The sequence below is a fragment of the Geodermatophilus sp. SYSU D01119 genome (assembly GCF_054049975.1).
In genome coordinates this window covers 1-90,762 of sequence record NZ_JBJGYL010000021.1, presented here as the reverse complement: position 1 = coordinate 90,762, position 90,762 = coordinate 1, and the positions used below count along the sequence as shown (strand labels likewise).

At 76.2% G+C, this 90,762-nt stretch carries 89 protein-coding genes and 2 riboswitches; of the genes, 47 read left to right on the top strand and 42 right to left on the bottom strand.

Annotated features, from left to right (window positions below; translation table 11 throughout):
* Nucleotides 1-32: 32 nt before the first annotated feature.
* Together ACI79X_RS16415 and ACI79X_RS16410 are read left to right on the top strand one after the other, a co-directional pair.
* The gene (locus ACI79X_RS16415) at nt 33-1,388 is read left to right on the top strand and encodes a cupin domain-containing protein (protein ID WP_457026484.1); all 1,356 of its coding nucleotides are present in this window, start codon (nt 33-35) and stop codon (nt 1,386-1,388) included.
* Nucleotides 1,389-1,407: 19 nt separating this feature from the next.
* Nucleotides 1,408-2,322: a sucrase ferredoxin gene (locus ACI79X_RS16410; protein ID WP_457026483.1), complete on the top strand. Its 915-nt coding sequence runs from the start codon at nt 1,408-1,410 to the stop codon at nt 2,320-2,322.
* Here ACI79X_RS16410 and ACI79X_RS16405 read toward each other — a convergent pair.
* The 6 genes from ACI79X_RS16405 to ACI79X_RS16380 all read right to left on the bottom strand — a co-directional run bounded on the left by ACI79X_RS16405 (nt 2,319) and on the right by ACI79X_RS16380 (nt 9,598).
* Entirely contained in the window at nt 2,319-3,488 is a 1,170-nt protein-coding gene (locus ACI79X_RS16405; protein WP_457026482.1) for an alkaline phosphatase family protein, read from the bottom strand. The two genes, ACI79X_RS16410 and ACI79X_RS16405, sit on opposite strands and share 4 nt — an antisense overlap.
* Nucleotides 3,485-4,252 (bottom strand): class I SAM-dependent methyltransferase, encoded by a 768-nt coding sequence (locus ACI79X_RS16400; protein WP_457026481.1) that lies wholly within the window; start codon nt 4,250-4,252, stop codon nt 3,485-3,487. The genes ACI79X_RS16405 and ACI79X_RS16400 overlap by 4 nt, the downstream gene beginning before the upstream one ends.
* A gap of 42 nt (nt 4,253-4,294) precedes the next feature.
* Nucleotides 4,295-4,756 (bottom strand): VOC family protein, encoded by a 462-nt coding sequence (locus ACI79X_RS16395; protein WP_457026480.1) that lies wholly within the window; start codon nt 4,754-4,756, stop codon nt 4,295-4,297.
* A 230-nt stretch (nt 4,757-4,986) separates the two neighbouring features.
* Nucleotides 4,987-8,790 (bottom strand): DNA polymerase III subunit alpha, encoded by a 3,804-nt coding sequence (locus ACI79X_RS16390; protein ID WP_457026479.1) that lies wholly within the window; start codon nt 8,788-8,790, stop codon nt 4,987-4,989.
* Nucleotides 8,787-9,278, bottom strand: coding sequence for an SAV_6107 family HEPN domain-containing protein (locus ACI79X_RS16385; RefSeq protein ID WP_457026478.1), 492 nt, complete (start codon nt 9,276-9,278; stop codon nt 8,787-8,789). The genes ACI79X_RS16390 and ACI79X_RS16385 overlap by 4 nt, the downstream gene beginning before the upstream one ends.
* On the bottom strand, nt 9,278-9,598 hold the full coding sequence (locus ACI79X_RS16380) for a DUF6504 family protein (protein WP_073422403.1): 321 nt from the start codon (nt 9,596-9,598) through the stop codon (nt 9,278-9,280). Before ACI79X_RS16380 ends, ACI79X_RS16385 begins: the two co-directional genes overlap by 1 nt.
* Before the next feature lie 213 nt (nt 9,599-9,811).
* Between ACI79X_RS16380 and ACI79X_RS16375 the strand changes: the two genes are divergently transcribed.
* Genes ACI79X_RS16375 through ACI79X_RS16350 form a run of 6 tightly spaced genes read left to right on the top strand, consistent with a single transcriptional unit; the run spans nt 9,812 to nt 15,163 of the window.
* Complete coding sequence (locus ACI79X_RS16375; protein WP_457026477.1) at nt 9,812-10,366, top strand: YbaK/EbsC family protein; 555 nt, start codon at nt 9,812-9,814, stop codon at nt 10,364-10,366.
* Nucleotides 10,363-10,935, top strand: coding sequence for a GNAT family N-acetyltransferase (locus ACI79X_RS16370; protein WP_457026476.1), 573 nt, complete (start codon nt 10,363-10,365; stop codon nt 10,933-10,935). Before ACI79X_RS16375 ends, ACI79X_RS16370 begins: the two co-directional genes overlap by 4 nt.
* Before the next feature lie 2 nt (nt 10,936-10,937).
* Entirely contained in the window at nt 10,938-12,572 is a 1,635-nt protein-coding gene (locus ACI79X_RS16365; RefSeq protein WP_457026475.1) for a phytoene desaturase family protein, read from the top strand.
* Nucleotides 12,569-13,375 (top strand): carotenoid biosynthesis protein, encoded by an 807-nt coding sequence (locus ACI79X_RS16360; RefSeq protein WP_457026474.1) that lies wholly within the window; start codon nt 12,569-12,571, stop codon nt 13,373-13,375. The genes ACI79X_RS16365 and ACI79X_RS16360 overlap by 4 nt, the downstream gene beginning before the upstream one ends.
* On the top strand, nt 13,372-14,472 hold the full coding sequence (locus ACI79X_RS16355; RefSeq protein WP_457026473.1) for a glycosyltransferase: 1,101 nt from the start codon (nt 13,372-13,374) through the stop codon (nt 14,470-14,472). The genes ACI79X_RS16360 and ACI79X_RS16355 overlap by 4 nt, the downstream gene beginning before the upstream one ends.
* Before the next feature lie 19 nt (nt 14,473-14,491).
* Nucleotides 14,492-15,163, top strand: coding sequence for a flavin reductase family protein (locus tag ACI79X_RS16350; RefSeq protein WP_457026472.1), 672 nt, complete (start codon nt 14,492-14,494; stop codon nt 15,161-15,163).
* A 220-nt stretch (nt 15,164-15,383) separates the two neighbouring features.
* Here ACI79X_RS16350 and ACI79X_RS16345 read toward each other — a convergent pair whose 3' ends face one another.
* Entirely contained in the window at nt 15,384-16,361 is a 978-nt protein-coding gene (locus ACI79X_RS16345; protein ID WP_457026471.1) for a carbohydrate kinase family protein, read from the bottom strand.
* 103 nt (nt 16,362-16,464) lie between these two features.
* Here ACI79X_RS16345 and ACI79X_RS16340 point away from each other — a divergent pair, with 103 nt between their 5' ends.
* Complete coding sequence (locus ACI79X_RS16340) at nt 16,465-16,632, top strand: hypothetical protein (RefSeq protein WP_457026470.1); 168 nt, start codon at nt 16,465-16,467, stop codon at nt 16,630-16,632.
* On the opposite strand, the gene ACI79X_RS16335 is transcribed toward ACI79X_RS16340, so the two are convergent.
* On the bottom strand, nt 16,629-17,312 hold the full coding sequence (locus ACI79X_RS16335) for a CDP-alcohol phosphatidyltransferase family protein (protein ID WP_457026469.1): 684 nt from the start codon (nt 17,310-17,312) through the stop codon (nt 16,629-16,631). The genes ACI79X_RS16340 and ACI79X_RS16335 overlap by 4 nt on opposite strands.
* Before the next feature lie 56 nt (nt 17,313-17,368).
* Between ACI79X_RS16335 and ACI79X_RS16330 the strand changes: the two genes are divergently transcribed.
* Complete coding sequence (locus ACI79X_RS16330) at nt 17,369-18,178, top strand: lipase family alpha/beta hydrolase (protein WP_457026468.1); 810 nt, start codon at nt 17,369-17,371, stop codon at nt 18,176-18,178.
* A gap of 16 nt (nt 18,179-18,194) precedes the next feature.
* Here the strand turns inward: ACI79X_RS16330 and ACI79X_RS16325 are convergent, their stop codons facing one another.
* Genes ACI79X_RS16325 through ACI79X_RS16305 form a run of 5 tightly spaced genes read right to left on the bottom strand, consistent with a single transcriptional unit; the run spans nt 18,195 to nt 21,931 of the window.
* Nucleotides 18,195-18,827, bottom strand: coding sequence for a hypothetical protein (locus ACI79X_RS16325; protein WP_457026467.1), 633 nt, complete (start codon nt 18,825-18,827; stop codon nt 18,195-18,197).
* A complete protein-coding gene (locus ACI79X_RS16320; RefSeq protein ID WP_457026466.1) occupies nt 18,824-19,678 on the bottom strand; it encodes a hypothetical protein in 855 nt (284 codons plus the stop codon). Before ACI79X_RS16320 ends, ACI79X_RS16325 begins: the two co-directional genes overlap by 4 nt.
* Nucleotides 19,675-20,550, bottom strand: coding sequence for an ATP-binding cassette domain-containing protein (locus ACI79X_RS16315; protein WP_457026465.1), 876 nt, complete (start codon nt 20,548-20,550; stop codon nt 19,675-19,677). The genes ACI79X_RS16320 and ACI79X_RS16315 overlap by 4 nt, the downstream gene beginning before the upstream one ends.
* Complete coding sequence (locus tag ACI79X_RS16310) at nt 20,547-21,380, bottom strand: zf-HC2 domain-containing protein (RefSeq protein ID WP_457026464.1); 834 nt, start codon at nt 21,378-21,380, stop codon at nt 20,547-20,549. The genes ACI79X_RS16315 and ACI79X_RS16310 overlap by 4 nt, the downstream gene beginning before the upstream one ends.
* Nucleotides 21,377-21,931, bottom strand: a complete 555-nt coding sequence (locus tag ACI79X_RS16305) for an RNA polymerase sigma factor (RefSeq protein ID WP_457026463.1) — start codon at nt 21,929-21,931, stop codon at nt 21,377-21,379. The genes ACI79X_RS16310 and ACI79X_RS16305 overlap by 4 nt, the downstream gene beginning before the upstream one ends.
* A gap of 191 nt (nt 21,932-22,122) precedes the next feature.
* Here ACI79X_RS16305 and ACI79X_RS16300 point away from each other — a divergent pair, with 191 nt between their 5' ends.
* A complete protein-coding gene (locus tag ACI79X_RS16300; RefSeq protein WP_457026462.1) occupies nt 22,123-22,917 on the top strand; it encodes an ArsR/SmtB family transcription factor in 795 nt (264 codons plus the stop codon).
* A 25-nt stretch (nt 22,918-22,942) separates the two neighbouring features.
* Here the strand turns inward: ACI79X_RS16300 and ACI79X_RS16295 are convergent, their stop codons facing one another.
* Nucleotides 22,943-23,692 (bottom strand): SDR family oxidoreductase, encoded by a 750-nt coding sequence (locus ACI79X_RS16295; RefSeq protein ID WP_457026461.1) that lies wholly within the window; start codon nt 23,690-23,692, stop codon nt 22,943-22,945.
* A 123-nt stretch (nt 23,693-23,815) separates the two neighbouring features.
* Here ACI79X_RS16295 and ACI79X_RS16290 point away from each other — a divergent pair, with 123 nt between their 5' ends.
* On the top strand, nt 23,816-24,655 hold the full coding sequence (locus tag ACI79X_RS16290; protein WP_457026460.1) for a helix-turn-helix transcriptional regulator: 840 nt from the start codon (nt 23,816-23,818) through the stop codon (nt 24,653-24,655).
* On the opposite strand, the gene ACI79X_RS16285 is transcribed toward ACI79X_RS16290, so the two are convergent.
* From ACI79X_RS16285 to ACI79X_RS16275, 3 genes are read right to left on the bottom strand one after another with little or no spacing between them, the layout of a single operon-like run.
* Nucleotides 24,645-25,457, bottom strand: a complete 813-nt coding sequence (locus ACI79X_RS16285; protein WP_457026459.1) for an ABC transporter permease subunit — start codon at nt 25,455-25,457, stop codon at nt 24,645-24,647. The genes ACI79X_RS16290 and ACI79X_RS16285 overlap by 11 nt on opposite strands.
* Nucleotides 25,454-26,362, bottom strand: a complete 909-nt coding sequence (locus ACI79X_RS16280) for an ABC transporter ATP-binding protein (RefSeq protein ID WP_457026458.1) — start codon at nt 26,360-26,362, stop codon at nt 25,454-25,456. Before ACI79X_RS16280 ends, ACI79X_RS16285 begins: the two co-directional genes overlap by 4 nt.
* A gap of 5 nt (nt 26,363-26,367) precedes the next feature.
* Nucleotides 26,368-27,471 (bottom strand): transcriptional regulator, encoded by a 1,104-nt coding sequence (locus ACI79X_RS16275; RefSeq protein ID WP_457026457.1) that lies wholly within the window; start codon nt 27,469-27,471, stop codon nt 26,368-26,370.
* Between the two features lie 170 nt (nt 27,472-27,641).
* Here ACI79X_RS16275 and ACI79X_RS16270 point away from each other — a divergent pair, with 170 nt between their 5' ends.
* Nucleotides 27,642-28,283: a hypothetical protein gene (locus ACI79X_RS16270; protein ID WP_457026456.1), complete on the top strand. Its 642-nt coding sequence runs from the start codon at nt 27,642-27,644 to the stop codon at nt 28,281-28,283.
* A 21-nt stretch (nt 28,284-28,304) separates the two neighbouring features.
* On the opposite strand, the gene metF is transcribed toward ACI79X_RS16270, so the two are convergent.
* Nucleotides 28,305-29,237 (bottom strand): methylenetetrahydrofolate reductase [NAD(P)H], encoded by a 933-nt coding sequence (gene metF, locus ACI79X_RS16265; RefSeq protein ID WP_457026455.1) that lies wholly within the window; start codon nt 29,235-29,237, stop codon nt 28,305-28,307.
* Nucleotides 29,238-29,405: 168 nt separating this feature from the next.
* Here metF and ACI79X_RS16260 point away from each other — a divergent pair, with 168 nt between their 5' ends.
* The 3 genes from ACI79X_RS16260 to ACI79X_RS16250 are packed head-to-tail and all read left to right on the top strand — an operon-like array spanning nt 29,406 to nt 32,961.
* Nucleotides 29,406-30,542, top strand: coding sequence for a polyprenyl synthetase family protein (locus tag ACI79X_RS16260; RefSeq protein ID WP_457026454.1), 1,137 nt, complete (start codon nt 29,406-29,408; stop codon nt 30,540-30,542).
* Between the two features lie 2 nt (nt 30,543-30,544).
* Nucleotides 30,545-32,035 (top strand): phytoene desaturase family protein, encoded by a 1,491-nt coding sequence (gene crtI / locus ACI79X_RS16255; RefSeq protein WP_457026453.1) that lies wholly within the window; start codon nt 30,545-30,547, stop codon nt 32,033-32,035.
* Nucleotides 32,032-32,961 carry a phytoene/squalene synthase family protein gene (locus ACI79X_RS16250; protein ID WP_457026452.1) on the top strand — a complete coding sequence of 310 codons (930 nt, stop codon included), beginning with the start codon at nt 32,032-32,034 and terminating at the stop codon, nt 32,959-32,961. The genes crtI and ACI79X_RS16250 overlap by 4 nt, the downstream gene beginning before the upstream one ends.
* A gap of 59 nt (nt 32,962-33,020) precedes the next feature.
* On the opposite strand, the gene ACI79X_RS16245 is transcribed toward ACI79X_RS16250, so the two are convergent.
* Nucleotides 33,021-33,359, bottom strand: coding sequence for an Rv2175c family DNA-binding protein (locus ACI79X_RS16245; RefSeq protein ID WP_457026451.1), 339 nt, complete (start codon nt 33,357-33,359; stop codon nt 33,021-33,023).
* Between the two features lie 84 nt (nt 33,360-33,443).
* On the opposite strand from ACI79X_RS16245, the gene ACI79X_RS16240 reads away from it, so the two are divergent.
* The 6 genes from ACI79X_RS16240 to ACI79X_RS16215 all read left to right on the top strand — a co-directional run bounded on the left by ACI79X_RS16240 (nt 33,444) and on the right by ACI79X_RS16215 (nt 40,868).
* Nucleotides 33,444-34,253: a TIGR02587 family membrane protein gene (locus ACI79X_RS16240; RefSeq protein WP_457026450.1), complete on the top strand. Its 810-nt coding sequence runs from the start codon at nt 33,444-33,446 to the stop codon at nt 34,251-34,253.
* Between the two features lie 11 nt (nt 34,254-34,264).
* Entirely contained in the window at nt 34,265-34,681 is a 417-nt protein-coding gene (locus ACI79X_RS16235; protein WP_457026449.1) for a hypothetical protein, read from the top strand.
* A gap of 39 nt (nt 34,682-34,720) precedes the next feature.
* A riboswitch (ZMP/ZTP riboswitch) is annotated at nt 34,721-34,804 on the top strand.
* Between the two features lie 25 nt (nt 34,805-34,829).
* Entirely contained in the window at nt 34,830-36,287 is a 1,458-nt protein-coding gene (locus ACI79X_RS16230) for a glycine hydroxymethyltransferase (protein WP_457026448.1), read from the top strand.
* Between the two features lie 134 nt (nt 36,288-36,421).
* Nucleotides 36,422-38,434 (top strand): Stk1 family PASTA domain-containing Ser/Thr kinase, encoded by a 2,013-nt coding sequence (pknB, locus tag ACI79X_RS16225; protein ID WP_457026447.1) that lies wholly within the window; start codon nt 36,422-36,424, stop codon nt 38,432-38,434.
* Nucleotides 38,431-39,309: a deoxyribonuclease IV gene (locus tag ACI79X_RS16220; RefSeq protein ID WP_457026446.1), complete on the top strand. Its 879-nt coding sequence runs from the start codon at nt 38,431-38,433 to the stop codon at nt 39,307-39,309. Before pknB ends, ACI79X_RS16220 begins: the two co-directional genes overlap by 4 nt.
* Before the next feature lie 377 nt (nt 39,310-39,686).
* The gene (locus ACI79X_RS16215; protein ID WP_457026445.1) at nt 39,687-40,868 is read left to right on the top strand and encodes a S8 family peptidase; all 1,182 of its coding nucleotides are present in this window, start codon (nt 39,687-39,689) and stop codon (nt 40,866-40,868) included.
* A gap of 44 nt (nt 40,869-40,912) precedes the next feature.
* Here the strand turns inward: ACI79X_RS16215 and ACI79X_RS16210 are convergent, their stop codons facing one another.
* From ACI79X_RS16210 to ACI79X_RS16200, 3 genes are read right to left on the bottom strand one after another with little or no spacing between them, the layout of a single operon-like run.
* Nucleotides 40,913-41,923 carry a threonine aldolase family protein gene (locus tag ACI79X_RS16210; protein WP_457026444.1) on the bottom strand — a complete coding sequence of 337 codons (1,011 nt, stop codon included), beginning with the start codon at nt 41,921-41,923 and terminating at the stop codon, nt 40,913-40,915.
* Complete coding sequence (locus ACI79X_RS16205; RefSeq protein ID WP_457026443.1) at nt 41,916-43,244, bottom strand: class II 3-deoxy-7-phosphoheptulonate synthase; 1,329 nt, start codon at nt 43,242-43,244, stop codon at nt 41,916-41,918. The genes ACI79X_RS16210 and ACI79X_RS16205 overlap by 8 nt, the downstream gene beginning before the upstream one ends.
* 28 nt (nt 43,245-43,272) lie before the next feature.
* Nucleotides 43,273-44,295 carry a 6-phosphofructokinase gene (locus tag ACI79X_RS16200; protein ID WP_457026442.1) on the bottom strand — a complete coding sequence of 341 codons (1,023 nt, stop codon included), beginning with the start codon at nt 44,293-44,295 and terminating at the stop codon, nt 43,273-43,275.
* Between the two features lie 91 nt (nt 44,296-44,386).
* Between ACI79X_RS16200 and ACI79X_RS16195 the strand changes: the two genes are divergently transcribed.
* A complete protein-coding gene (locus tag ACI79X_RS16195) occupies nt 44,387-44,794 on the top strand; it encodes a PaaI family thioesterase (RefSeq protein WP_457026441.1) in 408 nt (135 codons plus the stop codon).
* 173 nt (nt 44,795-44,967) lie between these two features.
* Nucleotides 44,968-47,097 (top strand): Cache 3/Cache 2 fusion domain-containing protein, encoded by a 2,130-nt coding sequence (locus tag ACI79X_RS16190; RefSeq protein WP_457026440.1) that lies wholly within the window; start codon nt 44,968-44,970, stop codon nt 47,095-47,097.
* Between the two features lie 49 nt (nt 47,098-47,146).
* Here the strand turns inward: ACI79X_RS16190 and ACI79X_RS16185 are convergent, their stop codons facing one another.
* The 3 genes from ACI79X_RS16185 to ACI79X_RS16175 all read right to left on the bottom strand — a co-directional run bounded on the left by ACI79X_RS16185 (nt 47,147) and on the right by ACI79X_RS16175 (nt 49,987).
* Nucleotides 47,147-47,635, bottom strand: a complete 489-nt coding sequence (locus ACI79X_RS16185; protein WP_073422376.1) for a polyadenylate-specific 3'-exoribonuclease AS — start codon at nt 47,633-47,635, stop codon at nt 47,147-47,149.
* 25 nt (nt 47,636-47,660) lie between these two features.
* Nucleotides 47,661-48,956, bottom strand: a complete 1,296-nt coding sequence (locus tag ACI79X_RS16180; RefSeq protein ID WP_457026439.1) for a cation:proton antiporter domain-containing protein — start codon at nt 48,954-48,956, stop codon at nt 47,661-47,663.
* 128 nt (nt 48,957-49,084) lie between these two features.
* Entirely contained in the window at nt 49,085-49,987 is a 903-nt protein-coding gene (locus ACI79X_RS16175; protein WP_457026438.1) for a short-chain dehydrogenase/reductase, read from the bottom strand.
* 103 nt (nt 49,988-50,090) lie between these two features.
* On the opposite strand from ACI79X_RS16175, the gene ACI79X_RS16170 reads away from it, so the two are divergent.
* The 3 genes from ACI79X_RS16170 to ACI79X_RS16160 are packed head-to-tail and all read left to right on the top strand — an operon-like array spanning nt 50,091 to nt 53,136.
* Nucleotides 50,091-51,599, top strand: coding sequence for a flavin-containing monooxygenase (locus ACI79X_RS16170; protein ID WP_457026437.1), 1,509 nt, complete (start codon nt 50,091-50,093; stop codon nt 51,597-51,599).
* Nucleotides 51,596-52,537 (top strand): alpha/beta fold hydrolase, encoded by a 942-nt coding sequence (locus tag ACI79X_RS16165; RefSeq protein WP_457026436.1) that lies wholly within the window; start codon nt 51,596-51,598, stop codon nt 52,535-52,537. Before ACI79X_RS16170 ends, ACI79X_RS16165 begins: the two co-directional genes overlap by 4 nt.
* Before the next feature lie 11 nt (nt 52,538-52,548).
* A complete protein-coding gene (locus tag ACI79X_RS16160) occupies nt 52,549-53,136 on the top strand; it encodes a TetR/AcrR family transcriptional regulator (RefSeq protein ID WP_457026435.1) in 588 nt (195 codons plus the stop codon).
* On the opposite strand, the gene ACI79X_RS16155 is transcribed toward ACI79X_RS16160, so the two are convergent.
* Nucleotides 53,133-53,879, bottom strand: a complete 747-nt coding sequence (locus tag ACI79X_RS16155) for a lysophospholipid acyltransferase family protein (protein ID WP_457026434.1) — start codon at nt 53,877-53,879, stop codon at nt 53,133-53,135. The two genes, ACI79X_RS16160 and ACI79X_RS16155, sit on opposite strands and share 4 nt — an antisense overlap.
* 160 nt (nt 53,880-54,039) lie before the next feature.
* Between ACI79X_RS16155 and ACI79X_RS16150 the strand changes: the two genes are divergently transcribed.
* Nucleotides 54,040-54,750 carry a hypothetical protein gene (locus ACI79X_RS16150; protein WP_457026433.1) on the top strand — a complete coding sequence of 237 codons (711 nt, stop codon included), beginning with the start codon at nt 54,040-54,042 and terminating at the stop codon, nt 54,748-54,750.
* A gap of 5 nt (nt 54,751-54,755) precedes the next feature.
* On the opposite strand, the gene ACI79X_RS16145 is transcribed toward ACI79X_RS16150, so the two are convergent.
* From ACI79X_RS16145 to ACI79X_RS16130, 4 genes are read right to left on the bottom strand one after another with little or no spacing between them, the layout of a single operon-like run.
* Nucleotides 54,756-55,742, bottom strand: coding sequence for an ROK family glucokinase (locus tag ACI79X_RS16145; RefSeq protein WP_457026432.1), 987 nt, complete (start codon nt 55,740-55,742; stop codon nt 54,756-54,758).
* Complete coding sequence (locus ACI79X_RS16140) at nt 55,742-56,092, bottom strand: hypothetical protein (RefSeq protein WP_457026431.1); 351 nt, start codon at nt 56,090-56,092, stop codon at nt 55,742-55,744. The genes ACI79X_RS16145 and ACI79X_RS16140 overlap by 1 nt, the downstream gene beginning before the upstream one ends.
* Nucleotides 56,089-57,258 (bottom strand): ArsA-related P-loop ATPase, encoded by a 1,170-nt coding sequence (locus ACI79X_RS16135; protein ID WP_457026430.1) that lies wholly within the window; start codon nt 57,256-57,258, stop codon nt 56,089-56,091. The genes ACI79X_RS16140 and ACI79X_RS16135 overlap by 4 nt, the downstream gene beginning before the upstream one ends.
* Before the next feature lie 7 nt (nt 57,259-57,265).
* Nucleotides 57,266-57,697: an SRPBCC family protein gene (locus ACI79X_RS16130; protein WP_457026429.1), complete on the bottom strand. Its 432-nt coding sequence runs from the start codon at nt 57,695-57,697 to the stop codon at nt 57,266-57,268.
* 154 nt (nt 57,698-57,851) lie between these two features.
* Between ACI79X_RS16130 and ACI79X_RS16125 the strand changes: the two genes are divergently transcribed.
* On the top strand, nt 57,852-59,645 hold the full coding sequence (locus ACI79X_RS16125; protein WP_457026428.1) for an AMP-dependent synthetase/ligase: 1,794 nt from the start codon (nt 57,852-57,854) through the stop codon (nt 59,643-59,645).
* 89 nt (nt 59,646-59,734) lie between these two features.
* On the opposite strand, the gene ACI79X_RS16120 is transcribed toward ACI79X_RS16125, so the two are convergent.
* The 5 genes from ACI79X_RS16120 to ACI79X_RS16100 all read right to left on the bottom strand — a co-directional run bounded on the left by ACI79X_RS16120 (nt 59,735) and on the right by ACI79X_RS16100 (nt 66,030).
* Nucleotides 59,735-60,853 (bottom strand): glycosyltransferase family 4 protein, encoded by a 1,119-nt coding sequence (locus ACI79X_RS16120; RefSeq protein ID WP_457026427.1) that lies wholly within the window; start codon nt 60,851-60,853, stop codon nt 59,735-59,737.
* On the bottom strand, nt 60,850-62,166 hold the full coding sequence (locus ACI79X_RS16115) for a M48 family metalloprotease (RefSeq protein ID WP_457026426.1): 1,317 nt from the start codon (nt 62,164-62,166) through the stop codon (nt 60,850-60,852). The genes ACI79X_RS16120 and ACI79X_RS16115 overlap by 4 nt, the downstream gene beginning before the upstream one ends.
* A gap of 139 nt (nt 62,167-62,305) precedes the next feature.
* On the bottom strand, nt 62,306-63,343 hold the full coding sequence (locus ACI79X_RS16110) for a C40 family peptidase (protein ID WP_457026425.1): 1,038 nt from the start codon (nt 63,341-63,343) through the stop codon (nt 62,306-62,308).
* 160 nt (nt 63,344-63,503) lie between these two features.
* Nucleotides 63,504-63,682: riboswitch (cyclic di-AMP (ydaO/yuaA leader) on the bottom strand.
* A 159-nt stretch (nt 63,683-63,841) separates the two neighbouring features.
* Nucleotides 63,842-64,150 (bottom strand): hypothetical protein, encoded by a 309-nt coding sequence (locus ACI79X_RS16105; protein WP_457026424.1) that lies wholly within the window; start codon nt 64,148-64,150, stop codon nt 63,842-63,844.
* Nucleotides 64,151-64,263: 113 nt separating this feature from the next.
* Nucleotides 64,264-66,030, bottom strand: a complete 1,767-nt coding sequence (locus tag ACI79X_RS16100) for an NlpC/P60 family protein (RefSeq protein WP_457026423.1) — start codon at nt 66,028-66,030, stop codon at nt 64,264-64,266.
* Between the two features lie 222 nt (nt 66,031-66,252).
* Here ACI79X_RS16100 and ACI79X_RS16095 point away from each other — a divergent pair, with 222 nt between their 5' ends.
* Entirely contained in the window at nt 66,253-68,118 is a 1,866-nt protein-coding gene (locus ACI79X_RS16095; RefSeq protein WP_457026422.1) for a DEDD exonuclease domain-containing protein, read from the top strand.
* Between the two features lie 41 nt (nt 68,119-68,159).
* Complete coding sequence (locus ACI79X_RS16090) at nt 68,160-68,447, top strand: Lrp/AsnC family transcriptional regulator (protein WP_073422361.1); 288 nt, start codon at nt 68,160-68,162, stop codon at nt 68,445-68,447.
* A gap of 7 nt (nt 68,448-68,454) precedes the next feature.
* Here ACI79X_RS16090 and trpD read toward each other — a convergent pair whose 3' ends face one another.
* Together trpD and ACI79X_RS16080 are read right to left on the bottom strand one after the other, a co-directional pair.
* Nucleotides 68,455-69,513 carry an anthranilate phosphoribosyltransferase gene (gene trpD, locus ACI79X_RS16085; protein ID WP_457026421.1) on the bottom strand — a complete coding sequence of 353 codons (1,059 nt, stop codon included), beginning with the start codon at nt 69,511-69,513 and terminating at the stop codon, nt 68,455-68,457.
* Nucleotides 69,510-69,947 (bottom strand): hypothetical protein, encoded by a 438-nt coding sequence (locus ACI79X_RS16080; protein WP_457026420.1) that lies wholly within the window; start codon nt 69,945-69,947, stop codon nt 69,510-69,512. The genes trpD and ACI79X_RS16080 overlap by 4 nt, the downstream gene beginning before the upstream one ends.
* 143 nt (nt 69,948-70,090) lie before the next feature.
* Between ACI79X_RS16080 and ctaE the strand changes: the two genes are divergently transcribed.
* The 4 genes from ctaE to qcrB are packed head-to-tail and all read left to right on the top strand — an operon-like array spanning nt 70,091 to nt 74,421.
* On the top strand, nt 70,091-70,705 hold the full coding sequence (ctaE, locus tag ACI79X_RS16075) for an aa3-type cytochrome oxidase subunit III (protein ID WP_457026419.1): 615 nt from the start codon (nt 70,091-70,093) through the stop codon (nt 70,703-70,705).
* A 7-nt stretch (nt 70,706-70,712) separates the two neighbouring features.
* Complete coding sequence (gene qcrC / locus ACI79X_RS16070; protein WP_457026418.1) at nt 70,713-71,594, top strand: cytochrome bc1 complex diheme cytochrome c subunit; 882 nt, start codon at nt 70,713-70,715, stop codon at nt 71,592-71,594.
* Entirely contained in the window at nt 71,591-72,703 is a 1,113-nt protein-coding gene (qcrA, locus tag ACI79X_RS16065; protein ID WP_457026417.1) for a cytochrome bc1 complex Rieske iron-sulfur subunit, read from the top strand. Before qcrC ends, qcrA begins: the two co-directional genes overlap by 4 nt.
* Nucleotides 72,703-74,421 (top strand): cytochrome bc1 complex cytochrome b subunit, encoded by a 1,719-nt coding sequence (qcrB, locus tag ACI79X_RS16060; protein ID WP_457026416.1) that lies wholly within the window; start codon nt 72,703-72,705, stop codon nt 74,419-74,421. Before qcrA ends, qcrB begins: the two co-directional genes overlap by 1 nt.
* 797 nt (nt 74,422-75,218) lie before the next feature.
* Here the strand turns inward: qcrB and ACI79X_RS16055 are convergent.
* The gene (locus ACI79X_RS16055; protein ID WP_457026415.1) at nt 75,219-75,623 is read right to left on the bottom strand and encodes a cytochrome c oxidase subunit 4; all 405 of its coding nucleotides are present in this window, start codon (nt 75,621-75,623) and stop codon (nt 75,219-75,221) included.
* A 42-nt stretch (nt 75,624-75,665) separates the two neighbouring features.
* Nucleotides 75,666-76,538 carry an aa3-type cytochrome oxidase subunit II gene (gene ctaC, locus ACI79X_RS16050; protein WP_457026414.1) on the bottom strand — a complete coding sequence of 291 codons (873 nt, stop codon included), beginning with the start codon at nt 76,536-76,538 and terminating at the stop codon, nt 75,666-75,668.
* Nucleotides 76,539-76,791: 253 nt separating this feature from the next.
* Between ctaC and ACI79X_RS16045 the strand changes: the two genes are divergently transcribed.
* Genes ACI79X_RS16045 through asnB form a run of 3 tightly spaced genes read left to right on the top strand, consistent with a single transcriptional unit; the run spans nt 76,792 to nt 79,508 of the window.
* Complete coding sequence (locus ACI79X_RS16045; RefSeq protein ID WP_457026413.1) at nt 76,792-77,157, top strand: metalloprotease; 366 nt, start codon at nt 76,792-76,794, stop codon at nt 77,155-77,157.
* The gene (locus ACI79X_RS16040) at nt 77,147-77,518 is read left to right on the top strand and encodes a DUF3817 domain-containing protein (RefSeq protein ID WP_457026412.1); all 372 of its coding nucleotides are present in this window, start codon (nt 77,147-77,149) and stop codon (nt 77,516-77,518) included. The genes ACI79X_RS16045 and ACI79X_RS16040 overlap by 11 nt, the downstream gene beginning before the upstream one ends.
* Before the next feature lie 55 nt (nt 77,519-77,573).
* Nucleotides 77,574-79,508 (top strand): asparagine synthase (glutamine-hydrolyzing), encoded by a 1,935-nt coding sequence (asnB, locus tag ACI79X_RS16035; protein WP_457026411.1) that lies wholly within the window; start codon nt 77,574-77,576, stop codon nt 79,506-79,508.
* 137 nt (nt 79,509-79,645) lie between these two features.
* Here the strand turns inward: asnB and ACI79X_RS16030 are convergent, their stop codons facing one another.
* A complete protein-coding gene (locus tag ACI79X_RS16030; protein ID WP_089402984.1) occupies nt 79,646-80,002 on the bottom strand; it encodes a HesB/IscA family protein in 357 nt (118 codons plus the stop codon).
* Between the two features lie 143 nt (nt 80,003-80,145).
* Between ACI79X_RS16030 and ACI79X_RS16025 the strand changes: the two genes are divergently transcribed.
* Both ACI79X_RS16025 and ACI79X_RS16020 read left to right on the top strand, forming a co-directional pair.
* On the top strand, nt 80,146-80,757 hold the full coding sequence (locus ACI79X_RS16025; protein ID WP_457026410.1) for a DUF3043 domain-containing protein: 612 nt from the start codon (nt 80,146-80,148) through the stop codon (nt 80,755-80,757).
* Between the two features lie 31 nt (nt 80,758-80,788).
* Complete coding sequence (locus ACI79X_RS16020) at nt 80,789-81,772, top strand: aldo/keto reductase family protein (protein WP_457026409.1); 984 nt, start codon at nt 80,789-80,791, stop codon at nt 81,770-81,772.
* Between the two features lie 66 nt (nt 81,773-81,838).
* On the opposite strand, the gene ACI79X_RS16015 is transcribed toward ACI79X_RS16020, so the two are convergent.
* Complete coding sequence (locus ACI79X_RS16015) at nt 81,839-82,051, bottom strand: hypothetical protein (protein ID WP_457026408.1); 213 nt, start codon at nt 82,049-82,051, stop codon at nt 81,839-81,841.
* Between the two features lie 114 nt (nt 82,052-82,165).
* On the opposite strand from ACI79X_RS16015, the gene ACI79X_RS16010 reads away from it, so the two are divergent.
* From ACI79X_RS16010 to ACI79X_RS15995, 4 genes are read left to right on the top strand one after another with little or no spacing between them, the layout of a single operon-like run.
* On the top strand, nt 82,166-82,606 hold the full coding sequence (locus ACI79X_RS16010; RefSeq protein WP_457026407.1) for a phage holin family protein: 441 nt from the start codon (nt 82,166-82,168) through the stop codon (nt 82,604-82,606).
* Nucleotides 82,603-83,061: a DUF3618 domain-containing protein gene (locus tag ACI79X_RS16005; RefSeq protein ID WP_457026406.1), complete on the top strand. Its 459-nt coding sequence runs from the start codon at nt 82,603-82,605 to the stop codon at nt 83,059-83,061. The genes ACI79X_RS16010 and ACI79X_RS16005 overlap by 4 nt, the downstream gene beginning before the upstream one ends.
* A complete protein-coding gene (locus ACI79X_RS16000; RefSeq protein ID WP_457026405.1) occupies nt 83,058-83,333 on the top strand; it encodes a DUF4235 domain-containing protein in 276 nt (91 codons plus the stop codon). The genes ACI79X_RS16005 and ACI79X_RS16000 overlap by 4 nt, the downstream gene beginning before the upstream one ends.
* A gap of 32 nt (nt 83,334-83,365) precedes the next feature.
* Nucleotides 83,366-84,502 (top strand): YihY/virulence factor BrkB family protein, encoded by a 1,137-nt coding sequence (locus ACI79X_RS15995; protein ID WP_457026404.1) that lies wholly within the window; start codon nt 83,366-83,368, stop codon nt 84,500-84,502.
* 12 nt (nt 84,503-84,514) lie between these two features.
* On the opposite strand, the gene gcvT is transcribed toward ACI79X_RS15995, so the two are convergent.
* Nucleotides 84,515-85,624 (bottom strand): glycine cleavage system aminomethyltransferase GcvT, encoded by a 1,110-nt coding sequence (gene gcvT / locus ACI79X_RS15990; protein WP_457026403.1) that lies wholly within the window; start codon nt 85,622-85,624, stop codon nt 84,515-84,517.
* A gap of 81 nt (nt 85,625-85,705) precedes the next feature.
* Here gcvT and ACI79X_RS15985 point away from each other — a divergent pair, with 81 nt between their 5' ends.
* The 3 genes from ACI79X_RS15985 to sucB all read left to right on the top strand — a co-directional run bounded on the left by ACI79X_RS15985 (nt 85,706) and on the right by sucB (nt 90,724).
* Complete coding sequence (locus ACI79X_RS15985) at nt 85,706-87,217, top strand: leucyl aminopeptidase (protein WP_457026402.1); 1,512 nt, start codon at nt 85,706-85,708, stop codon at nt 87,215-87,217.
* Between the two features lie 153 nt (nt 87,218-87,370).
* A complete protein-coding gene (lpdA, locus tag ACI79X_RS15980; RefSeq protein WP_457026401.1) occupies nt 87,371-88,750 on the top strand; it encodes a dihydrolipoyl dehydrogenase in 1,380 nt (459 codons plus the stop codon).
* A 66-nt stretch (nt 88,751-88,816) separates the two neighbouring features.
* A complete protein-coding gene (sucB, locus tag ACI79X_RS15975) occupies nt 88,817-90,724 on the top strand; it encodes a 2-oxoglutarate dehydrogenase, E2 component, dihydrolipoamide succinyltransferase (protein ID WP_457026400.1) in 1,908 nt (635 codons plus the stop codon).
* Nucleotides 90,725-90,762: the final 38 nt, after the last annotated feature.

Below are 90,762 nucleotides of genomic sequence, written 5' to 3'. Positions count from 1 at the left end.
CGGGGCCGGGCGGAGCTGACCTCCGCCCGGCCCTGCGCCGGTGCACCCACCTCGACCCCGCCGTCTTCGCCGAGCAGCACTGGTCCCGCCGCCCGCTGCTGACCCGCGCCGAGGACACCGGGGAGTCCTTCGCCGACCTGCTCACGCTGGCCGACGTCGACGAGCTGCTCTCCCGCCGGGGGCTGCGCACGCCCTTCATCCGCATCGCCAAGGACGGCGCGGTCGTCGACGCGAAGCGCTTCACCACGTCCGGCGGCGCCGGCGCCGAGGTGGCCGACCAGGTCTCCTCCGACGCCGTGCTGCGCCTGTTCGCCGACGGCAGCACCGTGGTCCTGCAGGGCCTGCACCGGCTCTGGCCGCCGCTGATCGAGTTCGCCGACCAGCTGGCCGCCGACCTGGGGCACCCCACGCAGGTCAACGCCTACATCACCCCGCCGTCCTCGCGCGGGTTCAGCCCGCACTACGACGTCCACGACGTCTTCGTGCTGCAGGTCGCCGGCGAGAAGCACTGGACGATCCACGAGCCGGTGCTCGAGGAGCCGCTGCGCACCCAGCCGTGGAACGACCGGGCCGCCGAGGTGGCCGCCGCCGCGCAGCGCGAGCCGGTGATCGACGCCGTGCTGCGGCCCGGCGACGCGCTCTACCTGCCGCGCGGCTACCTGCACTCGGCCGTCGCGCTGGGGCGGACCAGCGCGCACCTGACCATCGGCGTGCACTCGGTCACCCGCTGGTCGGCGGTGGAGTCGGTGCTCGACCTGGTGCGCACGCTGGCCGCCGACGACCGCGAGCTGCGCCGGACGCTGCCGCTGGGCGTCGACCTCGCCGACCCCGATGCGCTGCGCGACGACGTCGCCACCGTGGTGGGCGCGCTGCAGGAGTGGCTGGGCCGGGTCGACGCCGGCCAGGTGGCCGACCGGGTGCGCGGGCGTGCCTGGGCGCAGGTCCGGCCCGAGCCGGTCGCGCCGCTGGCGCAGGCCACCGCGGCCGCGGCGCTGTCGCCCGACAGCGTGCTGCGGCTGCGGCCCCGGCTGCGCACCGCCCTGCGCCCCTCCTCCGCCGCCCCGGCCGCCGGCGACCGGGTCACCCTGCTCGGCGGCCGCCGGTCGCACGAGTTCCCCGCCGCCACCCGCCCGGCGCTGGAGGCCCTGCTGGCCAGCGGCGAGCTCAAGGTCGCCGACCTGGCCGGCCTGGAGCCGGCCGACCAGCTCACGCTGGCCCGCCGGCTGGTGACCGAGTCGGTCGCGGTCGTCGCCGACGCGCACCTCGGTCCCGTCGACGGCGTGCCCGCCACCGCCCCCGAGCCGGGACCGGCCGGACCGGGTGCGCCCGCACCCGACGCCGGCGGGGACGATGGGGAGCGTGCCGACGCCCTCGGGACCGGGTCGTGAGCCCGCTGCCCTGCCGAGGGTGAGCGCCGCGGTCCGGACCGGACGACTGGACCCGACCCGCTGCTCGGTGACCGCCCTGGCCCGTGGCGACTCCCCCGTCGCCACGGCCGGGCCGGCGCAGCGCTGGCTGCTGGTGGAGCAGCCGGGCCCGTGGGGCCGCGACGCGCTCCCCGGGTCCCGGTTCGACGCCGCCGTCGCCCCGCTGCTGGCCCGCCGCGCCCGCGCCGAGGGCGTGCGGGTGTTGCTGGTCCGCCGGCCGGGCGAGCGGGCGGCGGGGCCGGGGCGGCGGTGGGCCTACGCCGACGGCCGGCCCGGCCACGAGGGGCTGTGGTGGTCCGAGCGCCAGGCCGACGCCGACCTGCTCGAGGCGCCGTGGGACGGCTCGGCCGGTGAGCGCGCCGACCGGCCGCTGTACCTCGTGTGCACGCACGGCCAGCACGACGCCTGCTGCGCCCTGCGCGGCCGGCCGCTGGCCCGGTCGATGCCGGCGCCCGACGCCCTCGACGTCTGGGAGTGCAGCCACCTCGGCGGCTGCCGGTTCGCCACCAACGTGCTGGTGCTGCCGCACGGGTTCGCCTACGCCCAGGTGCCCGGCGACGGCGCGGACCTCGTGACCGCGCACGCCCGCGGCGAGGTGGCACTGCCGTTCCTGCGCGGGCGGGCGGGCCTGCCGCTGCCGGTGCAGGCCGCGCAGCACTTCGCCCGCGAGCGGCTCGGCCTGCTCGGCGTCGACGACCTGCCGCCGCGCAGCACCCGCCGGCTGCCCGACCCGGGCGGCGACGGGGTCGAGCTGTTCGACGTCGTCCTCGGCGGGCCCGACGGCGAGGTCGCCGTGCGGGTGGAGAGCCGGCCGGCCGCGCAGGCCGCGCAGCTCACCTGCAAGGCGCTGCACGCCGCCCACCCGCGGGAGTGGACGGCGCTGGCGTTCTCCTAGAGCGCGCGCCCGCGGGCCAGCAGCAGCGGGATCGCCACCTCCGCCGCGGTGAGCGACCCGTGGTAGGCCGCCAGCCGGCTCGGGCCGGGCTCGGTGGCCGACGCGGTGATCGCCCAGGGCCCGCGGGCCAGCGCGACGACGTCGCCGATCCGGCCGGCGAGGGAGGCGTCGACGTCGCCGAAGACGCCGCTGGCCACGGCCTCGTCGCGGCCGGCGACCCAGGCCCGGTCACCGAGGACGCCGCGCCAGGCGTCGAGGACGTCGGCCGCCGCGCCGGGCACCGCGTGCGCGTAGCGGGCCCGCGGCTCGCCGGCGAGCAGGGCGACGCCGTCGAGCATCGCGGGTTCGTCGTCGACGTCGACGCGGGTGTGCGCCGGGACGTCGAGCATGCCGTGGTCGGCGGTGACCAGCAGGGCGGCGTCAGCGGGCAGGCCGTCGACGACCTGCTCGACCACCCGGTCGACGAGGGCGAGCTGCAGCCGCCAGCTGTCGGAGTCGACGCCGCGGACGTGGCCGGTGAGGTCGAGCTCGGGCGTGTAGCCGTAGACCAGGCCGGTGGGCGCGAGCGCGAGGGACTGCAGCAGCACGGCGGCGAGGTCGCCGGCGCTGACGGTGCCCGAGTAGGTGGCGCCGCGGTAGGCGGCGGTGGACAGGCCCGACCCGTTGTAGGCGTAGGGCGCGACCGCGGTGACCGGCAGCCCGGCCGCGGCGGCCTGCTCGAAGACGGTGGGGCGGGGCTGCCAGTCGCGCGGGTCGGGGTCGTCGGACCAGGCGACGTGGTTGAGCAGCCGGTCCTCGCCGGGCACGGCGGTGACGAAGCCGAGGACGCCGTGCCCGCCCGGGGGGACGCCGGTGCCGAGGGTGGTGAGGCTGACCGGCGTGGTGCTCGGGCAGGGCGCGTCGAGGTCGCCGGCCGGGGTGGCGAGCGCGGCGAGGGTGGGCGCGAGGTGCGCGTGGTCGCGCAGCAGCTGAGCGCCGAGTCCGTCGACGAGCAGGACGGCGACCCGGCGGGCCCCGCCGAGCGCGGCGGTGAGGCCGAGCGGGTCCGTCGGCAGGCCGGCGCGGTCGACGGCGACCCCGAGGGCGGTGGCGACGCCGGGCAGCACGTCGGCGAGGGTGCGGTCGCCGTAGGCGGGGCGGACCAGCCCGTCGGGGAGCACGGTCACGGGCGGGTGGCCAGCACGTGCAGGCCGGTGGCGACGTCGCGGTAGGGCGAGGCGGCGGCCAGGGCCAGCTCGAGCCGGCGGACGGCGGCCGGGTCGGCGCCGGAGTTGGCGTCGAGCAGGTCGGCGACGACGGCGACGCCGCGCCACTCCCCCGGCGCCAGCCCGGCGCCCTCGACCAGCGCGAGCAGGTCGGCGGGGCCGAAGCGACGGCGGGCGGGGCGGGTGCGGCCGGGCGCGGGGTCGCGGTCCTCGAGCAGCGCGAGCGCCTCCTTGGGGTGGCCGGACAGCGCGCGGGCGAGGACGGCGCCGGCGCGGTTCGCCGTCGCCACGCTGACCTGCCCGCCCGGCCGCAGGGTGCGGGTGATCTCGCCGAGCGTGGTGGCCGGGTCGTCGACCACCTCGAGGACGGCGTGGCAGAGCGCGAGGTCGTAACCGCCGCCGTCACTGCCGCCGCCGTCGCTGCCCCCGAGCGGCAGCTCGTGCAGCAGGTCGCCGTCGCCCTGCAGGCCGCGGACGCGGTCCCCGACGCCGGCGTTCTGGGCGCGGCGCTCGAGGGTGGCGAGGGCGTCGGCACTGGGGTCGACGACGGTGACCTCGTGGCCGAGTCGAGCGAGCGGGACGGCGAAGCCGCCGCTGCCGCCGCCGACGTCGAGCACCCGCAGCGGGGTGCCGGCGCCGACCAGGGGGTCGAGCGCGGCCCACACCGCGGCGGTCCGGACGGGCAGCTGCTCGCCGGAGGACGGGTCGGGGGCAGTCGGCGGCACCCGACCGACCCTAGTGCCGCCGCTGCCCCGCCACCGGGCGGTTCAGGCGGGGACGCCGTCGGCGGCCTCGCGGAGGTCGGCGACGACGATCCTCCGCATCCGCAGCATCGCCTGGGTCGCGCGCTGGGCCCGGCCCGGGTCGGGGTCGGACAGCAGCGCGAACAGCTCGACGGGGACGACCTGCCAGGAGACGCCGAAGCGGTCCTTCAGCCAGCCGCACTGGCTCTCCTCCCCGCCGTCGGTCAGCCGGGACCAGTAGTGGTCGACCTCGTCCTGGTCGGCGCAGTGGATCTGGAAGCTGACCGCCTCGGTGAAGGTGAACTCGGGGCCGCCGTTGAGCGCGACGTAGGGGCAGCCGTCGAGGGTGAAGCTGACCGTCATGGCCTGGTCTCCGGGGCCGCGGGAGACCTGGGTGATCTCCGAGCGCGGGAAGACCGACGTGTAGTACTCGGCGGCCTCCTCGGCTCGGCCGTCGAACCACAGGCAGGGGATCTGCTCCGGCATGGCTGTCCTCCTCCGCGGGCCGGTCGGGGGCGCCGGCGCTCGGGGTGCAGACGGCCCGGCGCCCGCGAACTCATCGGTACGCCGGCGATCACGGCGGCACGGTGGCGACACCCCGGGCGACGCCGGGGTGTCGCCACGGCAGCTCCGTGATCGCAGCAGGCAGCCGGCCGGAGGGCGGCCGGCGCCTGTCACGCGGAGCCGCCGGCGCGGCGCGGAGCCGGCGGGGCGGCTCAGTGGCCGGAGCTGCCGGGGCTGGAGTGCCACAGCTTCCGCGGGGCGGCCCCCCGCGACGACGCCGCGGCCCGGCGGGCGGCGGTGGCGGCGTCGTCGCCGGCGGGCTTGATGTCGGCGTAGGGCGACATCCGGAAGCCCGTCGGGTGCACGAGCACCGGCTTGACCACCACCGGCCGCGACCCGTGCGAGGCCGCCGCCCCGGCGATGGCCTGGTCGGTGTACTCCCCCGGCGCGGCCATCAGCTCGGCCACCCCGGCCAGGCCGCCGGTCTCCCACGCCTCGTGCAGCGCCGGCAGCTCCCACGCCCCGGTGGCCCGGATCGACACCCCGCGCGGGCCGGTGCGGCGCAGCACCCCGCGGATGACCAGGAGCCAGGAGTGGAACACCGTGGCGGCGTACGGCCCCTGCACGTCCTCGAAGAAGGTGGAGTCGGTGCAGCCGGTGCCGTCGTCGAGGGTCACGAACACCACCCGCCGGCCCGACCGGATCGGCGGCGTCTGGGTGGCCACCTTGACCCCGGCCACCAGCACCTCCGCGCCGCTGCGGCAGCCGAGCAGGTCACCGGCCGGCACCGCGCCCACCGCCGACAGGAACGGCCGGTAGAAGTCGACGACGTGCCGGCTGGCGTCCAGGCCGAGCACCTCGAGCTCGGCGCGCACCAGCTCGGCGTCGGTGAACTCGGGCAGCCCGGACCCCTCCGGCTCCGCCCCGGCCCACCCGGCGCCGCCCTCCTCCGCGTCGTCCTCGGCGTCCTCCCCGAGGTCGAGGCCGAGCAGGTCGAGGCTGAGCTGCCCCACCGCGCCGGCCCGTCTCCCGCTGCGGCTCCAGCGGTCGAGCTCGCTGATCTGCAGCAGCAGGTCGCGGCGGGTCACCGACTGCCGGGAGCGGGTGGGCCGGCCGGCCTCGCGGTCGCGCACGCCGAACCCGTAGAGCGAGTCGAACCCGCCGGCGAGCACGAGCCGTTCCACCACCGGCCGCGACACCGACGCCCGGTTCCAGAGGTCGGGCAGCGAGCGGTAGGGCTGCCCGGCGACTATCCGGGCCACCTCGTCGTCGGCGATGCCCTTGACGTCGGCGAGGGACAGCCGGATGCCGTAGGCCGACGGGTCGGCCATCGCCGCGGGCATCCACTCCGGCCGGCGCGGCGGCTCCTCCGGGCGGTCGTCCTCGCCCAGCCGCTCCACCCGGTAGGTGGCGTCCGAGGCGTTGACGTCGAGGCCGAGCACCCGGATGCCGAAGTTGCGGGCGTCGTCGAGGATCAGCCGCTTCGGGTACATGCCCGGGTCGTGGGTGAGCACCCCGGCGAGGAAGGCCGCCGGGTGGTGGGTCTTGAGCCACGCCGACTGGTAGGTGGGCAGCGCGAACGCCGCCGCGTGCGCCTTGCAGAACCCGAACGAGCCGAAGGCGACCAGTACCTCCCACACCTTCTCGACGACCTCGACGGGGTAGCGCTGCAGCGCCTCCGGCACGAACCAGGCCCGCACCTCCGGGTGCAGCTCCCTGTCCCCCAGCGCGCGGCGGGCCTCGTCGGCCTGGGCGAGGTCGCAGCCGGTCATCTGCGCCACGATCTGCAGCACCTGCTCGTGGAAGACGACGACGCCGGCGGTCTCCCGCAGGTACGGCGCGAGGTCGGGGTGCGGGTAGACCGGGTCGCGCCAGCCGTTCCGGGCCAGCAGGAACGGCGTCACCATGTCGCTCTTCACCGGCCCGGGCCGGAACAGCGAGATGTCGATGACGATGTCCTCGAACGTCTCCGGCCCGAACTTGCCGACCAGCTCCCGCTGCCCCGGCGACTCGATCTGGAACATGCCGAGGGTCCGGGTGCTGCGGATCAGCTCGAAGGTGGTCGGGTCGTCGCGCGGGACGGCGTCGATGTCGAGGGTCTCGCCGTCGACCCGGGCCACCTCGCCGATCGCGTGGGCGATCGCCGACTGCATCCGGATGCCCAGCAGGTCGAGCTTGAGCAGCCCGAGCTCCTCGACGTCGTCCTTGTCGAACTGGCTCATCGGGTAGCCCAGGTAGCTGCTCTCCACCGGCGTGCGGTCGAGCAGCGTGGCGTCGGACAGCAGCACCCCGCACGGGTGCAGCGCGATGTGCCGGGGCAGGCCGTCGAGCCGGGCGACGAGGTCGAACAGCAGGTCGAGGTCGCCGGTGCCGCCGCCGCGCTGGGAGCCCAGCCGGCTGGCCCGCAGCTCCGGCAGGTCGCGCAGCGCCGCGTGCACCTGGTTGGCCCGGATGTGCGGGAAGGCCTTGGCGACGGCGTCGACCTCGCCCGGCGGCAGGCCGAGCGCGGCGCCGACGTCGCGGATGGCGTGCCGCACCCGGTAGGTGTCCATCATCGAGATGCAGCTGACCCGGTGGGCGCCGAAGCGGTCGATGACCGCGTCGTAGACCTCCATCCGCCGGGCGGACTCCACGTCGATGTCGATGTCGGGCAGCTGGTGGCGCAGCGGGGAGAGGAACCGCTCCATGAGCAGGCCGTAGCGGATCGGGTCGACGTCGGAGATGCCGAGCAGGTAGGTGACCAGGCTGCCCGCGCCCGACCCGCGCGCCGCCGCCCGGACCCTCAGGCTCTTGATGAGGTCGACCACGTCGGCGACGGTGAGGAAGTAGGAGGGGTAGCCGAGGGAGTCGATGACGGCGAGCTCCTCCTCCAGCCGCACCAGCACCTCCTCGCTGCGCGCCATCCCGCGCCGGCCCAGCCCCGCCTCGCAGCGGGCCCGCAGCACCTGCGAGGGGCCCATCCCCCGCTCCGCGGGGGAGGTGACGACGTCGAGCTCGGGGTAGCGCACGGTGCCGATGCCGAGGTCCTCGCGGACGTCGACGGCGCACTGCTCGGCCAGCCGGGCGGTGCGCTCGAGCAGCCGCAGCGCCGCGTCGCGGTCGGGGCCGGCGATCTCCTCGGCGACCTCGGCCATCTCCTTGCCCGACTTGAGGTACCCCTCGGCGGTGCGCCGGTCGACGTGCCGGGTGTCGAGGGCGACCAGCCGCCGGGAGGCGTCGAGGACGTCGGCGGTGGGCGCGTCGATGGCGTCGACGTAGCGGACGGCGTTGCTCAGCACCACCGGCACGCCCTCCTCGGCGGCGAAGCGCACCAGCCGCTGGGCGCGCAGCCGGTCGCCGCGGCCGCGGTGGTGCACCAGCTCGACCACCAGCGACCCGGGGCCGAACACCGACCGCCAGGCGTCCAGCCGCGCGGAGGCGACGTCGGCCCGGCCGGCGGCCAGCGCGCGGCCCACCGGCGAGTCGGGGCCGAGCACCGCGACCAGGCCGGGCGCGTGCTCGGCGGCCAGCGCCAGCGAGGCGACCGGCTCGCCGCGGGTGCCGCGCAGGTGCGTGGCGCTGGTCAGCCGGCACAGCGACCGCCAGCCCGCGCCGTCGCGGGCGAGGAAGGTGACCCGCGGCAGCCGCGGGTCGACGCTCGCCCCGCCGCGCACCGGGCTGCGCCGCGCCGGCGCTCCCCGGCCGGTACCGGGACCGTGCCCACCCGCACCGCGCCCACCCGCGCGCCGGGCCGCCAGCTCGTCGTCCTCCCCCAGCACGCGCGCCAGCGCCGGCGGCACGGTGGTGTCCACCGCCGGGGCGACCGCGAGGTCGACCCCGAACAGCGGGCGCACCCCCGCCGAGCGGCAGGCCTGCGCGAACTTGACCGCGCCGTAGAGGCCGTCGCGGTCGGTCAGGGCCAGCGCACCCATGCCGTGCTCGGCGGCGCGGGCCACGAGGTCGGCGGGGTGGTTGGCCCCGTAGCGCAGGGAGTACCCGGAGGCGACGTGCAGGTGGACGAAGGGGTCGCCGCTCACCGCCCGCGCGCGGGACGGTGGGCGGTGCCGCCGACGACGCGCGGCCGGGGCGCGGGCTCCGGCGTGCGGGCCAGCACCTCCTCGACCACGGCGAGGAAGGCGCCGGAGTCGCGGACCAGGTCGTCGGCCTCGCGCTCGGTGACCGCGCGGGACAGCCCGGCCTCCGCCGCGGCCCGCTTGGCCGCGCCGGCGGCGAAGAAGGAGGCCCACTCCCCCAGCTCGGGGGCGACCTGCTCGAGCAGCACCCAGGCGCTGCGCGGCCGGCGACGGCCGCTCTCGGGCCGGGTGCGGGCGGACAGCACCGCGGCGGCGGCGCGCAGCGCGGCCAGGTGGGCGGTGGCGTAGCGGTCCCGCGCGTCGGCGGCGCGCGAGGCCTCGGCCAGGGCCCGGGTGGCCTGGTCGAGCAGCTGGGCCGTGGCCGCGGGCAGCGGCGGCGGGAGGGGCAGCTGGTCGGCCCTGTCGTGGGTCATGGCGTGCGCGGCGCCCATCAGTCGTGCACCCGCACGAGCGACCAGCGGTTGTCCGCCGCGTCCCAGCACAGGTCGTAGACGCCGGCGAAGCTCATCCGCGAGCGCCCGGCCCGCACCGCCTCGACCCGGTACACCTCGCGCGGGGCGACGAGGTCGGCCGAGGCGCCACCGGCGGCGGTCCGCTGCCACCAGGGCGCGGTCTCCACCCACGAGTCGAGCAGCTCGCCGACGACGTAGCGACCCTGCCCGCGCCAGAACTGCGCCGGCCCGAGCGGACCCCGCTCGACCCGCACCTCCTCGCCGACCCGCTCGCCGACGTCACCCAGCACCCGGCTCATGACGACTCCCCACCCCGCGCCGCTGACGGCCTGCCTCCCGCCCGGGCGGGGAAGTCCCAGGGCGGTGCTCGACCCGTTCGAACGTCTGTTCGAACAGTTCGAGTAGACCCGACCCCGCCGGTCGCGTCAAGCCGGACGCGCCCGCCGGGGGACTCCCCGTCCGCGCGCCGGACGGTACGGCGGGGGTGTGACAGCGGTGGCAGGATCGCCGCCATGACCCGACCCGCCGCCCACCCCCGGGTGGCCGCGATCGCCGGGCTGCTCGCCGCGGCCGGCGTCGCCGGGGAGGTGCGCGAGGTCCCCGCCGGGGCCCGCACCGCGGCCGACGCCGCCGCCGGGCTCGGCGTGCCGGTCGGGGCGATCGCCAGCAGCCTGGTGTTCGACGTCGGCGGCCTGCCGCTGCTCGTGGTCACCAGCGGCGCCCACCGGGTCGACACCGCCAAGGTGGCCACCCTGCTCGGCGTGCCGCGCGTCGAGCGCGCGTCGGCCGACTTCGTCCGGGAGCACACCGGCCAGCCCATCGGCGGGGTCGCCCCCGTCGGGCACCCCGAGCCGATCGGCACGCTGGTCGACGTCGAACTGGCCCGCCACGAGCGCGTCTGGGCCGCCGCGGGACACCCGTCGGCGGTCTTCCCCACCACCTACGACCAGCTGCTGCGGCTGACGGGCGGCACCCCCGCCGAGGTCGGCGACGGCCCGCACGAGACCCTGCAGGCCCCCGCCGGCGCGGCAGGCCGGTCAGGGCCAGTGAACGAGGAGAGACCGTGACCGGCACGACGCCCGCCGCCCGGGTGACCGAGCTGCCCGCCGGCTGGCTGCGCGACCACATGCACGAGGCGCTGGCCATCTACGGCGCGGCCATGGGCTACGACGCCTCGGTGGTGGCCGGCCGCTACGGGTACGCCGTCCAGCACACCGAGCGCCCGGGCTTCCGCGCCGTCGGCGCGTTCGCCCCCACGCCCGACGGCGAGCAGCTCGTCGGCTTCGGCTACGGCTACCTCGTCGCCCCGGGGCAGTGGTGGCACGACCAGGTGCGCGCGGCGCTCGACCGGCGCACCGCCAAGCGCTGGCTGCCCGGCGCCTTCGAGGTCTGCGAGCTGCACGTGCACCCCGACACCCAGAGCCGGGGTCTCGGCCGGCAGCTGCTGCACGCCCTCGTCGAGGGCGTCGACGCGCCGGCCGCGCTGCTGTCCACGCCCGACGCCGACACCAAGGCCTTCCGGCTCTACCACGCCGACGGCTTCGTCGACCTCGCCCGCGGGCACCACTTCCCCGGCGACGCGCGGCCCTTCGCCATCCTCGGCGCCCGGCTGCCGCTGCAGCCGGTGCGCCGCTGAGCGTGCCGGGACCCGACCGGGCCGTCGACGCCGTCGTCGTCGGCGCGGGCCACAACGGGCTGGTCGCCGCCTGCTACCTGGCCCGCGAGGGGCTGACCGTCGAGGTGGTCGAGCGCGACGAGGTCCTCGGCGGCGCGGTGTCCACCGTCGAGCGCTGGCCGGGTGTGCGGGTCGACCGCGGCTCCAGCGCGCACGTGATCGTCCGGCACAGCGGGGTGGTCGAGGAGCTCGACCTCGCCGCCCACGGGCTGACCTACGTCGACTGCGACCCGTGGGGCTTCGCGCCCGCGCCCTCCCCCGGCGACCCCGGCCCCGGCGGGCGGCCGCTGGTCTTCTCCGTCGACCTCGACGCCACCTGCGCCTCGATCGCCGCCGCCTGCGGGCAGGCCGACGCCGACGCCTACCGCCGCTTCGTCGGGGTGTGGGGGCCGCGCAGCCGCGCCGTCGTCGACTCCTTCGGCCGCCGCCCGACCCCGCTGGGCCTGGTCCGCGCGTTCTGGCCGCTCGGCACGCCCACCGGCGGCAACCCGCGCACCCCCGGCGGCGACCTCGCCGTCGACTTCCTGGGCTCCGGCGACGCGCTGCTCGACCGCTGGTTCACCAGCGAGCGGCTCAAGGCGGCGCTGGCCTGGTTCGGCGCGCAGTCCGGGCCGCCGATGTCCGAGCCCGGCACCGCGGCGATGGTCGCGTGGGTGGCGCTGCTGCACGACACCCCGCCGGGCCACCCGGTGGGCGGCTCCGGGGGGCTGACGGCGGCACTGCGGCGCCGGCTGGAGTCCGACGGCGGGCGGGTCACGCTCGGCGACGGCGCCGCGCGGCTGCTCGTCGACGGCGACCGGGTGACCGGCGTCGAGACGGTGTCGGGGCGCCGGCTCACCGCGCCGGTCGTCGTCGCCGCCTGCCACGTGCTCGCCACCCGCGACCTCGCCGGCGAGTCCGCCCCGCCCGCGCTGGCCGACGCCGCCCCACCGGTGGGCAACGGCTTCGGGCTGGTGCTGCGCTGCCTCACCGACGCCGTCCCGCACTACCCGGGCGTCGACCCCGCGGTGTCCGCGCAGGGCCTGCAGCTGCTGTGCACCGACCGCGCCCAGCTCGCCGCCGCCCACGGCGACTGGCTGGCCGGCCGGCTGCCGCGCGAGCCCGTGCCGCTGGCGATGTCGTTCTCCGCGAGCGACGACACCCTCACCCCGCCCGGGCGGCACGTCGTCACGATCTGGGGGCAGTGGTACCCCTACGACCTCGCCGACGGCGGCGACTGGGACGCCCTCGCCGCGGGCGAGGCGGAGCGGCTGGTGGCCGCCGTCGACCGGTTCGCCCCCGGCTTCGCCGCCTCCGTGCAGGACGTGTACGTCCAGACGCCGCTGCTGCTGGAGCGCGAGCTGTCCCTGCTGCGCGGCAACGTGATGCACGTGGAGATGGGCCTGGCCAGCATGTTCGCCTTCCGGCCGACGCCGGCGCTGGCGGGCTACCGCGTCCCCGGCCTGGCCGGCCTCTACCTGGCCGGCGCGTCCACCCACCCCGGCGGCGGGGTGTCGGGCAACTCCGGCCGGACGGCGGCGCGCACGGTGCTCGCCGACCGCGGCCGGGTGGCGCGCGCCCGCGCCGCCGCGGGCCGGCTGCTGCGGGCGGTGCGGTGAGCGCCGCGACGGCGGCCGTCCGGCGGGCCGGGGCCCCCGCGCGGGTGCCGCTGGTCCTCGCCGTCCTGCTCGTGCTGGCCGCGATCGCCTACCCGCTCGTCGAGGGCACCGCCCGCGACGCGGTGTCCTGGACGATCGTGCTGCTCGGCTCGGCGGTGTCGGTGACCGCGGCGGCGGCCCGGCACGGCGGGCGCACCGGCGCGGCCGTGCTCGCCGTCGTGGTGGTCACCGCGATCGCCTTCGAGGCGGTGGGGACGGCGACCGGCTTCCCCTACGGGCCCTACACCTACACCGACTCGCTGGGCCCGCAGGTCCTCGACGTCCCGTACCTGGTGCCGCTGGCCTGGCTGATGATGGCCTGGCCGAGCCGGGTGCTCGCCGAGCTGCTCACCCGCCGGGTGCGCCCGGGCCGGCGGCGGGCCGCGCGGGCCGTCGTCGCCGCGCTGGTGTTCGCCGGGTGGGACGTGGTGCTCGACCCCCAGCTGGTGCAGGCCGGCTACTGGACCTGGGCGGAGCCCACGCCCGGGCTGCCCGGCATCGACACGGTGCCGCTGACCAACCTCGGCGGCTGGCTGCTCGCCGGGCTGGTGCTCATGGCCGTGCTGGAGCTCGTCGTCGAGCGCACCGCGGTCCCCGGCGGCCGGCGCGCGGACGGCGCCCCGCTGCTGGTGATCGGCTGGATGGTCGCCGGCGGCGCGCTCGCCCACGCGCTGTGGCTGGACCTGCCCGGCTCGGCGGCGTGGGGCGCGGGGCTGACGGCGGTCGTCGTCGCGGTCCTCGCCGTGCAGGCCCGCCGGCGGTGAGCGGCGCGGCCGTCCGGGTGCTGTCCGGCCTGGCCGTCGCCGGCGCCGCGCACGCCGCGGTCAACGCCACCCTGCTGCGGCGGGCGCCCGCCCGCCCGCCGGAGGTGACCCGCCCGGTCACCGTCGTCGTGCCGGTGCGCGACGAGGAGGTCCAGGTCGGCGGGTGCCTGGCCGCGGTGCTCGCCTCGGCCGGCGTCCCGGACCTGCGGGTGGTCGTCGTCGACGACGGCTCCACCGACGGCACGGCCGCCCGCGTGCGCGCCGTCGCCGACCCGCGGGTGCGGCTGGTGCCGGCGGGCGACCTCCCGGCCGGGTGGCTCGGCAAGCCGCACGCCTGCTGGGTGGGCGCGCGGACGATGCGCGAGGACGGCTACCTGGTCTTCGTCGACGCCGACGTGCGCCTCGCCCCCGACGCCGTCGCCGCCGCCGTGGCGCTGCTCGACGCGCACGGCCTGGACCTGGTCTCGCCGTGGCCGCGGCCGGTGGCCGGCACGCTCGCCGAGCGGCTGGTGCAGCCGCTGTCGCCGTGGCTGTGGATGACGACGTTGCCGCTGCGGGCCGCCGAGCGCTCGGCGCGGCCGTCGCTGACCGCCGCCAACGGCCAGTTCCTGGCGCTCACCCGGCGCGGGTACCTGCGTGCCCGCGGGCACGCGGCGGTGCGCGACGAGGTGGTGGAGGACGTCGCGCTGGCCCGGGCGGTCAAGCGCTCGGGCGGGCGGGCGGTCCCCGCGAGCGGCGCGGCGCTGGCCGAGTGCCGGATGTACGACGGCTGGGCGGCGATGCGCGAGGGCTACGGCAAGTCGCTGTGGGCGTCGGTCGGCGGCTCGCCGGCGGCCTCCGTGGCGGCGGCCGCGGTGCTCACCGCCGTCGGCGTCGTCCCCCCGCTGGCGGCCCTGCGCGGGTCGCGCGCCGGGCTGCTCGGCTGGGCGGCCGGGGTGGCCGGCCGCGCGGTGTCCGCCGCGGTCACCGGCGGGCGGGTGTGGCCCGACGCGCTGGCCCACCCGGTCTCGCTGCTGGCCCTCGACGTGCTGCTGGCCGGGTCGCTGACGGGGCGGCGCCGGGGCACGCTCACCTGGCGCGGGCGCGCGCTGCGCTGACGCGGGGTGAGGATGGGGCGTGACCTCGCCCGTGGACCCGCCCGCGACCAGCCGCCCCCGCACGCCCTTCGACCCCGGGCAGATGCGCCCGTCGGACTTCTACCGGGTGATGAACTCGATCGTCGTGCCGCGGCCGATCGCGTGGGTGCTGTCCCGCTCGGCCGAGGGCGTGCACAACCTGGCGCCGCACTCCTTCTACACGGTGGCGTGCGTGCGACCGCCGGTCGTGCAGTTCACCTCGGTGGGTCGCAAGGACTCGCTGACCAACATCGAGGCGACCGGTGAGTTCACCGTGAACCTGGTGCCCGAGGAGCTCTTCGAGCAGGCGAACGCCACGGGGACCGACTTCCCGCCCGACCAGAGCGAGGCCGAGGCCGCCGGCATCCGGCTCGAGCCGAGCGAGAAGGTGGGCGCGCTGTGGGTGGCGCAGTCGCCGGTGAGCATCGAGTGCACGCTGCACTCCACGCTGCGGCTGGGCGACAGCACCGTCGTCTTCGGCCGGGTGGAGTGGGTGAGCGTGGTGAGCGACGCCGTGCGCGACGGCCGACCGCGGATCGAGGAGCTGCGGCCGCTGGCCCGCCTCGGCGGCAACGAGTGGTGCACCGTCGGCGACATCCGCACGATCCCGCGGATCCCCTACGCGACGTGGGCCGAGGACCCCTCGATCGGCGAGCAGGTCCGCGGCGGCTGAGCGGACCGGTCCCGCGAGGCCCCTGCGCGGGCCGCTGGCGATCACGGAGGACCGGTGGCGGCACGCCGTCGGCGAGCGGCGTGTCGCCACGCGAGCCCCATGATCGCGGTGGGGCCGGCTGCAACGAGGGTCCGACGGCGGCCGGGACGTCGTGGCGGGGCTCGGCGAGGGCCGGGGACGGCACCTGGCCGCGGTGCCGTCCGGGAGGACGACGAGGTGCTCAGCCCGGCAGGTGCGCGGCCACCTCGGCGGCGGCGTCGGCGCCGAACGCGTCGGCGAAGCGCTCGAGGAAGGGCTCGCGGCGCAGCTCGTACTCCTGGGTGCCGACCACCTCGACGGCCTCGGTGGCCACCGCCGAGCCGAGCTGGGTGGCCCGCTCCAGCGACAGCCCCCAGGTGCGGCCGGCGATGAACCCGGCGCGCAGCGCGTCGCCGCCGCCGGTGGGCTCGACCGGCTTGGTCTCGGGGACGGCGATGACCTCGATCGGATCGGCGTCGCGCTGCCGCACGAGCACGCCCTGGGCGGCGCGGGTGGTGACCCAGGTGCCCACCCGGCCGAGGACCTCCGCGGCGTCCCACCCGGTCTTCTGCATGAGCAGCGCCGACTCGTACTCGTTGGTGAACAGCAGGTCCGCGCCGTCGACGAGGTCGCGGATCAGGTCGCCGTCGGCCCAGGCGAGCTGCTGGCTGGGGTCGGCGGCGAAGGGGTAGCCGCGGTCGCGGCACTCCTGGGTGTGGCGGGCCATCGCCGTCGGGTCGTTGGGGCCGATGACGACGAGGTCAGGGGCGCCGACGCGCGCGCACACGGGGCCCAGCTCGATCTCGCCGGCCTCGCTCATCGCGCCCGAGTAGAAGGAGGCGATCTGGTTGTTGACCGCGTCGGTGGTGCACACGAAGCGTGCCGTGTGCTTCAGCTCCGACCAGCGGACGTCGCCGGTGTCGACGCCGTGGCGGGTGAGCCAGGCGTCGTAGTCGGCGAAGTCGTTGCCCACCGAGCCGACCAGCACGGGCGCGAGGCCGAGCAGCGCCATCCCGTAGGCCATGTTGGCGCCGGCGCCGCCGCGGTGCTGGATGAGGTCGTCGACCAGGAACGACAGGGAGACGTTCTCCATCTGCCCCTCCACGAACTGCTCGGTGAAGCGGCCGGGGAAGGTCATCAGGTGGTCGGTGGCGATGGAGCCGGTGACGACGACGGGCACGGGGGCTCCTCGGGACGGGGCGGCGGAACCCGCCCACCCTAAGAGGCGCCGCGGGGAGCCCGCCGTCCGGCGTGCAGCGCGGCGGAGCGGGTAGGTCCGTCCCATGACCGACCACACGCTCGCCACGATGGAGAAGCTGGAGCCCGGCCACGGCCAGGGCGGCATCGGTGACCACGTCGCGGTCTGCGCCTGCGGCTGGCGCACCGACGCCGAACCCGACCACCAGTCGGCGCTCGACCGGCTGACCGAGCACGCGGAGGAGCACGACTAGTCACCCAGCGCCCGGCGCAGCGAGACGCCGAGCTGGGCGGTGCCGACCAGGCCGAGCAGGGCGCCGACGGCGGCCCCGGCGGTGACCACGATCGCCGGGCCGCCGTCGACCCCGGCGGCCGCGTCCAGCCCGGTCGCGGCCACGATTCCCGCGCCGCCCACGGTGAAGCCGGTCATCGCCACCCGCGTGGGCCGCTCCCACACCGAGATCGACCCGGTCTCGGCCACCCCCGCCTGCCCCGCGCGGGCGCGCAGGTAGTCCGGCAGCCAGCACAGCGCCCCGAAGACGGCGGCCAGCCAGCCCGGCGCCCCGGCCGCCCACAGGGCCAGCGCGTAGGCGGCCTCGGTGAGCCGGTCGACGGCGGAGTCGAGGACGTAGCCGCGGCGCGAGGCCCGCCCGCCGGCGAGCGCCAGCGCCCCGTCGAGGGAGTCGAGCAGGCCCGAGAGCCCGATCAGCAGCCCGCCGGCGACCAGCCAGGCACCGCCGGCCACGGCCGGCCCGACCGCGGCCACCGCCACCAGCAGGCCGAGCGCCGTCGCGGCGAGCGGCGGGAGCCAGGACAGCGCCCGTGCCAGCGCGTAGGCCAGCGACAGCCAGCCGTGCACGAGGCGGCTCGCCGCCGGGTCGGTGCCGCCGTGCCACCGCGACCACTCGGCGAGGTACTCGTCGCGGCTCAGCACGGGCGCAGTCTGCCGGGTCCGCACCGCCCTCCGGTGGGACCGGGGACAGTGGAGCGGTGCTCGCCGGCCTCGCCCCCGCCCGCCGCCGCCTGTTGCTGACCCTCCTCGCGCTGGTCCTCGTCGCGGCGGTCGCCGTCGCCGCGCTCCTGCTCACCGGCCGGGGCGGGGACGCCGCGCCACCCGCCCCGGTGTCCCAGGACGAGCCCGGCCCCGTGCTGCTGGTCCCCGGCTACGGCGGGTCCACCGGATCGCTAGCGTCGCTGGCCGACCGGCTGACCGCCGAGGGCCGCGACGCCACCGTCGTCGCGCTGCCGGGCGAGGGCACCGGCGACCTGGCCGCCGCGGCCGAGGCGCTCGACGACGCCGCCGAGGCCGCCCTGGGTCGCACCGGCGCCGGGAGCGTCGACGTCGTCGGCTACTCCGCCGGCGGGGTGGTCGCCCGGCTGTGGGCGGCCGACGGCGGGGCGGAGCGGGCGCGCCGGATCGTGACGCTCGGGTCGCCGCACCACGGCACGCGGCTGGCCGACCTGGCCCTCTCCGTCGCCCCGGAGCAGTGCCCGGTGGCGTGCCGGCAGCTGGCCACCGACAGCGAGTTGCTGGCCGACCTGAACGAGGGCGACGAGACGCCGGAGGGCCCCACCTGGGTATCGATCTGGACGGCGCAGGACCAGACGGTGACGCCGCCGGAGTCCGCCCGCCTCGAGGGTGCCCTGGAGCTCGAGGTCCAGTCGGTGTGCGCGCAGGCGCAGGTCGGCCACGGGCAACTGCCCCGCGACCCGCTGGTGCAGGCGATGGTGCTGGCCGAACTCGCGGCCGGCGACCCGGTGCCCCTGGGCCCCGGCGACTGCGCTCGTCTGGGCGGCTGAGGACCGCCCGCCACGATCAGGCGACCTGGTCCCGGGGCGTCCTGGCCCACCGCCGACGCCGGGCCAGGACGCGCGGGGGTGAGCCAGGACGCCGCGGCCAGGCGCCCCCGCCCGTCGCGAGGGCCACGACCAGCGCGCCGGCGAGCGCGGCGACCGCCCACGCGACCGCACCCCCCGGCGGCATCGGCACCGCCGCCGGGTCGAACACCAGCAGGGCGAGCAGCAGGCCGCCGGCTCCCGCCGCGACCGCCTCCCCCGGCTCGGCGACGCCGGCGCGGCGCAGCACCGCCGCGGCCGCGAGCGTCAGCGCCAGCACGCCCGCCCCGTTGACCAGCAGGGCGCCGACCGCGGTGCCGGGCGCCCGCGCGGACACCGCCGCCACCCCCGCCGCCCAGACGCCGCCGGGCGCGGCGAGCGCGGCCAGGCGCCCGGCGGTGCGCCGGCGGAGGGAGGACGGCGCGGCGTCGGCCGCTGCCGCCGCCGGCTCGTCGAGCACGAACGCCGCCGCGACGGCCGGCGGCACCAGGGCCAGGTGCAGCCAGGCGTAGGGCGGGCCGTCCGTCGCGGCGAGCACGCAGCCGGCCAGCAGCACTGCGCCCACGGCGGAGGCACCGCCCACCGCGACCGGGTCGACGCCCCGCAGGCTCACAGGAACACCCGCGTGGGGTCCGCCGCGGAGGCCAGACCGAGGCAGCCCACCGCGACGACGGCCAGGACGGCGAGCACCCGCCACAGCCGCGTCCGCCGGGCGCCGGTCGCCTCGTGCGCCATGGCCGCGGTCGCCGCCAGCCCGCACAACGCCACCTGGTAGGCGACGTACCACCAGGGCGACCCGCCGGCCAGCCACGCGGGCGCGTCCGGGCCGTCCGCCGAGGTCCACGTGGTGAACGGCGCGTTGAGGTGGACGAGCGTGCCCCACCGGGTGGCCCCCATCATGAGGCCGGCCGTGCAGGCGAGCGCCCAGCCGGTCAGCACGACAGCGGCGACGAGCCCGGCGCCGGGGAAGCGCGTCCAGCGGCCGACGAGGACGCCGACCAGCGGGCCGCCCACCGTCGCGACCACCCCGGTCGCGAGCATCCCGGCCTGCCGGGCCCAGCCGATCGCGGCCGGCAGGTCGGCCGCCGCCAGCGCGAGCGCCACCCAGACCGCCCACGCCAGGGCCACCGCACCCGGGACCAGGCAGGCGAGGGCGAGCGCCGCCGTGCGCAGGACGCCGTCGGCCGGCGCCGCCCGGACCGCGTCCCCCGGGCGTGACGTCGACCGGGTCAGCGAGTGGCCGACGAGGACGCCGGCGAGGCCGAGGCAGGCGGCGGGGACGACGGCCAGATCACCGCCGGCGTCGTCGAGGTCGCCGAGGGAGGTCACGGTGGCCCAGACCAGCAGGGCCACGCCGACGAGGAACACCGGGGCGCGGGCGTAGCGGCGCGCCTCGGCGAGGGCCAGGCTCCGCAGGGTCGCGCCCCGGGTCGACGGCGCGGGCCGGGCCAGCACGGCGCTCACGCCGCCACCCCCGTCGTCCGCGCGCGCTCGCCCAGCAGCAGCAGGTAGGCGTCCTCGAGCGTCGGCTCGGCCGGTTCGGCGCCGGGCGGGGCGGCCTCCCCGACGACACGGTGGCGGCCGGTGCCGGTCCGCCAGGAGGCGCGGGCGGCGGGATCCGGTGCGTCCGCCAGCCAGACCCGGCCCGCGGCCGTGGCCACCAGGTCGGCGACCGCGCCGTCGAAACGCACCCGGCCGCCGTCGAGCACGACGACGCGGTCGCAGAGCGCGGCGACGTCCTCGGTCTGGTGGGTCGACAGCAGGACGGTGGAGCGCTCCCCCGCGCGGGACAGCACCTGACGCAGGGTCACGCGCTGCCCGGGGTCCACGCCGGTGGTCGGCTCGTCCAGGAGCAGCAGGTCGGGATCGCCGAGCAGGGCCTGCGCCAGGCCCAGCCGGCGCCGCTGGCCGCCGGAGAGCACGGAGACCCGCCGGGCCGCCACGCCGTCGAGGTCGACCAGCTCCAGCACGCGACGGACCTCGGCGTGCCGGGCGGCCCGGTCAGTCCACTCCTTGAGGACGGCCATGTAGTCGACGAAGCCGAACCCGGTGAAACCGCGCGGGTGGCCCATCTCCTGCGGCAGGTAGCCCAGCCGGCGGCGGACCGCGGCCAGCTGCTCGGGCCCGGCCGGCCGGGCGCCGAGCAGCACGACGTCGCCGGCGTCGGGGGCCAGCACGGTGGCCGTGATCCGCAGCAGCGTCGTCTTGCCCGCCCCGTTGGGCCCGAGCAGGCCAGTGATGCCGGGCCCGAGCGTCAGGTGGACGTCGTCGAGGGCGGCGGTGCCCCGGAAGCGCTTGGTGACGCCGGTCAGCGCGACGGTCGGCACGACGGTCATGACGGACTCCCCGGGGTGGTGAGGGAACGGGACCGGAGGACGAGCACGAGCAGCGCCAAGCAGCCGAGGACGGCGTAGGCGACGAGGAGGGCCGGCGCGAGGACGGCGGTGGGGTCGGCGGCCCGGGACGCCGAGGTCACCGCGGCGGTCCAGCCGGCACCGAGGGCGGCGGCGGTGACGGTCGGCCGCACCCAGGTCGAGGCGGCCAGCAGCGCCGCAGTGAGGGACAGGGCCGGCAGCAGCCACGCGACCGCCGTCCAGGACAGGGCCGGGACGAGCAGGGCTGCGACCAGCACCGGCGGCAGGGAGGCGGCCAGGACAGCGGCTGTGCGGAGGAGCAGCAGGCGGGTGGCGGGGTACGGCGTCGCCAGCGCCGCCTCGTGGGAGGGGTCGGCGTCGGGGCCGTAGGCGAACGCGACGCCCGCGACCGGGACGAGCGGCGCCACGAGGAGGAAGAAGGTGAGCCCGCGGTCGCCGCCGTAGGCGGCCCCGAGGCCGACGAAGACCAGCGTCACGACCAGGCCCACCAGCCAGGAGGTGCGCAGCGACGGCGCGGTGGCGACGAGGAGGGCGTCGGAGGCGGGGACGCCGAGGCGGACCAGCAGCCGCTCCAGCCGGCGCGGGCGCCCGGCGACCGCCTCGTCTCGCACCCGCTCCCAGGCCGCGTCCAGCAGCGGCACCGGCACGTGCGCGGCGATGCGGTCCCGGCAGGACGCACAGCGCAGCAGGTGCTGCTCCAGCGAGGCCGCTGCCACCGGGCCGGCGTCCCCTCGCACGTAGCGGGACAGCAGGTCCTCGTCGGCGTGCCACCCGCCGGTCGATGTGCTCATGCCAGGCCTCCGGCCAGTTCTCGACGCAGGTGTGCCTTCGCGCGGTGCAGACGCGTCTTGACGGTGGCGGCGGGGATGCCGAGCAGCCGGGCGGCCTGCCGGGTGGACAGCCCGTCGAGCACGGTCGCCTGCACAACGGCACGCATCTCCGGTGAGAGCCGCAGCAGGGCCGAGCCCAGGTCGCCGTACTCCACGCCGAGCAACGCGACCTCCTCGGCGCTCGGTGCGGTCCCCGGGTCGGCCTCCTCCTCCAGCGGCAGGACCACCGCGGTCCGCCGCCCGCGCAGCCGCGACACCAGCCGGCGGACGGCGATGCCCCAGAGCCAGGCCGCGACCTCGCCGTCGCCGCGCCAGCGCTCGGCGCCCCGCCACAGCGCGAGGAAGCTGTCCTGGAGCACGTCGGCGACGACGTCCGGGTCGTTGCACCGGCGCAGGAGGCGTGCCGACAGCCACGGCGCGTGCCGCTCGTACAGCCGGCGCATGGCCGCGAGGTCGCCGTCCGCCAGAGCGGCCAGCAGGGCGGCGTCCTCGTCCGCCGGTCCGGCTCGCATGCCAGGACTGTCGCAGTGCGACACCCGGATGGTTCCCGTCCCGGACGTGGGATCCCGGGTGGGTCGCCCGCACCGGTCGCGGTGACCGGACCGTCGGGCGTCCCGCCACGGGAGAGGGGTCCCAGGAGAGGGGGCGGGAGAACGCGACGCACCCTCCGGCCCACCGTTGACTCATGCAGGTGGATGCCTGCATGATGCTGCTCGTGGACGCACCCGACGTCGACGCGGTCTTCCGGGCGCTGGCCGACCGCACCAGGCGGGTGCTCCTCGACCGGCTGCGCGAGCAGGACGGGCAGACCCTCGGCGAGCTGTGCGCGCGGCTCGGCATGGCCCGGCAGTCGGCCACCCAGCACCTCGACGTGCTCGTCCGCGCGGGCCTGGTCACCGTCGTCCGCCGCGGCCGTGAGCGCCTGCACTTCCTCAACCCCGCGGCGATCTCCGAGATCGGGGAGCGCTGGATCGCCTCGTTCGACCGGCCGCGCCTGCAGGCGCTGGCCGCCATCCGCGACGCTGCAGAGGAGTTCGCCGTGCCCGAGGGCATCCCCACCTACGTCTACGTCACCTACGTCCGCGCCACCGCCGAGCAGGTGTGGCAGGCGCTCACCGACGCCGACCTCACCGCCCGCTACTGGGGCCACGCCAACGTCTCCGACTGGGCGCCGGGAAGCCGGTGGGAGCACCGGCGCACCGACGGCTCCGGGGTCGCCGACGCCGGCGGCCGGGTGCTGGAGGCCGATCCCCCGCGCCGGCTGGTGATGACCTTCGGCGGGCCCGAGGAGGCGCCCGGCGACTCGCGCGTCACCTTCCTCGTCGAGCAGGGCGAGGGCATCGTCCGGCTCACCGTCACCCACGAGGACCTGCCCGACGAGCAGGGGCTGCGCGACGTCTCGCAGGGCTGGCCCGCGGTGCTCGCCAACCTCAAGTCGCTGCTGGAGACCGGCGAGGTGCTGCCCGCGGCGCCGTGGGAGATGCCGGCGCGGACCTGACCACGGCCCGCCCGGGCGGGCGCCGTCAGTGCGTCCGCGAGCTGAGCTGCTCCAGCACCTCGCCATGGGTGCCCCGGACCTCGGCCCAGCGGAGGAACTCGACCTCCGGGACGCGGACCTCCGTGGCGTCGGGCTCCTCGCGCAGCACCCGCATCACGCCGTCGAGGTAGTCCTCGAGCGGCATCCCGGCGCCGGCGGCGTCCTGGCCCATCAGCGACGTCCGCACCGCGGGCGGGACGAGCTCGAGGACCTGTACGGGGCTGCCGGCCAGCTGCACCCGCAGGCTCTGGGTCCAGGAGTGGACCGCCGCCTTCGTCGCGCTGTAGGTCGGCGTGGCCGGCAGCGGCACGAAGGCCAGCCCGGAGGACACCGTGACGACGGCGGCCGACGGGCGCCCCAGCAGGTGCGGCAGGAACGCCGACACCAGCCGCACGGGGCCGAGCAGGTTGGTGGTGACCGTCGCCTCGGCGACGGCGAGGTGCGCGGGGTCGCGCAGGTCCTCGGGCTGCATGATCCCGGCCATCGTGACCAGGACGTCGAGGTCCGGGTACGCCGCTGTCACCTCGGCGGCGCACGCGGCGATCGACCCGGGGTCGGTGACGTCGAGCACCGCCGTCCCGGTGCCGGGGTGCTCCCGGGCGATGCGGTCGAGCTCCTCGCGGCGCCGGCCGGCGACGACGACGGTGCTGCCGGCCGCCTGCAGCCGCAGCGCCAGCCCCAGGCCGATGCCCGACGTGCCTCCGGCGACGAGCACGGTCTTCCCGCTGGTGTCCATGGGTCCTCCTCGTTCGGTGTGGTCCCCCCACGCTGCGGCAGCCCGGCGCGGCGCGGCAGAGAGCGCCTGTCGGGGGACCGGCGGTCCCTGGATGAGGGCGCTGGCGGCGATGAGGATGGCCGCGTGGACCGTGCCCTGCTCGCCGACTTCCTCCGCCGCCGACGGGAGGCACTGCGCCCGGCCGACGTCGGCCTGCTCGCCGGTCCGCGCCGGCGGACGAACGGCCTGCGCCGCGAGGAGGTCGCCGCGCTCGTGGGGATGTCGGCGGACTACTGGACCCGGCTGGAGCAGCAGCGCGGCCCGCAGCCCTCGGAGCAGATGCTGACCGCCATCGCCCGCGCGCTGCGGCTGACCCTCGACGAACGCGATCACCTGTTCCGCCTCGCCGGTCACTCCGCGCCGCTGCGGGTCCGCCGCTCCGAGCACGTGGCACCGGCGCTGCAGCGCGTCTTCGACCGGCTGGCCGACACCCCGGCGCTCGTGCTGTCCGACCTCGGCGACACCCTCCTGCAGAACCGCGTCGCGACCGCCCTGCTCGGCGACGAGACCCGGTTCACCGGCCTGGCCCGCAGCGCGTTCTACCGCTGGTTCACCGACCCGGCGGCGCGCAGCCGCTACCCCGAGCGCGACCACGCCCACCAGAGCCGGCTGCAGGCGGCGGGCCTGCGGGCGGCGCTCAGCGCGGGTGGCACCGACCCGCGCGCGGCCGAGATCGTGCGCCGCCTGCTGGCCGCCAGCCCCGAGTTCGCCGTCGTCTGGGAGCAGCACGAGGTCGCCCGCCGCTTCGACGACTCCAAGACGCTGGTGCACCCCGAGCTCGGTGAGATCGACGTCGACTGCCAGGCGCTGTTCACCGAGAACCAGGCGCAGGTCCTGCTGGTGCTCACCGCGCCGCCGGGCAGCGGGAGCGCCGAGAAGCTCGCCCTCCTGTCGGTGATCGGCGAGCAGACGTTCAGCTCGTGACGTCCTTGGTCGTGAAGTTCGCCCACGCCGCGGTGAGCAGCACGCCGACGTAGACGCCCTGCAGCGCCAGCCCCCGGACGACGTCGCGCCACAGCACCGGGTCGCGGAACAGGTCGACGAAGGCCAGCCAGTACCGCGTGGGCAGGTAGGGCGCGATCGGCGAGGCGGCGTCGAGGGTGAACAGCAGCGACGACGTCACCAACACCGCCAGCGCGCCGAGCGCCGCGGCCAGCGGCGAGTCGGTGAGCGTGGAGAAGAAGAGGCCGAAGGCGGCGACGCCGAGCATCGACACCGCCACGTAGCCGATCGCCATCAGCGTGCGCACCGCCAGCTCCTCCGGCGTCAGGGAGGTGCCCGACACCGACGTGCCGCCCGCCACCGGCCGGGCGTCGAACAGCAGCGTGCCCACCAGGTAGCCGACGGCGGCCACCACCACGACCGTGACGACGACGAACGCCAGCACCGCGACCAGCTTCGCCACGAGCAGCCGGGTGCGCCCGGCCGGGCGGGCGAGCAGGTAGCGCAGCGTCCCGGCCTGCGCCTCCCCCGCGACCGCGTCGCCGGCGACCACCGCCACGGCGATCGGCAGGAACAGCGGCAGCACGATGGCCAGCGCGGCCAGGGGGTAGAGCTGGCCGTTGGTCAGCACGGCCGACAGGAACGGCGGGCCCTCCCCCGGCCGCGGCGCCAGGTCGGTGAGCCGCAGCAGCACCGCCACGAGCACCGGCAGGGCGTTGAGGACGGCGATGGTGACCCAGGTGCGCGGCCGGCCGAAGGTCTTGCGCAGCTCGACGCCGATCACGCCCGCTCCACCCGGTCGGCGCTGGTGCCCGCCGCGGCGAGCACGACCTCCTCGAGCCCGGGCCGCTGCAGCGCCAGGCCGCGCACGGGCACGCCCGCCCCGACGAGCAGCGCGTTGACCTCCGCGGGGTCGGCGCCGCGCACCACCACGCGCCCGCCGTCGGTCGACAGCACCCGCCCGTCGAGGACGGCGCGCACCCGCTCGGGCGCCGGGGTGTCGACGACGGTGGCGCCGGTGGGCGCGGTGAGGTGCGCCATGTCGTCCTGCAGCACGAGGCGGCCGCGGTCGAGCACGCCGACCCGGCTGCACAGTTGCTCCACCTCGGCCAGCAGGTGGCTGGACAGGAACACCGTCGTCCCGCCGCGGTGCAGCTCCAGCAGCAGCTCCCGGACCTCGGAGATGCCCTGCGGGTCCAGGCCGTTGGTGGGCTCGTCGAGGACCAGCAGCTCGGGGCGGCGCAGCAGCGCCCCGGCGAGGCCCAGCCGCTGGCGCATGCCGAGCGAGTAGGCGCCGACCTTCCGCCGTCCCACGCCGCCGAGCCCGACCTGGTCGAGCACCTCGGCGATCCGCCGCTTCCGCGTGCGCCGGGACCCGCCCGGGCCGGCGGCGTCGAGCAGCGCCAGGTTGGCCGCGCCGGACAGGTGCCGGTGGTGCGCGGGGCCCTCGATGAGCGCGCCCACCCGCGGCAGCACCCGCCGGCCCGCCCGCGGCATCCGCTCCCCGAACAGCTCCACCTCGCCGCGGGTGGGCAGCACCAGGCCGAGCAGCATGCGCACCGTCGTCGTCTTGCCCGAGCCGTTGGCCCCGAGGAAGCCGTAGACGTCGCCGGCGCGCACGTCCAGGCCGATCCCGTCGACGGCGCGGACGCGGCCGTACTGCTTGACCAGGCCTCGCGTGAGCACCACCGAGCTCACGACGGCGCCCCGGTCAGGACGGCGGCGGCGTCGGCGAGCGCGTCGAGGTCGACGGTGCCGGTGAGCAGGAAGGTCCCCGCACCCGGCGCGTCCACGACCATGAGGCCGAGCGGGCCGGCGGCGATCCGGGTGCCGCGCTCGTCGCGGACGGCGTCCGGCGCGGCGGCCAGCGCGGAGCGGACGCCCGCGGCCAGCCGGCCCGGCACCGGCGCGACGGCGAGCAGGGTGACCCCCCGGCCGTACAGGCCCACCGCCTCCGGCGCCCCCTCCAGCGTGCGGCGCGGCAGCCCGGCCAGCTCGGCGGGCAGGCGGCCCGGCGACAGCGCCCGGTCGGCGGCCTCCCGCAGCAGCCCGCCGGGGTCCTCCCCCTGCCGGACGCGGGCGCCCGGCGGCGGGGAGAAGGCGACGACGCCGGCCGGCGGCACCGCCAGGTCCAGGTCGAGGAACCGGGTGTCGAGCGCCGGCGTCGCCGCGCCCTCGGCGAGGACCTCCACGGCCAGCGGCAGGCCGGTCGCCGCGTCGGCCCAGACGTCCACCCGGGCCACCGACGACGCCGCCGCGGCCGGGACCAGGCGCAGGCCCAGCGCGTCGCGGCCGGCCACCCGGCGGGCGCCGATGCGCGACAGCTCGCCGTCGTCGGCCTCCGACAGCAGCCGCCGGCCCAGGCTCGCGGGCACGAGGTCGGGCGGGGCGGGCAGGGTGAGCGGCGCGGGACCGGTGCGCTCGGCGGTCGCCGACTCGTACTCCCACGTCCAGGTGCCGGCCGGGTCGGCGTGCACGCCGGTCTCCCCCGCCGCGCTCACGACGTCGACCCGGTGCTCGTCCTCGCCGCGCCACCACACGCGCAGCTGCACCCGGTCGCTGAGCAGGTCGGCGACGGCGGGCAGCTGGTCGCTCACCGGCAGGCTCAGCCCGCCGGCCGACACCGCGTACCCGGAGAACCCGACGCCGGCGCTGGCCAGCACGGCGTCGCGCAGGTCGGCGGGGGCGACGTCGGCGTCCTCGGCGGGCAGCGCCGCGACGACCGCCGGCAGCGCGCACAGGGCGGCGACGAGCGCGGCGACCACCGCCCACCGGCGGGCCCGCCCGTGCCCCGACATGCGCGCCACGCTACGAGCGGCCCGCAACCCGACGTCGGGACCACCGCCGCGTGACCACCGCACGCGCAGGGCGGTCGAGCGGGGCCCGGGACGACCGTGGACGCGTGCTGATCACGCCACCGCCACGAGCGCGGGCGTGAGCCGGGCGCACCGCCGGGTATGCGCACCGCATGGCCCCTCCCCTCAGCGATGCCGTCGTCGTCGACGTCCTGCGCCGGCTCGACCGGCTCACCGCGCCGCTGGTGACCCGGCTCGGCCGCCCGCCGCAGCTGCCGGCCGCCGAGCGCGACGACTGGTGGGCCGACCGGGCCTCGCGGGTGGCCGCCGCCGCGAGCGGCCTGCCGCGGCTGGCCGGGCGGCTCGCCGACCTGCTGCCGCTGCAGAACACCGTCGGCACCGCCGTGCAGTCGCTGGTGGTCCTCGGGGTCGCCGGTGAGCACGGCGTCACCGACCCGGCCGAGCGGGTGTCGCTGCTCGCGCGGGTGCTGCTCGCCCGCGACCTGCCGCCGGACCGGGTGCGCCCGCTGCTCGAGCGGGTGCGCGGCGCCTACACCGAGACCGCGTTCGGCGCCCGGGAGGACCGCGTGGGCCTCTCCGGCGCGGCGCGCACCATCTGGCGGGCCGCCCGCCTGCTCGGCCGGATCGACGAGGCGCTCGACGCCCGCCCGAAGGGGCGCCTGGGGGCGCGGGCGCTCGCCAACCTGCCCGTCGTCGGCGTGCTCGGCGGGTACGCCGCGGAGCGGGAGGCCCTGCGGAAGGCGGCGCGGATGACCGCCGACCTGCTCGGCCCCGCCCGCCCGGTGACCGTCTAGGCCGGCGTCAGCGCACGGAGCTCAGGACACGCCCGCCAGCGTCGAGGGCACCGAGGTCCCGGTGGCCGGGTCGGTGAGGTTGAGGAACACCTCGCGCGTCGCCGTCGACCGGTTCATGGTGATGAAGTGGATGCCGGGCACGCCCTCGTCCAGCAGCCGACGGCACATCGCCGTCGCCACCTCGACGCCGTAGGCGCGCACCGCCGCCTTGTGCCGCGGGGTGTCGCCGTCGAGCTCGGCGAAGCGGGCGGCCAGCTCCTCGGGGAACGCCTGCCCCGACAGCTGGACGATCCGGGTGATCTGCCGGGCGTTGGTCACCGGCATGACGCCCGCGATGACCGGGACGTCGCAGCCCTCGGCGGCCACCCGGTCGCGCAGCCGCAGGTAGTCCTCGACGCGGAAGAACATCTGCGTGATGGCGAAGTCCGCGCCGGCGCGGCACTTGCGCACGAACATCTCGACGTCGGTGTCGAGGTCCGGCGAGCGCGGGTGCCGCTCGGGGAAGGCCGCGACGCCCACGGAGAAGTCGCCCATCGAACGGATCAGCTCCACCAGCTCCGCGGCGTACTCCAGGCCCTCGGGGTGCTTGACCCACTCGGCCTGCGGGTCGGCGCCCGGCGGGTCGCCGCGCAGCGCCAGCACGTTGCGCACGCCCGCGGCGGCCAGCCGGCTGACCACGTGCCGGAGCTCGGCGACGGAGTGGTCGACGGCGGTGAGGTGGGCCAGCGGGGTCATGGTCGTCTCGGCGGCGATCCGCTCGGTGACCGCGACGGTGCCCTCGCGGGTGGACCCGCCGGCGCCGTAGGTCACGGAGACGAACGACGGCTGCAGCCGCTCCAGCTGCCGCAGGGCGGTCCACAGCTGGGCCTCGCCCTCGGGCGTCTTCGCGGGGAAGAACTCGAAGGACCAGGTCGGTCGCGAGGAGGCGAGCAGCTCTCGGACGCTTGCGGTCACGGTGTCCGAGGGTACGTGCGGCACCGCCGGCGTCCCTGCATCCGCCCGGCCGCCCCGAGCGGAAGGACCCCCGACGGCGACGGCACGACGGCGAGGAGGGCCCCCGTGAGCAAGGTCCATCGGCACCTGGACGGGACGCGCACGACTTCATGGGGCGATACTGGCCGCGTGATCACCGGCGCGGCTGAGCAGCACGGATCCGTCGTCCGGGCGCTGCCGACGCCCCTCGCAGCCGCTGACCTGGGCCGCATCCGCGGCGCGGTGTCGGCCGCGCTGACCGGTTTCCTGGAGGAGCAGCGGGCCACGCTCTCGGCGATGGACCCGTCGCTGACGCCCGTCGTCGACGAGGTCTGCGCGCTCGCCGACGGCGGCAAGCGGCTGCGCCCGTCGTTCGCCTACTGGGGCTGGCGCGGGGTCACCGAGGACGTCACCGGCCCCCCGGAGGACGACGCCGCGGTGCTGCGCGCCGTCGCCGCCCTGGAGTTCGTGCACGCCAGCGCCCTGGTCCACGACGACGTCATGGACGGCGCGCTCACCCGCCGCGGGCGCCCGGCCACCCACGTCGGCTTCGCCTCCCGGCACGGCGACGACGGCCTGTCCGGCGACGGCACCACCTTCGGCGTCGGCGCGGCGATCCTCGTCGGTGACCTGGCCCTCGTGTGGTCCGACGAGCTGCTCCGCCGCTCCGGCATCTCCGCGCCCGCCCTCGCCCGCGCCCGGTCGGTGTGGGACACGATGCGCACCGAGGTCACCGCCGGGCAGTACCTCGACCTGCTGCGCGCCGCCGGCGGCCTGCCCGGCGCCCAGGGCGCGCTCACCGTCGCCCGGTACAAGAGCGCCGGCTACACCGTGCAGCGCCCGCTGCAGCTCGGCGCCGCCATCGCCGGCGCCGGCCCGCGCGCCGCCGACGTCTACACCTCCATCGGCCTGCCGCTGGGCGAGGCGTTCCAGCTGCGCGACGACGTCCTCGGCGTGTTCGGCGACCCGGCGGTCACCGGCAAGTCCGCCGACGACGACCTGCGCGAGGGCAAGCAGACGCTGCTCGTGGCCCTCGCCGAGGAGGCGGCCGACGACGCCGGCCGCCGGCTGCTCGCGGAGTCCCTGGGGGACCCGACCGCCGGCGAGGAGCAGTTCGCCGCGCTGCGGGAGCTCATCGAGGACACCGGCGCCCGCGCCCGGGTGGAGGAGCGGATCGCCGAGCGCACCGCCACCGCCCGCGCCGCGATCGCCGACGCCCCCATCGCCGAGGAGGCCCGCGCCGCCCTCGACGCGCTCGCCGTCGCCGCCACCACCCGGACCGCCTGAGCGTGCGCACCGTCCCCGGGGCCACCGACCGGGTGGTCGTCGTCGGCGCCGGCCTCGCGGGCCTGGCCACCGCCCTGCGGCTGCGCGGCGCCGGCCGCGAGGTGACCGTCGTCGAGCGCGGCGACGGCCCGGGCGGCCGGGCCGGTGTGGTGCGGCGCGACGGCTACGTGCTCGACACCGGCCCGTCGGTGTTCACCGCCCCCGAGCTGGTCGCCGACACCCTGGCCGCCGTCGGCGAGGAGCTGGAGGACCGCCTCGAGCTGGTGCCGCTGGAGACCACCTACCGCGCGCAGTTCGCCGACGGCTCGCACCTGGACGTGCACGCCGACGTCGACCGGTTCGCCGCCGAGGTGGAGGCGCTGGCCGGCCCGGCCGAGGCGGCCGCCCTGCGCCGCTACCTCGCCGACCTCGCCGAGCTGTACCGGCTGCAGCTGGACACCTTCATCGACCGCAACCTCGACACCCCGCTGGACCTGCTCGGCCCCGAGCTGTGGGCGCTGGTCCGGCGCGGCGGTTTCGGCCGGCTGTCCTCGCACGTCGCGCGGTTCTTCGACGACGACCGGTTGCGGCGGCTGTTCAGCTTCCAGGCGCTCTACGCCGGGGTGTCGCCGTTCCGCGCGATCGCCGCCTACGCCGTCATCGCCCAGCTCGACATCGGCGCCGGCGTCTGGCACCCGGTCGGCGGGATCGGCGCGGTGCCGCGCGCGATGGCCGCCGCCGCGGCCGACGCCGGGGTGGTGTTCCGCTACGGCGCGACCGTCGAGGAGCTCGAGCTGCGCGGGCGGCGGGTCACCGGCGTGTGCCTCGCGGGCGGCGAGCGGCTGCCCGCCGACGCCGTCGTCGTCACCACCGACGTGCCCGAGCGGCTGGTGCCCGGCTTCTCCCGCCGCCGCCGGCCCACCTACTCGCCGTCGTGCGTGACCCTGCACCTCGGCGTGCGCAGCGAGCTCCCGGGCCAGGCGCACCACACGATCAGCTTCGGCGCGGCCTGGCAGCAGGTGTTCGACGAGCTCACCCGCGACGGCCGGCCGATGAGCGACCCGAGCCTGCTGGTGAGCATGCCCTCGCGCAGCGACCGGTCGCTGGCGCCCGACGGCGGGCAGGTGCTCAGCGTCGTGGCGCCCGCGCCGAACCTCGACCCGCACTCCGGCGGCAACCCCGGCATCGACTGGGACGCCCTCGCCCCCCGCTACCGCGAGGAGGTGCTGGCCACACTGGAGGCCCGCGGCTGGACCGGGATCCCCGACGCGATCGAGGTGGAGCACGTGGACACCCCGCTGACCTGGGCGCGGCAGGGCATGGCGGCCGGCACGCCGTTCGCCCTCGCGCACACCTTCGGCCAGACCGGCCCGTTCCGGACGCCGACGCTGCCCCGCCGCGGCCCGGAGAACGTGGTGCTGGCCGGCTCCTCGGTGCAGCCCGGCGTGGGTGTGCCGATGGTGGTCATCTCCGGCCGGCTGGCCGCCGAGCGGATCACCGGGCCGCTCCGGTGACCGCCACCGAGCGGCCGCTCACCATGGCCGAGCGGCAGGAACGCCTCGACGCCGCCTACCGGTACTGCGCGGCGGTCAACGCCGAGCACGGCAAGAGCTACCACCTGGCCACCCGGTTGCTCACCGCGGACCGCCGCCCGGCGATCCACGCGCTCTACGCCGCCGCCCGCACCGCCGACGACCTCGTCGACCACCCGGGCGCCGACCCCGAGCGCGACCTCGCCGAGTGGTCGCGGGCGCTGCTCGACGAGCTGGAGGCCGGCTGGTCCGACGACCCGGTGCGGCTGGCCACGGTGCACACCTACCGGCGGTACCGGATCCCCGTCGAGCACCTCGTCGACTTCCTCGCCGCGATGACCAGCGACCTCACCGTCACCGGCTACGCCGACATCGCCGCGCTCGACCGGTACATGTGGGGCTCGGCGTCGGTGATCGGCCTGCAGGTGCTGCCGGTGCTCGGCACCGCGCCCGGCGTCACCCGGGAGGAGGCCGCGCCGCACGCCATCGCGCTCGGCGAGGCGTTCCAGCTGACCAACTTCCTGCGCGACGTCGCCGAGGACGCCGACCGCGGCCGCGTCTACCTGCCGGCCGACGTCATGGCCGCCCACGGGGTGACCCGCGAGCAGATCGAGGCCAAGCGGTACGACGCCCGCTTCCGCGCCCTGATGCAGGAGATGGTGGCGATCGTCCGCCGCCGGTACGACGACGCCGCCCCGGGGACGCCGATGCTCGCGCCGGAGTCCCGCGACTGCGTGCGCGCGGCCACGGCGCTCTACGGCGGCATCCTCACCGAGATCGAGCGCGCCGACCACCGGGTCCTCGACCGCCGGGTGACGGTGTCCAAGCCGCGCCGCCTGGGCGTCTTCGCCCGCCGCCTGGCGAGCGCCCAGGCGGTGCGCCTCAGGACGCGGGCCCGGCGGGTGTAGGAAGCGACACGCACGTATCGGCGACCGGTACGTGCGTGTCGCTCCCCGTACCTCGTGGGTCAGAAGGCGAGCGCCTGCGCGCGCCGGGTGACCTCGGTGTGCCGGTCGCCGCGCAGCGCCTCCACCGGCGTGCCCGGCAGCGACTCGTCCTCGCGGAACAGCCACTCGAACACCTCGGCGTCGGTGAAGCCGCCGTCCTTGAGCACGGTGATCAGCCCCGGCAGGTGGCGCAGCACGGCGCCGTCCTGCAGGAAGTCGGCGGGGATGCGGCTGTTGCCGCTGCCCGGCACGGCCATGAGCTTGCCCTCGCGGACCAGCTGCCGGACCTTGTTGGGCGAGACCCCGAGCGCGTCGGCGACCTCCGCCGGCGTGAGGGTCTTCATCTCGTCGGACTGCACGCTCCGAGCCTAGGACGCCGGGGCCGCCGACCGGGCGGCTGCCAGACTGCTCCCCCGGACCACCACCGAGCGCACCTGGGGAGCATGGCCACCGAGTCGGAGGGACGCGTCCTCCTGCAGGGCACCGGGCGGGCACTGGGCGGCGCCCTGCTGTTCGCGTCCCCGATCTTCATGACGATGGAGGTCTGGCAGCTGGGGCTCGTCGTCCCCCGGTACCGGCTGGCCCTCCTCACGCTGGCGACCGTCGTGCTGGTCCTGCTGCTCACCCGCTTCTTCGGCGCGACGACGGCCCGGGAGGGCTGGCGCGGCATCGTCACCGACGCGGGCATCGCCGTCGTCATGGCGGCCGTCGCGGCGACCCTCGTCCTCACCGCCCTCGCCGTGCTGTCCCCGCTCCCCGAGTGGCGCGACGCGCTCTCGGTGCTGGCGATCGAGTTGCTCCCGGCCGCGGTCGGCGCGTCCTACGCCCGGGGACAGCTCGGCCGCACGGCGCGGCCGTCGCGGGTCACCGGCTACGCCGACGAGCTGTTGCTCATGGCCGCGGGCGCGGTCGTCTTCTCGGCCAACATCGCGCCCACCGAGGAGGTGGTCCTGCTGGCCGCGCGGACCGGCCCGTGGCACGCGCTGGCACTGGTCGGGCTGAGCCTCGTCCTCGTGCACGGCTTCGTGTACTCGGTGGGCTTCAAGGGGCAGGAGGCGCCCACGGGCGGCATCGTGCGGACCTTCGTCGTGTTCACCGTCGTCGGGTACGTGCTCACGCTGGCCACGTCGGCGTACCTGCTGTGGACCTTCGGCCGGTTCGACGGCACGGGCGCGGGCGCGGCCCTCACCCAGTGCGTCGTCCTGGCCCTGCCCGGCAGCCTGGGGGCCGCCGCTGCCCGGCTGGTGCTGTGAGGAGGACGGACATGGCGGACGACGGTCCGGAACGGGCGGCCGGGCACAGCGCGGCCGACCGGCCGACGCGCGGCGAGTACGCCGTCGGCACGTTGGGGCTGCTCCTCGTCCTGGCGCTGCTCGCCTTCCTCGGGTACCAGGCGCTGGCGGTCCGGCAGACCGGACCGCAGCTCACCGCCACGGTCACGGGCATCGAGCAGGTGGAGGGCGGGTGGCAGGCCCGGTTCACGGTGCGCAACACCGGTGGCGCCGCGGTCGCGCAGGTGGAGGTGACCGGGACCCTCGAGTCCGGCGGGACGAGCGAGGAGGCGACGGCGACCCTCGACCACGTACCCGCGCAGAGCTCCCGCGGCGGCGCGCTGCTCTTCACCACCGACCCGCGCTCGGGCCGCCTCGAGGTGCGTCCCGTCGGGTACGCCCTCCCCTGACCGGCGGGACACGCCGGACCGTCTCCCCGGCTACCATCGCGGGCGGGCCGTGACTGGCGCATCGAGGTGGGGCACCACCGGGGAGCGGCCTGCACCTCCCCGCCGGGCGCCTGGGCACCGCTGACGACGACACCCGCCAGGAGCCCCCATGAGCGACGTGACCCCCTCCTTCGACGCCGCCGCCGCCGCGTCCACGGCCTACCGCAGCGCGCTGTCGGTCATCGCCGAGGTCGAGCCGCGCGTGGCCGACGCGATCGGCGCCGAGCTGGCCGACCAGCGCGGCTCGCTCAAGCTCATCGCGAGCGAGAACTACGCCTCCCCCGCCGTGTTGCTCACCATGGGCAACTGGTTCAGCGACAAGTACGCCGAGGGCACCGTCGGGCACCGCTTCTACGCCGGCTGCCAGAACGTCGACACCGTCGAGGCGCTGGCCGCCGAGCACGCCCGCGAGCTGTTCGGCGCCCCGCACGCCTACGTCCAGCCGCACTCCGGGATCGACGCCAACCTGGTCGCGTTCTGGGCCGTCCTCGCCCAGCGCATCGAGTCCCCCGCCCTCGAGCGGGCCGGCGTCCGGCACGTCAACGACCTCACCGACGAGGACTGGGCCGCCCTGCGCCACGCCCTCGGCGACCAGCGGATGCTCGGCATGAGCCTCGACGCCGGCGGCCACCTCACCCACGGCTTCCGCCCGAACATCAGCGGCAAGATGTTCGCCCAGTCCTCCTACGGCACCGACCCGGAGACCGGGCTGCTCGACTACGACGTCGTCGCCGCGCGTGCCCGCGAGTTCCGCCCGCTGGTGCTCATGGCCGGCTACTCGGCCTACCCGCGCAAGGTCGACTTCGCGAAGATGCGCGAGATCGCCGACGAGGTCGGCGCGACGCTGATCGTCGACATGAGCCACTTCGCCGGCCTGGTCGCCGGGAAGGTCTTCACCGGCGACTTCGACCCGGTGCCGCACGCCCACGTCGTCACCAGCACCAGCCACAAGTCCCTGCGCGGCCCGCGCGGCGGGTTCGTGCTGGCCCAGCCCGAGTACGCCGACGCCGTCGACCGCGGCTGCCCGATGGTGCTCGGCGGGCCGCTGCCGCACGTCATGGCCGCCAAGGCCGTCGCGTTCGCCGAGGCCCGCCGCCCGCAGTTCGCCACCTACGCGCAGACCGTCGTCGACAACGCCGTCGCCCTCGCCGAGGGTCTGTCCCGCCGCGGCGCGACGCTCGTCACCGGCGGCACCGAGAACCACATCGTGCTGCTCGACGTGTCCGGCTTCGGCCTCACCGGCCGCCAGGCGGAGTCCGCGCTGCTCGACGCCGGCATCGTCACCAACCGCAACTCCGTCCCGGCCGACCCCAACGGCGCCTGGTACACCTCCGGCGTCCGCCTCGGCACCCCGGCGCTGACCACCCGCGGGTTCGGCGCCGCCGAGTTCGACCGCACCGCCGAGCTCATCGTCGACGTGCTCACCAACACCACGCCGACCGCCACGCGGGACGGGTCGCCGTCCAAGGCGAAGTACGTCGTCGACGGCGGCCTGGCCGACAAGACGCGCGCCGCGGCCGCCGAGCTCGTCGCCGCCCATCCGCTCTACCCCGGCCTGGAGCTCTAGCCCCGGCCCACGCCACGACCAGGGGACCCGGTCCCGGCGCGCCCTCCCGTGACCCGTGTGACGGGAGGGTGCGCCGGTCCGGCACCTGCGCGTGTGTCCGCCGATCCCGCGCCGGGCGCTCCTAGACTCGACCCGTGGACACCGCCGTGACCGACCCCGTGGTCGGCCTCGTCCTCGAGGGGCGCTACCGCCTCGAGGAGCGGGTGGCGCGCGGCGGCATGTCCACGGTCTACGCCGCCACCGACCTGCGGCTGCACCGCACGGTCGCGGTCAAGGTGATGGCCGAGCACCTCGCGCACGACCCGACCTTCGTCGACCGGTTCATCCGCGAGGCGCGCGCCGCGGCGATGCTCAGCCACCCCAACGTCGTCGGCGTCAGCGACCAGGGCAGTGACCAGGGCCTGGTGTTCCTGGTCATGGAGCTCGTCCGCGGCCGCACGCTGCGCGACCTCCTGCAGGCCCGCGGCCGGCTCACCGTCGGCGAGGCGTTCGCCGTCCTCGAGCCGGTGCTCGCCGGGCTCACCGCCGCGCACCGCGCCGGGATCGTGCACCGCGACGTCAAGCCGGAGAACGTGCTCATCGGCGTCGACGGCTCGGTCAAGGTCGCCGACTTCGGGCTGGCCCGCGCGCTGACCGGCACCGGCCAGACCAGCCACACCGGCGGCGTGCTCATCGGCACCGTCGCCTACCTGTCCCCCGAGCAGCTCGAGCGCGGCCGCGCCGACGCCCGCAGCGACGTCTACGCCGCGGGCCTCGTGCTGTTCGAGATGCTCACCGGCCACCCGCCCTACGGCGGCGACACCCCGCTCGCGGTGGCCTACCAGCACGTCCACCACGACGTCCCCGAGCCCTCCTCCGAGGTGCCCGGGATCCCGTGGCAGGTCGACGAGCTGGTCAAGCGCACCACCCGCCGTGACCCGGCCGTCCGGCCGCTGGACGCGGGCGCCTTCCTCGCCGACCTCGAGGACGTCCGCACCGACCTGGGTCTGGCCCGCGTGCCGGTGCCCACCGGGCGCAGCTCGGCCGGCCCCGGCACCCTCCGCCCGACCAACCGGCCCTCGCGCCGGCACCCCTCCGACCCCGGCCGCGACGCCGGCCGTGACGCCGGCCGCGACTCGGAGCCCGGCACCGAGGTGCTCGGCGCCGGGCGCTCCTCGCGCGGCGGCCGCACCTCGATGCTGCCCGGCATGGGCGCCGGCCCGACCACGGACGTCGGCGGGCGCCGCCCGGCCCCCGCGACCCGGCCGGGCCTGTCCCCGCACGTGCGCAGGCGGCGGATGCGCCTGGCGGTCGCCGTCGTGCTGCTGCTCGCGGTCACCGTCGGCGCGGTCGGCTGGTGGATGGGCTCGGGACGCTGGACGCAGGTGCCGAGCGTCGTCGGCAGCGACCGCGCGGCCGCCGTGGACCTGCTGCAGGGCGCGGGCCTGGACCCGGTGTTCGCCGAGGACGAGTTCAGCGAGACCGTGCCCGAGGGCGTGGTCATCTCCGCCGACCCCGAGGGCGGCGAGGCGATCCGCAACAGCGACGTCGAGCTCGTCGTCTCCAAGGGCCCCGAGCGGTTCGTCGTGCCCACCGACCTCGTCGGGCAGCCGGTCGAGGTCGTGCGCGAGCAGCTGCGCGAGACGCCGATCCTCCTGAGCGAGCAGCAGGACTACAGCGACGACGTCCCGGTCGGCTCCGTCACCCGCTTCGAGCCCGAGGCCGGCACGCAGCTCACCCGCAACCAGCCGGTCACCGTCTTCGTCAGCCAGGGCCGGGCGCCGGTCGACGTCCCCAACGTCATCGGGCAGGGCGCCGACGCCGCGCAGGAGAACCTCGAGTCGCTCGGCTTCACCGTCACGCGCACCGACGGCCGGAGCGCCGACGTCTCCGCCGGCGCGGTCATGGCCGTCGACCCGGCACCGGGCACCGAGGCGCCCTACGGCAGCGAGATCACCATCCAGGTGTCGCAGGGCGTGCCGCAGGTGACCGTGCCCGACGTGGGCGGGGAGCGCGCGGCCGACGCCATCGCCACCCTCGAGGGCGCGGGCCTGCGGGTGACGACGTCGACGTTCATCACCGGCGACCGCGTCTACCGGCAGAGCCCCGCCCCGGGCACCGTCGTCGACCAGGGCAGCGAGGTCAGCCTGCTGCTCAGCTTCGGGTGACCCCGCCCCCGATCGGGGCGCACATCCAGGTCGCCGGCGGGCTGGCCACCGGAGGGCTGCGCTACACCGACGACGTCGGTGCCCGGGCCGTGCAGGTGTTCGTGGGCAACCCGCGCGGCTGGAAGCGCAGCGCCGGCGACCCCGCGCAGGACACCGCCTTCGTCGAGGGCCTCGCCGAGCGCGGCATCCCGTCGTTCGTGCACACGCCGTTCCTGGTCAACGTCGGCTCCCCCACCGCGGCCACCGTCGACCGGTCCATCGAGACCATCGCCGCCGACCTCGCCCGCGGCGCGCAGCTCGGCGTCCGCGGCGTCGTCGTGCACGCCGGGTCGGCCGTCGACGAGGACCGCTACGAGGCCGCGCTGCGCCAGCTGCACGAGCGGCTGCTGCCGGTGCTCGACGCGCTGCCCGACGACGGCCCGCGGCTGCTGGTCGAGCCGACGGCCGGCGGCGGGCGCTCGCTCGCGGCCACCGTGGAGGACCTCGGGCCCTACCTCGCGGCCCTCGACATGCACCCGAAGGTCGGCGTCTGCCTGGACACCTGCCACGCGTGGGCCGCCGGGCACGACCTGGCCACCCCGGGCGGGACGACGGCGGTGCTCGAGGCGCTGGAGGCCACCGTGGGCCCGGGCCGGCTCGGGCTGGTGCACGCCAACGACTCCCTCGACGAGCGCGGCTCCAAGCGGGACCGGCACACCACGATCGGCGAGGGCTCGATCGGCGCCGCGGCGTTCGGCGAGCTGCTGACCCACCCGTCGATGGCCGGGGTCCCGGTGGTCGTGGAGACGCCGAGCGCCGACCGCGGCCACGCCCGCGACATCGCCCTCCTGTGCGCCCTCCGCGACGGCCGTCCCGTGGAGACCTCCGCCGCCTGAGCGGCGGCCGCTCGCCGGGGCGCGGTGATCACCTCCCGTCCAGGGTCGTCCTGGGCCTCTCCGGACCACCGTGGACGCGTGGTGATCACCGGCCTGTGGACGACGCCCGCGCGAGCCGGCCCCGGACGGGCACGCTGCCGCGGTGCCCGAGCCGCCCCTGGACCTCCTGCGCGGGCCCTTCCGCGGGAGTGACGCGGTGCGCCGGGGGCTGCTGACCCGGGGTCGGCTCGGGCGGCCGGGAGGACGGCGCCCGGCGGACGGCGACACGCCCGCTCACCCAGCGCTTTCGCAGCCTCACTTGCGGTGATCTACGGCACCGCGTTGGCTCGCATGCCCGTGGTCGTCCGGCCGCGGAGAGCCACCCCGAGGAGACGTCCTTGCCCACTCGCCGCACCCTGGCCGCCGGCACCGTCGCCGCGCTGACCATCGCCGGCCTCGGCGCCACCGCGGGCACCGCCGCCGCGGCCCCGCCCGACGGCGGCCCCCGCGCCACCTACGTCGTCACCGTCGACCGCTCCGTCCTCCCGGCCCAGGCCGCCGACCGGGCCCGCGGCCTCGGCGGCCGTGTCGAGCACGTCTACACCTCGGCCCTGACCGGCTTCGCCGTGACGCTGCCCGAGGCGGCGGCCGCCCGGCTGTCGGCCCTGCCGGGGGTCACCGCCGTCGAGCGCGACCAGGTGGTCACCGCCGACGGCACGCAGCCGAACGCCCCCTGGGGCCTCGACCGCACCGACCAGCGCGCCCTCCCGCTGAGCACCACCTTCGGCTACACCGCGACCGGCGCCGGCGTGACCGCCTACGTCATCGACACCGGCATCGAGACCGACCACGTCGACTTCGGCGGGCGGGCGGTCTCCGGCTTCGACGCCGTCGACGGCGGCGCGGCCGACGACTGCAACGGCCACGGCACGCACGTCGCGGGCACCGTCGGGGGCACGACCCACGGCATCGCGAAGGGCGTGCGGCTGGTCGGCGTCCGGGTGCTCGACTGCGCCGGCAACGGCACGACGGCGGGTGTCGTCGCGGGCATCGACTGGGTGACGGCGAACCACGCGGCGGGCGCCCCCGCGGTGGCCAACATGAGCCTCGGCGGCGGGGCGAGCACGGCCATCGACACCGCGGTCCGCAACTCGATCGCCGACGGCGTCACCTACGCGGTGGCAGCCGGCAACGGCAACGCCCGCGGGGTCGCGCAGGACGCCTGCGCCTCCTCCCCCGCCCGGGTGCCTGCCGCGCTCACCGTCGGCGCCACCGACCGCACCGACACCGCGGCGTCGTTCAGCAACCACGGCGCCTGCGTCGACCTGCTCGCCCCGGGCGTCGGCATCACCAGCGCCTGGCACACGAGCACGTCGGCGACCAGCACCATCAGCGGCACGTCGATGGCCACGCCGCACGTCGCCGGTGTCGCCGCGCTGTACCTGCAGGGGAGCCCGGCCGCGACACCGGCCACGGTCACCGGGGCGATCACCGCGGCCGCGACGCCGGACCGCGTGACGCTGTCGCGCACCGCGGTGCGGGCGGGCACGCCCGACCGGCTGCTGTTCAGCTCCTGGTGAGCCGGGGCCCTGCCGGCCGCCGCGACGGCGGCCGGCAGGTGCCCTCAGCGGTCGAGGAGGGCGGCGAGGACGTCGCCCGCGCGCTCAACGGCGGCGCGGTCGACGTCGAGGTGCGTGACCAACCGGACGCGGCGCGGGTTCACCTGCGACACGAGCACGCCCTGGGCCTTCGCGGCCTCGGCCACCACGGGCGCGGGCACGTCGTCGACGACGACCATGTTCGTCTCGACCGTCGCCGGGTCGACGCCGAGCCGCTTGGCCAGCAGCCGCGCGTGCTCGTGGTCCTCGGCCAGCCGGGCGAGGTGGGCGTCCAGGGCGTACAGCCCGGCCGCGGCGAGCACGCCGGCCTGGCGCATGCCGCCGCCGAGGCGCTTGCGCCACAGCCGGCCGGCGGCGATCCGCTCGGCGGAGGCCACCAGCACCGACCCGACCGGCGCGCCCAGCCCCTTGGACAGGCACACCGACGCCGTGTCGGCGAGCCGGCCGTAGGTGGCGAGGTCGATCCCGGCGGCGACGGAGGCGTTCCAGATCCGGGCGCCGTCGAGGTGCACGGCGACGCCGGCCTCGCGGGACCAGTCCCACAGCCGCTGCAGCTCGCCCAGCGGCTGCACCCGGCCGCCGCCGCGGTTGTGGGTGTTCTCCACGGCGACGGCGGCCGTGGCGGTCAGGTGCCAGTCGCCGCGCGGGCGCACCTGCCCGATGAGCGCGCCGGCGTCGAGCAGCCCGCCGTCGGAGACCACCGTGCGGGTGGAGATGCCGAACACCGCGGCCGCCGCACCCATCTCGTAGGTGACGACGTGCGCGTCGGCGTCGCAGAGCACCTCCTGGCCGGGCTCGCAGACCAGCCGCATGCCGATCTGGTTGCCCATGGTCCCGGAGGGGACGAACAGCGCCGCCTCGTGGCCGAACAGGTCCGCGACCCGCTCCTCCAGCGCCCGGACGGCCGGGTCCTCGCCGTAGACGTCGTCGCCGACCTCCGCCTCGGCCATCGCCCGGCGCATCGCCGGGGTGGGCCGGGTGACGGTGTCCGACCGCAGGTCGATCAGGTCAGCCACGCAGCATCTCCGCCACGAGGAAGGCGAGCTCGAGGGACTGCCCGGTGTTCAGCCGCGGGTCGCAGGCCGTCTCGTACCGGCTGTTGAGGTCCTCGTCGCTAATCTCCATGGCGCCGCCGAGGCACTCGGTGACGTCCTCGCCGGTGAGCTCCACGTGGATGCCGCCGGGCCAGGTGCCCAGGGCCCGGTGCACGTCGAAGAAGCCGAGCACCTCGTCGACGATCCGGTCGAAGTGCCGGGTCTTGTAGCCGGTCGAGGACTCGTGGGTGTTGCCGTGCATCGGGTCGCACTGCCACACGACCTGGTGGCCGCTGGCGGTGACCTTCTCCACGATCGCCGGGAGGACGTCGCGGATCTTCCCGTTGCCCATCCGGCTGATCAGCGTGAGCCGGCCGGGGACGCCGTCGGGGTCGAGCCGCTCGACGAGCTCGGTGGCCTGCTCCGGGGTCGTCGTCGGCCCGATCTTGACGCCGATCGGGTTGGCGATCCGCGACATGAACTCCACGTGGGCGCCGTCGAGCTGGCGGGTGCGCTCGCCGATCCAGACGAAGTGCGCCGACGCCGCGAAGGGCCGGCCCTCGTGGTGCCGCAGCAGCGCGGCCTCGTAGTCGAGCACCAGCGCCTCGTGGCTGCTGTAGAGCTCCACGCCGCGCAGCGCCGTGTCGTCGACGCCGCAGGCCTTCATGAACGCCAGCGCCCGGTCGATCTCGCGGGCGATGACCTCGTAGCGGACGCCGGCCGGCGAGCTCGCGACGAAGTCCTTGTTCCAGTCGTGCACGGCGTGCAGGTCGGCCAGGCCGCCCCGGGCGTAGGCGCGGATCATGTTCATCGCCGCGGCGGAGTTGGCGTAGGCGCGCACCAGCCGGTTCGGGTCGTGCACCCGCTTCTCGGGCACCGGCTCCAGCGAGTTGATCATGTCCCCGCGGTAGGACGGCAGGCCGAGGGCGTCGAGCTCGGAGGAGCGCGGCTTGGCGTACTGGCCGGCCACGCGCCCGACCTTCACCACCGGCACGCTCGCGCCGTAGGTGAGGACGACGGCCATCTGCAGCAGCGTGCGGGTGGTGCTCTGCAGGTGGGCGTCGGTGTTGAGGTCGAAGGTCTCCGCGCAGTCGCCGCCCTGCAGCAGGAAGGCGCGACCCTGCGCCACCTCGGCCAGGCGGCCGCGGAGCTCGTCGACCTCGCTGGGCGCCACGATCGGCGGCACGGTCGACAGGGTGGTCAGGACGGAGTCCAGGGCCGCGCGGTCGGGCCAGGTCGGCTGCTGGGCGGCGGGGAGCTCCCGCCACCGGTCGGCGGCGGGCGCGGACTGCGGCAGGTTCACGCCTGCGAGGGTACGGCGGTCCCGCAGGTCAGCCGAAGAACACCTCCGCCTCGGCGTAGCGCTCCAGCGGCACGAGCTTGAGCCGCGCGGTGGCCTCGGCGATGGGCACGGGCACGACGTCGGTGCCGCGCAGCGCCACCATCACCCCGGACAGGCCGGCGGCGAGCGCCTCCACGGCGGCCAGCCCGAACCGGGTGGCCAGCACCCGGTCGAACGCCGACGGGGTGCCGCCGCGCTGCACGTGCCCGAGCACCACCGCCCGCGACTCCCGCCCGGTGCGCTCCTCGAGGACGGCGGCGAGCGCGGCGCCGATCCCGCCGAGGCGCACGTGGCCGAAGGCGTCGGTCTGCCCGGTGGAGGTGACCAGGTCGCCGTCGGCCGGCCGCGCGCCCTCGGAGACGACGACGATCGGTGAGTACCCGGAGTCGAAGCGGTGCAGGCAGTGCGCCACCACCGCGTCGACGTCGAAGGGCCGCTCGGGCACCAGCACCACCGTGGCGCCCCCGGCCATCCCCGCGTGCAGCGCGATCCAGCCCGCGTGCCGGCCCATCACCTCGACGACGAGCGTGCGGTGGTGGCTGTCGCCGGTGGTGTGCAGCCGGTCGATGGCCTCCATCGCCACGCCGACGGCGGTGTCGAAGCCGAACGTGTAGTCGGTGCCGTCGAGGTCGTTGTCGATCGTCTTGGGCACGCCGACCACCCGCACGCCCTCGGCGGCGAGCTTCGCCGCCACCCCGAGGGTGTCCTCGCCGCCGACCGGCACCAGCGCGTCGACGCGGTGCCGCTCCAGCGTGGCCAGCACCCGCGCCGGCCCGTCGGGTGAGCCGTAGGGATTGGTGCGGGAGGTGCCGAGCACGGTGCCCCCGCGCGGCAGCAGCCCCCGGACGGCGGCCAGGTCGAGCGGGACGGCGTCGTCCTCCAGCAGGCCCCGCCACCCGTCGCGGAAGCCGACCACCTCGTCCCCGGCCGACGTGGCCCTCCGGACGACGGCGCGGATCACCGCGTTGAGGCCGGGGCAGTCGCCGCCGCCGGTCAGGATCCCGATGCGCATGCGTGCTCCCGGGGACGAACCGCAGGTCCGCGCGCGATCCTGCCGCAGATCGGGCCCGCCGAGGAGGGGTCGGACCCGGCAGGATCGCCGCGTGGACCCCGCCGCGCTCCTCGCCCAGATGCCCTTCGCCGTCACCGCCGGGGTGGAGCTCGCCTCCGCCTCCCCCGCCGAGGTCACCGGCCGGCTGCCGTGGGCGCCGGAGCGCTGCACCGCCGGCGGCGTGCTGCACGGCGGCGCGCTCATGACGCTGGCCGACAGCGTCGGCGGCATCTGCGCCTTCCTCAACCTCCCGGCGGGCGCGACGACGTCGACGCTCGCCTCGGCCACCTCGCTGCTGCGCGCCGTGCGGGGCGGTGCCGCGCACGCCACCGCCCGCCCGCTGCACGTCGGCCGCTCGACGATCGTCGTGCTCACCGAGGTGACCGACGACGACGGCCGCCCGGTGGCCTCGGTCACCCAGACCCAGGCCGTCCTGGGGCCCGCCCGACCGCACGGCTGATCGCCCCGCCCGATCCCCCGCCCGACCGCCCCGTCCCGGTCGCACGGCGGTCGCGGTCCGCACCGCCTGTCCCACCCGTCACAGCCGCGCCGGTTCCGGTACAGCCACAGCCGCTGCCTGCCGAACCGACCGGCGGGCCGGGAGGATCCCCGGCCCGGGAACAGGGGGACGACGTGCGACTGCCGGGCACCGGCCAGTGGGGCATCAGGACGAAGGTGGTCGCGCTGGCGGTCGCCAGCGTGGCCGTGACGGGTGGCGCCATGGCGGGGGTGAGCGCCTGGCAGAGCGCCCGCTTCGCCGACACCACGCACGAGTCGGTCACCGAGCTGGTGGACGACAGCGTGGCGCGGACCGCCGCCGGCGTGCACGACGTCGTCGCCACCCAGGGCCAGTCGACGGCCGCGGTGGTCGACAGCCAGCTCGCCGTCGCCCTCGACGTGCTCGCCCGCTCGGGCGGGCTGACCGTGGGCGGCCCCGGCGGGCCGGTGCGCTGGGACGCGAAGAACCAGCTCTCCGGCGAGGTCACCCCGATGGACCTGCCCCGGGTCACCGTCGGCGGCGCGTGGCTCGGCCAGAACGCCGACCCGGCCGTGCCCACCGCCGTCGTGGACCAGATCGAGGCGCTGGTCGGCGGGACCGCCACGATCTTCCAGCGGACGCCGTCGGGCGACATGCTGCGCGTGGCCACGAACGTCGTCTCGGCCACCGGCACCCGCGCGATCGGCACCTACATCCCGGCCACCAACCCCGACGGCGCGCCGAACCCGGTCGTCTCGGCGGTCACCGCCGGGCAGACCTACCGGGGCAACGCCTTCGTCGTCGACTCCTGGTACGTCTCGGCCTACACGCCGCTGCTCGACCGGGCCGGCCAGCTGGTCGGCATGCTCTACGTCGGCGAGAAGCAGCAGTCGATCCCGGCGCTGCGCGAGAGCCTCGAGGCGACCGGGGTCGGTGAGAACGGGCACGTCGAGGTCTGGGGCGGCACCGGCGACCGGGCGGGCACCGTGCTGGTCAGCCCCGGCGGGGAGCGCGACGGCGAGCAGCTGGTCGACGCCACCGACGCCGACGGGCAGCCCTACGTCCGGGAGATCGTCGAGGCCGCCGTGGCGCTGGAGGACGGCGCCCAGGCGACCGTGCACTTCACCGACCCCGAGGCCGGCGCGAGCACCGCGACCGTCACCTACTACGCGCCCTGGGACTGGGTGCTCGTGACGATCGCCCGCGACGCCGACTTCACCGGCCCGGTCGACCGGCTCGCCGACGGCCGCAGCGCGATGGTCACCGCCCTGGTGCTCGCCGCCGTCCTCGTCGCGCTGCTCGGCGGGGTCGTGGCCTGGCAGCTCGGCCGCCGGCTCACCGCGCCGCTGGTGCAGCTGCGCGCCCGGATGGCCGAGATCGCCGACGGCGAGGGCGACCTGACCCAGCGGATGCCGGTCACCGGCGACGACGAGGTCGGCCAGCTGTCGGCCGCGTTCAACCGGTTCGTCGAGAAGGTCGCCGGCACCATCCGCGACATCGGCGGCTGCGCCCGCCAGGTGGCCGCCTCGGCCTCCGGCGTCGCCGCGGTGGCCGACGGGCTGGCCGGCCGCGCCGCGCGCAGCCGCGACCAGGCGCAGGCGGCGCAGACCGCGGCCAGCGACATCAGCGCCGGGGTGTCGGCCGCCGCCGCGGGCGCGGAGGAGATGGGGCTGTCCATCTCCGACATCGCCCGCAGCGCCGGCGAGGCCGCCGAGGTGGGCCGCCAGGCCGCCGAGCTCGCCCGCCAGACCGAGGGCGCCATCGCCGCGCTGGGCACCAGCTCGGCCGAGATCGGCGAGGTCGTGCGGGTCATCGCCGCCGTCGCCGAGCAGACCAACCTGCTCGCGCTCAACGCGACGATCGAGGCCGCCCGTGCCGGCGAGGCGGGCAAGGGCTTCGCCGTGGTGGCCAACGAGGTCAAGGAGCTCGCCCAGGAGGCGGCCCGCGCCAGCGACGACATCGCCCGCCGGGTGGAGGCCATCCAGGCCGACACCGGCACCGCGGTCGGCTCGATCACCCGCATCGCCGAGGTCGTGCACGCCATGAACGACCACCAGCTGACCATCGCCAGCGCGGTGGAGGAGCAGTCGGCGACCACGCGCGAGCTGACCCGCAGCGTCGCCGCGGCGGCCGAGGGCGCGGGGTCGGTGTCCTCGACCCTCACCGTGGTGAGCACCGACGCCCGCGACAGCGCCGCCGACGTCGACCGGGCGCACGCCGCGGCGGTGGAGCTCGACGGCCTGTCGCAGGAGCTCACCCGCCTGCTCGCCGTCTTCACGGTGTAGCCGCGCACCTCCGCGGAGGTGTCCCCGTCGAGGCCGTCCGGGCCCCCGCTCAGCGGGCCCGGGCGGCCTCGATCGCGTTCCAGCGGGCGAGGTTGTAGCGGGCGTCGACGAGCGCGTCGTGCGTGCCGGCCGGCTTCGGCGGGAGCGCGGGCTGCCCGGCGTCGTCCCAGCGCTGCCGCAGCTCCCGCGTGAACCGCGGGACCGCACGCGGCAGCGCCGTCATCGGGCCCCACAGCTGGGCGAGGGCCACGTGGTCGTAGGCGGCGAACCAGGCCCACAGCTCCACCTCCTCCCCCGGTCCGGTGAGGAAGGCGAGGAGGTCGTCGCGGATGCGCCGGCGGTCGCGCCAGGCGCGGTCCGACGGCGGCGGCAGCTGGTCGAGCACGTTGCGGCGCACCCACGGGATGGCGCGGCGCTCGTCGAACTCGGTGCTCACCGCGTAGAACTCGCGGCCGGTCTCGTCGACGACGCCGATGGAGACGAGGTCGATCGTCGTGCCGTCCTCGATGAACTCGGTGTCGTAGAAGTAGCGCCGCACGCCGACCACCGTAGGTGCGGCGATCTCAGGCGGCGGTGACGGGCGCGGCCTCGGCCGTGCCCGTCTCCGCCCGGGCCAGGGCGGCCCGCCGCCGGTCGAGCCACCACATGACCGGTCCCGCCGTCACACCGTGCAGCACCACCGATCCCACGACGACGAGGACCGTGACCGACCACAGCTGCTCCCCGCCCGGGATCTCGGCCTCCGACAGGCCGTAGGAGAGGTAGTAGAGCGAGCCGATCCCCCGGACGCCGAAGAAGGCGATGACCGCGCGCTCGCCCCGGCCGGTCCGCCCGCCGGCCAGGCCGAGCCACCCCGTGAGGGGGCGGACGACGAGCAGGACGGCGGCGGCGAGCACGACCTCGGCCCAGCCCACCCCGGCCAGGACGCCGCGGGCGAGCGCTCCGCCGACGAGGACGAGGACGACCACCGTCAGGAACCTCTCGAGCTGCTCGACGTGGGCGTGCAGGACCTGGTGCCGGCCGTGGGCCCGCTCGGCGGCGCGGATGGTGCAGGCGCAGACGAAGACGGCCACGAACCCGTAGCCCTCGACCAGCTCGGCGAGGCCGTAGGTGAGCAGGACGGCGGTGAGGACGACGAAGCCCTCCGCCCGCTCCGCGAGGCCGGCCCGCTCCGCGGGGCGTGAGAAGAACAGCACGCGCATCAGCCAGCCGCACCCGGCACCCACGGCCACACCTGCGAGCAGCCGCCACACCAGGTCGACGGCCAGCCACTGGGCCAGCCAGCCGCCGGGTGCCGCGCCGGCGGCGGCGACGGCGATCGCCGCATAGGTGAACGGGAAGGCGAGACCGTCGTTGAGGCCCGCCTCGGAGGTGAGCGCGAAGCGCGCCTCGTCCTCGCTGTCGCAGTCCTCCGTCGGCTCCCCCACCTGGACCTCGGTGGCCAGCACCGGGTCGGTGGGCGCCAGCGCGGCGGCGAGCAGCAGCGCCGCGGCCGCGCCCAGCCCGAGCAGCCACCCCCCGAGCAGCGCGATGGCCGCGACGGTGAGCGGCATCGTCACTGCCAGCAGGCGCCAGGTGGTGCCCCAGCGCCGCCAGCCGACCGGCCGGTCCAGCGCCAGCCCCGCGCCCAGCAGCGACACGATGACGACGAGCTCGGTGAGGTGCACCGTCACGGCCTCGTGCTGCACCGGGTCCGGCGTGGGCAGGTCGTCGACCAGCGCGAACGCCAGCGCCCCGAGGCCCACGAAGACGATCGGCAGCGACAGCGGCCGCCGGTCGAGCAGGCGCGGGAGCAGCGCGGCGAGCAGGGCAGCCGTCCCGGCCGCCGCGTAGGCCAGGCCCGTGGGCTCCAGGCTCACCGTCGCCTCCCGGACGGAGGGGGCACGGTCCGGGGGCCGGGGGCTGCTGGGCTCACCGGCCCATCCTGCGGGGATCGGACGTGCCCCGCCCGGCGGGACGCGACCGACTCGGGCCGGGCCGGGCCGGCTCAGCCGGCCCGGCGCCCGCCCAGGGACGACCGGCCGAACTCCCGGCCCTGCAGCGCGGCGATGTCCCGCTCGAGCTGCGGCACCCGGGCGGCCGACAGCCTGACCATGACCCGCTCGGCCACCGCGCCGGTGACCGCCTGGCGCAGCGCCGAGACGACGCCGACCGAGCGCGGCACGAACACCCGGCGCCCGCGGGTCTCCAGGTTCTCCACCAGCGCCTCGGCGCAGTCCTCCACCGACGTGAACGCCCCGAGCGGCCCCGGCAGCGACCGGCGCGTGGCGGCGAAGGTGGGCAGCGCCTCCTCGGTGTCGCGCACAAGGTCGGTGTCGATCCACGTCGGGTGGGCGCTGGCCACGGTCACCCCGCGGTGGGCCACCTCCAGCCGCAGGGCGTCGCCGAAGCGCTCCAGCCCCGCCTTGGCCGCGCAGTAGGCGCTCATCCCCGGCAGCACGGTGAACGCCGCCGCGGAGCTGACCAGCAGCACGTGCCCGCGCCGCTCCGCGATCGCCGGCAGCGCGGCGTGCGCGGTGAGCATCGCGCCGATCAGGTTGACCTCGATGGTGCGCGACAGCGCGTGCGCCGAGCCGGTCATGACGGTGGTCAGCGGCGCGATGCCGGCGTTGGCGACCACGACGTCGAGGCCGCCGAAGGCGTCCACCGTCCGCGCGACGGCGGTGCGCAGCGCCTCGGCGTCGGTGACGTCGCACTCCACCCACAGGTGCCCGGGGCCGAGCTCGGCCGCCACCTGCGCGAGCAGCTCGGGCTCGAGGCCGGCCAGCGCCACGCGGGCGCCGCGGCGGGCGGCCCGCCGGGCGAGCTCCGCGCCGATCCCCCGGGCCGCGCCGGTGACCAGCACGACCTCCCCGGTGAGCGGGGTGCGGCTCCTGCGGAGCGGCGCCATCGGGACTCCCTCGGTCGGCGTGCTCCTCGTTGAGCACTGCTCAAGAGCCGTTGTAGCGTGCTGACCGTTGCTCAGCAAGCCGGACGACCGAAGGAGCTCCCTGGTGACGAGCACGCTGGACAGGCCCACCCCGGGCGCCGAGCGCACCCGCGAGGTGGGCGTCGCCGTCATCGGGTCGGGCTTCGCCGGCCTCGGGATGGCCATCGCCCTGCGCCGGCGCGGCGAGACCGACTTCGTGCTGCTCGAGCGCGCGCACGACGTCGGCGGCACGTGGCGCGACAACGCCTACCCGGGCGCGGCCTGCGACGTGCAGTCCAACCTCTACTCCTTCTCCTTCGCGCCGAACCCGGACTGGCCGCGCTCCTACTCCGAGCAGCCGGAGATCCAGGCCTACCTGCAGGCCACCGCCGACCGCTTCGACGTCCGGCGGCACTGCGTGTTCGGCGCCGAGGTCACCGCCGCCCGCTGGGACGACGCCGCGCGGCGCTGGGAGATCGAGACGACGGCCGGCCGGTTCCGCGCCCGCGTCCTCGTCTCCGCCGCCGGCGCGCTGGCCGACCCGGTGTACCCCGACATCCCGGGCCTGGCGTCCTTCGCCGGCACCGTCATGCATTCGGCGCGCTGGGACGAGGGCCACGACCTCACCGGCGAGCGCGTCGCCGTCATCGGCACCGGCGCCTCGGCGGTCCAGATCGTCCCGGCGATCCAGCCGCGCGTGGGCAGCCTCACCGTCTACCAGCGCACGCCGCCGTGGATCGTCCCGCGCACCGACCACCCGGTGTCCCCGCGCGTGCAGCGGCTCTACCGCTGGGTGCCCGGCCTGCAGCGGCTGGTGCGCGCGGTGCTCTACCTGGTCCGCGAGTTCCTCGTCGTCGGGCTGGCGAAGGACCGCCGGTTCCTGCGGCCCGTGGGCCGGGTGGCGCGGGCGCACCTGCAGCGGCAGGTCCGCGACCCGCGGCTGCGGCGCGCGCTCACGCCGGACTACACGATCGGCTGCAAGCGGATCCTGATCAGCAACGACTACTACCCGGCCGTCTCGGCACCGGGCGTCGAGCTGGTCACCGCGGGCATCGCCGAGGTGCGGCCGCACTCGGTCGTCACCGTCGACGGCGTCGAGCGACCCACCGACACGATCGTGCTGGCCACCGGCTTCGCCGTCACCGACCTGCCGATCGCCCGGCGGATCACCGGCCGCGCCGGGCGGACCCTCGCCGACGTCTGGGCCGAGGGCATGGTCACCAACCGCGGCAGCACCGTGGCCGGGTTCCCCAACCTGTTCCTGCTGGTGGGGCCGAACGTCGGCGTCGGCCACACGTCGATGGTCTACATGATCGAGTCGCAGGTGGCCTACGTCGACGACGCGCTGCGCACCATGGCCGCCGAGGGCCTGGCGGTCCTGGAGACCACGCCCGAGGCGCAGGAGGCCTACCGCGAGCTCGTCGCCCGCCGCTCCCGCGGCACCGTGTGGCTCGCCGGCGGCTGCGCCAGCTGGTACCTCGACCGGCACGGCCACAACACCACCCTCTGGCCGGACTTCACCTTCCGGTTCCGCAGGCTGACCCGGCGGCTGGACCGGGAGAACTACGTCGGCACCCCGGAGGCCGCCGCGTGAGCACCGACCTGCCCCTCCGCCTGCGCCGCACGGCCGCCGTCGCCACCGACGACGGCGCCCTGCTGCACGCCACCGTCGACGGCGGCGACGACGCCCCGGTCACCCTCGTCCTCGCGCACGGCTGGACGCTCTCCCAGGCCGCCTGGGACGACGTCGCCGCGCTGCTGGCCGGCCAGGTCGCCGACGGCCGGCTGCGCCTGGTGCGCTACGACCAGCGCGGCCACGGGCGTTCGAGCTGGGGCACCGCGGACGTCTCCATCGACCGCCTCGGCGCCGACCTGGCCACCGTCCTCGACCAGCTGGCCCCGACGGGGCCGGTCGTGCTCGGCGGCCACTCGATGGGCGGCATGACGATCATGTGCCTGGCGGCCGCCCGGCCCGAGCTGTTCGGCGACCGGGTCCGCGGCGTCGCGCTCGTCTCGACGTCGGCCGGCGACCTGCAGCCGGCCCCGCGCACCCGCGCCGAGCGGGTGCGGCAGCGGCTCACACCGGGCGCGCTGTCGCTGGCGCTGGCCGGCGCCCGCGTCGTCGAGCGGGCGCGCCGCCTGCTCCCGCCGGAGCACCCGCGGCACCGGGCGCTCGTGCGCGACCTGCTCTACGGCGCCGACGCCACGGACGAGGTGGTCCGCCGGGGCGCGGAGATCATGCACGCCACCCCCGTGCGGGCGTTCACGGCGTTCCTGCCCGCGCTCGGCGACCACGACAAGCGCACCGAGCTCGCCGCGCTCACCCGCGTGCCGGTGGAGGTGCTCGTGGGCGACAGCGACAAGCTGACCCCCGTGCGGCACAGCCGGCAGCTGGCCCGGGCACTGCCCGACGCGCGGCTGCAGGTGGTGCCGCGCAGCGGCCACATGCTCCCCGACGAGCGACCCTCGCTGGTCACCGCGTCCATCGCCCGGCTGCTCACCGAGGCCGCGGCCGCCCGGGCCGCCGCCTGAGCCGGCCGCCGGTGCCCGAGCCCCCCGCGGGTCCGCCCGCGCGCTCCCGCCGGTCGGCCGCCGACCGGCGGGAGCAGCTGGTCGGCATCGGCCTGCAGCTGCTGCCCACCACGCCGGTGCAGGAGCTGACCATCGACGAGGTGGCCCGGCGGGCGGGCATCAGCCGCAGCCTGCTGTTCCACTACTTCCCGTCCAAGCGGGACTACTACCGGGCGGTGACCCGGGCGGCGGCCGACCTGCTGCGCACCCACCTCACCCCGCCGGACGGGGTCCCGGCCGCGCAGCGCCCGGCGTGGATGCTCGACCGCTACGTCGGCTGGGTGGAGACCTACCGCGAGACCCACCTCGCGTTCGTCCGCGGCGCGGCCGGGGGCGACCCCTGGGTGGCCGAGGTCTACGAGGAGACCCGCGAGGCGCTCGTCGACCTGGGCATCGGCGCGCTGGGCGGCCTGGAGGACCCGCTGCGCCGGCAGCTCGTGCGCTCCTGGTTCGCCTTCACCGAGGACCTGGTGCACCAGTGGGTGCGCGAGCCCGCGACCAGCCGCGAGGAGCTGCTCGCGCTGCTCACCGACGTCCTGGGACGCCTGCTGGACCGCTAGCCGGCGAGGGTGTCGGGCGCGCGGTCGCCGGTCTCGCCGGCCGGGGGCGGCAGCAGGCCGGGCCGCCCGCCGGCGGCCAGCGCCTTCTTCACCGAGGCGCCGTAGACGTCGACGTACTCCTGGCCCGACAGCGTCATGACCTCGTACATGATCTCGTCGGTGATCGACCGCTCGACGAAGCGGTCACCGGCCAGGCCCTCGTAGCGGGAGAAGTCCAGCGGCTCGCCGAAGCGCACGACCACCCGCGGCAGCCGCGACCCGAACGGGATCCGCCGGGGCGTGTAGGTCATGGCCACCGGGACGACGGGGGCGCCGGTCTCCAGCGCCATGCGGGCGACGCCGGTCTTGCCGCGGTACAGGCGGCCGTCGGGCGAGCGGGTGCCCTCGGGGTAGATGCCGAGCAGCTTGCCCTGCCGGAGTATGCCGATGCCGGTGCGGATCGCGCCCTCGGCGGCGGTGGCGCTGGACCGGTCGATGGGCACCTGGCCGGCGCCGGAGAAGAACGCCCGCTGCAGGCGGCCCTTCACCCCGCGGCCGGTGAAGTACTCGGCCTTGGCCAGGAAGGTGACCCGCCGCCGCAGCGACAGCGGCATGAAGATCCAGTCGGCGGCCGACAGGTGGTTGCTCGCGAGGATCGCCGCGCCGTCGGCCGGGACGTGCTCCCGACCCTCGGCCCGCGGCCGGAAGACGAGCCTCACCGCGGGGCCGATCGCGACGAACTTGAGGAACCAGTAGAACAACACGCCTCCCAGTGGAACTGCCAGACTAGGGAGCCGGGCGTCCCGGCGACAATCGACCCCCCGGTCGCGCGCGTCCGCACCGGCCCCGACCGCCGTCCGCCGAGGAGGACCCCGTGGCTGCAGCGCCGACCCCGTCCCCGGTGCCCGGGCAGGGGTCGCCGTCGTGACGACCCCGCGACGCGGCCGTGGCCGCCGGGACAACGGTCTCGACGCGCCCCTGTGGGCCCCGCTGCGCGACGTCGACCCGCGGGTCGGCGAGCACCTGCTCGACGTGCTCCGCGAGGCCGGCATCGCCGCCTACCTGGAGCCGGCCGCCGACGTCGGCCCCTACACCCGCACCGTGTTCCTCCCCAGCCCGCCGGCCGACCGGCTCTTCGTCGACCGGGCGCGGCTGCGCGAGGGCCGCTCGCTGGTCGACCGGCACGCCGACGACCACGTCCCCGCCGCCGGCCCGGCCGCCGAGCGGCGCACCACCCGCCCCGACCTCGACGAGGACGCCGAGTGGCGGCGCATCGTGGCCGCCTACGAGGCCGAGCACGGGCGCACCGTCGTCGAGGAGCCCCGGCCCGCGCCGGCGCCGGCGACCGCCCCCGCCGAGGACCCCGCCGTCACCACCGCGGACGACGACGCCGACGAGGAGCACTACGAGCCGCCCCCGGCGCCGCCGGTGCCCGTGCCCTCGCCGTCGACGCTGTACGCCGTGCTGCTCGCCGCGGCCGGCATCGTGCTCGTCGGCGCCCCGCGGGTGCTGGGGCTGACCACCGACACCGGCCTGGTGCTCGGCGTCGCGGCCCTGGTCGGCAGCGCCGGGCTGTTCCTGTCCCGGATGCGCGAGCGCTCCACCGACGACGGCGACGACGGCGCCGTCGTCTGACGGGGTCAGCCGCCGGTCTCCCGCGCGCAGACGGCGGCCCGGGCGAGGTCGGCGGCGCCGACCAGGCCCGCCTGCGCGCCCAGCGTCGCACCGACCACCTCCGGGCCGGGCCGGAAGCCGCGGCCGGGCAGCACCCGGTCCAGCCGCTCGCGGGCCGGCCGCAGGACCATCTCGCCCAGCACGCTCACCCCGCCGCCGATGACGACGACGTCGGGGTCGAGCACCGCGGCGAGGTCGGCGATGCCCTGGCCCAGCCACTCCCCGACGTCGGTGACCAGGGTGAGCGCCACCGGGTCGCCGTCGGCCGCGGCCCGCGCGACGTCCTCCCCGGTGAGCCGGGTGGGGTCGCCGTCGACCCGGTCGAGCATCCGCGCCGCCGCCGCGGGCGAGCGGGTGGCCACCTCGCGGGCGGTGGTGGCCAGCGCGCTCCCGCTGGCGTACTGCTCCCAGCAGCCGCGGTTGCCGCACGCGCAGAGCCGGCCGTCGGGGACCACCCGCATGTGGCCCCACTCCCCCGCGACGCCGTGCGCGCCGCGCTGCAGCCGGCCGCCGGCGACGATCCCGCCGCCGATGCCGGTGCCGAGGGTGATGCACAGCGCGAGCTCCGCGCCCCGGGCGGCACCGAAGCGGTACTCGGCCCAGGCGGCGGCGTCGGCGTCGTTGCCCACCCACAGCGGCCGCTGCAGCCGCGCGGCCAGGTCGCGGCGCAGCGAGCTGTGCCGCCAGGCGAGGTGCGGGCTGAACAGCACCACGTCGCCGGTGCGGTCGAACCACCCGGCCGCGCCGACGCCGACCGCGACGAGCTCGCCCCCGTGCGCGGCGGCGAGCTCCTCCACCACCGCGGCGATCGCCGTCTCGGTCTCCCCCACCGTGGCGGTGGGTGTGGAGCGGCGGGCGGTGGCCAGGACCGTCCCGTCTGGGGTGACGACGCCGCCCGCGACCTTCGTGCCGCCGACGTCGACGCCCAGCGCCGGCTGGCCGGCCGCGTCCACTAGGCGATCTCGATGTGCTGCACCGGCGGGGCCGGCGGCGGCGCGGGGGCGGGCTCCCCCGGCTGCGGCGGCGCGGCCTGCCGCTCCTGCTCGGCCGCGGCGGCCATCGCGCGCAGCGCGGCCGCGGCGCTGGTGAGCGCGTCGGCCAGGGCCTCGCTCACCTCCGGCCGGCGCACGACGGCGGCCACCTGGCACACCGGGCACCAGCGGCAGTCCCCGCCGGCCGTGTGCGCGCCGCCGTCCGGCCCGCCCGCTCCCTGGAGCCCCAGCCCCTGCAGGTCCAGGCCCTGCAGGCCCAGGCCCGCGACCAGGCGGCGGGCCTGCTCGACCCAGTCGGTCGCCTCGCTCACCGCGATCCCCCCTCGTCCCGGCCCGGCTCCGGCTGCTGGGCGGCCAGCAGGTCGGCGGGCCACTGCTGCGGGTCCGCCGCGAACCCGACCTCCAGCCGCGCCCGGGCGGTGCCGGCGTCGGCCAGGCTGCCCGAGGTCACCACGCACCGCCGCAGCAGCGCGTCCAGCCGCAGCGACCGGCGGGTGCCCGCGGCGGTGAGCACCAGGTCGTCCTCCCACCGGGTCAGGGCGACGTCGGACCGCTCGGCGAAGGGCAGCGGCAGCACCAGCCGCCAGCCGCCGTCGACCCGCTCGGGCGCGGGCGCCGCGGCGGGCTGCCCCGCGGGGCCCGGCAGCTCCGGCACCAGCGCGGCGAGCTCGGCGGCGCCGCGCGGCGCGGCCGCGGACTCCGGCACCTCGACGACCTCCGCCACGTCGGCCAGCGCGGCCAGCGACTCCTCCTGCTCGGCGCGGCGCGCGGCCCACCAGCCACCGGCGGCCGCGTCGGGCAGCACCCGGGCGAGCACCCCGGCCGGGGACTGGCCGTGCACGGCCAGCGCCGTGGTGGCCCGGCGCAGGGCCGCGGCCGCGCCGGGCCGCGGCACGGCGACCAGCCGGACGGAGGTCGCCGACGGGTCGGCGAGGGTCAGCCCGGCCAGCCAGGACTCCAGCTCCGGGACGGCGGCCAGCGCGACGTCGACCGCGCCGCGGCGCACCGTGCCCGCCCGCACGGCGGCGGTGCGGACCGCGCCGAGCATCCGCAGCCGGGTGGGCAGCGCCTGGTCCAGCCACCAGCGCAGCGCCCCGGGCAGCGCGACCAGACCGGCCGCCGTCTCCAGCGGGCCGGCGTCGAGGACCACCAGGTCGGCGTCGCCGGCGCGGCCGAGCGCGGCCAGCAGCGCCACCTCCGGCGCCCCGGGCAGCGGGACCACCGAGGTGGCGGGCGGCAGCGCCAGGTCGGGGACGGCGGCCGACAGCTCGGCGCCCCACCGGTCCCACAGCCGCTCGAGCCCGGCGCGCGGGTCGGCGCGGACCACCTCGACCCCGGCGTCCGCGACGCCGGCCGGCGCCTCCTGACCGGTCACCAGCACCACCCGCCGCCCCGCGCTCGCGGCGCGGACCGCGGCGGCCGCCGCGACGGTGGTCGTGCCGGCCCCGCCGGGGCCGGTGAACAGCAGGGTGCGCACGGGCGGCTCAGGCCTCGACGCGCTTCTTGAGCTCCTTGAGCGCGGTGTCGAGGATGACCTTCTCGGCGCGGCGCTTGAGCATCCCGATCATCGGCACCGCCATGTCGACGGTGAGCCGGTAGGTGACCTCGGTGCCGCCGCCGGTCTCGGTGAGCGTGTAGGAGCCGTCCTGCCGCTTCATGATCTTGCTCTGCACGAGGGTCCAGGAGACCTGCCGGTCGTCGTCCCAGGTGTAGTCGAGGACGTACTCGTCGGTGAGGACCGTGGCGTCGATGACGAAGCGCACCCGGCGGGCGCGGCCGTCGGGCCCGGTCTCCTGCACCTCGACGGTGCGGGCCGCCTTCACCCACTGCGGATAGGCCGGGAAGTCGGCGATCACCGCCATCACGTCGGCCGCCGGGGCGGCGACGACGATCGACTGGGTGGACTGCTCGGCCATGGCCTGAGGCTAGCCGCTCCGCCTCCGCCCGCGGGCCGGGCCGCCCGGCAGCGGCTACTCACCGGTAGGCGCAGCCGGTAGATTCGTCGGGACGTGTCCCGCCGCGGGACCGCGGGCACCGGCGCCCCGGCCGAGCGGGGAGAGAGGACCGAGCGTGCGCGAGTACAGCGTCCCCGCGACGAGCGAGGTGGGCCCCGACGCGGCCCTGACCGACATGCTGACCGAGAACGTGGAGAAGCACGGCGACGACGTCGGCCTCCGCATCCAGCGCGGCGGGCGGTGGGAGGACGTCACCTGGCGCCAGTTCGGCGAGCAGGTGGCCGGCGTGGCCAAGGGGCTCGTCGCCGCCGGCGTGCGGCCCGGCGACCGCGTCGCGCTGCAGGCCAAGACCCGCTACGAGTGGCCGCTGTTCGACTTCGCCATCTGGACCGCCGGCGCGGTCACGGTGCCGGTGTACGAGACCTCCAGCCCCGACCAGGTGGCCTGGATCCTCGCCGACTCCGGTGCCGTCGCCGCGATCGTCGAGCGCGCCGAGCACGCCTCGGCCGTCGACTCCGTGCGCGACCAGGCGCCCGACCTCGGCCCGCTGTACGTCATCGACGACGACGCCGTCGCCACCCTCACCGCCGCCGGGGCCGACGTCCCCGACAGCGAGCTGGACGCCCGCCGCGCGACGCTGAACGCCGACAGCCTGGCCACGCTGATCTACACCTCGGGCACCACCGGCCGGCCCAAGGGCTGCGAGCTCACCCACGGCAACTTCCTGTTCGAGATCGACAACGGCATCACGCTGCTCGACAAGTTCCTGGGCAAGGGCGAGTCGCTGCTGCTGTTCATCCCGCTGGCGCACGTGCTGGCCCGCGTCCTGCAGGTCGGCGCGGTGAAGACCCGCACGATCACCGGCCACACGCCGGACGTGAAGAACCTGCTCGAGGACCTCGGCGCCTTCAAGCCGTCGTTCGTCCTCGCGGTGCCGCGCGTGTTCGAGAAGGTGTTCAACTCCGCGAAGGCCAAGGCGGAGGCCGACGGCAAGGGCAAGATCTTCGACCGCGCCGCCGCCGTCGCCATCGCCTGGTCCCGGGCGCAGGACACCGGCGGCCCGGGCCTGGGCCTGCGGCTGCAGCACGCACTGTTCGACCGGCTCGTCTACGGCAAGCTGCGCGCCGCGCTCGGCGGGCGGTGCCTCGGCGCCATCTCCGGCGGCGCCCCGCTCGGCGAGCGGCTCGGCCACTTCTTCCGCGGAATCGGCGTCACCGTCTTCGAGGGCTACGGCCTCACCGAGACCACCGCCGCCGCGTCGGTCAACCACGAGAAGGCGCTGCGCATCGGCACGGTCGGCCGGCCGCTGCCGGGTGTCTCGTTCCGGATCGCCGACGACGGCGAGATCCTCATCCGCGGCGGCGTGGTCATGCGCGGCTACTGGAAGAACGAGCAGGCCACCGCCGAGGCCATCGACGCCGAGGGCTGGTTCCACACCGGCGACATCGGCGAGATCGACGCCGACGGGTTCACGAAGATCACCGGGCGCAAGAAGGAGATCCTGGTGACCGCGGGCGGCAAGAACGTCGCCCCCGCCGTCCTCGAGGACCGGCTGCGCGCGCACCGGCTGGTCAGCCAGTGCATCGTCGTCGGCGACCAGCGGCCGTTCATCGCCGCGCTGGTCACCCTCGACGCCGAGGCGCTGCCGCTGTGGCTGGAGTCGAAGGGCAAGCCCGCCGACACCCCGGTCGGGGAGCTGGTCGACGACCCCGACATCAAGGCCGAGCTCGACGCCGCCGTCGCCGACGCCAACCGGGCCGTCTCCCAGGCGGAGGCCATCAAGAAGTACCGGGTGCTGGCCACCGACTTCACCGAGGAGAACGGGATGCTCACCCCGAGCCTCAAGCTGAAGCGCTCCGTGGTGGTCAAGGAGTTCGACGCCGAGGTCGAGGCGCTCTACAGCCGCTGACCTCGCAGGCCCCGGCGAGCCCCCTCCCGCACCGCGCGGGAGGGGGCTCGCGCCGTTCCCGGGACTCGCGGCGTTCCGAGGGGCCCCGGTCAGGGGCCGAGCAGGGCGGCGAGGTCCGCGGCGATCGTCGTCCACGACCAGCGCCGCTCCACCCACGCCCGCCCGGCGGCGCCCATCGCCCGGGCCCGCGCCGGGTCGTCGAGCAGCGCGCTCACCGCGGCGGCCACCGCCTCCGGGGACCGCGGGTCACGCACCACGGTGCCGGACTCGCCGTCGAGCACCGCCTCCGGCGCCCCGCCCGACGTGCCGGCCACCACCGGCAGGCCGCACGCGGCGGCCTCCAGGTAGACCATCCCCAGGCCCTCGACGTCCAGGCCGCCGCGGCGGGTGCGGCAGGGCATCGCGAACACGTCGCCGGCGGCGTAGTGCTCGGGCAGCCGGTCGGTCGGCACGGGGCCGGTCAGCACCACCGCGTCCCCGAGGGAGCGGGCCGCCCGGCGCAGCCGGGCCTCGTCGGGACCGCCGCCGACCAGCAGCAGCCGCGCGCCCGGGTGCCGGGCCAGCACCCGCGGCCAGGCGGCCACGAGCACGTCCTGGCCCTTGCGCGGCACCAGCCGGGACACGCACACCACCACCGGCGCCTCCCCCAGCCCGTACCGGCGGCGCACCGCGGTCCCGTCGGCGGCCGGGGTGAACCGGTCGACGTCGACGCCGGGTGAGAGCTGCGCGAGCCGCGCGCGCCCCTCGAGCGCCGGCGCCAGGCGGCTGCGGGTGTACTCGCTGATGTAGGTGACGACGTCGAGGCCGCCCGCGATCCGCTGCACCAGCTGCCGGGCGACGGGCAGCGCGACCCACCCGGTCTCGTGCCCGTGCGTGATCCCGACCAGGCGCCGCGCCCCGGCGGCCCGCAGCCCCGGCGCCAGCAGCCCGAGCGGGGCGGCGGCGCCGAACAGGACGGTGTCGCACCCGTGCCCGGCCACCAGCGCCGCCGCGGCCCGGGCGGCGGCGGGGGTGGGCAGGAGCATCGACGTCCGCTGCCGCACCACGGGGTAGGGCAGTTGCGCGTCGTAGGCCTCCCAGCCCGGCGAGCGGGAGGCGAGCACCACGAGCGACTCCGGCGGGCGGCGCTCGAGCAGCGCGGCGACGAAGGTCTGGATGCCGCCCTGCCGCGGCGGGAAGTCGTTGGTGACGACGAGCGTGCGGCTCACCGGCCGCCCAGTCCGAGCCAGTCCTCCGCCATCGCCACCCGCTGGGCCGTCGTCGGGTGCGAGCCGAAGAACCACTGCCAGGCCGCGGGTGGGCTGGGGTCGGAGAGGTTGGTCTCCCCCAGCCGCTGCTGCATCGCCACGAACGCCGCGGCGTCGCCGGTGAGGTCGAGGGCGTGCAGGTCGGCGCGCGCCTCCACGTGCCGCGAGACCAGGTTCTGCACCGGGGTGGCCACGAGCGTGCCGACGGCGACGAGCAGCAGCACCAGCGGAACGACCCGCGGGTCACCGGCCGACTCCGCGCCCGCGCGGCGCAGCAGGGGCGCCCAGGACAGCAGCCAGCCGAGCAGGGCCACCGCCCCGGCCGCGCCCAGCGCGCCCATCAGCGTGCCGGTGAGGACGTCGTCGGTGGCCACGTGCCCGAGCTCGTGGGCGACGATCGACTCGATCTCGTCGTCGGGCACCTCCTCGAGCAGCGTGTCGTAGAGGACGACGCGGCGCGTGGAGCCGAAGCCGGACACGTAGGCGTTGAGCGACGTCGTGCGGCGGGAGGCGTCGGCGACGAGGACGTCCTCGACCGGCGTGCCGCTCTCCTCGGCGAGCTCCAGGACGTCGGTGCGCAGCTGCCCGGCCGGCAGCGACGCGAAGCTGTTGAACGCCGGCTCGATCACCACGGGGTAGAGGAAGGAGCCGGCCACCACGAGCGCCGCGGCGCCCGCCGAGGCCCACGCCCACCACGTCCGCGGCGCCCGCCGGGCCAGGGCCACCAGCGCGAGCAGCCCCAGCGCGGTCAGGCCGGCGTCGATGGCGGTGTTCACGGCGACGTCGCGCAGCCACAGCCCCCACGAGCGGGTGGACAGGCCGTAGCGGTGCCGGACCACCTCGCCGTACGCGCTGATCGGCAGCGTGGCCAGCCGTCCGGCGAGCAGCAGGACGACCGTGCCGGCCAGCACGGTCAGCGGCCAGCGGCGGCCGTCCGCGCGGCCGAGCGCGCCGACCAGCCGGCTGCCCAGGCGGGTCAGCCCGAACAGCGCCGAGACGGCGAGGCCGAGCAGGAGGTTGGCCAGCGACGCGGGCCGCAGGTCGGCGGCGAGCGCCTCGGCGCGGCGCACGACCTCGGCGGGCAGCCCGGCGTCGTCGGTGACCGGGGTCGCCCCGCCGGGCGGGGTGGGCAGCACCGTCCACGGCGTGCGCACGGCGACCACGACGACGAACGCCGCCCCGAGCACCCCGGCGACGACGAGGGCGGCGCGGCGGGCGCTCCACCGGCGGGCGGCCGCGGGACCGGTGCGGTCCTCCTGGCGGGCTCCGCTCACCCCGCCGCCCAGCTCACCCGGCCGATCCTAGGCGCGCGCCGCGCCGGGCGGCCCGGCCCCCGGGAGCACCGGACCCCGGACGCAGCGAGGGCCGGCGACCCGGATCGGGTCACCGGCCCTCGCTGGTGGGGTGCTGCCGTCAGGCGATGCGGCGCATGGCGGTGATGCCGCCCATCGAGTCGACCGGCACGACCTTCACCGGCACACCGGAGGTGGACGCGTGCACCATCTGGCCGTTGCCGATGTACATCGAGACGTGGCTGACCGGGCTGTAGTAGAAGATCAGGTCGCCCGGCTGCAGCTGCGACCGCGAGACCGCGGTGCCCATCTGCGACTGCATGCGGCTCGAGTGCGGCAGGCTGATCCCGGCCGCCGCGTAGGCGTACTGGGTCAGGCCCGAGCAGTCGAAGGCGTTCGGCCCGCCGGCGCCCCACACGTAGGGGTCGCCGACCTGCGCCAGCGCGGTCTGCACGGCGGCCTGGGCGGCACCGCTCCCGCCGCCGGCCGCGGCCACCGCCGGAGCGGGCTCGGACGTCGCGGCCTGCGCCGCCGGGGCGCTGGCGCCGGTGCTGCCGCCGGCCGCCGCTGGAGCCGCGGGAGCTGCGGCCTCGCCGGCCTGCTGGGCGGCCAGTGCGGCCTCCTGCTGGGCGGCGGTGAGCGCGGCGAACTGCTCCTGGTAGTCGGCGATGTCGTCCTCGAGCTGCGCCTCCTGGGCGCTGAGGTCGTCGAGGGTGCGCTGCGCGTCGGCCTCGGCGGCGTCGGCGTCGGCCTGGGCCTGCTGGGCCGCGGCGGCGGCCTCACCGACGCGGGCGAGCACGTCGGTGGTGTGGCCGGCGATCTGGTCGAGCGTGGCCAGCGAGCTGACGAACTCGTCGGCGGAGTCGCTGGTCATCAGCAGCTCGAGCCCGGCGAAGGTGTCGTTGCCGCCGGTCCACGCGGTGCGGGCGACCTCGCGGATCTGCCCGTCGAGGGCCTGCAGCTGCACCTGGGCGTCGGCCAGGGCGCGGTCCGCGGCCTCGGCGGCGGCCTGCTGCTGCGTGAGCACCTCGCGGGCCTCGTTCACCTGCTCGGAGACCGCCTCGAGGCGGCGGCCGGCGTCGGCGGCGAGCTCGGCGGCCTGCTCCGGCGTGGTGGCCTGCTCCGGGTCGGCGAGCGCGGCGCCGGGGAGGAGCGTCACGGTCAGCGCGGCGGTGGTGCCGACCAGCGCGACGCGGCCGAGGAGGCGGCGGCGGGAGGGGCGGTGCGGCCCTGCGACACGGGCGGTGGTGCGGGACGCGGACTGTTCTCGGGCATGCCCCAGGGAGGGGCGGGGGGTCGCCACGGGCGGCGGCTCTCCGTTTCTTCCTCAGCAACCGCCTACCGAGTTAGCTGACGGGTTCGGGCTGGGAAGACGTGCCCTATCTCTGGACCCCGGCGGACCGGCGCCCGTGAGAACTCACCCCAGTGCTGCGGTGGGTCCCCGGCTCACCTCGCGCACACCCGGGGGTGGCGTCCGGTGACTCGGCGGTGACCGGCCGAGGTCACCTCGCAGTGGGTGACGACCACCCGGCCGGACGCGGCCACAGTACGGACGTGATGCAGTTGTGACAAACGCGGACCCCGGGAACTGTGAGAACACACACGGTGAGCAGCCGCGCCACTCCGGTGCGTACCCGTCCGCGCTGTCACCTGCGTCTCAGCCGGTGCGGCGGCGCCCGCCCGGACGGGACTCCCCCGCCGGACGGTGACGCAGCGGAGGCACCAGGCCGCCGTCGGCCAGGGCGCGCACGGCGCGGCGCTCGACGTCGTCGAAGTCGACGACCACGCCCGGCCGGGGCGCGCCGGCGTCCGCCGCGGTGCGCGCGGTGGCGGCCGGGACCGGCGGCACCGGCAGCAGCACGGGCTCGGTGCCCAGCTCCGCCGGCGGCGCGCCGAGCAGCACGGTGACGACGCAGTCGGCGCAGCCGGTGCCGCGCAGGGTGCACGAGTCGCAGTCGATGAGCATGGCGGTGTCCCTCCGGTGCCCCGCCGCGCGCCCGGAGGGTGCCGGGCGGCGGGCGGGACGGGTCTCCCTGTCGGTTGCGCCGCACGCTAGGGACGGCCACCGACAGTCCGGGCTCAGCTGCCCGCGTACTCCCAGTGCCAGGGCTCCTCGCGGCCGTTGCCCGGGTCGGCCCAGGTGGGGTGCAGCCAGCCGAAGCGGCCGGCGTTGGCGACCATCCACGCGTACTGCGGGGTGCCGAAGGTGTCGATGCCGCCGCACAGGTCGACCGCGAGGCCCCAGCCGTGGTTGCTGGTGCCCGGCACCGCCGCCAGCGCCGGCTTCTCCCCGTAGAGCCGCACCTGGGAGGCGTAGGTCCGGTAGGAGTCGGTGATGCAGACGGGCCGGCCGAAGGCCGCCGCGTAGGCCGCGCTCATCGCCCGCCAGGCCGCGGCGGCGTCGCAGCGCAGCGCGTGCGAGCCCACGCCGATCGGGCACAGCGCGCTGGGCGGGATCAGCCCGTTGGGGTAGCCGCCCCAGGACCGGGCGCCGTCGAAGCTGGGCGGGTAGACGGTGTTGCCGCACTCGACGCGCAGCGCGCCGCCGGTGGGGGCCGGCGGGACCACCTCCGCGCGCGGGCCGAGGCTCGGCCGGCCGAGGTGCAGCACCTGGTCGGCCGGCAGCCGGCGGACGACGACCGCGCCGGCCCGCCCGTCGGCGGCCAGCATCGTCTGCCCGTCGAGGGCGATGCCCACGTGCCCGAGCCCCGACTCCGGCGTCCCGAGGAACACCAGGTCGCCGGGGAGCACGTCGGCGAGGTCGACCGGCGTCGTCACCGCGAACAGCCCCGCCTGGTCGACCGGCAGGTCGATCCCGGCGTCGCGGTAGACGGTCGAGACCAGCGACCCGCAGTCCCAGGAGTCCGGCCCGGCCGTGCCGGGCGCGTAGGGCCTCCCGAGGGTGTCCATGGCCGCGGTGACGGCGGCCAGCGTCTCCGCCGGCAGCACCAGCAGCGACGTGGGCTCGCGCGGGAGCTGCGCCGCGCCGCGCTGGGCGCCGCCCGCCGCGGCCCCGACCGGCACCAGCCCGCCGGGGAGCCCGGCGACCGGGTCGCGCAGCGCCGACGCCGGCGGGGCGGTGATCCCGGCCGCCGCGAGCTGGTCGAGGTAGGCCCGCCAGTTGGCCGCCGTCTGCCGGTCGACGTCGGCCTGCTGGCGCTGCAGGTCCGACAGCTGCCGGTCGACGTCGCCGAGCGCCACGTCGAGCTCGTCGGTGACCGCCTCCGCGCTCGCCTGCAGCTCGGCCACCTGGCCCGACAGCTGGTCGGCGCGCTGCTGCGCCTCGGCCAGCGCGGCCTCGGCCGTCGTCTGCTCGGCGACCGCCGCCCGGCGCTGCGCCTCCGCGGCACCCACCGTCGCGGCGGTGTGGTCGTCGACGGCCTCGAGGTAGCCGATGGCCGCGACGACGTCACCGGGGTCGGCGCCGCTGAGCAGGACCGACAGCGGCGTCAACGTGCCGCCGTCGCGGTAGGCGGCCGAGGCGTAGCGGGCGACGACGGCCTGGTGGCGGGCCAGCTCCTCCTCCGCGCCGGCGACGACGTCCCGGGCGGCGTCGGCGTCGGCCTGCGCGGCGGCCAGCGCCTGCTGCGCCGCCTGCACCTCGGCCTGCCGCTGCTGCAGGTCGGCCTGCACCTCGGCGGCGCGCTGCTGCAGGCGGTCGAGCGCCGCGCTGTCGAGGGTGCCGCTGGTGCCGCCGGGCTGGTCGCTGGGTGCCGCGGCCGCCGGGCCGGCGAGCGTGACGGCCAGCACGAGGGCCAGCACGAGGGCAGGCACCGGGGCAGGCACCGGGACGAGGGCCGCGGCGCCGGGCGACGCCGCGCCGCGCCGGCGGGAGCGCGCACGCATCGGACCACCCTCACTGGACCGGACCCCCCTGGTCCGCCGCGCGATCGTCGTCCGGGCCGTGCCGGTGCCGCAACCGGTGCGGGCGCGGCTCCCCCGCCCGGGCGAGGACACGCCGGGCGCCGCGCCGGGGAGCCCGCCCGGGACCCCGTCCGGCGCCTCCCCCGGCACCCCCGCCGGGGCCGCCTCCCCGGGACTGTCCGACCCCCGGCCTACCGTCCCGCCGTGCTCTTCCCCGCCAGCGGGGCCGGTTCCCGGCCGCCGCGACACGAGCAGGCACCCGCCCACGGCGACCGCCCGCTCCCCCGCACCCGGCCGGTCCCGCACGAGCCGCTGCCCTTCGTCCAGGCGACGATCGACGAGCTCGGGACGCCGCTGGCCGACGTCACCTTCGTGGTGGTCGACCTCGAGACCACCGGCGGGTCGCCCAAGGACTCCGCGATCACCGAGATCGGGGCGGTGAAGGTCCGCGCCGGTGAGGTGCTCGGCGAGTTCCAGTCGCTGGTCGACCCCGGCTGCGAGGTGCCGCCGTACATCAGCGTGCTCACCGGCATCACGACGGCGATGGTGGCCACCGCCCCGCGCATCGACGCGGTCCTGCCGGCCTTCCTCGAGTTCGCCCGCGGCGCCGTCCTCGTGGCGCACAACGCCCCCTTCGACCTGGGGTTCCTGCGGGCCGCCTGCGAGCAGACCGGCACCGCCTGGCCCGCGGCCGCCTCGGTCGACACCGCCGTCCTGGCCCGCCGGCTGCTCTCCCGCGACGAGGTGCCCAACTGCAAGCTGGCCACCCTCGCGCCGTTCTTCTCCGCCGCGACCTCGCCGTGCCACCGGGCGCTCGACGACGCCCGCGCGACCGTCGACGTCCTCCACGGCCTGTTCGAACGACTCGGCCCGCTCGGGGTGACGTCGCTGGAGGAGCTGACCGGGCTGACCCGCCAGGTCGACCCGGCGCGCCGCCGCAAGCGCCACCTCGCCGACGCCGTCCCGCACGGCCCCGGCGTCTACGTCTTCCGCGGCCCGCGCGACGAGCCGCTCTACGTCGGCACGAGCAACGACCTGCGCACCCGCGTCCGCAGCTACTTCACCTCCAGCGAGCAGCGCAGCCGGATGACCGAGATGGTCGCCCTCGCCACCCGCGTCGACGCCGTCCCCTGCGCGCACGACCTCGAGGCCGCCGTCCGCGAGCTGCGGCTGATCGCCGAGCACAAGCCGCGCTACAACCGCCGGTCGCGCTTCCCCGAGCGGGCACTGTGGCTGCGGCTCACCGAGGAGCCCTTCCCCCGGCTGTCGGCCGTCCGCCGGACGCGGCCGGGCACCGGGGTCTTCCTCGGCCCCTTCGCCGACCGGCGCGCCGCCGACATGGCGATGGCCGCCGTCCACGAGGCGTTGCCGCTGCGGCAGTGCACCTCCCGGCTCTCGCCGCGCGTCCACACGAGCGCCTGCGCGCTGTTCGGCATGGGCCGCTGCGGCGGGCCGTGCACCGGCGCGCAGTCGGTCGAGGAGTACGCCGTCGTGGCCGAGGTGCTGAGGGCCGCCGTCGCGGGCGACCCCGGGGCCCTGGTCGAGCCGCTGCTGGCGCGGGTCGACCGGCTGGCCGACGAGGAGCGCTACGAGGACGCCGCGGTGCTGCGCGACCGGGTCGCCGTGCTGGTGCGCGCGGTGCGCCGCCGGCAGCGGCTCGAGACGCTGGCCGCCGTCCCGGAGTTCGTGCTGGCCCGCCCCGACGGCGCCGGCGGCTGGCACCTGACGGTGGTGCGCCGCGGCCGGCTGGTCGCCGCCGGCGGCGCGCCCCGGGCGACGTCGGTGCGCGACGCGCTGGCGCTGCTGCGGGCCACCGCGGAGACCGTGCCGGGTCCCGACGGCGAGCTGGCGGCCTCCGTCGACGAGACCGAGCTCGTGCTGCGCTGGATGGAGAAGCCCGGCACCCGCCTGGTCGAGGTCGACGGGACGCTGGCCTGCGCCGCGCCGGGCACGGGCGGCTTCAGCGACTTCCTGGCCCGCGTGGAGGCCGGCCGGGCGCTGCGCGACCCCTTCGCCGACGGGCGGCAGCTCGGCACCCGCTCCCGGCCCGACCGCGTCGTCGTCGCCTGACGGCCCGCGGGGCGGGGGCGCCGCGGCTAGAGTCCGGCAGCGTGATCACCGCCATCGTGATGGTCGACGCCGCCACCGACGCGATCCCCGAGGTGGCGGCCGCGATCGCCGACCTCGACGGCGTCAGCGAGGTCTACTCGACCGCCGGCGAGGTCGACCTCATCGCGATCGTGCGGGTCCGCGAGTTCGAGCAGGTCGCCGAGGTGATCGCCGGGCGGATCAACAAGGTGCCGGGCGTGCTGGAGACCGAGACGCACATCGCGTTCCGCGCCTACTCCCGGCACGACCTCGAGGCCGCGTTCTCCGTCGGCCTCGAGAACGCCGACTGAGCCGGCGTCAGGCCCCCGCAGCCGCCCGGCTCACGTCCACCCAGCGCGCCAGCAGCGCCGCCGCCCGCCCGTCGTCGACGGCCGCCGCGGCCCGCTCGAGACCGGCCGCGAGCACGTCGTGCAGCTCCCCGCCGCGCTCGTCGAAGGCGGCCAGCGCCGCGGCCGCGTTGAGCAGCACGGCGTCACGCACCGGCCCCCGCTCGCCGTCGAGCACCCGGCGGAAGACGGCGGCGTTGTGCGCCGGGTCCCCGCCCCGGAGGGCGTCCGGTCCGGCCGGCGCGATGCCCAGCGCGGCCGGGTCCACCGTCCCCGCCGTCACCGCGCCGTCGCGGGCCACCCACACCCGCGACGTCGTCGCGGTGGTGAGCTCGTCGAGCCCGTCGTCGCCGCGGAACACCAGCGCGCGGCTCCCCCGGCCGGCCACGACCTGCGCGAGCACCGGCGCCATCCGGGCGTCGGCGCAGCCGATCGCCGCGGCCACCGGCCGGGCCGGGTTGGTCAGCGGGCCGAGGAAGTTGAAGACCGTGCCGATGCCCATCTCCCGGCGCGGGGCGGCGGTGTGCCGGTAGCCGGGGTGGAAGACCGGCGCGAAGAAGAAGCCGATGCCGGCCTCGCGCACGCAGCGGGCCACCGCGGGGGCCGGCAGGTCGATCACGACGCCGAGCGCCTCGAGCACGTCGGCCGCCCCGGACGACGACGACGCCGCCCGGTTGCCGTGCTTGGCCACCGGCACCCCGGCGGCCGCGGTGACGACGGCGGCCATCGTGGAGATGTTCACCGTGTGCGCGCCGTCGCCGCCGGTGCCGACGATGTCGACGGTGGCCATCGCCAGGTCGACCGGCGTGGCCCGCTCGAGCATCGTGGCCGCGAGCCCGGCGACCTCGGCCGGCGCCTCGCCCTTGGCCCGCAGGGCCACCGCGAAGCCGGCGATCTGGGCGGGCGTCGCCTCGCCGGCCATCACCTCGCGCATCGCCCAGGCGGTGTCGTCGGCGCGGAGGTCCTCACCGGCCAGCAGGCGCGTCAGCAGGCCGGGCCACGTGGGTCCGGCCGCGGTGCGGGCGCTCACCGGCGGGCGGGTCGGCGCAGCGGCGGCCGGGCCGCCCGCTCGCGCAGCAGACCGGCGACGACCTGGGGCGCGATCAGCGGGTCGACCGGGAGAGCCAGTGTCGCGTCGGCGCGCGACCAGTGCGCCAGCCAGCGGTCGGGCTGGCGGGCGATGAGCACGCAGAGCGCGGGGCGGTCGGCGACCTCCACGGTCAGCTGCCGCGACAGCGCCAGGCCGCCGGTCGGCTGCGCCTCGCCGTCGAGGACGCACAGGTCCACCCCGCCGCCGTCGACGGTGTCGACGACGTCCTCGCCGGTGCTGCACTCGATCCAGGTCAGCGGCCCGACGTCGGGTGCCGGGCGGCGCCCGACGGCGGTGCGGACGGCCTCGCGGACCTCCGGCCGCGAGCTGTAGACCAGGACGGTCGCCGGCGCAGCGCTGATGCCATCGCTCACACCCGGCAGCCTAGTGCCCGGGGCCGTCCGGACCGGGTGGGCGCGACCCCCGTCCGGGGGACGGTCTCGGACCGGTCACGGCCCGGGCACGCCGTGCCACCCGCGGTCGGTGCGTGTCGCCGGCCGATGCCATGATGGGCGTCGTGACAACGGCCCCCGTGGCGAGCAGCACCTTCGACACCTCGCGGGTGCACTCCCTGACCCGACCGAACATGGTCAGCGTCGGCACGATCATCTGGCTCTCCAGCGAGCTGATGTTCTTCGCCGGACTGTTCGCCATGTACTTCACCGCGCGGGCGCGCGCGACCGACGGCTGGCCGCCGGAACCGACCGAGCTGAACCTGCCCTACGCGCTGGTCTTCACGCTGATCCTGGTGGCCTCCTCGGTCACCTGCCAGATCGGCGTGTTCGCGGCGGAGAGCGGCAACGTCTACGGCCTCCGCCGCTGGTTCACGATCACCTTCGTCATGGGGCTGGTCTTCGTGCTCGGCCAGGCGAACGAGTACCGCGTGCTCGTCGTCGACCACGGCACGACGATCTCCAGCTCCACCTACGGCTCGGTCTTCTACCTGACGACCGGCTTCCACGCCCTGCACGTCATCGGCGGCCTCGTGGCCTTCGTCTACGTGCTCATCCGGTCCACCATGGGCCGGTTCACGCCGGCACAGGCGACCTCGGCGATCGTGGTCTCCTACTACTGGCACTTCGTCGACGTCGTGTGGGTCGGGCTCTTCGCCACGATCTACCTGATCCGCTAGGGAACCGGTGTCCACCACGAACCCCCAGTCCGAGACCGCCGCCGACGAGGTCGCGCCCCGGTCCCGCTGGTCGCGCCGGCGCCCCGCCGAGGGCACCCCGGCCGCGGCTGCCCGTGCCCGCCGTCGCTCCAAGCAGCGCCGGCGGCTGGCGAACGTCGCCGGCCTGATGGCCGCGCTGGTCCTCACCGGCGCCGTCTACTCGACCCTCGCCCCCGGCGCCTCCGCCGCGCCCGCGGCGAGCGAGTCCAGCGCCGAGGCCGCGGGCCGCGAGCTGTACGAGCGCAGCTGCATCAGCTGTCACGGCGAGAACCTCGAGGGCGTGCCCAACCGCGGGCCCTCGCTCATCGGTGTCGGTGAGGCGGCCGTGTACTTCCAGGTGCACACCGGCCGCATGCCGCTGATCCGCCAGGAGGCCCAGGCCCCCGACAAGCCGGCAATCTTCTCCGACGAGGAGATCGACCAGCTCATGGCCTACGTCCAGGCCAACGGCGGCGGTCCGACCCTCCCGTCGGGCGACCTCCGCGACGGCGACCTCGCCGCCGGTGGCGAGCTGTTCCGCCTCAACTGCGCCCAGTGCCACAACTTCGTCGGCCAGGGCGGCGCCCTCTCCTCCGGCAAGTACGCGCCGAGCCTCGAGGACGCCAACGACCTCGAGATCTACACCGCAATGCTCAGCGGGCCGGAGAACATGCCGGTCTTCGGGGACAACCAGCTGACCCCCGAGGAGAAGCGCTCGATCATCAACTACGTGCAGACGATCACCGACATGCCCGACCCGGGCGGCGCCGGCATCGGCCGCATCGGGCCGGTCAGCGAGGGCCTGGTCATCTGGGTCGTGGGCGTGGCCGCCCTGCTGTTCGGGATCTTCTGGATGGGGAGCAAGGCGTGACCGCCAGCAACACCCGCCCCGGCACCACCGGCGGCGCCGACGTCGCCGGGCCGCTGCACGGCGGCCCGGACGACGACTACACCCCGGAGCAGCTCGCCGCGCTGCCCCGCGAGGAGCTCGACCGCCTCGGCGCCCGCTACGACGGCGTGGAGATCCTCCACGTCGAGCCCGGGCCCGAGCCCGGCTCGGCGCTGGAGAAGCGCGCCGTCCGCCAGGTCGGCCTCATGTTCGGCCTGGCCGGCGTCTCCGCCCTCGCCTTCTGCGTCGTGTACGCCGGGGCCGGCTGGTTCCTCCCCGACTGGCAGTGGGAGCTCGGCAGCAGCACGTGGAGCGTGCTCTACACCCCGCTGCTGGGCCTGTTCATGGGCCTGGCGTTCACCTTCTTCGGCGTGGGGCTGGTGCTCTACACCAAGAAGCTGCTGCCGCACGAGACGGCCGTGCAGGACAAGCACGACGGCTCGCACTTCGACCGCGTCACCACCGGCGCCACGCTGGTCGGCGGCCTGCACAACTCGGGCCTCAAGCGGCGCAAGCTGATCACCCGCAGCCTCGGCTTCATGGGTGCCGGCCTCGGCCTCATGCTGATCGCCCCGCTCGGTGGCCTGATCAAGAACCCGAACCGCGGCAACCCGCTGGGCACCACCTCGTGGGCCGAGGGCGTCCGTCTGGTCCGCGACGACGGCACCCCGATCCGCCCCGGCGACCAGGAGCCCGGCTCGCTCGAGACGGTCTTCCCGGCCGTCCCCGGCGGCAACCGGCAGTCCGACGCCGCGACGATGCTCATCCGCCTGCGCCCCTCGCAGCAGGCCGAGGCCAGCTACCGCGCCGGCCAGGAGGACTTCGGCTACGGCGACTACGTCGCCTACTCCAAGATCTGCACGCACGCCGGCTGCCCGGTGTCGCTGTACGAGCAGGAGACGAGCCGGATCCTGTGCCCCTGCCACCAGTCGCAGTTCGACGTCACCCAGGGCGCGAAGCCGGTGTTCGGGCCCGCTACCCGGTCCCTGCCGCAGCTGCCCATCGCTGTCGACGACGAGGGCTTCTTCGTGGCGCGCAGCGACTACATTGAGGCCGTGGGTCCCACTTACTGGAACCGGGAGCGCATCTGATGGCTCGCACCGCCACCGCCCCGGGAGCGCCGACAACGGCGCTGGGCAAGGCCGCTCTCGAGGTCGACGACCGGCTCATCGTCGCCGGTCCCCTCCGCAGGACGCTGAACAAGGTCTTCCCCGACCACTGGTCGTTCCTCCTCGGGGAGATCGCGCTCTACTCGTTCATCATCCTGCTGCTGACCGGCACGTACCTGACGTTCTTCTTCCAGGCCTCGATGACCGAGGTCGTCTACGACGGCTCGTACGCGCCGCTGCGCGGCGTCGAGATGTCGATCGCCTACGCGTCGACGCTCGACCTGTCCTTCGACGTCCGCGGCGGTCTGCTGATCCGGCAGATCCACCACTGGGCAGCCCTGCTGTTCATGGCGTCGATCGTCTGCCACATGCTGCGGATCTTCTTCACCGGCGCCTTCCGCCGGCCGCGCGAGACCAACTGGCTCATCGGTGTCGCGCTGCTGATCCTCGGCATCTTCGAGGGCTTCGCCGGCTACTCGATGCCCGACGACCTGCTCTCGGGCACCGGCCTGCGGATCATGTCGGCGATCATCCTGTCGATCCCGGTCATCGGGACCTGGACCCACTGGGCGGTCTTCGGCGGTGACTACGTCGGCGACCTGATCGTGGGCCGGCTCTACATCGCCCACGTGCTGATCATCCCGGCGATCATCCTGGGCCTGATCGCGGTGCACCTGCTGATCCTGGTCAAGCAGAAGCACACCCAGTTCCCCGGCCCGGGCCGCACCGAGCACAACGTCGTCGGCAACCGGCTCTTCCCGACCTTCGCCGGGAAGGCGACCGGCCTGCTGCTCGTCGTCTTCGGTGTCTGCGCCGCCCTCGGTGGCCTGGTGCAGATCAACCCGGTCTGGCTGTGGGGCCCGTACAACCCGGCGCAGGTTTCCTCGGCGTCCCAGCCCGACTGGTACGTGATGTTCCTCGACGGGTCGACGCGTCTGTTCCCGGCCTGGGACATCTACCTGCCCGGCAACTACAACATCCCGGCGCTGTTCTGGCCGACCGTGGTGCTGCCCGGCATCATCTTCACGCTCCTGCTCGCCTACCCGATGCTGGAGCGGAAGCTGACCGGCGACACCGCGTCGCACCACCTGCTGCAGCGTCCGCGCGACGTGCCCGTGCGCACCTCGCTGGGCCTGATGGCCATCACCTTCTACGTGGTGCTTCTGCTCTCGGGCGCCAACGACGTCATCGCCGACAAGTTCAACATCAGCCTGAACGCGATGACCTGGATCGGCCGGATCGGCCTGATCATCCTGCCGCCGATCGCGTACGTGCTCACCTACCGGATCTGCCTCGGTCTGCAGCAGCACGACCGCGAGGTCCTCGAGCACGGCATCGAGACCGGTGTCATCCGCCGGCTGCCCCACGGTGAGTTCATCGAGGTGCACCAGCCGCTCGGCCCGGTCGACGAGCACGGCCACGGCCAGCTGGCCTACGGCGGCGCTCCGGTGCCCAAGAAGATGAACCAGGTCGGTGGCGCCCGCCGCGCCATCCGCGGGTTCTTCTCGCCGATCGAGGAGCCGCGGGCGGTCGAGCTCGAGCAGCGCGGTGAGGAGCGGGGTCTCGCCCCGGCCGACCCGCACCGCGAGCTGACCACCAGCGGTCGCCCGGCCGAGGGTGGCCGTCCCTCCGAGGGTGGTCGTCCCTCCGAGGGTGGTCGCCCCTCCGAGGGTGGCCGGCCGCAGGAGCCGCGCGACTAGTCGCGACAGCACGCACAGCAGGGCCCCGGTGGATCTCCACCGGGGCCCTGCTGCATGTCGGGCAGGGTCGTCGGAAGCGGGTCCCTCGCCTGCAGGCGGCTGTACGGGCTCCCCTCCCCCACCGGCGCCCACCGCCCCGCCGTGACGCCGCCGGACGCCCACACGCCCAGACGGGGGCCCGTGCTCGTCACCGCCCAGGGGCCGGGGACGTCCTCCTCGCCGGACGGTCCCCGGTGTGGCCCCCGGGTCGCCACGGCAACGTCGCGGCGCGGCTGGGCGTCGAGCGGCGGGGGTCGAGCCGGCGGGCACCACTCCCGGTGGGCGCCCGGACCCGGCGATCCCGGGCGCCCGTACCGGCCTGCTGCCCCGCAGCGCCCGCCTGGGCCCGTCCCGGACCGCGGCGGACACCCCACCGCCGGACGTGCGGCCAGCGGGCCTCGCACGCCCCGCAGGCGCTACCCGACGCCGCGATCATGGCGCCGGCACCACCGCCGGGCCGCTGGACGCGGTCACCGCGCCATGATCGCCGCCGGGTCCCGCCGGTCCGGGCGGCGCCGCGGCCACGGCGTCGGCCACACCGCGGCCCCGGCATGGGAAGCCGCAGCAGCACGCGTCAGCGCCGCCCCGCCGCCGCCCTCGCAGGCTCTCGGAGCGGCAGCCCGGCCGGGGCCCGGCCTCCGCGCGGCCCCAGGACCGCTCAGGACGACGCGACCGGGCCACCCTGGGCAAAAGGGGCCCGACAACGCACGAGGGCCCCCTCCCGCGGTGCGGGAGAGGGCCCTCGACGAGGCGGACGCTCAGCTGGACTGCGCGTTCTGCCCCACGTAGTACTCGAACAGCAGGCCGCCGACCGTGATGAGGATGGCGACCCCGCCGATGGCGATGAGCCAGAAGTACCAGAACGCCAGGCCGAAGCCGGTCACCGCGGCACCGACGGCCACGGCGAAGGGCCAGTAGCTCGCCGGGCTGAAGAAGCCCAGCTCACCGGCGCCCTCGGCGATCTCGGCGTCCTTGCGGTCCTCGGGGCGGGCGTCGATACGGCGCGAGACGAACCAGAAGAACCCGCCGATGAGGCCGGTCAGGCCGGCCGACAGGACCAGCGCGGTGGTGCCGATCGGCTCCCGCGACCAGAAGCCGTAGACGGCGGCCGCGACGACGCAGAAGACCGCGATGAGGTTGAAGATGAGCGCTTCGACCTTCACGGTCGTCCTCCCTGCGCGACGTGGGTGCGGCCGGTGGCCGGGTCAGTCATTGGCCTGCTGGTAGTAGCCGTCGCCCACGCGGAAGGGGCGGGTCGTGGTGGCCTCGCCCTCCTGGCCGATGGTCTCCAGGGCCTCGTAGGTGGTCTGGCCGGCCTCGCGGGCGGCGAGGTAGGCGTCGTAGTCCTCGGCGCTGACGACGCGGACCTCGAAGTTCATGTACGCGTGGTAGCTGCCGCACAGCTCGGCGCAACGGCCGACGTAGGAGCCGGTCTCGTTGGCGTGGACCTCGAAGACGTTGTCGCGGCCGTTCTCGTTGCCCGGGATGACGTCGAGCTTGAAGAGGAACTCCGGCACCCAGAACGAGTGGATGACGTCGGCCGAGGCGACCTCGAAGCGGACGTCCTGGTCGACCGGCATGACGAGGATCGGGATCTCGTCGGTGGAGCCGACGGTGTTCACCGGCTCACCGTCGGCACCGGTGGTCTCCGGGTAGACGAACTGCCAGTTCCACTTGAACGCGTTGACCGCGATCGTGGTGTCGGGCTCGTCGCTGCGCTCCTGCACCTCGTTCTGCACGACGACCGTGAAGAAGAACAGGCCGGCGATGATCAGGAACGGGAAGATCGAGTACGCGATCTCCAGCGGCAGGTTGTAGGCCGTCTGCCGCGGCAGCTCGTCGCCCTTCTTCCGGTGCACGATCACCGACCAGATGATCAGGCCCCACACGATGAACCCGACGATGAGCGCCGCGATGACCGAGCCGGTCCACAGCTCTCGGATCTGGGTGGCCTCCTCGGTGATCCCCTCGGGGAAACCGAAGCGCCAGAACTCGTTGTTCAGGTCGCACCCGGTGAGGGTCAGCACCCCCAGGAGACCGAGCGCGGCGACCCGCGCGAGCCTGCTGCGTCGAGCCACTGCTCGCTGCCTCCTCGTCCTCCGTCCGTGGAACCGGACGGCTCTGTCGGCGCGGCCTCGGACGGTTCCCGCCGAGGCCGGTGCGCCAGACGTCAGTCTGAGCCGAGACTAGCCGACCGCGCGAGGCGGCCGACGACCGGAGACCGGGTACCGGCGGGTCGCCCGGGACGTCCGGGGCGGCGGTGACCAGGGTCGCCCCCGACAGCCCGCCCGCGCCGCCGCACCGCGCCCGGTGACGGTTAGAGTCGGATGCGTGTGGACGCGGCTGCTGACCGTCCGGTGGGTGCTGCTGCACCTGCTGGTGGCCGTCCTGTTCGTGGCCACCTTCTTCCTCGGCTACTGGCAGCTGACCAAGGCCGAGAACGGAGGCGGCGCGGTCAACTGGAGCTACGCGCTGCAGTGGCCGCTCTACGGCTTCATGGGCCTGTGGTTCTACGTGCGCATGGTGCGCGAGGAGCTGCGCCGCGACCCCGACGAGGACGCCCCGGGCAACGCGCTGGTGCTCTACCAGCGCCCGCGGATCGACACCACCGGCGACCCGGAGCTCGCGGCCTACAACGCCTACCTCGCCGAGCTCAACGAGCGCGCCCTGGGCCAGGAGAGTTCCCGTGGCCGCTGAGTCCGGCGTCGCCGACCGGCTGCCGCGGGCGCTCGCCCGCCGCGTCGGCCAGGGCGTCCCCGCCGCGCTGCTGCGCTACCGGGTCATGGCCTGGATCGTCGGCGTCCTGCTGATCGCGTTGATCCTGGTCGCCGTCCCGGTCAAGTACCTGGCCGACGTCGACGAGCCGGTCGCCGTCATCGGCACCGCCCACGGCTGGCTGTACGCCATCTTCTTCGTCACCGCCTGCGACCTCGCCCTGCGCGCCCGCTGGACGCTCAAGGGCACCGTCCTGGTGCTGCTGGCGGGCACGGTGCCCGTCCTGTCCTTCGTCGCCGAGCGCATCGCCACCCGCAAGACCCGCGCCGGCGAGCGCGTCTGACCCCGTCCCGGCCCCCTCGGGCCGGGCTCGAGCCGACCCCGGAGACCTGCGCCTCATGTGCGGCCTGCTGGCCTACCTGTCCACCGATGCCCCCCGGGTCGCCGAGACCCACGTCGACGACGTCCGCGAGGCGCTGCACTGCCTGCACCACCGCGGCCCCGACGACACCGCCGTCTGGTCCGACCAGAACGTCGTCCTCGGCTTCAACCGGCTGTCGATCATCGACGTCGAGGGCAGCCCGCAGCCCCTCCCCTACGCCGCGGACCGCTACCGGATCCTGTTCAACGGCGAGATCTACAACTACGTGGAGCTCCGCGAGGAGTTGCAGGCGGCCGGCGCGCAGCTGGCCACTCACGGCGACACCGAGACGATCGTCGCGGGATACCACCTGTGGGGCCAGGACGTGGTCCGGCGGCTGCGCGGGATGTTCTCCTTCGTCATCTGGGACACCCAGACCCGCACCGCCTTCGGCGCCCGCGACCCGTTCGGCATCAAGCCGCTGTTCACCGCGCGCCTGGCCGACGGCGGGCTGGTCTTCAGCTCGGAGAAGAAGGCGCTGCTGCAGCTGCTCGGCGGCAGCGCGGCGGCAGGCGGCGTCGACCCGGCCTCGCTGCAGCACTACCTGACGCTGCAGTACGTGCCCGAGCCCGCGACCCTGCACCGCGGGATCCGCCGCATCGAGAGCGGCACCAGCTTCACCGTCGTCGACGGTGAGCTGTCCACCGCGCGCTACTTCCACCCGGCGTGGAAGCCGCAGCCGGTGCCCGCCGGCCGGGAGCAGGACCTCTACGACCGCATCGCCGACGTCCTCGACGAGTCGGTGGCCAAGCACATGCGCGCCGACGTCACCGTCGGGTCCTTCCTGTCCAGCGGCATCGACTCCACGGCGATCGCCGCACTCGCGCACCGCTACAACCCCGACCTGCTGACGTTCACGGTCGGCTTCCAGCGGCAGGCGCAGTCGGAGATCGAGATCGCCGCGGAGTCGGCGTCGATCCTCGGCGTGGAGCACGTGCCGGTCGAGGTGAGCGCCCAGCAGTTCGCGGACGCCATCCCCGAGGTGGTCTGGTACCTCGACGACCCGGTGGCCGACCCGGCGCTCGTGCCGCTGTACTTCGTGGCGCGCGAGGCCCGCAAGCACGTCAAGGTCGTGCTGTCCGGGGAGGGCGCCGACGAGCTGTTCGGCGGCTACACCATCTACCGCGAGCCGATCAGCCTGGCGTGGGCGTCGGGGCTCCCGCCGGCCGGCCGCCGCGCCATGGCCCGCATCGCCGGCCTGCTGCCGGAGGGCGTCCGCGGTCAGGACCTGCTGCGCCGCGCCGCCACCCCGCTGGAGCAGCGGTACTACGGCAACGCCCGCAACATGCGCGACGACGAGCTCGCCGCCCTGCTGCCCGGCCGCGACCCCGACCTGTCGCACGTCGCCGTCACCGAGGACCTCTACCGGCGCACCCGCGAGGCCGGCTACGACGACGTGACGGCGATGCAGTACGTCGACCTGTTCACCTGGCTGCGCGGCGACATCCTGGTCAAGGCCGACAAGATGACCATGGCCAACTCGCTGGAGCTGCGGGTGCCGTTCCTCGACCCCGAGGTGTTCGCCGTGGCGAGCTCCATCCCGGTCGAGCAGCGGGTGCCGCGGCGCGGGGACGCCACCAAGTACGCGCTGCGCCAGGCGATGCGGCGAATCGTGCCGCCGCGGATCATGAACCGGCGCAAGCTGGGCTTCCCCGTGCCGACGGCGGAGTTCCTCGCCGGCCCGCTGCACGAGTGGGCCCGCGACATCGTGACGAGCAGCCAGACCCAGCAGTGGCTCGACCGCGACGTCGTCCTCGGCCTGCTCGACCGGCTGCGCGCCGAGGAGGTGCCGAGCAAGCGGGTCGCCCGTCAGCTGTGGTCGGTGCTGGTCTTCATGGTGTGGCACGGGATCTTCGTCGAGGAGCGGATCGTCGTCGACGTCCCGGAGACGGTCTACCCCGTCAGGCTCTGAGGGCCCGTCGAGCCCCGGAACGCGGAACGGCGCCCGTCCCCAGTGGGGACGGGCGCCGTCAGCGCGCTACTGGAACGGCCCCGTCGCAGGGCCCCGGGGCGCGCGCAGCGTGTCCCGGGGGGCGACGGGGTCCTTCCTCAGTGGAACGAGTCGCCGCACGCGCAGGAGCCCTGCGCGTTGGGGTTGTCGATCGTGAAGCCCTGCTTCTCGATGGTGTCGACGAAGTCGATCACCGCGCCGCCCAGGTACGGGCCGCTCATCCGGTCGACGATGACCTCGACGCCACCGAACTCGTAGGTCTGGTCGCCGTCGAGGAACCGCTCGTCGAAGAAGAGCTGGTAGCGCAGGCCGGAGCAGCCACCGGGCTGGACGGCGATGCGCAGACGCAGGTCGTCACGACCCTCCTGGTCGAGCAGCGCCTTGACCTTCGAGGCGGCCGGCTCGCTGAGCAGCACGCCGGTGCTGCCGGTGGTCTCGGTGTCCTGCACCGTCATGAGTTGTCCTCCCACATCCGAGGGCGTCCGTTGCGGCACTCCCTGCAGCGGACCAACACCGCCGTGGCGGGTCGTCTTCCCACTGTACGGCGCGCGGGCGCGAGGGCCAGTGTCGTGCGCGGGCGCACGTAGACTCGTCAGCCGTGAAGCTCCGCCTGCCCGGGCGCCGGGACCGCGCCACCGAGACCGCCCCGGACACCTCCGCCGACCTGACCGAGCAGCTGGTCAAGGCCGGTGGCAAGGGCCGCCCGACGCCCAAGCGCCACGAGGCGCAGGGCCGCCGTCCCGGCCCCCCGCCGCCGCCTCCGACCACCCGCAAGGAGGCCTACGCCCGCATGCGCCAGCAGCAGGCGCAGCGCCGGGCTGAGACCCGCGCCGGCATGGCCCGGGGCGACGACGACTACCTGCCCGCGCGCGACCGCGGCCCGGTCCGCCGGCTGGTGCGCGACCTGGTCGACGCCCGCCGCAACGCCGGCAGCTTCTTCCTGCCGGTCGCGGCGCTGGTCCTGGTGGGCTACTTCATCCCGAACCCGGCGGTGCAGAACTACACCGTCTTCGTCTGGTTCCTGTTCTTCCTGGTGATCATCGTCGACTCGGTGTTCCTCGGCCGGAAGATCAAGAAGACGGTGGCCACCCGCTTCCCCGACCAGCCGCAGCGGACGCGGGGGCTGGTCTGGTACGGCGTCAGCCGGGCCACGATGGTCCGCCGCTGGCGGTTCCCCAAGCCGGAGGTCGCGGTCGGCGCCGAGGTGTGAGGTCGGCCGCCGCGGCCTAGCGTCGGGGCACGTGGAGTACCGACGCCTCGGCCGTTCCGGCCTGACCATCTCCGAGATCGCCTACGGCAACTGGCTCACCCACGGTGGCCAGGTCGAGGAGGACGCCGCGCAGGCCTGTGTGCGCGCGGCCCTCGACGCCGGCATCACGACCTTCGACACCGCCGACGTCTACGCCGGCACCCGCGCCGAGGCCGTCCTCGGCCGGGCCCTCGCCGGCCAGCGGCGCGAGGGCCTGGAGATCTTCACCAAGGTCTACTGGCCCACCGGCCCCGGCCCGAACGACCGCGGGCTGGGTCGCAAGCACATCACCGAGAGCTGCGAGGCCTCGCTGCGGCGCCTGCAGACCGACCACATCGACCTCTACCAGGCCCACCGCTACGACCCGACCGTGCCGCTCGAGGAGACGATGACCGCCTTCGCCGACCTGGTGCGGGCGGGCAAGGTGCTCTACCTCGGCGTCTCCGAGTGGCGGGCCGAGGAGATCGCCGCCGGCGCCGCGCTCGCCCGCGAGCTCGGCGTCCAGCTCATCAGCAGCCAGCCGCAGTACTCGATGCTCTGGCGGGTCATCGAGGACGAGGTCGTGCCGACGTCGCAGCGCGAGGGCGTCTCGCAGATCGTCTGGTCGCCGCTGGCCCAGGGCGTGCTGACCGGCAAGTACCGGCCCGGCGAGGAGCCGCCCGCCGGCAGCCGCGCGACCGACCCCGAGGCCGGGCGGTTCCTCAAGCAGTTCATGACCGACGAGGTGCTCACCCGGGTGCAGGGCCTGCGCCCGGTCGCCGACGACCTCGGGCTGTCCATGGCGCAGCTCGCGGTGGCCTGGGTGCTGCAGAACGAGAACGTGGCCGCCGCGATCATCGGCGCCACCCGCCCGGAGCAGGTGCACGACAACGTCAAGGCGGCGGGCGTACGGCTCGACGCCGACGTCATGGCGCGCATCGACGAGGTGCTCGGCGACGTCGTCGAGCGCGACCCCGCGAAGACCGCCCGCGGCTGACCGGCCGGCCTGGACCTCGACCTCAGGTCGAGGCCCAGGCCCGCTCCCGTCGACCGGGCGACGGGCTCAGGCGGGTTCCAGGCCCATCGGGCCGTAGACCCGGGTCTCGCCGTCGAACAGGCTCACCGACACCACGCCCCGCCCGAGCAGGTCGCGCCAGTTCTCCCCCAGCCACGACTCGGCGTCTCCCTGGTTGTCCGACACGGGCACCTCGACGCCGAGCGCGGCCGGGTCCAGGGTCGCGCCGTCGCGGCCCTCCAGCCGCCAGGTCCAGCTCATGCGGCCAGGCTAGTGACGGCGCGCCGGTCGTGTCCGGGGTGTGACCGGGGCGCGGGTTACGCGCGCGACGGCGGGGGCATGGGGCGGGGACCGATCCCGTTCCCCGGAGGACCGATGACCGCCCCGACCGCGGGTGGCGCCTCGCGCGCCACCCCACCGCCCCCCACGACCGAGGAGGCCTCGACCGGGCAGCTGATCAGCCAGCTGACCGAGCAGGTCTCGCGCCTGGTGCGCGACGAGGCCCGGCTCGCCCAGGCCGAGATGACGCAGAAGGCCAAGCGCCTCGGCGTCGGTGCCGGACTGTTCGGCGGCGCCGGGCTCTTCGGGTTCCTCGGGCTCTGCGTGCTCGTCGCCACCGCCGTCCTCGCCCTCGACGTCGTGCTGCCCGCCTGGCTGGCCGCGTTGATCGTCGCCGTCGTCCTGTTCGCCGTGGCCGGCGTGCTGGCGCTGGTCGGCAGGAAGGACGTGCAGCAGGGCACCCCGCCGGTGCCGACCGAGGCGATCGCCAGCACCAAGGCCGACATCGCGACCGTGAAGGAGAACGCGCGGCGATGAGCACCCCCAGCAACGCCGGCGGCGGGTCCGACCCCGCCGCGTCCGGCCCGGCCGACCCCGACGCCATCAAGGCCGAGATCGAGGCCACCCGCGAGCAGCTCGGCCGCACGGTCGACGAGCTCAGCCACCGGCTCGACGTGCCGGCCCGCGCCAAGGAGGGCGCCGCCCGCGCCCGCGACACCGCCGTCGAGACCTACCGGGAGAGCCCGCCGGCCGTGGCCGGCGCCGGCGCCGCGCTGGCCGGCCTCGTCGGGCTGGTGGTCTGGCGCCGCCGGCGCAAGCGGCGCCGGGCCGCGGCCGCCTCGACCGCCACCGGAGCGGCGCTCGCCGAGGCCCGCGCCGAGACCCGCCGGGCGCGCCGGCGGGCCGACCGCGAGGCGGCGCGCGCCCGCAAGGCGCTGGCGAAGAGCACGAAGCGGACGGCCCGCAGGACGGCGAGGAGGGCGCGCACGTGAGCAGCAAGAGCGCGAAGCTGGTCTACCGCCCGGTCGGCCTGGCCGGCGGTGTGCTGGCCGGCCTCATCAGCGGCACCATCTTCAAGCAGGTGTGGAAGCGGGTGTCCGGCGAGGAGGACGCGCCCAGTGCCCTGCAGAGCGAGTACCGGATGCGCGAGGTCGTCCTCGCCGCCGCCATCCAGGGCGCGCTGTTCGCGGCCACCAAGGCCGCCATCGACCGGGCCGGCGCGCGGGGCTTCACCAAGCTGACCGGCAACTGGCCGGGCGACTGACGCAGGCACCACCGAGCAGAGGGGGCGGCGAGATGGCCGGGACCAGGCAGCGTGACAGCGCCGTCGACCGGATCCGGGAGCGGGTCGAGGAGAAGGCGGCCCGGCGGGCGGCCGCACGCGCGGCGGAGGAGCGCGCCGCCCGGGGGGACCAGCGGCAGGACCCCGGCGCCGTGCCGCCGGGCGGCCCCTCCCCCGAGCGGCTGCCCGGCGTGCACGCCGAGTCGCCCACGCAGATCCCGGCGCGCGGCTGGAAGCAGGTCGTCAAGCGGGCCTGGGCCGAGCACAACGCCGACAACATGCCGATCATCGCCGGCGGCGTCGCGTTCTTCGCCTTCCTGGCGATCTTCCCGGCGCTGATCGCCACCATCTCGATCTACGGGCTGATCGCCTCACCGGAGACCGTCGCCCAGCAGGTCGAGGACCTCTCCGCCCAGCTGCCCGACGAGGCCGCGAGCCTCATCGGCGACCAGCTGACCGCGATCACGCAGAACAGCGGCGGCGCGCTGTCGATCGGCCTGGCGATCTCGGTGCTCGGCGCGCTGTGGTCCGCGTCGGGTGGCACCGGCAACGTCGTCTCGGCGGTCAACATCGCCTACGACGAGGTCGAGACCCGCTCGTTCGTCAAGCGCAAGGCGCTGGCGCTCGGGCTGACGCTCGGCGCGATCGTGTTCGTGCTGGTCACCTTCACGCTGGTCGCCGTCGTCCCGGCCGTCCTCGACGCGCTGCCGCTCGGCGTGGTCGGGACGGTGCTGGCGCAGGTGCTGCGGTGGGTGCTGTTGCTCGGCGTCTTCGCCGGCTCCCTGGCGGTGCTGTACCGGGTCGCGCCCGACCGCGACGCCCCGCAGCTGAAGTGGGTGAGCCTCGGCGCGATCGTGGTGACGATCATCTGGGCGCTGGTCAGCCTGGGCTTCAGCTTCTACGTCAACAACTTCGGGTCCTACGACAAGACGTACGGGACCATCGCCGGCGTCATCGTCCTGATGCTGTGGCTGTACCTCACCTGCTACCTGGTGCTGCTCGGCGCGGAGATCAACTCCGAGGCCGAGCACCAGACGGCGGAGGACACCACGCAGGGTCCGCCGGTGCCGATGGGCCAGCGCAACGCCACCATGGCCGACGAGCTGCCCGACCCGCCGGAGCCGACCGAGGAGTCGAAGCGGAAGGCCTGAGGACGGCCGGCCCTACCGGACGTGAGAGGGCACGAACGGCGGCTTGACCACCTCGACCGGCTGGGGGCGCCCGCGCACGTCGACGGCGAGCGCGGCGCCCTCGGCCGGGCCGGCGGCGGCGTCGAGCAGGGCGAGCGCGATGCCGGTGCGCAGACTGGGTGAGAACGTGCCGCTGGTGACCTCGCCGACCCGCGCGCCGTCGCCGTCGAGCACGGCCATGCCCGGGCGCGGGATCCCGCGGCCGGGAGCGCGCAGGCCCCAGAGCAGGCGGGCGGGGCCGGCCTCCCGCTCGGCGAGCAGCGCCTCGCGGCCCCAGAACGCGGGCTTGCGCCAGCCCACGGCCCAGCCGCTGCGCGCCTGGACCGGGGTGATGGACCGCGACAGCTCGTGGCCGTGCAACGGGTAGCCCATCTCGGTGCGCAACGTGTCCCGCGCGCCGAGGCCGCAGGGCCGGATGCCCTCGGCGGCGCCGGCCTCCAGCAGTCGGTCCCACAGCTCCCCGGCGCGGTCGGCGGCGACGAGCAGCTCGTAGCCGTGCTCGCCGGTGTAGCCGGTGCGGCAGACGGTGACCTCCTGGCCCTCACCGCCGGCGAAGGCCATGTAGGACAGGTCCGCGGCCAGCCCCGCCGCGGCGAGGACGGCCGGGGACCGCGGCCCCTGGACCGCGAGGACGGCGACCTCCTCGTGCCGGTCGGTCACCGTGACCCCGGCCGGGGCGGCGTCGGCCAGCCGCGCCAGCACCTCCTCGGCGTTGGCGGCGTTGGGGACGAGCAGCACGTCGTCGGGGCCGTGCAGGTAGACGATCAGGTCGTCGACCACGCCGCCGGCGTCGGCTTCGCCGTCGGGGACGCAGCACAGCGTGTACTGCGCCTGGCCGGGGCCGATGCGGGACAGGTCGTTGGTCAGGCAGGCGTCGACGAACGCGGCGGCGCCCGGCCCGCGGACGGTGCCGGTGCCCAGGTGGGAGACGTCGAAGAGCCCGACGGCCTCGCGGACGGCGGCGTGCTCGGCGAGGACGCCGCCTCCGGCGTACTCGATGGGCATCGACCAGCCGCCGAAGTCGGCCAGCTTGGCGCCGGCCGCGACGTGCCGGTCGTGCAGGGGCGAGGTCCGCGGGCTCACGCCGGAACCGTAGCGACGCCGGCCCGGCCGCTCCTTCGCAGTCCTCAGGACCGCGGCGGGGCCGGGCCCTACGATCGTCGGGTGCCGCCGACGATCACCGCCACCGACCGCCCGCTCGAGAAGACCCCCGCCGACGCCGTCGTCGTCGGCGTCGGGAAGGGCAGCTCGGGGCTGCTGCCCACGCCCGGCGCGGAGGCCGTCGACCGGCTGCTCGGCGGCCGGCTGCTGCCCGCGCTGGCCGACCTGGGCGCCCGCGGGGGTGAGGACGAGGTCACGAAGGTCGCGAGCCTCGGCCAGGGCCCCTTCCCCGTCGTCGCCGCCGTGGGCCTCGGCGCACCGCAGCCCGGCGGCGGCTGGTCGCCCGAGGCGCTGCGCCGCGCGGCCGGTGCCGCGAGCCGGGCGCTGACCGGGCGGTCCTCGGTGGTGACGCTGCTCGCCGCCATCGGGGGCACCCCGGACGCCGAGCGCCTGCACGCCGTCGGCGAGGGCTCCCTGCTCGGCGCGTACGAGTTCACCGCCTACCGCTCCGACCTCCACGCCGACCGGCCGACCCCGCCGCGCGAGTTCACCGTCGTCGTCCCCGACGCGGGCGCCGCCAAGGCCCCGCTGGCGCGGGTGCGGGCGGTCGCCGACGCGGTCACCCTCGTCCGCGACCTGGTCAACACCCCGCCCAACGACCTCTACCCGGCCGAGCTCGCCGCCCGCGGCGCGGCCGCCGGCAAGGCCGCGGGCCTGTCGGTGGAGGTCCTGGACGAGGCGCAGCTGGCCGCCGGCGGCTACGGCGGCGTGCTGGCGGTCGGCGGCGGCTCGGCCCGCGGCCCGCGCCTGCTGCGGCTGACCTACAACGGCAAGAAGGCCCGCAAGAAGGTCGCCCTGGTCGGCAAGGGCATCACCTTCGACAGCGGCGGCCTGTCGATCAAGCCCGCGGCCAACATGCACCACATGACCAGCGACATGGCCGGCGCGGCCGCCGTGATCGCGACCGTCTGCCTGGTTGCGCAGCTCGGCCTGCCCGTCGACGTCACGGCCACCGTGCCGATCGCGGAGAACCTGCCCGGCGGCAGCGCCTACCGCCCGGCCGACGTGGTCACCTTCCGCAACGGCAAGAAGGCGGAGATCACCAACACCGACGCCGAGGGCCGCGTGGTGCTCGCCGACGCCATCGCCCGCGCCGCCGAGGACTCCCCCGACGTGCTGTTCGAGACCTCCACGCTCACCGGCGCCCAGCTGGTCGCGCTCGGCTCCCGCACGGCCGGCGTCATGGGCAGCGACGACCTGCGCGACGCCGTCGTGGCCGCCAGCCGGCGCAGCGGCGAGCCGATGTGGCCGATGCCGATGCCCGAGGAGCTCCGCCGCGGCATCGACTCCACCGTCGCCGACTTCGTCAACGCCAACGCCGACCGCATGGGCGGCATGCTCGTGGGCGCCCACTTCCTCGCCGAGTTCGTCCCGGCCGGGCTGCCGTGGGCGCACATCGACATCGCCGGGCCGAGCTACAACACCGGTGCGCCGTGGGGCTACACGCCCAAGGGCGGCACCGGGGTCCCCGTCCGCACGCTGCTGGCCGCGATCGAGGACCTGATCGCCGGCTGACCCGGGCCGGCCGGGTGCCCGGCCGGCCCGCACGGCGCGTCCGGGACAACCTCCCCGCCCTCGGACTGCACCGATGCCCGGAGTGGCAGGATGGATCCGGACCATCCCCCGCCCACTCGAGCGGGGGAACCCGAGAACCTCGAGGAGCACGTCGTGAGCGCACCCACCACCCCTGCCGACCTGGTCATCCTCGGCGGTGGCTCGGGTGGCTACGCCGCCGCGCTGCGGGCGGCGGAGCTGGGCATGTCGGTCGTCCTGATCGAGAAGGACAAGGTCGGCGGCACCTGCCTGCACCGCGGGTGCATCCCGACCAAGGCCCTGCTGCACGCCGGTGAGGTCGCCGACCTCGCCCGCGAGGGCGAGCAGTTCGGCGTCAAGACCTCGCTGGCCGGCATCGACATGGACGGCGTCAACGCCTACAAGGACGGCGTCGTCTCCCGCCTCTACAAGGGCCTGCAGGGCCTGATCAAGAGCCGGAAGATCACCTACGTCGAGGGCGAGGGCCGGCTGGTCTCCCCCACCGCGGTGTCGGTGAACGGGCAGACCTACGAGGGCCGCCACGTCCTGCTGGCCACCGGCTCCTACTCCCGCACCATCCCCGGCGTCGACCTCGACGGCGTGCGCGTCATCGACAGCGAGCAGGCGCTCGGCCTCGACCGCGTCCCGACCTCGGCGATCATCCTCGGCGGCGGCGTCATCGGCTGCGAGTTCGCCAGCGCCTGGAAGTCCTTCGGCGTCGACGTCACGATCATCGAGGGCCTCAAGCACCTCGTCCCGCTCGAGGACGAGAACTCCTCCAAGCTGCTCGAGCGGGCCTTCCGCCGCCGGAAGATCAACTTCGAGCTCGGCAACATGGTGTCGTCGGTGCAGTCCACCGAGAACGGCGTCAAGGTCAGCCTGCAGAACGGCAAGGAGTTCGAGGCCGAGATCGTCCTCGTCGCCATCGGCCGCGGCCCGGTCAGCCAGGGCCTCGGTTACGAGGAGGCCGGGGTCGCGATGGAGCGCGGTTACGTGCTCGTCGACGAGTACTGCCGGACCAACGTGCCGACCATCTCCGCCGTCGGCGACCTGATCCCGACCCTGCAGTTGGCCCACGTCGGCTTCGGCGAGGGCATCCTCGTCGCCGAGCGCCTGGCCGGCCTGCCGGTCGTGCCGATCGACTACGCCGGCGTCCCGCGGGTCACCTACTCCGACCCCGAGGTGGCCTCCGTCGGCCTCACCGAGGTCCAGGCCCGCGAGAAGTACGGCGACGTCGAGACCCTCGTCTACGACCTCGGTGGCAACGGCCGCAGCCAGATCCTCAAGACGCAGGGCGCCGTGAAGCTGATCCGCCAGAAGGACGGCCCCGTCGTGGGCGTCCACATGGTGGGCAGCCGCGTCGGCGAGCTGGTCGCCGAGGCGCAGCTGATCTTCAACTGGGAGGCCCTGCCCGACGAGGTCGCCTCCCTCATCCACCCGCACCCGACGCAGAGCGAGGCGATCGGCGAGGCCCACCTCGCCCTCGCCGGCAAGCCGCTGCACGCCCACAGCTGACGCCGCACCCCGCGTCGCCGCCCGACCTCTCCCCCACCCGCGCCACCCCGAAGGAGCCCTCTCCCGATGCCGACCTCCGTCACCATGCCCGCCCTGGGCGAGAGCGTCACCGAGGGCACGGTCACCCGATGGCTCAAGCAGGAGGGTGAGCAGGTCGAGGTCGACGAGCCCCTCCTCGAGGTCTCCACCGACAAGGTCGACACCGAGATCCCGTCCCCGGCGGCGGGCGTCCTCACCAAGATCCTGGTGGCGGAGGACGAGACCGTGGACGTCGGCGCCGAGCTCGCCGTCATCGGCGGCGAGGGCGACGGCGGCGGCGCGGGCGGGCCGGCGTCCGCCGAGGACACCGACACCACGCCGCAGACCCCGGACGCGCAGGTGGAGGACGCCGGCCCCGGCTCCTCCGAGACCCCGGCCCCGGCCGCCGAGGCCCCGGCCTCCGACGCCGGACAGGGCGGTGGCCAGACGGGTGGCCAGGGTGGTGGCCAGGGGACGCCGGTCACCATGCCGGCGCTCGGCGAGAGCGTCACCGAGGGCACCGTCACCCGCTGGCTCAAGGCCGTCGGCGACGAGGTGACCGCCGACGAGCCGCTGCTCGAGGTGTCCACCGACAAGGTCGACACCGAGATCCCGGCCCCCGTCTCCGGCACGCTGCTGGAGATCACGGTCAACGAGGACGAGACCGTCGACGTGGGCGCGCAGCTCGCGGTGATCGGCAGCGCCTCGTCCGGTGGTGGCGCCCCCGCGCCGGCCCAGCAGGCCCCCGCCCAGCAGCAGGCCCCGGCGCAGCAGGACACCCCGGTCACCCAGCCGCCCGCGCCGCGGCAGGAGCCGCCGGCCGAGGCGCCCCCCGGCCCGCCGCCGTCGGTCCCCGCCGGCGCCGACTACGGCTCCGGGGCGGCCGAGACCGTCGCCGAGCAGCAGCAGACGCCGCCCACGCAGCCCGCTCCCGCGCCGGCCCAGGCGCAGTCCCCCGCCCAGGCCCAGCCCTCCGCCCCGGCCCCGGCCGACGGCAGCGGCACCTACGTCACCCCGCTGGTCCGCCGCCTGGCCGCCGAGCACGGCGTGGACCTGTCGTCGGTGACCGGCACCGGCGTCGGTGGCCGCATCCGCAAGCAGGACGTCCTGGCCGCCGCGGAGGCCGCCGCCGCACCGGCACCGGCCGCCGCACCCGCCGCCGCTGCGTCGGCCCCGGCCGCGACCGGCCGTCCCGCCGCCCCGTCCCCGGCCGCCCAGCCGGACCCGGCGCTGCGCGGCCGCACGGAGAAGATGTCGCGCCTGCGCGGCGTCATCGCCCGCCGCATGGTCGAGTCGCTGGCCATCAGCGCGCAGCTGACCACCGTCGTCGAGGTCGACGTCACCCGGATCGCCAAGCTGCGCGAGCGCGCCAAGCGGGACTTCGAGGCCCGCGAGGGCGCCAAGCTCTCGTTCCTGCCGTTCTTCGCCAAGGCGGCCGTCGAGGCGCTCAAGGCCCACCCGGCCGTGAACTCCTCGGTCGACATGGAGGCCGGCACGGTCACCTACCACGACACCGAGAACCTCGGCGTCGCGGTGGACACCGAGCGCGGCCTGCTGGTGCCGGTCATCCACGGCGCCGGCGACCTGAGCATCGGCGGCCTGGCCCGCAAGATCGCCGACCTGGCCGAGCGGACCCGCATCAACAAGGTCACGCCCGACGAGCTCGGCGGCGGCACCTTCACGCTGACCAACACCGGCAGCCGCGGCGCCCTGTTCGACACCCCGATCATCAACCAGCCGCAGGTGGCCATCCTGGGCACCGGTTCGGTGGTCAAGCGCCCGGTCGTGGTCCAGGACCCCGACCTCGGCGAGGTGATCGCGGTCCGGTCGATGGTCTACCTGGCCCTCACCTACGACCACCGGATCGTCGACGGCGCCGACGCCGCCCGCTTCCTGGGCACCGTCAAGGAGCGCCTGGAGGCCGGTCAGTTCGAGGGCGAGCTCGGACTCGCCTGATGTCCCCCGGTCGGGCCCCGGCGTACGCGCCGGGGCCC

Excerpts from the sequence above, each read along its gene's own strand:
- ACI79X_RS16395 (WP_457026480.1), bottom strand. The coding sequence starts at position 4,756 with ATGCCGGAGCAGATCCCCTGCCTGTGGTTCGACGGCCGAGCCGAGGAG.
- ACI79X_RS16385 (WP_457026478.1), bottom strand. The coding sequence starts at position 9,278 with ATGGGCGCCGCGCACGCCATGACCCACGACAGGGCCGACCAGCTGCCC.
- ACI79X_RS16380 (WP_073422403.1), bottom strand. The coding sequence starts at position 9,598 with ATGAGCCGGGTGCTGGGTGACGTCGGCGAGCGGGTCGGCGAGGAGGTG.
- ACI79X_RS16375 (WP_457026477.1), top strand. The coding sequence starts at position 9,812 with ATGACCCGACCCGCCGCCCACCCCCGGGTGGCCGCGATCGCCGGGCTG.
- ACI79X_RS16340 (WP_457026470.1), top strand. The coding sequence starts at position 16,465 with ATGACCGACCACACGCTCGCCACGATGGAGAAGCTGGAGCCCGGCCAC.
- ACI79X_RS16315 (WP_457026465.1), bottom strand. The coding sequence starts at position 20,550 with ATGACCGTCGTGCCGACCGTCGCGCTGACCGGCGTCACCAAGCGCTTC.
- ACI79X_RS16310 (WP_457026464.1), bottom strand. The coding sequence starts at position 21,380 with ATGAGCACATCGACCGGCGGGTGGCACGCCGACGAGGACCTGCTGTCC.
- ACI79X_RS16305 (WP_457026463.1), bottom strand. The coding sequence starts at position 21,931 with ATGCGAGCCGGACCGGCGGACGAGGACGCCGCCCTGCTGGCCGCTCTG.
- ACI79X_RS16300 (WP_457026462.1), top strand. The coding sequence starts at position 22,123 with ATGATGCTGCTCGTGGACGCACCCGACGTCGACGCGGTCTTCCGGGCG.
- ACI79X_RS16295 (WP_457026461.1), bottom strand. The coding sequence starts at position 23,692 with ATGGACACCAGCGGGAAGACCGTGCTCGTCGCCGGAGGCACGTCGGGC.
- ACI79X_RS16275 (WP_457026457.1), bottom strand. The coding sequence starts at position 27,471 with ATGTCGGGGCACGGGCGGGCCCGCCGGTGGGCGGTGGTCGCCGCGCTC.
- ACI79X_RS16270 (WP_457026456.1), top strand. The coding sequence starts at position 27,642 with ATGGCCCCTCCCCTCAGCGATGCCGTCGTCGTCGACGTCCTGCGCCGG.
- ACI79X_RS16240 (WP_457026450.1), top strand. The coding sequence starts at position 33,444 with ATGGCCACCGAGTCGGAGGGACGCGTCCTCCTGCAGGGCACCGGGCGG.
- ACI79X_RS16235 (WP_457026449.1), top strand. The coding sequence starts at position 34,265 with ATGGCGGACGACGGTCCGGAACGGGCGGCCGGGCACAGCGCGGCCGAC.
- ACI79X_RS16230 (WP_457026448.1), top strand. The coding sequence starts at position 34,830 with ATGAGCGACGTGACCCCCTCCTTCGACGCCGCCGCCGCCGCGTCCACG.
- ACI79X_RS16200 (WP_457026442.1), bottom strand. The coding sequence starts at position 44,295 with ATGCGCATCGGGATCCTGACCGGCGGCGGCGACTGCCCCGGCCTCAAC.
- ACI79X_RS16175 (WP_457026438.1), bottom strand. The coding sequence starts at position 49,987 with ATGGCGCCGCTCCGCAGGAGCCGCACCCCGCTCACCGGGGAGGTCGTG.
- ACI79X_RS16130 (WP_457026429.1), bottom strand. The coding sequence starts at position 57,697 with ATGGCCGAGCAGTCCACCCAGTCGATCGTCGTCGCCGCCCCGGCGGCC.
- ACI79X_RS16105 (WP_457026424.1), bottom strand. The coding sequence starts at position 64,150 with ATGCTCATCGACTGCGACTCGTGCACCCTGCGCGGCACCGGCTGCGCC.
- ACI79X_RS16100 (WP_457026423.1), bottom strand. The coding sequence starts at position 66,030 with ATGCGTGCGCGCTCCCGCCGGCGCGGCGCGGCGTCGCCCGGCGCCGCG.
- qcrB (WP_457026416.1), top strand. The coding sequence starts at position 72,703 with ATGGCTCGCACCGCCACCGCCCCGGGAGCGCCGACAACGGCGCTGGGC.
- asnB (WP_457026411.1), top strand. The coding sequence starts at position 77,574 with ATGTGCGGCCTGCTGGCCTACCTGTCCACCGATGCCCCCCGGGTCGCC.
- ACI79X_RS16030 (WP_089402984.1), bottom strand. The coding sequence starts at position 80,002 with ATGACGGTGCAGGACACCGAGACCACCGGCAGCACCGGCGTGCTGCTC.
- ACI79X_RS16015 (WP_457026408.1), bottom strand. The coding sequence starts at position 82,051 with ATGAGCTGGACCTGGCGGCTGGAGGGCCGCGACGGCGCGACCCTGGAC.
- ACI79X_RS16010 (WP_457026407.1), top strand. The coding sequence starts at position 82,166 with ATGACCGCCCCGACCGCGGGTGGCGCCTCGCGCGCCACCCCACCGCCC.
- ACI79X_RS16005 (WP_457026406.1), top strand. The coding sequence starts at position 82,603 with ATGAGCACCCCCAGCAACGCCGGCGGCGGGTCCGACCCCGCCGCGTCC.
- ACI79X_RS15995 (WP_457026404.1), top strand. The coding sequence starts at position 83,366 with ATGGCCGGGACCAGGCAGCGTGACAGCGCCGTCGACCGGATCCGGGAG.
- sucB (WP_457026400.1), top strand. The coding sequence starts at position 88,817 with ATGCCGACCTCCGTCACCATGCCCGCCCTGGGCGAGAGCGTCACCGAG.